The sequence below is a fragment of the Bradyrhizobium sp. URHA0013 genome (assembly GCF_000518345.1).
Taxonomy (GTDB): Bacteria; Pseudomonadota; Alphaproteobacteria; order Rhizobiales; family Xanthobacteraceae; genus Bradyrhizobium.
The window spans coordinates 1-106,715 of sequence record NZ_JADK01000013.1 but is presented as its reverse complement, the minus strand read 5'-3'; the positions used below and the strand labels follow the sequence as shown (position 1 = coordinate 106,715).

At 63.2% G+C, this 106,715-nt stretch carries 102 protein-coding genes and 3 pseudogenes; 47 read left to right on the top strand and 58 right to left on the bottom strand.

Going from position 1 to position 106,715, the window contains the following annotated elements:
- The 4 genes from N551_RS0118720 to N551_RS0118705 all read left to right on the top strand — a co-directional run.
- A partial coding sequence (locus tag N551_RS0118720; RefSeq protein WP_027568208.1) for a chemotaxis protein CheW occupies window positions 1-363 on the top strand: 363 nt, incomplete at its 5' end.
- A gap of 73 nt (window positions 364-436) precedes the next feature.
- A complete protein-coding gene (locus tag N551_RS0118715; protein WP_007600538.1) occupies window positions 437-802 on the top strand; it encodes a PleD family two-component system response regulator in 366 nt (121 codons plus the stop codon).
- Window positions 803-877: 75 nt separating this feature from the next.
- Window positions 878-2,080 carry a chemotaxis response regulator protein-glutamate methylesterase gene (locus N551_RS0118710; RefSeq protein ID WP_027568207.1) on the top strand — a complete coding sequence of 401 codons (1,203 nt, stop codon included), beginning with the start codon at window positions 878-880 and terminating at the stop codon, window positions 2,078-2,080.
- Complete coding sequence (locus N551_RS0118705) at window positions 2,077-2,949, top strand: protein-glutamate O-methyltransferase CheR (RefSeq protein ID WP_027568206.1); 873 nt, start codon at window positions 2,077-2,079, stop codon at window positions 2,947-2,949. Before N551_RS0118710 ends, N551_RS0118705 begins: the two co-directional genes overlap by 4 nt.
- 48 nt (window positions 2,950-2,997) lie before the next feature.
- On the opposite strand, the gene N551_RS0118700 is transcribed toward N551_RS0118705, so the two are convergent.
- From N551_RS0118700 to ctrA, 4 genes are all read right to left on the bottom strand, one after another.
- Window positions 2,998-4,158 (bottom strand): glutathionylspermidine synthase family protein, encoded by a 1,161-nt coding sequence (locus tag N551_RS0118700; RefSeq protein WP_027568205.1) that lies wholly within the window; start codon window positions 4,156-4,158, stop codon window positions 2,998-3,000.
- A 3-nt stretch (window positions 4,159-4,161) separates the two neighbouring features.
- Window positions 4,162-4,584, bottom strand: coding sequence for a hypothetical protein (locus N551_RS39345; protein ID WP_035961564.1), 423 nt, complete (start codon window positions 4,582-4,584; stop codon window positions 4,162-4,164).
- A 1-nt stretch (window position 4,585) separates the two neighbouring features.
- The gene (locus tag N551_RS0118690) at window positions 4,586-4,990 is read right to left on the bottom strand and encodes a DUF350 domain-containing protein (protein WP_027568203.1); all 405 of its coding nucleotides are present in this window, start codon (window positions 4,988-4,990) and stop codon (window positions 4,586-4,588) included.
- Window positions 4,991-5,159: 169 nt separating this feature from the next.
- Window positions 5,160-5,861, bottom strand: coding sequence for a response regulator transcription factor CtrA (gene ctrA, locus N551_RS0118685; RefSeq protein ID WP_007600544.1), 702 nt, complete (start codon window positions 5,859-5,861; stop codon window positions 5,160-5,162).
- Between the two features lie 415 nt (window positions 5,862-6,276).
- Between ctrA and fliI the strand changes: the two genes are divergently transcribed.
- The 6 genes and pseudogenes from fliI (at window position 6,277) to N551_RS35815 (ending at window position 12,564) form a co-directional block, all read left to right on the top strand.
- Window positions 6,277-7,602, top strand: a complete 1,326-nt coding sequence (gene fliI / locus N551_RS0118680) for a flagellar protein export ATPase FliI (protein ID WP_027568202.1) — start codon at window positions 6,277-6,279, stop codon at window positions 7,600-7,602.
- A 133-nt stretch (window positions 7,603-7,735) separates the two neighbouring features.
- Window positions 7,736-8,155, top strand: a complete 420-nt coding sequence (fliJ, locus tag N551_RS0118675) for a flagellar export protein FliJ (RefSeq protein WP_007600546.1) — start codon at window positions 7,736-7,738, stop codon at window positions 8,153-8,155.
- 179 nt (window positions 8,156-8,334) lie between these two features.
- Window positions 8,335-8,880, top strand: coding sequence for a sigma-70 family RNA polymerase sigma factor (locus tag N551_RS0118670; RefSeq protein ID WP_027568201.1), 546 nt, complete (start codon window positions 8,335-8,337; stop codon window positions 8,878-8,880).
- Between the two features lie 67 nt (window positions 8,881-8,947).
- The gene (locus N551_RS0118665) at window positions 8,948-10,006 is read left to right on the top strand and encodes an anti-sigma factor domain-containing protein (protein WP_027568200.1); all 1,059 of its coding nucleotides are present in this window, start codon (window positions 8,948-8,950) and stop codon (window positions 10,004-10,006) included.
- A 237-nt stretch (window positions 10,007-10,243) separates the two neighbouring features.
- Window positions 10,244-11,203: an AraC family transcriptional regulator gene (locus N551_RS0118660; protein WP_027568199.1), complete on the top strand. Its 960-nt coding sequence runs from the start codon at window positions 10,244-10,246 to the stop codon at window positions 11,201-11,203.
- A 141-nt stretch (window positions 11,204-11,344) separates the two neighbouring features.
- Window positions 11,345-12,564, top strand: a pseudogene (locus N551_RS35815) (NAD(P)/FAD-dependent oxidoreductase).
- A gap of 298 nt (window positions 12,565-12,862) precedes the next feature.
- Here the strand turns inward: N551_RS35815 and N551_RS0118650 are convergent.
- The 8 genes from N551_RS0118650 to N551_RS0118615 form a co-directional block, all read right to left on the bottom strand.
- Window positions 12,863-13,063, bottom strand: coding sequence for a hypothetical protein (locus N551_RS0118650; protein WP_007600553.1), 201 nt, complete (start codon window positions 13,061-13,063; stop codon window positions 12,863-12,865).
- Window positions 13,064-13,358: 295 nt separating this feature from the next.
- Complete coding sequence (gene flhA, locus N551_RS0118645) at window positions 13,359-15,500, bottom strand: flagellar biosynthesis protein FlhA (protein WP_027568198.1); 2,142 nt, start codon at window positions 15,498-15,500, stop codon at window positions 13,359-13,361.
- Between the two features lie 348 nt (window positions 15,501-15,848).
- Window positions 15,849-16,151, bottom strand: coding sequence for a copper-binding protein (locus N551_RS0118640; RefSeq protein WP_027568197.1), 303 nt, complete (start codon window positions 16,149-16,151; stop codon window positions 15,849-15,851).
- A 16-nt stretch (window positions 16,152-16,167) separates the two neighbouring features.
- On the bottom strand, window positions 16,168-16,623 hold the full coding sequence (locus tag N551_RS0118635; RefSeq protein ID WP_027568196.1) for a cupredoxin domain-containing protein: 456 nt from the start codon (window positions 16,621-16,623) through the stop codon (window positions 16,168-16,170).
- Window positions 16,624-16,658: 35 nt separating this feature from the next.
- Window positions 16,659-17,996, bottom strand: a complete 1,338-nt coding sequence (locus N551_RS0118630; RefSeq protein ID WP_027568195.1) for a copper oxidase — start codon at window positions 17,994-17,996, stop codon at window positions 16,659-16,661.
- 13 nt (window positions 17,997-18,009) lie between these two features.
- Window positions 18,010-19,431: a TolC family protein gene (locus N551_RS0118625; RefSeq protein ID WP_027568194.1), complete on the bottom strand. Its 1,422-nt coding sequence runs from the start codon at window positions 19,429-19,431 to the stop codon at window positions 18,010-18,012.
- Window positions 19,432-19,440: 9 nt separating this feature from the next.
- On the bottom strand, window positions 19,441-19,725 hold the full coding sequence (locus N551_RS0118620; RefSeq protein ID WP_027568193.1) for a hypothetical protein: 285 nt from the start codon (window positions 19,723-19,725) through the stop codon (window positions 19,441-19,443).
- A 79-nt stretch (window positions 19,726-19,804) separates the two neighbouring features.
- Window positions 19,805-20,251, bottom strand: coding sequence for a hypothetical protein (locus N551_RS0118615; RefSeq protein WP_027568192.1), 447 nt, complete (start codon window positions 20,249-20,251; stop codon window positions 19,805-19,807).
- Between the two features lie 152 nt (window positions 20,252-20,403).
- Here N551_RS0118615 and N551_RS0118610 point away from each other — a divergent pair, with 152 nt between their 5' ends.
- Complete coding sequence (locus N551_RS0118610; protein ID WP_027568191.1) at window positions 20,404-21,669, top strand: MFS transporter; 1,266 nt, start codon at window positions 20,404-20,406, stop codon at window positions 21,667-21,669.
- Here the strand turns inward: N551_RS0118610 and N551_RS0118605 are convergent.
- Both N551_RS0118605 and N551_RS36655 read right to left on the bottom strand, forming a co-directional pair.
- Window positions 21,666-22,067 carry a DUF4864 domain-containing protein gene (locus N551_RS0118605; protein ID WP_027568190.1) on the bottom strand — a complete coding sequence of 134 codons (402 nt, stop codon included), beginning with the start codon at window positions 22,065-22,067 and terminating at the stop codon, window positions 21,666-21,668. The genes N551_RS0118610 and N551_RS0118605 overlap by 4 nt on opposite strands.
- A gap of 66 nt (window positions 22,068-22,133) precedes the next feature.
- Window positions 22,134-22,550, bottom strand: coding sequence for a cupin domain-containing protein (locus N551_RS36655; RefSeq protein WP_051462822.1), 417 nt, complete (start codon window positions 22,548-22,550; stop codon window positions 22,134-22,136).
- A 93-nt stretch (window positions 22,551-22,643) separates the two neighbouring features.
- Here N551_RS36655 and N551_RS35805 point away from each other — a divergent pair, with 93 nt between their 5' ends.
- Window positions 22,644-23,549: a LysR family transcriptional regulator gene (locus N551_RS35805; protein WP_197031158.1), complete on the top strand. Its 906-nt coding sequence runs from the start codon at window positions 22,644-22,646 to the stop codon at window positions 23,547-23,549.
- 2 nt (window positions 23,550-23,551) lie between these two features.
- On the opposite strand, the gene N551_RS0118590 is transcribed toward N551_RS35805, so the two are convergent.
- A complete protein-coding gene (locus N551_RS0118590; protein ID WP_027568189.1) occupies window positions 23,552-24,190 on the bottom strand; it encodes a TetR/AcrR family transcriptional regulator in 639 nt (212 codons plus the stop codon).
- Between the two features lie 240 nt (window positions 24,191-24,430).
- Between N551_RS0118590 and N551_RS0118585 the strand changes: the two genes are divergently transcribed.
- Genes N551_RS0118585 through N551_RS0118575 form a run of 3 tightly spaced genes read left to right on the top strand, consistent with a single transcriptional unit; the run spans window position 24,431 to window position 28,228 of the window.
- On the top strand, window positions 24,431-24,928 hold the full coding sequence (locus N551_RS0118585; protein ID WP_027568188.1) for a (2Fe-2S)-binding protein: 498 nt from the start codon (window positions 24,431-24,433) through the stop codon (window positions 24,926-24,928).
- The gene (locus N551_RS0118580) at window positions 24,925-25,986 is read left to right on the top strand and encodes a xanthine dehydrogenase family protein subunit M (RefSeq protein ID WP_027568187.1); all 1,062 of its coding nucleotides are present in this window, start codon (window positions 24,925-24,927) and stop codon (window positions 25,984-25,986) included. Before N551_RS0118585 ends, N551_RS0118580 begins: the two co-directional genes overlap by 4 nt.
- Window positions 25,973-28,228 carry a xanthine dehydrogenase family protein molybdopterin-binding subunit gene (locus N551_RS0118575; protein WP_027568186.1) on the top strand — a complete coding sequence of 752 codons (2,256 nt, stop codon included), beginning with the start codon at window positions 25,973-25,975 and terminating at the stop codon, window positions 28,226-28,228. The genes N551_RS0118580 and N551_RS0118575 overlap by 14 nt, the downstream gene beginning before the upstream one ends.
- A gap of 42 nt (window positions 28,229-28,270) precedes the next feature.
- Here N551_RS0118575 and N551_RS38890 read toward each other — a convergent pair whose 3' ends face one another.
- Together N551_RS38890 and N551_RS0118565 are read right to left on the bottom strand one after the other, a co-directional pair.
- Complete coding sequence (locus N551_RS38890; protein ID WP_197031157.1) at window positions 28,271-28,423, bottom strand: hypothetical protein; 153 nt, start codon at window positions 28,421-28,423, stop codon at window positions 28,271-28,273.
- A 140-nt stretch (window positions 28,424-28,563) separates the two neighbouring features.
- A complete protein-coding gene (locus N551_RS0118565) occupies window positions 28,564-29,112 on the bottom strand; it encodes a cupin domain-containing protein (RefSeq protein ID WP_007606338.1) in 549 nt (182 codons plus the stop codon).
- 149 nt (window positions 29,113-29,261) lie between these two features.
- Between N551_RS0118565 and N551_RS0118560 the strand changes: the two genes are divergently transcribed.
- Both N551_RS0118560 and N551_RS0118555 read left to right on the top strand, forming a co-directional pair.
- Window positions 29,262-30,590, top strand: a complete 1,329-nt coding sequence (locus N551_RS0118560; RefSeq protein WP_007600575.1) for an aspartate aminotransferase family protein — start codon at window positions 29,262-29,264, stop codon at window positions 30,588-30,590.
- Between the two features lie 70 nt (window positions 30,591-30,660).
- Window positions 30,661-31,926 (top strand): D-amino acid dehydrogenase, encoded by a 1,266-nt coding sequence (locus tag N551_RS0118555; RefSeq protein ID WP_027568184.1) that lies wholly within the window; start codon window positions 30,661-30,663, stop codon window positions 31,924-31,926.
- 107 nt (window positions 31,927-32,033) lie between these two features.
- Here N551_RS0118555 and N551_RS0118550 read toward each other — a convergent pair whose 3' ends face one another.
- On the bottom strand, window positions 32,034-32,708 hold the full coding sequence (locus N551_RS0118550) for a helix-turn-helix domain-containing protein (protein ID WP_035961562.1): 675 nt from the start codon (window positions 32,706-32,708) through the stop codon (window positions 32,034-32,036).
- A gap of 181 nt (window positions 32,709-32,889) precedes the next feature.
- Here N551_RS0118550 and N551_RS0118540 point away from each other — a divergent pair, with 181 nt between their 5' ends.
- From N551_RS0118540 to N551_RS0118525, 4 genes are read left to right on the top strand one after another with little or no spacing between them, the layout of a single operon-like run.
- Complete coding sequence (locus N551_RS0118540; protein ID WP_027568182.1) at window positions 32,890-33,648, top strand: ABC transporter substrate-binding protein; 759 nt, start codon at window positions 32,890-32,892, stop codon at window positions 33,646-33,648.
- Window positions 33,649-33,679: 31 nt separating this feature from the next.
- Window positions 33,680-34,333 carry an amino acid ABC transporter permease gene (locus tag N551_RS0118535; protein ID WP_027568181.1) on the top strand — a complete coding sequence of 218 codons (654 nt, stop codon included), beginning with the start codon at window positions 33,680-33,682 and terminating at the stop codon, window positions 34,331-34,333.
- A complete protein-coding gene (locus N551_RS0118530) occupies window positions 34,330-35,061 on the top strand; it encodes an amino acid ABC transporter ATP-binding protein (protein ID WP_027568180.1) in 732 nt (243 codons plus the stop codon). The genes N551_RS0118535 and N551_RS0118530 overlap by 4 nt, the downstream gene beginning before the upstream one ends.
- 12 nt (window positions 35,062-35,073) lie before the next feature.
- On the top strand, window positions 35,074-36,360 hold the full coding sequence (locus N551_RS0118525; protein WP_027568179.1) for an FAD-binding oxidoreductase: 1,287 nt from the start codon (window positions 35,074-35,076) through the stop codon (window positions 36,358-36,360).
- Window positions 36,361-36,362: 2 nt separating this feature from the next.
- Here N551_RS0118525 and N551_RS0118520 read toward each other — a convergent pair whose 3' ends face one another.
- From N551_RS0118520 to N551_RS0118510, 3 genes are all read right to left on the bottom strand, one after another.
- A complete protein-coding gene (locus tag N551_RS0118520; RefSeq protein WP_027568178.1) occupies window positions 36,363-37,952 on the bottom strand; it encodes a gamma-glutamyltransferase family protein in 1,590 nt (529 codons plus the stop codon).
- Window positions 37,953-38,196: 244 nt separating this feature from the next.
- Window positions 38,197-38,373, bottom strand: coding sequence for a hypothetical protein (locus tag N551_RS38885; protein ID WP_197031156.1), 177 nt, complete (start codon window positions 38,371-38,373; stop codon window positions 38,197-38,199).
- 9 nt (window positions 38,374-38,382) lie between these two features.
- The gene (locus tag N551_RS0118510; protein WP_007606355.1) at window positions 38,383-38,616 is read right to left on the bottom strand and encodes a hypothetical protein; all 234 of its coding nucleotides are present in this window, start codon (window positions 38,614-38,616) and stop codon (window positions 38,383-38,385) included.
- A 206-nt stretch (window positions 38,617-38,822) separates the two neighbouring features.
- Between N551_RS0118510 and N551_RS0118505 the strand changes: the two genes are divergently transcribed.
- From N551_RS0118505 to N551_RS0118495, 3 genes are all read left to right on the top strand, one after another.
- Window positions 38,823-40,895, top strand: a complete 2,073-nt coding sequence (locus N551_RS0118505) for a sorbosone dehydrogenase family protein (protein ID WP_027568177.1) — start codon at window positions 38,823-38,825, stop codon at window positions 40,893-40,895.
- Window positions 40,852-41,793 carry an SMP-30/gluconolactonase/LRE family protein gene (locus N551_RS0118500; RefSeq protein WP_027568176.1) on the top strand — a complete coding sequence of 314 codons (942 nt, stop codon included), beginning with the start codon at window positions 40,852-40,854 and terminating at the stop codon, window positions 41,791-41,793. The genes N551_RS0118505 and N551_RS0118500 overlap by 44 nt, the downstream gene beginning before the upstream one ends.
- Before the next feature lie 186 nt (window positions 41,794-41,979).
- Window positions 41,980-43,005, top strand: a complete 1,026-nt coding sequence (locus N551_RS0118495; protein ID WP_027568175.1) for a histone deacetylase family protein — start codon at window positions 41,980-41,982, stop codon at window positions 43,003-43,005.
- 138 nt (window positions 43,006-43,143) lie between these two features.
- Here the strand turns inward: N551_RS0118495 and N551_RS0118490 are convergent, their stop codons facing one another.
- From N551_RS0118490 to N551_RS0118475, 4 genes are all read right to left on the bottom strand, one after another.
- Window positions 43,144-44,124 (bottom strand): LLM class flavin-dependent oxidoreductase, encoded by a 981-nt coding sequence (locus N551_RS0118490; RefSeq protein ID WP_027568174.1) that lies wholly within the window; start codon window positions 44,122-44,124, stop codon window positions 43,144-43,146.
- Window positions 44,121-44,852: a 4'-phosphopantetheinyl transferase superfamily protein gene (locus tag N551_RS0118485; RefSeq protein ID WP_027568173.1), complete on the bottom strand. Its 732-nt coding sequence runs from the start codon at window positions 44,850-44,852 to the stop codon at window positions 44,121-44,123. Before N551_RS0118485 ends, N551_RS0118490 begins: the two co-directional genes overlap by 4 nt.
- Window positions 44,853-45,097: 245 nt before the next feature.
- The gene (locus N551_RS38880; protein WP_162847227.1) at window positions 45,098-45,268 is read right to left on the bottom strand and encodes a hypothetical protein; all 171 of its coding nucleotides are present in this window, start codon (window positions 45,266-45,268) and stop codon (window positions 45,098-45,100) included.
- 141 nt (window positions 45,269-45,409) lie between these two features.
- The gene (locus tag N551_RS0118475) at window positions 45,410-51,865 is read right to left on the bottom strand and encodes a non-ribosomal peptide synthetase (protein WP_027568172.1); all 6,456 of its coding nucleotides are present in this window, start codon (window positions 51,863-51,865) and stop codon (window positions 45,410-45,412) included.
- Window positions 51,866-52,006: 141 nt separating this feature from the next.
- Here N551_RS0118475 and N551_RS0118470 point away from each other — a divergent pair, with 141 nt between their 5' ends.
- From N551_RS0118470 to N551_RS0118460, 3 genes are all read left to right on the top strand, one after another.
- Window positions 52,007-55,474: an AAA family ATPase gene (locus tag N551_RS0118470; protein WP_027568171.1), complete on the top strand. Its 3,468-nt coding sequence runs from the start codon at window positions 52,007-52,009 to the stop codon at window positions 55,472-55,474.
- Window positions 55,471-56,265: a protein-L-isoaspartate O-methyltransferase gene (locus N551_RS0118465; protein WP_027568170.1), complete on the top strand. Its 795-nt coding sequence runs from the start codon at window positions 55,471-55,473 to the stop codon at window positions 56,263-56,265. Before N551_RS0118470 ends, N551_RS0118465 begins: the two co-directional genes overlap by 4 nt.
- Window positions 56,266-56,360: 95 nt before the next feature.
- On the top strand, window positions 56,361-57,314 hold the full coding sequence (locus N551_RS0118460; RefSeq protein WP_027568169.1) for a DUF6492 family protein: 954 nt from the start codon (window positions 56,361-56,363) through the stop codon (window positions 57,312-57,314).
- Between the two features lie 61 nt (window positions 57,315-57,375).
- Here N551_RS0118460 and N551_RS0118455 read toward each other — a convergent pair whose 3' ends face one another.
- On the bottom strand, window positions 57,376-58,443 hold the full coding sequence (locus N551_RS0118455; protein ID WP_027568168.1) for an endo-1,4-beta-xylanase: 1,068 nt from the start codon (window positions 58,441-58,443) through the stop codon (window positions 57,376-57,378).
- 305 nt (window positions 58,444-58,748) lie between these two features.
- On the opposite strand from N551_RS0118455, the gene N551_RS0118450 reads away from it, so the two are divergent.
- From N551_RS0118450 to N551_RS0118440, 3 genes are all read left to right on the top strand, one after another.
- Complete coding sequence (locus N551_RS0118450) at window positions 58,749-60,185, top strand: lipopolysaccharide biosynthesis protein (protein ID WP_027568167.1); 1,437 nt, start codon at window positions 58,749-58,751, stop codon at window positions 60,183-60,185.
- Between the two features lie 167 nt (window positions 60,186-60,352).
- Window positions 60,353-61,378, top strand: coding sequence for a fatty acid desaturase (locus N551_RS0118445; protein WP_027568166.1), 1,026 nt, complete (start codon window positions 60,353-60,355; stop codon window positions 61,376-61,378).
- 357 nt (window positions 61,379-61,735) lie between these two features.
- Window positions 61,736-63,292, top strand: coding sequence for a L,D-transpeptidase (locus N551_RS0118440; RefSeq protein WP_027568165.1), 1,557 nt, complete (start codon window positions 61,736-61,738; stop codon window positions 63,290-63,292).
- A gap of 25 nt (window positions 63,293-63,317) precedes the next feature.
- On the opposite strand, the gene N551_RS0118435 is transcribed toward N551_RS0118440, so the two are convergent.
- The 3 genes from N551_RS0118435 to N551_RS0118425 all read right to left on the bottom strand — a co-directional run bounded on the left by N551_RS0118435 (window position 63,318) and on the right by N551_RS0118425 (window position 65,809).
- The gene (locus N551_RS0118435) at window positions 63,318-64,130 is read right to left on the bottom strand and encodes a class I SAM-dependent methyltransferase (RefSeq protein ID WP_027568164.1); all 813 of its coding nucleotides are present in this window, start codon (window positions 64,128-64,130) and stop codon (window positions 63,318-63,320) included.
- 112 nt (window positions 64,131-64,242) lie between these two features.
- Window positions 64,243-64,779 (bottom strand): VOC family protein, encoded by a 537-nt coding sequence (locus N551_RS0118430; RefSeq protein ID WP_027568163.1) that lies wholly within the window; start codon window positions 64,777-64,779, stop codon window positions 64,243-64,245.
- 40 nt (window positions 64,780-64,819) lie between these two features.
- Entirely contained in the window at window positions 64,820-65,809 is a 990-nt protein-coding gene (locus N551_RS0118425) for a tripartite tricarboxylate transporter substrate binding protein (RefSeq protein ID WP_027568162.1), read from the bottom strand.
- A gap of 104 nt (window positions 65,810-65,913) precedes the next feature.
- Between N551_RS0118425 and N551_RS0118420 the strand changes: the two genes are divergently transcribed.
- Genes N551_RS0118420 through N551_RS0118410 form a run of 3 tightly spaced genes read left to right on the top strand, consistent with a single transcriptional unit; the run spans window position 65,914 to window position 68,000 of the window.
- Complete coding sequence (locus N551_RS0118420) at window positions 65,914-66,615, top strand: TetR/AcrR family transcriptional regulator (RefSeq protein ID WP_027520510.1); 702 nt, start codon at window positions 65,914-65,916, stop codon at window positions 66,613-66,615.
- The gene (locus tag N551_RS0118415; protein ID WP_027568161.1) at window positions 66,593-67,153 is read left to right on the top strand and encodes a carboxymuconolactone decarboxylase family protein; all 561 of its coding nucleotides are present in this window, start codon (window positions 66,593-66,595) and stop codon (window positions 67,151-67,153) included. Before N551_RS0118420 ends, N551_RS0118415 begins: the two co-directional genes overlap by 23 nt.
- A gap of 1 nt (window position 67,154) precedes the next feature.
- Window positions 67,155-68,000 (top strand): SDR family NAD(P)-dependent oxidoreductase, encoded by an 846-nt coding sequence (locus N551_RS0118410; RefSeq protein ID WP_027568160.1) that lies wholly within the window; start codon window positions 67,155-67,157, stop codon window positions 67,998-68,000.
- 12 nt (window positions 68,001-68,012) lie between these two features.
- On the opposite strand, the gene N551_RS0118405 is transcribed toward N551_RS0118410, so the two are convergent.
- Genes N551_RS0118405 through N551_RS0118390 form a run of 4 tightly spaced genes read right to left on the bottom strand, consistent with a single transcriptional unit; the run spans window position 68,013 to window position 70,557 of the window.
- Window positions 68,013-68,522 (bottom strand): DoxX family protein, encoded by a 510-nt coding sequence (locus tag N551_RS0118405; RefSeq protein WP_027568159.1) that lies wholly within the window; start codon window positions 68,520-68,522, stop codon window positions 68,013-68,015.
- Complete coding sequence (locus N551_RS0118400; protein WP_027568158.1) at window positions 68,522-69,301, bottom strand: DNA-binding domain-containing protein; 780 nt, start codon at window positions 69,299-69,301, stop codon at window positions 68,522-68,524. Before N551_RS0118400 ends, N551_RS0118405 begins: the two co-directional genes overlap by 1 nt.
- On the bottom strand, window positions 69,291-70,205 hold the full coding sequence (locus N551_RS0118395; RefSeq protein WP_027568157.1) for a DUF692 domain-containing protein: 915 nt from the start codon (window positions 70,203-70,205) through the stop codon (window positions 69,291-69,293). The genes N551_RS0118400 and N551_RS0118395 overlap by 11 nt, the downstream gene beginning before the upstream one ends.
- Before the next feature lie 46 nt (window positions 70,206-70,251).
- A complete protein-coding gene (locus N551_RS0118390) occupies window positions 70,252-70,557 on the bottom strand; it encodes a DUF2282 domain-containing protein (RefSeq protein ID WP_027568156.1) in 306 nt (101 codons plus the stop codon).
- 318 nt (window positions 70,558-70,875) lie between these two features.
- Between N551_RS0118390 and N551_RS0118385 the strand changes: the two genes are divergently transcribed.
- From N551_RS0118385 to N551_RS0118375, 3 genes are all read left to right on the top strand, one after another.
- Window positions 70,876-72,966, top strand: coding sequence for an adenylate/guanylate cyclase domain-containing protein (locus tag N551_RS0118385; protein WP_027568155.1), 2,091 nt, complete (start codon window positions 70,876-70,878; stop codon window positions 72,964-72,966).
- Between the two features lie 103 nt (window positions 72,967-73,069).
- Window positions 73,070-73,654 (top strand): HutD family protein, encoded by a 585-nt coding sequence (locus N551_RS0118380; protein WP_027568154.1) that lies wholly within the window; start codon window positions 73,070-73,072, stop codon window positions 73,652-73,654.
- 140 nt (window positions 73,655-73,794) lie between these two features.
- Entirely contained in the window at window positions 73,795-74,982 is a 1,188-nt protein-coding gene (locus N551_RS0118375) for an adenylate/guanylate cyclase domain-containing protein (RefSeq protein ID WP_027568153.1), read from the top strand.
- Between the two features lie 21 nt (window positions 74,983-75,003).
- Here N551_RS0118375 and N551_RS0118370 read toward each other — a convergent pair whose 3' ends face one another.
- Window positions 75,004-75,507, bottom strand: coding sequence for a hypothetical protein (locus N551_RS0118370; RefSeq protein ID WP_027568152.1), 504 nt, complete (start codon window positions 75,505-75,507; stop codon window positions 75,004-75,006).
- A 116-nt stretch (window positions 75,508-75,623) separates the two neighbouring features.
- Between N551_RS0118370 and N551_RS0118365 the strand changes: the two genes are divergently transcribed.
- Window positions 75,624-76,421 carry an adenylate/guanylate cyclase domain-containing protein gene (locus N551_RS0118365; protein ID WP_027568151.1) on the top strand — a complete coding sequence of 266 codons (798 nt, stop codon included), beginning with the start codon at window positions 75,624-75,626 and terminating at the stop codon, window positions 76,419-76,421.
- A gap of 7 nt (window positions 76,422-76,428) precedes the next feature.
- Here the strand turns inward: N551_RS0118365 and N551_RS0118360 are convergent, their stop codons facing one another.
- Window positions 76,429-77,286 (bottom strand): oxidoreductase, encoded by an 858-nt coding sequence (locus N551_RS0118360; RefSeq protein ID WP_027568150.1) that lies wholly within the window; start codon window positions 77,284-77,286, stop codon window positions 76,429-76,431.
- A 115-nt stretch (window positions 77,287-77,401) separates the two neighbouring features.
- Here N551_RS0118360 and N551_RS0118355 point away from each other — a divergent pair, with 115 nt between their 5' ends.
- Window positions 77,402-77,953, top strand: a complete 552-nt coding sequence (locus tag N551_RS0118355; RefSeq protein WP_027568149.1) for a TetR/AcrR family transcriptional regulator — start codon at window positions 77,402-77,404, stop codon at window positions 77,951-77,953.
- A 243-nt stretch (window positions 77,954-78,196) separates the two neighbouring features.
- Here N551_RS0118355 and N551_RS0118350 read toward each other — a convergent pair whose 3' ends face one another.
- The 4 genes from N551_RS0118350 to N551_RS0118335 form a co-directional block, all read right to left on the bottom strand.
- Window positions 78,197-78,490 carry a hypothetical protein gene (locus N551_RS0118350; RefSeq protein ID WP_027568148.1) on the bottom strand — a complete coding sequence of 98 codons (294 nt, stop codon included), beginning with the start codon at window positions 78,488-78,490 and terminating at the stop codon, window positions 78,197-78,199.
- A gap of 101 nt (window positions 78,491-78,591) precedes the next feature.
- Window positions 78,592-78,804, bottom strand: coding sequence for a hypothetical protein (locus N551_RS0118345; RefSeq protein WP_245287811.1), 213 nt, complete (start codon window positions 78,802-78,804; stop codon window positions 78,592-78,594).
- 242 nt (window positions 78,805-79,046) lie between these two features.
- Window positions 79,047-79,226 carry a hypothetical protein gene (locus N551_RS0118340; RefSeq protein ID WP_027568146.1) on the bottom strand — a complete coding sequence of 60 codons (180 nt, stop codon included), beginning with the start codon at window positions 79,224-79,226 and terminating at the stop codon, window positions 79,047-79,049.
- Between the two features lie 111 nt (window positions 79,227-79,337).
- Window positions 79,338-79,547, bottom strand: coding sequence for a hypothetical protein (locus tag N551_RS0118335; protein WP_051462825.1), 210 nt, complete (start codon window positions 79,545-79,547; stop codon window positions 79,338-79,340).
- Window positions 79,548-79,792: 245 nt separating this feature from the next.
- On the opposite strand from N551_RS0118335, the gene N551_RS0118330 reads away from it, so the two are divergent.
- Window positions 79,793-81,205, top strand: a complete 1,413-nt coding sequence (locus tag N551_RS0118330) for an NAD(P)/FAD-dependent oxidoreductase (protein WP_027568144.1) — start codon at window positions 79,793-79,795, stop codon at window positions 81,203-81,205.
- 35 nt (window positions 81,206-81,240) lie between these two features.
- Here the strand turns inward: N551_RS0118330 and N551_RS39550 are convergent, their stop codons facing one another.
- From N551_RS39550 to N551_RS38135, 5 genes are all read right to left on the bottom strand, one after another.
- Window positions 81,241-81,369 (bottom strand): hypothetical protein, encoded by a 129-nt coding sequence (locus tag N551_RS39550; protein ID WP_007600646.1) that lies wholly within the window; start codon window positions 81,367-81,369, stop codon window positions 81,241-81,243.
- A gap of 106 nt (window positions 81,370-81,475) precedes the next feature.
- A complete protein-coding gene (locus N551_RS0118320; protein ID WP_027568143.1) occupies window positions 81,476-81,703 on the bottom strand; it encodes a hypothetical protein in 228 nt (75 codons plus the stop codon).
- A 168-nt stretch (window positions 81,704-81,871) separates the two neighbouring features.
- Window positions 81,872-82,168 (bottom strand): amidohydrolase family protein, encoded by a 297-nt coding sequence (locus tag N551_RS39340; RefSeq protein WP_245287810.1) that lies wholly within the window; start codon window positions 82,166-82,168, stop codon window positions 81,872-81,874.
- A 7-nt stretch (window positions 82,169-82,175) separates the two neighbouring features.
- Window positions 82,176-82,493: a hypothetical protein gene (locus N551_RS39335; protein WP_245287809.1), complete on the bottom strand. Its 318-nt coding sequence runs from the start codon at window positions 82,491-82,493 to the stop codon at window positions 82,176-82,178.
- A 971-nt stretch (window positions 82,494-83,464) separates the two neighbouring features.
- Window positions 83,465-83,827 (bottom strand): hypothetical protein, encoded by a 363-nt coding sequence (locus N551_RS38135; protein ID WP_155809787.1) that lies wholly within the window; start codon window positions 83,825-83,827, stop codon window positions 83,465-83,467.
- Window positions 83,828-84,336: 509 nt separating this feature from the next.
- Between N551_RS38135 and N551_RS0118300 the strand changes: the two genes are divergently transcribed.
- Both N551_RS0118300 and N551_RS38130 read left to right on the top strand, forming a co-directional pair.
- Complete coding sequence (locus N551_RS0118300; protein ID WP_155809786.1) at window positions 84,337-84,915, top strand: hypothetical protein; 579 nt, start codon at window positions 84,337-84,339, stop codon at window positions 84,913-84,915.
- A complete protein-coding gene (locus N551_RS38130) occupies window positions 84,900-85,178 on the top strand; it encodes a hypothetical protein (protein ID WP_155809785.1) in 279 nt (92 codons plus the stop codon). The genes N551_RS0118300 and N551_RS38130 overlap by 16 nt, the downstream gene beginning before the upstream one ends.
- Window positions 85,179-85,189: 11 nt before the next feature.
- Here the strand turns inward: N551_RS38130 and N551_RS0118295 are convergent, their stop codons facing one another.
- The 3 genes from N551_RS0118295 to N551_RS38120 form a co-directional block, all read right to left on the bottom strand.
- Window positions 85,190-85,471, bottom strand: coding sequence for a hypothetical protein (locus N551_RS0118295; RefSeq protein ID WP_027568139.1), 282 nt, complete (start codon window positions 85,469-85,471; stop codon window positions 85,190-85,192).
- A gap of 809 nt (window positions 85,472-86,280) precedes the next feature.
- On the bottom strand, window positions 86,281-86,430 hold the full coding sequence (locus N551_RS38125; RefSeq protein ID WP_155809784.1) for a hypothetical protein: 150 nt from the start codon (window positions 86,428-86,430) through the stop codon (window positions 86,281-86,283).
- 356 nt (window positions 86,431-86,786) lie between these two features.
- Window positions 86,787-86,972 (bottom strand): hypothetical protein, encoded by a 186-nt coding sequence (locus N551_RS38120; RefSeq protein WP_155809783.1) that lies wholly within the window; start codon window positions 86,970-86,972, stop codon window positions 86,787-86,789.
- Between the two features lie 220 nt (window positions 86,973-87,192).
- Between N551_RS38120 and N551_RS0118280 the strand changes: the two genes are divergently transcribed.
- Entirely contained in the window at window positions 87,193-87,372 is a 180-nt protein-coding gene (locus tag N551_RS0118280; RefSeq protein WP_027568138.1) for a hypothetical protein, read from the top strand.
- Window positions 87,373-88,289: 917 nt separating this feature from the next.
- Here the strand turns inward: N551_RS0118280 and N551_RS37160 are convergent.
- From N551_RS37160 to N551_RS38115, 5 genes are all read right to left on the bottom strand, one after another.
- Window positions 88,290-88,478 carry a hypothetical protein gene (locus N551_RS37160; RefSeq protein ID WP_081747883.1) on the bottom strand — a complete coding sequence of 63 codons (189 nt, stop codon included), beginning with the start codon at window positions 88,476-88,478 and terminating at the stop codon, window positions 88,290-88,292.
- Window positions 88,479-88,545: 67 nt separating this feature from the next.
- Complete coding sequence (locus N551_RS0118275) at window positions 88,546-88,758, bottom strand: hypothetical protein (protein ID WP_027568137.1); 213 nt, start codon at window positions 88,756-88,758, stop codon at window positions 88,546-88,548.
- Window positions 88,759-89,634: 876 nt separating this feature from the next.
- Entirely contained in the window at window positions 89,635-89,892 is a 258-nt protein-coding gene (locus N551_RS37155) for a helix-turn-helix domain-containing protein (protein ID WP_081747882.1), read from the bottom strand.
- An 817-nt stretch (window positions 89,893-90,709) separates the two neighbouring features.
- Complete coding sequence (locus N551_RS0118255; protein ID WP_027568135.1) at window positions 90,710-90,931, bottom strand: hypothetical protein; 222 nt, start codon at window positions 90,929-90,931, stop codon at window positions 90,710-90,712.
- Between the two features lie 158 nt (window positions 90,932-91,089).
- Window positions 91,090-91,386: a hypothetical protein gene (locus N551_RS38115; protein WP_155809782.1), complete on the bottom strand. Its 297-nt coding sequence runs from the start codon at window positions 91,384-91,386 to the stop codon at window positions 91,090-91,092.
- 1,596 nt (window positions 91,387-92,982) lie between these two features.
- Here N551_RS38115 and N551_RS35790 point away from each other — a divergent pair.
- From N551_RS35790 to N551_RS0118225, 3 genes and pseudogenes are all read left to right on the top strand, one after another.
- Complete coding sequence (locus N551_RS35790) at window positions 92,983-93,231, top strand: hypothetical protein (protein WP_155809781.1); 249 nt, start codon at window positions 92,983-92,985, stop codon at window positions 93,229-93,231.
- 1,752 nt (window positions 93,232-94,983) lie between these two features.
- Complete coding sequence (locus N551_RS37140) at window positions 94,984-95,172, top strand: hypothetical protein (RefSeq protein WP_081747880.1); 189 nt, start codon at window positions 94,984-94,986, stop codon at window positions 95,170-95,172.
- Window positions 95,173-95,248: 76 nt separating this feature from the next.
- A pseudogene (locus N551_RS0118225) lies at window positions 95,249-95,572 on the top strand (recombinase family protein); the annotation flags it as partial.
- 759 nt (window positions 95,573-96,331) lie between these two features.
- On the opposite strand, the gene N551_RS39545 reads toward N551_RS0118225, so the two are convergent.
- From N551_RS39545 to N551_RS37130, 6 genes are all read right to left on the bottom strand, one after another.
- Entirely contained in the window at window positions 96,332-96,511 is a 180-nt protein-coding gene (locus tag N551_RS39545) for an NAD(P)-binding protein (RefSeq protein WP_305803830.1), read from the bottom strand.
- A gap of 1,963 nt (window positions 96,512-98,474) precedes the next feature.
- Window positions 98,475-98,969, bottom strand: a complete 495-nt coding sequence (locus N551_RS0118210) for a hypothetical protein (RefSeq protein ID WP_027568129.1) — start codon at window positions 98,967-98,969, stop codon at window positions 98,475-98,477.
- A 555-nt stretch (window positions 98,970-99,524) separates the two neighbouring features.
- The gene (locus tag N551_RS37135; protein ID WP_245287808.1) at window positions 99,525-100,553 is read right to left on the bottom strand and encodes a TAXI family TRAP transporter solute-binding subunit; all 1,029 of its coding nucleotides are present in this window, start codon (window positions 100,551-100,553) and stop codon (window positions 99,525-99,527) included.
- A 59-nt stretch (window positions 100,554-100,612) separates the two neighbouring features.
- Window positions 100,613-102,271, bottom strand: coding sequence for a hypothetical protein (locus N551_RS38105; RefSeq protein ID WP_155809780.1), 1,659 nt, complete (start codon window positions 102,269-102,271; stop codon window positions 100,613-100,615).
- Between the two features lie 1,463 nt (window positions 102,272-103,734).
- Window positions 103,735-103,935 carry a hypothetical protein gene (locus tag N551_RS0118190; protein ID WP_027568127.1) on the bottom strand — a complete coding sequence of 67 codons (201 nt, stop codon included), beginning with the start codon at window positions 103,933-103,935 and terminating at the stop codon, window positions 103,735-103,737.
- Window positions 103,936-104,168: 233 nt separating this feature from the next.
- Window positions 104,169-104,411, bottom strand: a complete 243-nt coding sequence (locus tag N551_RS37130; protein WP_081747878.1) for a DUF1127 domain-containing protein — start codon at window positions 104,409-104,411, stop codon at window positions 104,169-104,171.
- Window positions 104,412-104,569: 158 nt separating this feature from the next.
- Between N551_RS37130 and N551_RS0118185 the strand changes: the two genes are divergently transcribed.
- Window positions 104,570-106,144 (top strand): winged helix-turn-helix domain-containing protein, encoded by a 1,575-nt coding sequence (locus N551_RS0118185; protein WP_027568126.1) that lies wholly within the window; start codon window positions 104,570-104,572, stop codon window positions 106,142-106,144.
- A gap of 368 nt (window positions 106,145-106,512) precedes the next feature.
- Window positions 106,513-106,715, top strand: a pseudogene (locus tag N551_RS35780) (IS21 family transposase); the annotation flags it as partial.

Genomic DNA, 106,715 nt, shown 5'->3' with positions numbered 1-106,715 from the left:
ATGCCCGAGCGCGTCACCCGCGTGCCGCTGTCCTCGCGCGAGATCGCGGGCGTGCTGAACCTGCGCGGCCGCATCGTCACCGTGGTCGACATGCGCGCCCGGCTCGGCCTGCCCAAGCCCGAGGACGGCAAGGTCCCGATGGCGGTCGGTGTCGACCTGCGCGGTGAATCCTATGGCCTCCTGATCGACCAGATCGGCGAAGTGCTGCGGCTCGCCGAGGACGGCATGGAAGAAAACCCCGTCAATCTCGACCCCCGCATGGCCAAGCTCGCCGGCGGTGTCCACCGTCTCGACGGCCAGCTCATGGTCGTCCTCGACGTCGATCGCGTCCTCGAGCTCGCGCCCGAGATGATGGCGGCCTGATACGCCGGCACATCCGCCGACGTACCTGCAATTGGAAGTGCCCCCGCAAAAAGGGGGAGAAGCAGAGGTTCACATGCGAACTTGTCTCGTCGTTGATGATTCCAGCGTCATCCGCAAGGTTGCGCGCCGGATCCTGGAAGGCCTCGACTTCCAGATCCTCGAAGCCGAGGACGGTGAGAAGGCGCTGGAGGCCTGCAAGCGCGGCTTGCCCGATGCGGTCCTGCTCGACTGGAACATGCCGGTGATGGACGGCTACGAGTTCCTCGGCCATCTCCGGCGCATGCCTGGTGGCGACCAGCCCAAGGTCGTGTTCTGCACCACCGAGAACGACGTCGCGCATATCGCGCGCGCGCTGCACGCGGGCGCCAACGAGTACATCATGAAGCCTTTCGACAAGGACATCGTGACGGCGAAATTCCAGGAAGTCGGCCTTATCTGAGCGACCGCCCCGGAGGCTGAACGGCTCCTTCGGCGTTTGTTTTCAACTGACCGTTTCAGTCTGAGTTGGTGAGTAATGAGTGTTGCGTTCGCAGGTAATTCGACCCCGGGCTCGTCGCGGGAAGCCGGACCGTTGCGGGTGATGGTCGTCGATGACTCCGTCGTCATCCGTGGTCTGATCTCGCGCTGGATCGGTGCCGAGCATGACATGGAGGTCGCGGCGTCGCTGCGTACCGGGCTCGAGGCGGTCAACCAGATCGAACGCATCAACCCCGACGTTGCCGTGCTCGATATCGAAATGCCCGAGCTCGACGGTATCTCCGCGCTGCCGCAACTGCTGGCGAAGAAGCGCGATCTCGTCATCATCATGGCTTCGACGCTGACCCGCCGCAACGCGGAGATCAGTTTCAAGGCGCTGTCGCTCGGCGCGGCCGACTATATCCCGAAGCCGGAATCGACGCGCGAGGCGTCGGCTGCGGACATCTTCCATCACGACCTGATCCAGAAAATCCGCCACCTCGGTGCACGGCTGCGCCGCAAGCCCGCGGTTGCGAGCCCGCCGCTCGCGCCCGCGGGCCCGGCTCCGGCTGCACGTGGACCGCTTGTCGCGCGGCCTGCCGCGTCCGCGGCGGCTCCGGCCCTGCATGCGCCGTCGTCGTCCTCGCCGCTGTCCACGCGTCCGTTCTCGACCCAGGCACCGAAGGTGCTGCTGATCGGCTCATCGACCGGCGGTCCTCAGGCGCTGATGGCGCTCGTCGCCGAGCTCGGTCCCGTGATCGACCGCGTCCCGGTGCTGATCACCCAGCACATGCCGCCCACCTTCACCACCATTCTCGCGGAGCATCTGGCACGCACGAGCCGCAAGCCGGCAGCCGAAGCCGTCGACGGCGAGCCGGTGAAGCAGGGCCGCATCTATCTTGCGCCGGGCGGCAAGCACATGCGCGTCGTGCGTAGCGGCGGCGACGTGGCGATCGCGCTCGACGACGGTCCCGCCGTCAATTTCTGCAAGCCGGCGGTCGATCCGCTGTTCACTTCCGCCATCGACATCTGGCATGGCGCCATCCTCTCCGTGATCCTGACGGGCATGGGCTCGGACGGCATGCGCGGCGGCAAGGACATCGTCGCCGCCGGCGGCAGCGTGATCGCGCAGGACGAAGCCTCCAGCGTGGTCTGGGGCATGCCGGGCGCAGCGGCCAATGCCGGCATCTGCGCGGCGATCCTGCCGCTCAACCAGATCGGCAGCCGGGTCAATCGGCTGTTCGCGGGAGACCGCTCGTGACGCCGGTTGACTACGACTATCTGCGCAAATTCCTGAAAGAGCGCTCCGGCCTCGATCTCTCCCCGGACAAGCAGTATCTGGTCGAGAGCCGGCTCCTGCCGCTGGCCCGCAAGGCGAGCCTTAGCGGAATTCCCGATCTCGTGCTGAAGATCAGGAATGGCGACGGGCGGCTTGCGAGCGACGTGGTCGAGGCGATGACCACCAACGAGACCTTCTTCTACCGCGACAAGATCCCGTTCGATCATTTGCGCGAAACGATCCTGCCGGGGCTGCTTCGGGCGCGCGCGGCGCGCAAGTCGCTGCGCATCTGGTCGGCGGCCTCGTCGACGGGACAAGAGCCCTATTCGATCGCGATGTGCGTGAAGGAGATGGGCGCAGCCTTCGCCGGCTGGCGCATCGAGATCGTCGCCACCGATCTGTCGCAGGAGGTGCTGGAGAAATCCAAGGCCGGCGTCTACAGCCAGTTCGAGGTGCAGCGCGGCCTGCCGATCCAGCATCTGATGAAATACTTCACGCAAGCGGGGGAGGTCTGGCAGCTCAATGCCGACATCCGCGCGATGGTGCAGTTCCGCCAGCTCAATCTGTTGCAGGACTTCTCCCATCTCGGCACGTTCGACGTGATCTTCTGCCGCAATGTGCTGATCTATTTCGACCAGGACACCAAGGCCGTGATCTTCGAGCGCATGGCGAAGGTTTTGGAAGCCGACGGTACGCTGCTGTTGGGCGCCGCCGAATCCGTCGTCGGCATCACCGACGCGTTCCGCCCGATCGCCGAGCGTCGTGGTCTCTATCAGCTCAACCCGACGCGCTCCGGCCGCCCGATGGGCGGATTGATGCCGCCGTCGTTGAAGGTTGCAGCGGCGCGGTGAGATGCGTTCTTCCCTTTTTCACAACGGGAGAAGGGAAGAAGAGGCACTTCACAAAATCGCATGGGGCAGAAACCGCGAGCCGTTGCCGGTGATCGGGCTCTCGTCCTCGCGGATCGATAGGCCGCAGGGTTCGTGATCGACCAGCCAGCTTCCCACCACCGGATAGAAGTCTGAGAAGTTCGGCAGCGGCGCGAGCGCCTGCCGCACGAATCCTTCGGCGCCGTAGGGGCCTGCCTGCTCGTCGAGCGGCATTCCACCTGATACCAGCGTGACGTTGGCGCCTTCGCGCGACAGCAGTGGCTTGCGCACATAGGAGCTGCCGAGCTCGGCTGCCCGCGGATCGTCCTCGAAGAACGCCGGCAGCAGATTGGGATGGTTCGGAAACATCTCCCAAAGCAGCGGCAGGATGCCCTTGTTGGAGAGCACCGCCTTCCACGGCGGTTCGATCCAGCGTGTCGGTGCGTCCTTGAGCTTTGCGCCGAAGCTGTCGTGAAACATCCATTCCCAGGGATAGAGCTTGAAGGCGAGCGCGATGTCGCGGTCGTCGAGGTCGACGAAGCCGCCGGCGTCATTGCGCCAGCCGATCGCCTCGATGTCGAGCAGCGTGGTTGCCAGTCCGGCCTGGCGCGCTGTGTTTTCGAGATAAGCGAGCGTGCCGGCTTCCTCCTCATTGCCCGTGGTGCCGGTGAGATGGACATGGCGGCTAGCTGCAATCTGCTTCCAGGCTTCGATCAGTCGTTCGTGGATGGAGTTGAACTGGTCGGCGCGCGACGGAATGATGCGCCGTTCGATCGCTTGTTCGAGCCAGGTCCATTGAAACACAGCGGCTTCAAAAATCGAGGTCGGCGTGTCCGCGTTGTATTCGAGCAGCTTTGCCGGTCCCTTGCCGTCGAATTTCAGATCGAGCCGGCCATAGAGGCTGCGGTCGTCTCGTGCCCAGCTCTCGGCAATCAGGCTCCAGAACGCGTCCGGTATCTTCAAGCGCTGCAGATGGCGCTCGTCGCCGATGACCCGGCCGGCGAGCTCCAGGCACATCGCGTCGATCTCGCCGGTCGGCGTCTCGATGCCGCGCTCGATCTCGTCGAGCGTGAAGGCGTAGTAGGCGCGCTCGTCCCAATAGCGCTCGCCGTCGATGGTGTGGAAGGCGAAGCCGCATTGTTCGGCGGTCTGTCGCCAGTCGTCGCGCTCGGGGCAGACGATGCGTTGCATGGGTCAGCTGCCGCCAGAGAAGCCATGGCCAAACGAGCCGAAGCCGCCGCGGCTCACGCCGCCGGAGCCTGAATCGGATGACGTTCCGGACGAGGAATGGTTCGAGGAGTCGCTGCTGAAGAAACTTGATCGCGACGACCAGCGCGAGCTGCCGCCGCCGCCCGACGAGCTGCTTCTGCTGCTGCAGGCGGTGCTCGCCTGCACCGGCGCGGCTCCGGGGACCGTGGCGCCGGGGACTATCGCACCGGTAGCGGAGGGCTCGCAATTGTGCCGCGGCATCAGCGTGTAGGCGGTGGTGCCGACCGCAATCGTGCCCATCACCAGCAGCGCGACATGGCGGGAGCGCTTCACCGGCTGTTGTGCAGGCGGCGGTCCGGCCGCCGGCCGGCGCTTGCCGAACTCCTTTTTGGAGGGCTTGTCGGCCATGTCAGTAGATCATGCAGGCGGCGTTGAGCAGGCCCGCGGCGAGCGAGGACAGGCCGAGCCAGATCGCGGGTGCAAGCTCGCCGGCCGCGATCCGCGCCGGCAGATTCGGCACCGGCACCCTCACCAGAAACAGCACGATGATCTGCACGATCAGCGCGATGACCGCCCAGATCAGGCAATCCAGCACATTGGCCGAATGCGCGATGGCGCTGACCAGCGGCGCCACGAAGCCGAGCAGGCTGAGGCCGAGTGCGATCGCCGCGGCCGGCTCGTTGTCCCGGATCAGCTGGAATTCGTTGTAGGGCGTGATGCGGGTGTAGACGAACAGATACGTCACGATCGCGATCAGCCCGGTGCAGAAATAGACCAGGAAGGCGGGCAGGCCGGCGAGTGATTGCAGGATCATCGTTCCCCCATCGTGCAGCGACCATTCGTCGGCGGGGGAAGGATAGCGGTTCAACGGCGGCAGGACGATGAGGCCGCGTTCGTGTCCCCAAAAAACAAAACCCCGCCATTCGCGGCGGGGTCCAGGCTGGGAGGAGCAAGCCCCGAAGGGCTCGCGGGTAAACCCAGGATCAGGCGGGAATGCGCTCTTCGACCTCGTGCGGCTCGCGCAGCACATAGCCGCGGCCCCAAACGGTCTCGATGAAGTTGCGGCCTTCCGAGGCATTCGCGAGCTTCTTGCGGAGCTTGCAGATGAAGACGTCGATGATCTTCAGCTCGGGCTCATCCATGCCGCCATAGAGGTGGTTAAGGAACATTTCCTTGGTGAGGGTCGTGCCCTTGCGGAGCGAGAGCAGCTCCAGCATCTGGTATTCCTTGCCGGTCAGATGCACGCGCTGGCCGCCGACTTCCACCGTCTTGGTGTCGAGGTTGACGACGAGGTCACCGGTCTGGATGACCGACTGGGCATGACCCTTGGAGCGGCGCACGATCGCGTGGATGCGGGCAACCAGCTCGTCCTTGTGGAAGGGCTTGGTCATGTAGTCGTCGGCGCCGACGCCGAGACCCTTGACCTTGTCCTCGATGCCGGCGAGGCCGGAGAGGATCAGAATGGGTGTCTTGATCTTGGAGACCCGGAGCTGCTTGAGCACGTCGTAGCCGGACATGTCGGGCAGGTTGAGGTCGAGAAGGATAATGTCGTAATCGTATAATTTACCGAGATCGACGCCTTCTTCCCCCAAATCGGTCGTGTAGACGTTGAAGCTCTCAGACTTCAACATCAGCTCGATCGACTGCGCGACGGCGCTGTCATCTTCAATCAGCAAAACGCGCATGCCAGTTCCCCATAGTCGCCGCTCCTGGGCGTCAGGTCGGCCGCATTCGCGGCACACAACAAAACGCCTTTGAACAACTGATTCGGATCCTGACAACAGATGGTTAACAAATTCTGATTCTGGAACGCAAGCCCTGTAGATGCAATTTTCGTCGAATCGCCCTAAGGTCTTGTGTGCGAAGCAGCTTTCGTTATCCGGTTGCGTTCAAGTTCCACTTTAAGAGACGGGCCTAACCGACTCCCGCGACTCAGCCTTCTTCTGAAGGGGAGCCACGCTCAGTCACAAAGACAGTGACGCAATGATTAACGATGCGGGTAAACACGAAGTTAAGCGCCGTTCAGAAATATGGCGAAACTTAAGGTTTTCGCCACGAAGCCCCGGATTATGAAGGCGATCATCTCATGAAGGCCCTCTAATGAAGGCTCTTGCCGAACAGATCGGCGATATTGACGGCATCAATATTTATGGCCGTGTGGTTGGCGTGCGCGGCCTGATGGTCGAGGTGGCCGGCCCGATCCATGCGATGTCGGTCGGCGCGCGGCTCGTGATCGAGACCGGCGGCAACCGTTCCATTCCTTGCGAGGTGATCGGCTTCTCCGGCAACAACGCCGTCGTGATGCCGTTCGCCGGCCTCGACGGCGTGCGGCGCGGCTGCAAGGCCGTCATCGCCAATGCCGCAAATCAGGTGCGGCCTTGCGCGGCCTGGCTTGGCCGCGTCGTCAATGCGCTGGGTGAGCCGATCGACGGCAAGGGGCCGCTGCCGCAGGGCCCGGCGCCGATGCCGTACCGCAATTCGCCGCCGCCGGCGCACTCGCGCAAGCGCGTCGGCGCGCCGCTCGATCTCGGCGTGCGCGCGATGAACACCTTCCTGACCTGCTGCCGCGGCCAGCGCATGGGCATCTTCGCAGGCTCCGGCGTCGGCAAGTCGGTGCTGCTGTCGATGCTTGCGCGCAACGTCGATGCCGCCGTCAGCGTCATCGGGCTGATCGGCGAACGCGGCCGCGAGGTGCAGGAATTCTTGCAGGACGACCTCGGCGAGGAGGGCCTCGCGCGTTCCGTGGTCGTGGTCGCGACCTCCGACGAGCCGGCGCTGATGCGCCGCCAGGCCGCGTATCTGACGCTCGCGGTCGCCGAATATTTTCGCGACGAAGAGCAGGACGTCCTCTGCCTGATGGATTCGGTGACGCGCTTTGCCATGGCCCAGCGCGAGATCGGCCTGTCCGCAGGCGAGCCGCCGACCGCCAAGGGTTACACGCCGACCGTGTTCACCGAGCTGCCGAAGCTTCTGGAGCGCGCCGGCCCGGGCTTGGGCGAGGGCGCCATCACCGCGATCTTCACGGTGCTGGTCGATGGCGACGACCATAACGAGCCGATCGCGGATGCCGTCCGCGGCATCCTCGACGGCCACATCGTGATGCAGCGCTCGATCGCCGAGCGCGGCCGCTACCCCGCCATCAACATCCTCAAATCCGTCTCCCGCACCATGCCGAAATCGGCCGACCCGCAGTTCTGGCCGACCATCCAGAAGGCGCGGGCGGTGATGGCGACCTATGCCGACATGGAGGAATTGATCCGTCTGGGCGCCTACCGCGCCGGCTCCAGCCTCGAGGTCGACGAGGCGATCCGCCTGCACGAGCCGCTGGAAGCCTTCCTGCGCCAGCGCAAGGACGAAAATGCATCGCTGGCGGACGGCTACCGCCAGTTGGCGCAAATCCTCGGCAATTTGGAAACGGAACGCTAACTTTGTCCCGTCATCATCCCATCCCACAGAGTAGCAGAGCCGGTCTTGGCCCCCGTCGGGCCTGTGGGGAGACCGGTGTTGTCCCAATGTGTGTGTTTCTTGCAGCCAAGGGACTTCTGGGGAGTACGAGTCGATGAAGTCACGTGATACCCTCATCCGCCTGAAGAAGTTTCAGGTCGACGAGAAGCGCCGCCGGGTCAGCCAGATCGAGACCATGATCGCCGACTTCCAGCGGATGTCGACCGATCTTGAACGCGAGATCTCGACCGAGCAGGAGCGCGCCGGGATCAACGATCCCTCGCACTTCGCCTATCCGACCTATGCCAAGGCTGCCATCCAGCGTCGCGAGAACCTGACCCGCTCGGCCGACGAGCTGAAGGGCCAGCTCGACGAAGCCAAGGCTGCATTGGCCGAAGCCTTCGAGGAGCTGAAGAAGGTCGAGCTCCTCGACGAGCGCGATCAAGCCCGCGAACGCGCCGAGGAAAACGCCCGCGAGCAGGCCGATCTCGACAGCATCGGCCTGATGCGTGCCCGCATGGGCGCCGTCGCTTGAGACGCTAGCCGCCAGACCTGCGAGAATTTGCAGAACCCGGACCCCATGGGTCCGGGTTTTTGCATGTGCTGTCCACAGTGTGCCGCCGCGCCCCCTTGGTGGTCGGCTTTGTCGCGCGCTATGGTGGCGGAGTGCCAGGGCCTGCGCGGAACGCGACGGGCTGCGCATTGGGGGGCTGAATGCTGACGCCAGCAGAGCTGGTCGGGCTGATTGGGGCGGTGGCGCAGGGCGATCAGGCCGCGTTCGAGCGCCTCTACGTCGCCACGCGCGCGAAACTCTATGGCGTCGTGCTCCGTATCTTGCGCCGACAGGATCTCGCAGAGGAGGTCATTCAGGAGACCTACGTCAAGATCTGGAACAGCGCCGGCCAGTTCAATCCCGCTCTCGCGTCGCCGATCACTTGGATGGCGTCGATCGCGCGCAACCGCGCCATCGACATCGTGCGCAAGAAGACGGAAGTCTCCATCGAGGAAGAGCCGCAGGCGATGGAAGTCGCAAGCGACAGCCCCGATCCGCTGGCGCGGCGGGAGATGACTGAGGAATTGAGACGGCTGCTCGAATGTATCGGCCGGCTCGAGCCGGACCGTCAGAGGCTCGTGCTTCTCGCCTATTACAACGGCTGGAGCCGCGAGCAACTGGCGGAGAAATTCGCGGCGCCGGTCAACACGGTGAAGACGTGGCTTCGGCGCAGCATGTTGGATATTCGCGAATGTCTCGGGCTATGAGGGCTTGGACTATGAAGGCTTGGGCTATGAGAGCTCGTACGGTGAGGGTGGGTCTGGACCGCAAGTGATGGCCTATACGGAGGACCATATCGCGCTCGCCGCGGAATATGCGCTCGGCACGCTCGACGCCGGCGAGCGCGCGCAGGTCGAGACCATGATGGCGGTGGACAAGGGGTTCGCCGATCTGGTGCAGGCGTGGGCATTCCGCCTCGGCGTCCTCAACCAGATGGTCGGCTCGATCGAGCCGCGTCCGATCGTGTGGGAGAACATCAGTTCCGAGCTCGCGCGGACCGGCTTTGCGCAGGATCCGCCAGCGCTGCCGGACGCAGCACCGCCGCCACTCGTGCCGGAGTTTTCCTCGCCCGACACCATGCCTCCGCAGGTGCCGTCGGAGACTATGCAGCAACCGCCGCCGCAGCCTCCCGAAGTGGAGCAGCCCGCCGCGGCGCGACTTGAGTCCGATGCGATACCCGACGTCGTGCCGATCTTCATGCCGCAGGTCCACGCGCCGAACCCGGATGTCGTGCGTGCGCCACCGCCGCCGGTTGCCGACAACAGCAACGTGATCCGGCTCGAGGGCCGCGTGAAGCGCTGGCGCACCATCGCATCCGCCGTCGGCGCGCTCGCGGCCGCGCTGCTCGTGACGCTGTCGCTTCAGATCTTCCTGCCCGACGCGCTGCCGGGCGGCTTGCGACCGCCAGCGCGCATCCAGACGGTCGAGGTGAAGACACCGGCGCCGCTCCCGGTATCGTCGCAATATGTCGCGCTGTTGCAGGGCCAGGGCGGAGGTCCCGCCTTCATCCTCACCATCGACGGTGCGACCAAGAACTTTACGGTGCGCAAGGTCGGCGCGACACCGGAGCCCGGCAAGAGCTTCGAGCTCTGGCTGATCTCCGACAAGCTGCCGCGTCCGCGCTCGCTCGGCGTGATCGGCGCCGGCGATTTCACCGCACGGCCGGTGCTTGGTTCGTACGATGCCGACGTCGTCAACGGTGCGACCTACGCCGTCACCGTCGAGCAGGCGGGCGGTTCGCCGAACGGCCAGCCGACCTCGGCGCCGGTGTTTTCCGGCAAGCTGATCGAGACCGTGCCGCCGTCACAGCCGCAGGCGCCCGCCAAGAAGTAATCGTCGTAGCTCGGATGGAGCGCAGCGCAATCCGGGACCACTGCCCTGTATTCCGCTTTGCTCCATGGGGCCTACAAGTGCGTAAACCTGTCGCCACGGTCCGTCCCACCGTCGTCTTCCGACAAATCCCGCCAAATCCGCCCCCGATTTGAACCTCTCCGCGTTTCGCGGCGTCAAATGCCCGGAATTTGCAGTCGGCGCCGCCAATCATGGTGCCGGAGAGGGGCGAGAAATCAGATGGATGCAACGAAAACGTCGGGCATCTTCATTCACCAATACGCGGGATTGCCACACGGCCAGGCCTTCGAACATTGGCGCGAGCGGACTTTCGGGGCCTGCGGCCTGGATATCGGGCCGAGCCGGGGCGACAGCATCGATTGCCGGCTCCAGGTCAGCGTGGTCGACAATATCGCGCTTGCCATTCCCGAAGGCGCCTCCGCGCAATATTCACGCACCCAAAGCCACCTTGCCGACGGCAGCGACGATCTCGTCCTGATCGCGGCGCATGCGGGTCTCGTCCGCGTCGGGCAGAACGGCCATGCGGTGGAGCTTGCGCCGGCGCAGATGGTGCTCGTCGACATGGGCATCACCGGCACCGTCGGTCACACCGAGGAAGATCGCTTCACCACCATCCGCATGCCGCGCCGCGCGCTGCTCGACATCAATCCGCGTGCCGAGGACAAGCTGTCGCAAGTCCTCTCGGACGGCGCGGTCGCCGAGACGATCTTGCGCTACCACTCCCTTGCCGCCCATCATGCGCCGCATCTCGACGCCGTCGGCCAGCGCCTCACCGCGCAGCACATGGTCGATCTCGTCGGCCTCCTGCTCGGCACCGACGCCGAGCATGCAAGTCTCGCGCGCGGACGAGGTCATGCGGCGGCCCGTCTCGATCTCATGCGCGCCGACGTGATGGCTGCGCTTGGCCGCAACGATCTCTGCCTGTCCGAGATTGCCACGCGCTCCGGCCTGAGCCCGCGCCAGGCCCAGCGCCTGTTCGAGCAGGCCGGAACGACCTTCACCGAGTTCGTGCTGGAACAGCGCCTGCTGCAGGCGCGCAAGCTGCTCGGCGATCCCCGCGCCAGGACCCGCAAGATCAGCGACATCGCGCATTCGTCGGGTTTCTCCGATCTGTCCTATTTCAACCGCGCTTTCCGCAAGCGCTTTGCCGCGACGCCGTCGGAATTGCGCGAGGCCTGAGCGCGCCGAGAATTTGTGCGGCGCGCCGGTGCCACCGCAGTTGGTCCGCCCGGCCGGATGAGTTATGTCTGTCTGCGCGGTCAGACGGCTCGATCGTTCGTCGCTTCCTCGTCGCTCTCTTGGGAAATGCAGTCAACGGACATGGCGCGTATCGTCGTGCTCGGCACCGGGTTTGCAGGTCTGTGGGCGGCCATCGGTGCCGCACGCAAGCGCGAAGAGATCGGCGCGTCCGGCGGTGACATCGAGATTCGTGTCATCGATCGCAATCCGTATCACAACATCCGCGTCCGCAATTACGAGGCCGATCTCAGCGAGGTCGCGCTTCCGCTGCCGCAACTGCTCGATCCGATCGGCGTCAGTCACGGGATCGGCGAGGTCGAAGCCATCGATCCGGCACGGCGCGAGATTTCGCTGGTCACGGGTGGCGGCGACGAGACGCTGGCTTATGACCGGCTGGTGCTGGCGCTCGGCAGCGAAGTGATGCGTCCGGACATTCCCGGCCTTGCCGAGCATGCTTTCGACGTCGACACTTATGCAGCAGCGCTCCATCTCGAGGATCATCTCACCTCGCTCGGACGCAGCGTGCCCGCGCCGGGGCGCTCGACGATCGTCGTGGTCGGCGCCGGCTTCACCGGCATTGAGGTCGCGGCCGAGATGCCCGCCAGGCTGGCGCGCGCCGGCATCACCGGCAGCCGCCGCATCATCCTGGTCGATCCCAATCCGGCTGTTGGCGCTACCATCGGTGCGCATGCGCGTCCCGTCATCGAGACGGCGCTGGCCTCGCTCGACGTCGAGACACGGCTTGGCGTCCGCGTCGTCTCCGTCGAGGCCGCGGCCTGCGCCTGAGCTCGGGCGAGTTCATTCCGACGCGGACGGTGATCTGGTGTGCGGGGATGCGCGCGAGCCCTTTGGCCGCGAGCTTCCCGGACGCACGCGATCGCCTTGGACGGCTTCTGGTCGATCCCATGATGCGGGTCGCGGATGTCGGCGGCGTATTCGCGGCCGGCGACGTCGCCTCGAGCGTGGTCGACGGCTTGCATCCGACCCTGATGTCCTGCCAGTTCGCGCGTCCCATGGGCCGCTTCGCCGGCCACAATGTGGTCGCCGATCTCGCGGGCCTGCCGATGCTGCCGCTACGGATCGACTGGTACGTGACCGTGCTCGATCTCGGCGGCTGGGGCGCGCTCTATACGGAAGGGTGGGACCGCGAAGTCCGCGCCAGTGGCGCCGCCGCGAAGGCAACCAAGCAGACCATCAACCGCAGGCGCATCTATCCGCCGCTCTCGGGGCGCAAGGACGACCTGTTCGCGGCAGCTGCGCCAACCGTGCAGGCGCCGCCGCCGACTTATGGGACGCGGTAGTATCGGTGCCCGTTGGGGGGTGACTGCGGTACGTTTTCCTTCGTCATTGCGAGCGTAGCGAAGCAATCCAGAATGTCTCTGCGGAGGGGTTCTGGATTGCTTCGTCGCAAGAGCTCCTCGCAATGACGGAGCTGGACGCGCGTGCGCTCACGATGACGGCATACCCCGGACATGAGAAAGCGCCCGTGGGGGGCGGGCGCTTTCTGTAGTCGACTTGGGGTTGGGGTCGTCTACATATCCACGTGGCGACTTTGGGGGGCTGATAAAGAGCCGCGTGAATTCCTGAAACTCAATCTCCTTAGCGAACGAGGGACACGTTCGAACTGGTGATGGCGATCGGCTTGCCGGCCTTCATGACGCGAGCGGTCTGGGTCAGGCCTTCATCTGAACTCGTACGCGCGGTGATCCCGAGACCCGCCACCGCGATGCCGGCAACGAGCGCGACAACCACGATCTTGAGGTGGGTCGAGCGATCTGCGCTGTAAATCGAGTGGTTCATGGAAGGCTCCTGCCGCCATCTACCCGAAGTAGTCGCCTGCGTGTTTGGGCAGGTTCATGCTTCCGGTGCCCAACAACCTAGTATTGGGAGGATTCGTTCCCAAGAGGCGATCACAAGAGCGTGACAGGACGTGAGAAGCCGCGATCAAAAGCGACTCTAAGATCGTGCAATTTTGCAATTATTTCAAAGCTGTAATGTGTCTGTCAGGCGCCTTCCCGACCGTTGATCGGCAAAGCGCCAAAAGCTTAGAAACCATTTGCATGTGGCCAAAAAACACACGGCTTCTTAAGGCAAATCAGATGCTTCCGACCGTTTTCAGTCTCGCCCTGGGGTGGATTTCAGCCTGCGACAGCACTGTCGTCTGGGCCCGGAACCGCTCGACCAGGGAACGCACGAAGGGACGAATTGCCGCAGAGGTGACCAGCACCGGGGCCTCGCCTTCGCGGGCGGCGCGCTCGAAGGCCTCGCGCACGCCGGTCATGAACTCCGACAGCTTCGAGGGCTGCATCGCGAGGCTTCGCTCCTCGCCCTGGCCGATAATGGATTCGGCGAAGGCTTGTTCCCACCGCGCCGACAGCGCGATCAGCGGCAGATACCCGCTGTAAGAGGTGTTCTGCGCACAGATCTGCCGTGCCAGGCGGGCGCGGACGTGCTCGACCATGGTGGCCGGATTGCGCGAGAAGGCGAGCGAGTCGGCGATGCCTTCGAGGATGGTCGAGAGGTCGCGGATCGAGATGCGCTCGGCGAGCAGCAGCTGCAGCACACGCTGGATGCCGGAGACGGTGACCTGTCCCGGCACGATGTCCTTGACCAGCTCGCCCTGCTCCTTCGGCAGCTCCTTGAGCAGCTTCTGCACCTCGCCATAGGAGAGCAGGTCCGACATGTTGGCCTTGAGCAGCTCGGTGAGGTGGGTCGAGAGCACGGTCGCGGCGTCGACGACGGTATAGCCCTTGAGCGAGGCCTCCTCCTTGAGGCTGGCATCGACCCAGGTCGCGGGCAGGCCGAAGGTCGGCTCGGTGGTGTGGATGCCGGGCACCTGCACCTGGCTGCCGCCGGGGTCCATGACCATGAACTGGCTCGGCCAGATCTTGCCGGTGCCGGCGTCGACCTCCTTGATCTTGATGATGTAGGTGTTGGCTTCGAGCTGGACGTTGTCGAGGATGCGCACGGCGGGCATCACGAAACCCATCTCGATCGCGAGCGAGCGGCGCAGCGCCTTGATCTGCTCAGTGAGGCGATCGGTGCCGTCGGGACCGTTGACCAGCGGCAGCAAGGCATAGCCGAGCTCGATCTTGAGGTCGTCGATCTTCAACGCCGCGGAGATCGGCTCCTCCGCCGCAGCGGAGCCGGCTGCACCCGGCGTTCCCGGCGCAGGTGCGGTCTTCGCAACTTCCTCAGCCCTGGCAGTTGCCCGGTTGCGGTTGCGGGCGTGCCAGGCGAGCGCACCGGCGCCGGAGCCGAGCGCCAGGAAGGGGAGGGTCGGGATGCCCGGCAGGGCCGCCAGCACCAGCATGACCGCCGCGGACATCGCCAGCGCCTGCGGATATCCGGAGAACTGCTTCATCAGCGCCTTGTCGGCGGCGCCGGACACGCCGGCCTTGGAGACGAGCAGGCCGGCCGCGGTCGAAACGATCAGCGCCGGCACCTGGGTGACGAGGCCGTCACCGACGGTCAGCAGCGTGTAGCTGCGGCCGGCGTCGGCAAAGGACAGGCCCTGCTGCGCCACGCCGATGATCATGCCGCCGACGACGTTGATGAAGACGATCAGGAGGCCGGCGATGGCGTCGCCGCGGACGAATTTGGAGGCACCGTCCATGGCGCCGAAGAAGCCGCTCTCGTCCTCCAAATCCTTGCGCCGCTGCTTGGCCACGGCCTCGTCGATCAGGCCGGCGGAGAGGTCGGCGTCGATCGCCATCTGCTTGCCGGGCATGGCGTCGAGGTGGAAGCGCGCCGCGACTTCGGCGATGCGGCCCGAACCCTTGGTGATGACGACGAAGTTGACGATGATCAGGATGGCGAAGACGATGATGCCGATGACGAAATTGCCGCCCATCACGAAGCTGCCGAAGGCCTCGATGACGTGACCGGCGGCATCCGTGCCCTCGTGCCCGTGCGACAGGATCAGCCGGGTCGAGGCCATGTTCAGCGACAGCCGCAGCATGGTCGAGATCAGCAGGACGGTCGGGAAAGCGGAGAATTCCAGCGGCGCCTGGATGAACAGCGACGTCATCAGGATCAGGATCGAGAGCGTGATCGAAATCGCCAGGAACAGGTCCAGCACGATCGCGGGCAGGGGAAGGATCAGCACCACCAGGATGGTGAGGACGCCGAGCGCCAGCGCGATATCGCCGCGCTTGAGGATGTTGCCGATCTCGGCGAGGGTGGGGAAACCGGCGTTTGTGCCGCCTACGCCCTGTCCCGCGGTGACGTCGACCATGGTAGCTGCCCCTCCGCGCGACTGCCGTCCGCGCGCCCCAAATGTCTGCGCGGCGGCCGAAGGGCCGCCGTTCCGAAAGTGAGGCACCGCACTGGCGTCCACAGGGCAATCCCCGTTCTACGCGGCTGACGACACTCGACTCCACTGGGCAATTCTTGCCGGGTGTATGGTTAGCAAACGGTTAATAAAGGCTGCGGCATGGGGGCTGACCGGGGTATTTCGGCCATCTGGCAGGCAAGCAGTCGTCATGCCCGGCTTGTCTCGCCGAAGGCGTGGATGGCCGGGACGAGCCCGGCCATGACTTGTGGAAGCGTCTGGGGCCGAAATCGGCGGACGGAGCAAGTAGCCCTACTTCGCCTTCTCCATCCGGGTCACCGTATAGCCCGAAGTCGCCTCCTCGGCTTCGAAGGTCACCTTGTCGCCGACCTTCACCTGCTTGAGCACGGCCGGGTCCTTGACGCGGTAGACCATGGTCATGGGTTCATCCATGCCGAGGTTCTTCGCGGCCCCGTGCTTGAGCGTGATCTTGCCGGCGCCCTCGTCGATCTTCTTGACCTCGCCGCTGATGGCGGCGCCCTGGGCTGCCAGGGTACCTGTGGCAAGGCCGACGGCCAGCGACAGTGCGGCGGCGATGCGGATGATGCGATTCATGGGGACCTCCCTTGCGTTATTTCACGGTGACATGGCCGACCATGCCGTAGTCGCGGTGGTCGGGAATCAGGCAGGAAAATTCAAACGTGCCGGCCTTGCTGAACTTCCAGAGGATCTCGGCTGTCTTGCTCGGCGCGAGCCTGACCCCGTTGGGATCGTCGTGCTCCATGTGCGGATGCTTCTTCATCTCCACCGCATGCGCGAGATTCTCTTTGGTGGTGGCGAGCAGGAATTCATGGTCCTCCTTGCCGACGTTGCGCAGCACGAAGCGGATCTGCTCGCCGCGTTTGACCTCGATCCTGGCGGGGGCATAGTCCATCTCGTTCAGCAGGATCTCGATCGTGCGCGCGGGCTTCTTGGGATCGCCGGGCTCGCCGGCCGAAAAGGTGCCGTGCCCGTGCTGGTCGTGGGCAAAGGCCGGCGCGGTGGAAAGCGCGGCCAGCGCGAGACCGAGCTTGATCGTCGTCTTCATTGGTGTCTCCAGTTGGTGGTGGTTCATCGAAACGCTCACATCTTCATGTTCTTCATCGGCCGTCCGCCTGGTTGTTGCCGCACGGGCTCCGGGGCCGGCGGCGTGACTTCGTAGGCGACGGTGCCTTGCGGAAATTGGTAGGGGCCCGGATCGCGATAATCGTCGCGCGCGAGGCCCTCGCGGATTTTCATCACGGTGAACATGCCGCCCATCTCGATCGGGCCGAACTGACCGGTGCCGGTCATCATCGGCAGCGTGTTGTCGGGCGCGGGCATCTCCATGTTGCCCATCGCCATGCCGGTCGAGCCCATCGCCATGCCGTCAGGCGCGAGCTTGCCGACGGCGTTGGCGAGATCCTTGCGCGACACCCCGATCATGTTGCGCATGTCGTGTCCCATCGCATTCATGGTGTGATGCGACTTGTGGCAGTGAAACGCCCAGTCGCCGGGGTTGTCGGCGAGCACGTCGAACACTCTGACAGCGCCGACCGGTACGTCCGTCGTCGTCTCCGGATATTGCGCGCTCTCCGGAATCCAGCCGCCGTCGGTGCAGGTCACCGCAAAGCTGTGGCCGTGCAAATGGATCGGATGGTTGGTCATGCTGAGATTGCCGATGCGCACGCGCACCTTGTCGCCGAGCCTGACCGGCAGCGGATCGATGCCGGGAAACACCCGCGCATTCCAGGTCCACATGTTGAAGTCAGTCATCTCGTTGACGCGCGGCAGATAAGTGCCGGGATCGACGCGATAGGTGCTCATGACGAAGACGAAGTCGCGGTCGACCGGGCGAAAGTTCGGGTCGCGCGGATGCACGACGACCATGCCCATCATACCCATCGCCATCTGCACCATCTCGTCGGAATGCGGGTGGTACATGAAGGTCCCGCTCTTCCTCATCTCGAACTCGTAGACGAAGGTTTTCCCGGGCTGGATGTGCGGCTGCGTCAATCCGCCGACACCGTCCATGCCGCTGGGAATGATCATGCCGTGCCAGTGCACGGTGGTGTATTCGGGCAGTCTGTTGGTCACGAAGATGCGGACCTTGTCGCCCTCGACGGCCTCGATCGTCGGGCCCGGCGACTGGCCGTTATAGCCCCACAGATTCACCTTCATGCCCTCGGCGAATTCGCGCACCACGGGCTCGGCGACGAGATGAAATTCCTTCCAGTCGCCGTTCATCCGGAACGGCAGCGACCAGCCGTTCAGCGTGACGACGGGGCGATAGTCCGGCCCACTGATCGGGTGCAGCGGCGGCTGCATCACCACCTTGTCCATGTGCGGGGCTTCCGGAATGGAGGCGGCCTGTGTGCGGCCGCTGACGACGGATGCGCCGGCGAGCGCGGCGCTGCCCAAAAATCCTCGGCGGGAAAACATGTTGGCCTCCATGTCAGTGACCGCCATCGGCAGGCGCTGCCGCGGCGAGAGTGGTTGAATTGTCGCCGTCAGCGGGCGCGCCGCCGCCGTTCACGGCGGTCTGCAAGTCGGATTGGGCAAGGAAAAATCTTTGCCTCGCATCGATTGCGCCGCGCAGCGACGCGAGCCGCTGTCGCGCCTCGGTGAGCAGCGCGAAAATGTCGACCTGCATGCTGGAGAAGCGGAGCTGCATCTCCTCGGTGATGATCTTTCGCAAGGGGATGATCTCGCGCTGATAGTGGCTGGCGATGTCGTAGCCGGAGCGATAGACCCGATAAGCATCGCGCGCCTCGGAGCGTACATTCACGGCGCGTTCGGTCAGCCGGTTGAAGGCGAAGTTGTAGGTCTCCGCCGCCTGCCGCACCCGCACCTCGCCGCCGTCGAAGATGGGGATCTGAAACTGCACGTCGAAGCCGCGCTCGCGGAACGGCGCGCCTTCCGGATCCCGGGTGCGGCGGGAGATGCCGGCGAGATCGAGCAGTGTCACGAAGCGCGTCGCCTCGGTGAGGTTCAGCGACTTCGCCAGCGCCGTCAGCTCGAGCCGCGCGATCTGCAGGTCGATGCGATGGGCGACCGCGTCGGCTTCAATCGACGGCAAAGCCTGCGGTCGGCGCGGCAGCGGCGGCAGTTGATTGGGCAGCCGGAAGTCGAGGCCGCCGTCCCACAGCCCCATCAGGCGCGCCAGCTTTTCGCGCGCGCTCGTCGCCGTCTGTCGCGCGGTGGCGAGGTCGGCGGTGGTTTCGGCGTAAAACACCTGTTCACGGGCCTGATCGAGCTTGTTGATCGAGCCGGTTTCGCCGAGCTTGACCGCGAGCTGTGCGGTCGATTCCGCCGTCGCCTTCGCATCCGTCAGCAACGCCACCACCTCGTTGCCGCCAATGGCGCGCCAATAGACGCGGCGGACATCGGCGGCAAGCCGCAACGTCGCGAGGCTAGCTCGCAATTGCGCCTGGCGGAAACGGTCGCGGGCGATCTCCGAGCGGAACGGCAGGCTGGCGAGCGCGAGGATGTCGCCGACAATTTGACGTTCGATTTCGCTGGCGCCATTGCCCGAGATCCGCGAGACCGAGAACACGGGGTTGGGCGGCAGGCTCTGCTCGACGAGATCGGTCTCCGCCAGCGCGAGCTCGTTATAGGCGGCTTGAAGCCCCTTGTTGTTGAGCAGTGCGATCTGCACGGCGGTCTCGACGCTGAGTGTTCGCGACAGCAACTGGCGAGCGCGCGCGTCGACCGCGCCGGCTCCCTCGGCCGTCCGCACGAAGGCGACATCCTTTTTGATGGTCTGGCTCGTCAGCTCCGAGACGGCATTCATGCCGCTGTCGGGCGAGAAGGCCGCACAGCCCGACAAGCCGAGCGAGGCAAGAACGAGCAGGCTTGGCGCGAGACGGTGTGTCATGGCGCGCTCCTACCGGTCTTGTTTGGGTTGCGGCGCGACGCTCTCGTTGCGCTCGCGCCAGGGTGCCGGCGTCGCGGGCCGCAGGCTGGTGTAGGGCGCAATCGTCGAACGATAGCCGGCGCGCGCGACCTTGGCCGTGGGATCGGCAGGATCAGCGCCGGCGACTCGTGTCGTTGCCGGCATGCAGCCGGATAACGCCAATGCCGTCGCGGCCAGCAGCGGCCAATTGAATCGAAAGTGTCGTCCCCGCGCCGCGAATGCAGCGGCGGACTTCGCCCCGGAAAGCGTAAGCATGAGTCATCCCTGATCTGTCTGGAGACCACAGGCTCGCGCGCGCGGATGCGCGCTCGGCCTGACGTCGTCGTGTGTCAGATCAGGCGATGGGAGGGCGGTAGTGCAGGGGCGCCGCCGCGCTGTGCAGGCTGGCCACGATCTCGGGCGAGCAGGCGGAAACCGGCTGAAGCGGCTTTGCGACGCTGGGCAGGTCGGCCGGCAACGCGCTCACGCACATCATCGCGCAGCACGGTCCCGCCGTACCCTTGCCGCCGTGATGATGAGGGGCCGGGGGCGCGTCCTGCGCGGCGGCCTGGTGATGCGCATGCGGCCCGGCGTGGTCATGCGAGGCGCCGTCATGCGTGTGGCCGGCCTGCATCTGGTGATGCACCGGCACGCGGTCGGCGACAAGCGCATCGTCGAGGCACGGTGCTGGAGCGCTACCCCAGGCGAGGCTTGCGGCCGGCGCGAGCACGCAGAACAGATAGGCGAGGGCAATGAAGCGCCCCACCTTGATCCGCATCGATCGTGTCAATCGCAGCAACATTCCGCCGACATGCTCTCCGCGCCGCCATGTTGCATGCGCTCATTTGCAAAATAATGGCAAAACGCGCGTTCGCCAAGCTCCATCTTACCGCAGTGCACCGTGCATGCCCAATATCGCGCCACAATGGTTGACCCTGTGGTGATCCGCGGGCCATGGTCCCGCCCGTGCACGCGCCAAATCAATCAGGACAAACACCCGAAGCATTCACCCCTGATTCGCGTCAGGCCTGGGTGCGCCTCGTCATTGCGCTTCTGATCGGCTCGATCGGCGGCGTCGGCATGTGGGCGATCGTCGTCATGATTCCTGCGGTGCAGGCCGAATTCTCCGCGACGCGCGGTGCGGTGTCGCTGGCTTTCACCCTGATGATGTTCGGCTTCGGGCTTGGCGGCGTCATCGCCGGCAGGATCACCGACCGGTTCGGCATCGTGGCGGCGATGGCGATCAGCATCGCCTTCCTCGGGGTCGCCAATGTGCTGGCGGGTCTGTCCACCCAGCTCTGGCAGTTCGTGGCGGCGTATTTCCTGATCGGGCTCGGCACCTCCGCGACCTTCGCGCCGCTGATGGCGGAGGCCTCGCACTGGTTCGAGCGCTATCGCGGCCTGGCCGTGACCATCGTCGCGAGCGGCAATTATGTCGCCGGCACGATGTGGCCGCCGCTCGTGAGCACGGGCATGCAGACGATCGGCTGGCGCTTCACTCATATCGGCATCGGCCTCGTCTGCGTCAGCCTGATGACCATCCTGGTGCTGGTCCTGCGCGCGCAGATGGGCCACGACAAGGTCAACGATCATGCCAATGCAGCGCCGCCGCGGGTCGACCTCAAGCTCTCGACCAACACGCTGACGGTGCTGCTCTCGATCGCCAGCATTTCCTGTTGCGTCGCCATGGCAATGCCGCAAGTGCATATCGTCGCCTATTGCGGCGATCTCGGATATGGCGTGGCGCGCGGCGCCGAGATGCTGTCGCTGATGATGGCCTGCGGCATCGTCAGCCGGATCGGCTCGGGCTATCTCGCCGACAAGATCGGCGGCATCCCGACGCTTCTGATCGGTGCGCTGGCGCAGGGCTTCGCGCTCGTATTCTACCTGTTCTTTGACAGCCTGACCTCGCTCTATCTGATCTCCGCGATGTTCGGCCTGTTCCAGGGCGGCATCGTGCCGAGCTATGCCATCATCGTGCGCGAGGCGATGCCTGCGAGCGAGGCCGCAACCCGAGTCGGCATCGTGATCTTCGCGTCCGTGTTCGGCATGTCGTTCGGCGGCTGGGTCTCGGGCGTCATCTTCGACGCCACGGGCTCCTACGCAGCGGCGTTCACCAACGGCGTGGCGTGGAACGCACTCAATATCGGCATCGTGTTGACGCTGCTGATCCGCTCGCGGATGAATGCCGTCAGGACCGGCCCGGGTTTTGCGACCTAGACTGCCTGTCCCGCCTTCAGCAGCGAACAACCCGTGATCTTGTAGCTGCCGTCCGCGTGCTGCTCGAGCGTGTAGAGCGCTTCCCAGGCTTCGCCATTGGCATCGATGATATGGACGTGCTGGGCAATGCGGCTGCCCTCGCTCTTGCTGTCGCCAAATTCAAAGCTCTTGTGCCGATAGACCGGCGGGTAGCCGTTTTGCACCATGGACATGAAGATGTCGGGCGCGGGGAAGATCTCCCGGATCGCCGGCGCGGCGTAGGAGTAGGCCGCGCGCGCGTCGTCGCGGCCGAATGCCTGCTCCTGGGCGCGGATGATATCCTGTGCCGTCGCGACATCGTCGGCGCGTGCTGAAGCGCCAGCCAGCAGCGCAAAAATCAGGACAAGGAGCACACGCATGGCAAAACCTCGCTTGGTCATCCCGGTCAGCGAGGATATCGCCACGCGGATGTTCGGGCAAACAGCCTAATGCGACAGCGGGTCGAGGAAAGGCGTGTCGACCGCGCTGACATAGAAGATCACGACCCTGGTCTCGCCCGTCGTCCGATTGTAGCCGGTCATCGCCACGTTCGGCGGTTCCACCATTGCCTCGCCGGCCTTGACCGTCAGCGGCGGCTTGCCCTCGAGTTCGAGTGTGAAGGCGCCTTCCAGCACGTAGACGGTCACCGGGAAGCGGTGGGTATGATGGACCGTCTTGTCGCCCGGCTTGAACGACGCGGTCATCACCCGCACGGACTGCTTCTCGTCCTTCGGCAAGCCCTCAACCACTTGTTGAAGCACCAGATTCGGTTTGGCGATGTCCTGTGTCCGATGGTCCTGCGCAGTGGCTGCGGTCGACCATCCCAGAACGATTACGGCGCCGAAAGTGAAATGGGGGCGCATCCAAAGTCTCCATTCTAAAGTCGCTGAAGACACCAACCTAGGTGCCGCGGTTCGGGCCCGGCAGCCGCAACGTTGCGGCCGGCGGCCGCAGAAGTGCATAATCGCTCCATGTTCGACTGGAACGACCTCAAATATTTCCTGGCGGTCGCGCGGCATGGCAGCACCATTGCCGCCGGCAAGGCGCTCGGCCTCAGCCAGTCGACCGTGCAGCGGCGGCTTGAGGAGCTGGAGCGGCGGGTCGGCCGCGCACTGGTGATGCGTCAGCCGAGCGGCTACCGCCTCACCGAATTCGGTCACATCATGCTGCCCTATGCCGAACGGGTCGAAGCCACCATTGATGACTTCCAGCGTCGGACGGCTGACGCCGAGCAGGACATGAAGGGTGTGATCCGCGTCACCTGTCCCGAGCCGATTGTCGCCCGGCTCATCCAGTCCGGCCTCGTCGGCGACTTTCACACGCTGCATCCCTCGCTGCGGGTCGAATTCGTGATGAGCGATGGCTATCTCGATCTGTCGAAGGGCGAGGTCGATATCGCTTTTCGCTCGGGCGATACCGACGACGAGCTGGTCGGACGCAAGATCGCCGAGTCGATCTGGGCGGTTTACGCCAGCCGCGACTATCTTCACCGGCACAGCAGCCCGGATCGTGTCGAGGACCTCACGTCTCATTTGCTGGTCGGGCTGGACGAATCCCTCTCCAAGCACCGCGCCGTCCCATGGCTGAAGGAGGTCGCGCCCAATGCTCAGATGGCTGCGCGCGTCAACAGCGTGCTTGGCCTCGTTTCCGCGATCAAGTCCGGCGTCGGCATCGGTCCGCTTCCCGTCGCGCTCGGCGATGCCGAAGCCGATCTCGTGTGCGTCCTTGGCCCGATTCCGGAATTGACGCGAAGCTGGCGCATCCTGACGCATCCCGATCTCCGGCGTGTACCGCGGATCGCGGCCTTCTTCGACTTCATCGTGCATCACCGCGAGGCACTGAGGCCGATCCTGACAGGGTGACGCTATCGGTTCCGCTTTGCAGCCGGCTTCGCGGGCTTGGCGGCCACGCGGACCTTGGCCTTCACCACGGGCTGCACCCGCAAACCGTCGACGAACACGTCGAGCATCCGCAGCACCGAGGATTGCCAGCCGGGCTGGTCGTGCATGTAGCACATGCCGAAGAACGCGCGCAGCAAGTCCTCGGGACTTATGTCTGCGCGCATCGCGCCGGCCGCGGCTGCGCGGTCGAGCAGCGAGCCGATCGCCTTGGTCAGGCGCTCAAAGGAAAAGGCATGCAACTCCGACCCGCTCTGCACCGCCAGTGCCAAGGCTGCGACCATGCCCTTCTTGGTGGCAACGAACTCGACGCCTGAGTGCAGCCAGCGCCTGAGCGCATCGACCGGGTCCCCGTTCTTCAACTGCTCGGCGAGCTCGCTGAGCTGTTCGACCTCGCGCCGGTACACCGCCTCGAACAAATCCTCGCGCGTCGGGAAATGCCGATACAGCGTGCCGATGCCGACGCCGGCACGTTTTGCCACCGCCTCCAGGCTCGCCTCGGGACCACCCGCGTTGAACACGGCCTTTGCCGCCTCAAGCACGCGCTCGCGATTGCGCACGGCATCGGCGCGGGGCTTCCGGGTCTGGTCGGTGTGCTCGTCCATGCCGGCAGTGTAGATCACGAATTGGTTAGATTGAACCCTTGTGGGGCTGCATCGCGTTGATGCGCACGGGCTTTTGACGAATTCCAAATATTTCCCGCCGGCCCTTGTTAAACGGAGGCTGCCTCCGTATCTTCGCTGAAGTCGTTGCCCCGGATGATGTTCGGGGGGCGCATGTCGACGGCGGCCACGGCGGTGGCGCGCTGCGCGACGACTCATGTCCATATCTGATCGGAGCCTTATATGAACCACTCCATCAGCCTCACCGTGAACGGTGCGCGGCGCGACTTCGTCCTCGACGATCCGCGCGTCACGCTGCTCGATCTCCTGCGTGAGCGCCTCCATCTGACCGGAACCAAGAAGGGATGCGACCGCGGCCAATGCGGCGCCTGCACCATTCTCGTCGACGGCAAGCGCATCAACTCCTGCCTCGCGCTCGCGATCAGTCATGACGGCGCCGACATCCTCACAATCGAGGGCGTGGCGCGCGGCGACCAGCTTCACCCCGTGCAGGCCGCCTTCATCGCCCATGACGGATTTCAGTGCGGCTTCTGCACGCCCGGCCAGATCATGAGCGCGATCGGCATGATGAGCGAGGCGCAGGCCGGCAACGATCCCGAGCGCATTCGCGAATGCATGAGCGGCAATCTGTGCCGCTGCGGCGCCTATGCCGGCATCGTCGATGCCGTGCTCGACGCGCAGGCCGGCATGGACGAATCCAACCAGAGGCGCTCCGCATGAAGCAGTTTGATTACGTCAGGCCGGCCACGGTCGCCGAGGCCGTCGCCGCCGCCGCGCAGCCGGGCGCCGCCTATCTCGCCGCCGGCACTAATCTGCTCGATCTGATGAAGGGCGGCGTCAGCCGTCCGGATCGTCTGGTTGACGTCACCCATCTCGACGGCCTCGATCGGATCGAGCGTCTCGCCGACGGTGGTATGCGCATCGGCGCACTGGTGAGCAACGCCGATCTTGCGCATGACGCCGACTTCGCAAAGTCCTATCCGGCCGTCGCCGAAGCGCTGCTCTCCGGCGCATCGGCGCAATTGCGCAATGCCGCGACCGTTGGCGGCAATCTGCTGCAACGGACCCGCTGCGCGTATTTCTATGACACCGCCAGCCGCTGCAACAAGCGCGAGGCCGGAAGCGGTTGCGACGCGCGCGAGGGCGAGAACCGCACCCACGCCGTGCTGGGCTGGAGCGAAAACTGCATTGCCACGCATCCGTCCGACTTCTGCGTACCCTTGGTCGCGCTTGACGCCATCGTCGAGGTCGAAGGCAGGAGCGGGCGGCGCGAGATCGCGCTCGACGAACTTCATCGCCTGCCCGGCAATACGCCCGAGCGTGAATCGGCCCTTGAACCGGGGGATCTCATCGTGGCGGTGCGTCTGCCGCCCGCTGCGCGGGGCTTTGCCGCGCATGCGCGCTATCTCAAGGTCCGCGATAGAACGTCCTACGCATTTGCCGTCGTCTCGGCTGCGGCTGCGCTGCGGATCGAGAACGGCAAGATCGCGGAGGCGCGGCTTGCGCTCGGCGGTGTCGCCGCAAAGCCCTGGCGCGCCCGCGCTGCGGAGGACGTGCTCAGGAACGTCGCACCCACGGTCGACGCTTTCCAGGAAGCCGCCTCGCGCGCGCTCACCGACGCAAAACCGTCCGGCGACAACGCCTTCAAGATCGAGCTCGCACGCCGCATCGTCGTGCGTGCGCTGAGCCTCGCTGCCGCCGGTACGCCTGCGCGCATCCCCGCCCTGCCGGCCTCTCCCTTTGCCTCGACGTCCGGAGCCATTCATGCCCGAGCTTAATCTCACCAGCGCGCCCGCTCATCTGCGCCATGGCTCCAGCATTGGTCAGCCGCTGACCCGCCGCGACGGCGTGCTTAAGGTCCAAGGCCAGGCGACCTACGCCGCCGACAATCATCCGCCCGGCATGCTGTTTGCGGTGATGGCCGTCGCCAGCATTTCGCGCGGCCGCGTGACCTCGCTCGATGTCACTGCTGCCAAGCGCCACCCCGGCGTCGTCGATGTCATGACGCCAGACCACAAGCCTGAACTCGCGATTGATCCCGAGATCAAGACCAATCCTTTCGTGTTCCGGATGGAGGTGTTGCAGAGCAATGAAGTCCGCTACGCCAACCAGCCGATCGCCGTCGTGATCGCCGAAACGCTCGAGGCGGCCACGGAAGGCGCCGCGCTGCTAGCGCCGCGCTACGAGACGCTGCCCGCGCTCATCGGCCTCGACGCGGGTGAAAGCTTCGTGCCGCCGGTCGTCGGCGTCGGCAACCCCACGGAAAATCATCGCGGCGATGTGGAGGCGGGACTTGCGTCGGCCGAGAAGCGGATCGACGCGGTTTACGAAACGCCGCCGCAATATCACAACGCAATGGAGCCGCATGCGATCGTGGCTGCATGGGATGGCGACAACCTGCAGATCGACATGCCGACCCAGGGTCTCATGCTGTCGCTTGCGCGCGTCGCCGAATTGTTCGGCATCGCGCACGACAAGATCCACATCCGCAGCCCGTTCCTCGGTGGCGGGTTTGGCTCGAAGGGACTCATGGCCGGCCCGCCGGTCCTCGGCATCATGGCGGCAAAGCTCGTCGGTAAACCGGTCAAGCTGGTGCTGCGCCGCGAGCAGATGTACGGCCCGGTCGGCCATCGCGCGCCGACGCGGCAGCGGCTGCGCATCGGCACCGATGGCGAGGGGCGCCTGACAGCGCTGGATCACCACGCGCGCACCGTGTCGAGCACGTTCGACGATTTCTACGAGCCCGCGGCCGATGCCTCGCACACGCTCTATGCGGCACCTGCGATCCGCACCTCGCATGACGCCGTGCGTGTCAACACCGGCACGCCGTTGTTCATGCGCGCGCCCGGCGAGGCGACCGGCTCGATCGCGCTGGAGAGCGCGATCGACGAGATGGCTTGGGACTGCGGCATCGATCCGCTCGCCTTTCGTCTGAAGAACTATGCCGAGGTCGAGCCCATCACCGGCAAACCGTTCTCGTCCAAGGCGCTGCGCGCCTGCTACGAGCAAGGCGCTGCGCGCTTCGGCTGGGCGAAGCGACCGCTCCAGCCGCGGCAGATGCGCGACGACGATGGTCTTCTGGTTGGCTGGGGCATGGGCACCGCGACGTTCCCGGCGCTCATGTTCCAGGCCGAGGCACGTGCGGTGCTTCGCCGCGACGGTTCCGGCGCTATGGAGATCGGCGCGCATGACATGGGGCAGGGCGCCTGGACTGCGCTGGCGCAGATCGCGGCCGACGAACTCGGGCTTGATATCGACCGCGTCGAGTTCAAGGCGGGGACGTCCGACCTGCCCGATGCCGGCATTGCCGGCGGCTCCGCCCACACGGCAACCGCGGGTGCCGCGATCCACAGCGCAGGCGCGGCCGTGATTGCGAAACTCGCCGATCTCGCCACCAGCGATGAGCGCTCGCCGCTGTTCGGCGCCGGCAACGCCGGCGTGATCGCGCGCGATGGCAGGTTGATCCGCCGCGACGACGAGAGCCGCGGCGAAAGCTACTCCGAGATTCTTGCGCGCGCAGGCGTGGCCGAGGTCGAGGCGCGCGGCACCGGCGCGCCGAATCCGACGGCGATGGAGGAGTATGCGATGCACGCCCATGGCGCGGTGTTCGCGGAGGTGAAGGTCGATCCCGAACTCGGCCAGGTCCGCGTCACCCGCATGGTCGGCGCTTTCGCCGCGGGACAGATCGTCAACCCGCGCATGGTGCAGAGCCAGCTGTTCGGTGGCATGATCTGGGGCCTGTCCTTCGCCTTGCACGAGGAAGCCATCACCGACCGCCGCACCGGCCGGATCATGAACGCCAATCTCGGCGAGTACCATATCCCGGTGAATGCCGACGTGCCGCCGCTCGACGTGATCACGGTCGATGAGCACGATCCGCACGTGAACGCGCTCGGCATCAAGGGTGTCGGCGAGATCGGCATCACCGGCAGTGCAGGGGCAGTCGCTAACGCCGTCTGGCATGCGACGGGCGTGCGTGTCCGCCGCTTCCCGATCCGGATCGAGGAGTTGCTGACGTAGCCTTCAAGCAGCGGCGGGCGAGCCCGTCTCGCTCCCCGCCTGCTAGTGCAGCTTCTTGCGAAGAGCCTTGAGAGCCTCTCGCTGCGACTCGATGTAATTCGCGATGGTCTTGCGCAACTCCTCCGAATGGAGCTTGTCGCTGTCGCGCTGCACTTCATCGAGTGCGGCCTCTGCATTTGCGAGCGTGATCTTCATAGCGAGCCCTGTTACGAAGCGGCTCCGGAAAGCGGAGGCTGCTTGGCTATGGCTCGAAACATATAGAGGATCAGGCTGCGGAAATTGAGATGGCTCAACCTCCGTAAGATACCGGTGGCTCCGTAGGATTGCGGACAACTTCAAAACGTCGGCGGTGTGCAGGCCGAGATCACCTCGCACGGCTTGCCGCCGACGCAGCGGAAGCGATGCGGACGCCGGCTCTCGAAGTAGTAGGCATCCCCGGGATTGAGAATGCGGCGCTCGTCCTCGACGGTGACTTCGAGCTTCCCTGAAATCACGATGCCGCCTTCCTCGCCGTCATGGACGAGGTGAACGCGCCCGGTGTCGCTGCCGGGTTCATAGCGCTCCTTCAGGATCTGCAGGCTGCGACCGAACAGATTGTCGCCGACTTGCCGATAGGAGATCGGCTTCTTGCCGACCTCGGTCAGCTCTTCGCCGCGGTAGAAGATCTTGCGCCGGCTCTCCGGCTCCAGCGCGAAGAACTCGGCGAGCCCCATCGGGATGCCGTCGAGGATGCGCTTCAGCGCCCCCACCGACGGATTCATCTGGTTGGATTCGATCAGCGAGATCGTCGAATTGGTGACGCCGGCGCGTTTGGCGAGTTCGCGCTGCGACAGCTTCTGGCGCGCCCGGATGAATCGCAGCCGTCCACCGATATCGACGCTCATGTCCCTGGCCCGTGTTGCAAGTGTTGCGGATCGCGCAAATATGGACCGGCGGGCCTAGTCAAATCAATGGCTTGCAGCTCATCAGAAAAGGACTTGTTGCGCTTTTCAAGCCGTGCCTCTGGTACCAGGTCAGCAAAGGAGCGTGGCCCGTGACCCTTCATCAGATTCCGAACACGATCAAGACCGACTCGTTCTGGATGCCGTTCACGGCCAACCGGCAGTTCAAGAAGGCGCCCCGCCTGTTCTCCTCGGCCGAAGGCATGCACTACACCACTGTCGACGGCCGCAAGGTGATCGATGCCTCCGCCGGCCTCTGGTGCGTCAATGCCGGCCACGGCCGCAAGCAGATCGCCGCCGCCGTCGAGCGCCAGCTGATGACGCTGGATTTCGCACCGTCGTTCCAGATGGGCCATCCGCTGGCATTCGACTTCGCCGAGCGTCTGGCCGAGATCGCGCCGAAGGGCCTCGATCGCATCTTCTTCACCAATTCCGGCTCCGAGTCGGTCGACACCGCGCTGAAGATCGCGCTCGCCTATCATCGCGCCAACGGCCAGGCGAGCCGCACCCGCCTGATCGGCCGCGAGCGCGGCTATCACGGCGTCGGATTCGGCGGCACCTCGGTCGGCGGCATGGTCGCCAACCGCCGCGCCTTCGCCACCCTGCTGCCGGGCGTCGACCACATCCGCCACACCCACGATCTCACCCGCAACGCCTTCGCCAAGGATCAGCCCGAGCATGGCGCCGAGCTCGCCGATGATCTCGAGCGGCTGGTGGCCCTGCACGGCGCCGAGACCATTGCTGCCGTCATCGTCGAGCCGGTGCCGGGCTCGACTGCGGTGTTGCCGCCGCCAAAGGGCTATCTCCAGCGCCTGCGCGAGATCTGCGACAAGCACGGCATCCTCCTGATCTTCGACGAGGTCATCACCGGCTTCGGCCGGCTCGGGACGCCCTTCGCCGCCAACTTCTTCGGCGTCACGCCCGATATGATGACAACGGCCAAGGGCATCACCAACGGCACCATTCCCTGCGGCGCCGTGTTCGCAAGCCGCAAGGTTCACGACGGCCTGATGGTCGGCCCGGAGAACGCGATGGAGCTGTTCCACGGCTACACCTATTCGGCGCATCCGGTCGCCTGCGCCGCGGGCATCGCCACGCTCGACATCTACAAGGACGAAGGCCTGCTGACCCGCGGTGCGTCGATCTCCGAATATTGGCGCGATGCGCTGCATTCGCTGAAGGGCCTGCCCAATGTCGTCGATATCCGTAATTGCGGCCTAATGGGCGCGGTCGAGCTGTCGCCGCGTGACGGCACGGTCGGCGTGCGTGGCTACGACGTCATGGTCGATTGCTTCAATCGCGGGCTGTACTTCCGCATGAGCGGCGATAGCTTTGCGCTGTCGCCTCCGCTCATCGTCGAGAAGAGCCACATCGACGATATCGTGTCGATCCTCGGCGATGCCATCAAGCGGGTGGCCTGATAATTGCTCTCGCCGTTGCGGAGTTCCCTCTTGCAGCGGCGAGCGTGATGCCGCGGGAGTTTGACTAAGCGTGAAAGTTCTGATCCTCGGCAGCGGTGTCATCGGTGTCACCTCTGCCTACTACCTCGCGCGTGCCGGCCATGAGGTGACGGTCGTCGACCGTCAGCCCGAACCGGCGCTCGAGACCTCCTTTGCCAATGCCGGCGAGGTGTCGCCCGGCTATTCCTCGCCCTGGGCCGGTCCCGGCGTACCGGTGAAGGCGGTCAAATGGCTGCTGATGAAGCACGGCCCGCTGGTGATCCGGCCGAAGCTCGATCCCGTGATGTGGGTCTGGCTGCTCAAGATGCTGCGCAATTGCACCAGCGAACGCTACGCGATCAACAAGAGCCGGATGATCCCGATCGCGGAATATAGTCGCGATTGCCTGCGCGACCTGCGCCGCGACATCGGCATTCAATATGACGAGCGCTCGCAGGGCACGCTGCAGCTATTCCGCTACCAATCGCAGCTCGACGGCACCGGTGAGGACATCGCCGTGCTCAAGCAATACGGTGTGCCGTTCGAGGTGCTCAGCCGTGAGGGCTGCATCGCGGCCGAGCCGGCTCTGGCGGGCGTGAAGGAGAAGTTCGCGGGCGGACTGCGTTTGCCGCAGGACGAGACCGGCGACTGCCACATGTTCACGCAGGCGCTGGCCAAGCATGCCGAAGCGCTCGGCGTGCGCTTCATGTTCAACACCAGCATCGACCGCATCGTCACCGACGGCGGGCGCGTCAGCGGCGTCGTGACCAGCGCCGGTATGTTGCAGGCCGACGCTTACGTGCTCGCGCTCGGAAGCTGGTCGTCGCGGCTGGTCGCGCCGCTCGATATTTCGCTGCCGGTCTATCCCGTGAAGGGCTATTCAATCACGGTGCCGATCAAGGACGCTTCCGGCGCGCCGGAATCGACCGTGATGGACGAGAGCTACAAGGTCGCTATCACGCGCCTCGGCAATCGCATCCGCGTCGGCGGCACCGCCGAAATCTCCGGCTTCTCGAGCCAGCTCTACGAGGCGCGGCGCGCCACGCTCGATCACTCCCTGACCGATCTGTTTCCGCGCGGCGGCGATCTCTCCAAGGCAACGTTCTGGAGCGGCCTGCGCCCGATGACGCCCGACGGCCCGCCCGTGATCGGCTCGACGCAGTACGCCAACCTTCACCTCAACACCGGCCACGGCACGCTCGGCTGGACCATGTCCTGCGGCTCCGGCCGCGTGCTCGCCGACATGCTGTCGGGCAAGAAGCCGGACATTGATGTGAGTGCGCTGACGGTGGACCGGTACAAGTACCGGTTCGGTTAAGACTCTATCCTCCCGTCATTGCGAGGAGCACTTGCGACGAAGCAATCCAGAGTGTCTCCGCAGTCAGAGTCTGGATTGCTTCGCTTCGCTCGCAATGACCGCTGCCGCTACCCCGTCCCCGTCACGCAATTTACCCACAGCACCACCGCCTTGGCATCCTCGGCCGGATTTGAAAATCGGTGCGGCCTCCGGCTTGCAAACCGAAAACTGTCGCCCGTCTTCAGCGACCATGTCTCGCTGTCCACCGTCAGCATCATCTCGCCTTCGAGCACGAGGCCGGCTTCTTCGCCGTCATGGGTGTAGAGTTCGTCGCCGGTGGAGCCGCCGGGCTCCAGATGTACCAGGAATAGATTGAGCCGGTTGTCGGCGCTGGCCGGGCTCAGCAATTGCTTCGACACGCCGGTGCGCCAGAGCTTCAGTTCGGGCCGATGCGGCCCGCGCGTGACGATTTGGTCGGATGCACCGTCGGCGTTCGGGCGCGCGCCGAACAGCGCGGCGATGCCGACGCCGAGCACGTCGGCGAGCGTGGCCAGCACGCGCAGCGACGGCGACGACAGGCCGCGCTCGATCTGGCTGAGGAAGCCGATCGAAAGCTCCGTGCGCGAGGCGACCGTCTCGAGCGAGAATTGCCTGATCCGCCTGAGATCGCGGATGCGGCGGCCGACCGCGACATCCATCGCCGGCTCGGCCGATTTGGCGACAGCCCTGGTGCTGGCCTTGGCTTTCACCTTCACCTTTATCTGCACCTTCTTCGCCGGCTTTGCGCCGGCCGGCCTGCGCATTCTCTTGCCACCGCTCACGTCAAAACCACTTCCTTCATGTGCATGAAAACCGCTTGCAACGGCCGCGAAAGTGTGACCAAATTTTCATATTGGTGAAAATAGGCCGAAATGGCTTGGCCCGCAACGTCTGCGATGACGAGATCTGCGAGCGCCGCCATCGGCCGGGCCCAAGGGGGATGCGATGAAGCGTTTTGGTCTGGCCGCGGTCGCGGCACTTGCGATTGCCGCAGCAGCGCCGGTTTCGGCGCAGCAAGTGCTGAAGGTCGGCTCGACGCCGACAGGCATTCCCTTCACCTTCCTCGACACCAAGACCAATAGCATCCAGGGCATCATGGTCGATCTCGTCACTGAAGTGGGCAAGGATGCCGGCTTCAACGTGCAGATCGAGCCGATGCAGTTCTCGGCGCTGATCCCGTCGCTGACATCGAGCAAGATCGACATCATCGCGGCCGCGATGTTCATCACGGCGCCGCGCAAGGAGGTCGTCGACTTCTCCGACCCGATCTACGCCTATGGCGAAGGCCTCGTGGTCCCGAAGAGCGATACCAAGGCCTACGCCACCCAGGACGATCTGAAGGGTGAGACGGTCGGCGCCCAGGTCGGCACCGCCTTCGTCGACGCGCTGAAGAAGTCCGGCCTGTTCGCCGACGTCAAGGCCTACGACACCATCCCCGACATCCTGCGCGACGTGAACACCGGCCGCCTCAAGGCCGGTTACGCCGACTATCCGATCCTCGCCTACAATCTGAAGCAGGGCGGCTTCCCCGAGGTGCGCCTGGTCGACGGCTACAAGCCCGTCACCGTCGGCTCGGTCGGCATCGGCGTGCGCAAGGGCGAAGCCGCGCTGCTCGGCAAGATCAATGCCTCGCTCGCCAAGCTGAAGGCCAACGGCACCATCGACAAGATCCTTGATAAATGGGGTCTGAAGGCACAGGGTTGATCGCCAGCGGCCAATCGATGAAAGCTGATCGATGAAAGGCTTCTGGCACGACGCGGCCGAATTCTTCCCGATCCTGATGAGCGGCGTCGTGCTGACGATCGTCGTTACCATCGGCTCGCTGCTGCTCTCGACGCTGCTTGGCCTGGTCTGGGCGATGATGCGGGTCTCCGGCATCCGCGTGCTGTCGCTGCTCAGCGCCAGCCTGATCAACGTGATCCGCGGCATTCCGATCATCGTGCTGTTGTTCTACCTCTACTTCGTGATGCCTGATCTCGGCGTCACGCTCAGCGCGTTGCAGGCTGCGATCCTCGGGCTCGGCATCGCCTACTCGGCCTATCAGGCGGAAAATTTCCGCGCCGGCATCGAGGCCATCGACAAGGGGCAGATCGAGGCGGCGCAATCGATCGGCATGGGCTGGTGGCTGACCATGCGCCGGGTCGTGCTGCCGCAGGCGGTGCGCATCGTGCTGCCGCCCTACGGCAACGTCATGATCATGATGCTGAAGGATTCTTCGCAGGCCTCGACCATCACGGTCGCCGAGCTCGCCCTTCAGGGCAAGCTGATCGCGTCCTCGACCTTCAAGAACACCAACGTGTTTACGATGGTTGCGCTGATGTATCTCACCATGAGCATTCCGCTGATCCTGCTGGTCCGTCACTTCGAGAAGCGGGCCGGCAAGAAATGATAGAGCTGACCGACGTCCACAAGAGCTTTGGCGAGAACGAGGTGCTCAAGGGCATCACGGCGTCCGTCCAGAAGGGCGAGGTGGTCTGCATCGTCGGCCCCTCCGGCTCCGGCAAGTCCACCATCTTGCGCTGTATCAACGGTCTCGAAAGCTACGACCGCGGCGAGATCAGCGTCGAGGGATTGAAGGTCGACCGCGACGCGCCGTCGATCGTGCAAGTCCGCACCCAGGTCTCGATGGTGTTCCAGCGCTTCAACCTGTTTCCGCACCGGACCGTGCTGGAGAACGTGGTCGAAGGTCCGCTCTATGTGAAGAAGGAGCCGCGCGCTGCCGCATTCGAGCGTGGCCGCGCGCTGCTCGCCCAGGTGGGCCTTGCCGAGAAAGCCAACGAACATCCGCCGCAGCTCTCCGGCGGCCAGCAGCAACGTGTCGCGATCGCGCGGGCGCTGGCGATGCAGCCCAAGGCCATCCTGTTCGACGAACCCACCTCGGCGCTCGATCCTGAATTGGTCGGCGACGTTCTTGGCGTGATGCGCAAGCTCGCCGACGACGGCATGACCATGGTCGTCGTCACCCACGAGATGGGCTTTGCCCGCGACGTCGCCGACCGCGTGCTGTTCATCGACGGCGGTGTCATCGTCGAGCAGGGACCGGCGAAATCGGTGCTCAACCAACCGCAGCATGCGCGGACGCAGGATTTTCTGCGCCGCGTGCTGCATCCGCTCTGATCGGTCTTCGCCATGACCACGCGCCTGCCTCTGCCGCCGTCTCTCTATGCCGATACCGCCGTTGCGCCGGTGGCCACGCCGCCGCTCGAGATCGACAGGAGGGTCTCGGTCGCCATTATCGGCGGCGGCTACACCGGGCTGTCCACCGCGTTGCATCTGGCGGAGCAGGGCGTCGAGGCGCTGGTGCTGGAGGCGCAGGAGCCGGGCTGGGGCGCATCCGGCAATAATGGTGGCCACACCAATCCGGGACTGAAGCACGACCCCGATCAGATCGAAGCCGATTTTGGCGTCGAGCTCGGCCGCCGCATGGTCGCCTTCTCATACGGCACGACAAATTTCACCCACGATCTGATCCGCCGCTACCAGATCCCGTGCGAAGCGCGGCAGAACGGTACGCTGCGCGCGGCCTATAACGAGGCCAGCGCCGCCGCGATCGAGACAACCGCGCGGCAATGCATCGCCCGTGGCATGCCGGTGTCGTACATCAATCGCGAGCAATTGCGCGAGATGACCGGCACGGATCGCTACATCGGCGCCATGTTCGATACCCGCGGCGGCGACCTGCATCCCCTGAGCTATGCCCGCGGCCTCGCGCGCGCCGCGATTTCCGCAGGCGCGAAAATCCATGGCGAAACACCGGCACTATCGTTGCGCCGGGAAGGCAGCCGCTGGCGCATCGAGACGCCGCGCGCGGTGGTGCATGCCGACAAGGTGCTGCTCGCGACCAACGGTTTTACCGACGATCTCTGGCCGGCGCTTCGCCGCACCATCGTGCCGGTGTTTTCCTCGATCGCGGCCACGGCCCCGCTGTCTGACGACGTGGCCCGTTCGATCATGCCGACGCGTCCCGTCCTTTACGAGAGCGGCCACATCACCGTCTATTACCGCATCGATCAGCAGAACCGCCTCTTGATGGGCGGCCGCGGGCCGATGCGCTGGATCAGTTCGCCGCGCGACGTCGCCTATCTCATGCGATACGCCGAACGGCTATGGCCGCAGCTCAAGGGCGTTGCCTGGACCCATGGCTGGAACAGCCGGCTCGCCATCACCGCGGATCATTACCCACATGTGCACGAGCCCGCGGACAACATCCTGATCTCACTCGGCTGCAACGGCCGCGGCGTCGCGCTCTCGACGGCGATGGGCGCGCAGCTCGCGCGACGTCTGATCGGCGGCGCCAAGGCCGAGATCGACATGCCCGTCACCGGCATCAAGCCGATCCCGATGCATGCCTTCTGGCCGGTCGGCGTGACGACGGCAGTGATCGCTGGTCGCGTGCGCGACCGGCTGGGGATCTAAGCTCAGCCCTCCGCCACCGCGTCGGCCCAGGGCTGGAAGATCTCGACCGCGCCGGAATTGGTGTCGCCGTCGCGCATCACGACGCTCGGGCAGGCGAACTTCTGCGGCAAGGACTGCACCCGCGCTTCCTCATAGTCGAATCGCGCCGCGAGCGTCTCGCGTGTGTCCGCCGGCAACCTGGTATCGCCGATCACGATCGCGCCTTCGCTGGCGTCGATGCGCGGTTGGTGGATCGCGGCATCGAGATCCATGCCGAAATCCATCGCAAACGACACGATCTGCATCACCGACGGCAGGATGCGGCGACCGCCGGAGGCGCCGACCGCGAGCCGTCTGCCGTCCTTGGCCTCGGCGATGACAGGCGTGTAGTTGGTGAGGCAGCGCTTGCCTGGGGCGAGCGAGTTGTTGGTGCCCGGCATCGGGTCGAACCACATGATGCCGTTGTTCATGGCGATGCCGGTGTGCGGCGTGACGTATTTCGAGCCGAAGGATGACAGCAGCGTCTGCGTCACCGCCGCGATGTTGCCGTGGCGGTCGACCACGGAGAAATGCGTGGTGCAGGCGGGCGCCAGATAGTCCGCGCCGAGCGAGCGCTTGCCGTCGGCATCCCCCATATCCTTGAGCCGCTCGCGATAGGCCGATTGCAACGCGGCGGCATATTCGGCGTAGGCGGCTGCATCGGGCGCGCTTCCCGGCTTCAGGTTCTGCTGCAACAGGCGCAGCGCATGCGCCATGGTCGGTCCGGCCGTCAGCTCCGGCGTCGCAAACACCTTGCCGCCGCGATAGGGGATCGCCAGCGGATCGCGCAGATGGGCTCGGAACGCGGCGAGGTCCTCCACCGATAGCGCGCCGCCGTCGGCCTTGATGTCGGAGGCGATGCTTCTGGCGAGGTCGCCCTGGTAGAAATCGCGCGGACCGGCGTCGGCGAGGTGCGCCAGTGTCGCCTTCAGCGCGTCCAGCGGCAGCTGCGTCTCGGACTTGATGCCCCATGGCGCGCTCGGCGGCAGGCCATGCTTCAGGAACGTGGCCGCGCTTCCCGGATAGCGCCGAAGATCGGCCGCCGATGCCGCGATCGTCAGCGTGGTCCACCAGTCGACCAGCAGGCCTTCACCGGCGAGGGCGACGGCCGGCGCGACGAGATCTTTCCACGGCAGCCTGGCGTGGCGGCGATGCGCCTCCTCCATGCCGGCGACGACTCCGGGCACGGCGATCGAGCCGGGGCCGTGGATATTGCGGTCGTCCTTGACCCGCTGCCAGGGAAACAGGTCGGAAGCCGCACCTTCGCCGCTGAGCGGATAGTCTGCGGTGCGCAGGCTTTGCGGCGCGCACATGCCGTAGTCGATCACCTCATAGCGATTTTCCGCGACACGGTAGAGCACCATCGCGCCGCCGCCGCCCATGCCGCTGTTCCAGGGCTCCAGCACGTTGAGCGCGAAGGTGGTGGCGACGATCGCATCCACGCAGTCGCCGCCCGCTGCCAGCACTTGCGCCCCCACTTCGGCCGCCCGCCGCGATTGCGCGGCGACGATGCCGCCTTTGGATGTGACGGCGGGCTTGCGGACGGTTTGGGCGTGGCTGAACTGGTGAGGCATGATGATGTCTGTGTGCTGTCTTCGGTTTGGCTTCGTTGCGCTGAGCTCCGCAATTGGCGGAACGCGCGAAGAATGGCACATCGCCCCCACCGAGAACATCGAAAGGGCGGCGTGGCATGGCTGGTGTGAAACAGGCGGGGGAGGCGCAGTCGGCAAGACGTAGATGCCAAGACGAGAATGCCCGGGACAGGCCCGGGCATGACGCATTGAGAGACCGATCAGTGGGAAGCAGGAGCCGCAGGGCTCAGCGCGCGCGATCCAGCCGGCTGGCCTGATACTTGGCGTGCCATTTCGGGCCAGGGCCGCGCATGTAGTGAAGCTCGGGGCGGTAGGGATTGCCCGCGACCCGCATCAGCGTCTGCCATTTGCTGGCGACGAAGTTCAGGGGCTGGCGGAGCAGGGTCAGTGATGCGAGCAACATGGCATCACCTCAGTGCGGCTTGCCGAGCATGGCAGTGAAGGGGAGATCGAAGATCTCCTCGCCATCGGAGCCGCTGACATGGATCACCCAGTCGCGCCAATCCTCAGCGCCGGGCGTCAGGATCATCGCGTTCATGATCTGGGCGGCACGGTCGCGCGCCTCGGTCAGGTTGGTCACGGCTGTGCCGCTGCGATCGATCAGCGTGCCGTCCAAGTTGGAGCAGTGAAAATAGACCTGGACCATATGCGTCTCCTATTGGGAGCGATTGGGACGGCAAACCGATACCATTCCAAGCCTTCGCGAAACATTCGGGTCGAGCCCGGTAAGGGAATCTACGGAGATTGGTCGGCTCCAAGCCCCCTGCCGGTTTGATCACAAGGGGGTGTTGATCAACTGGACGGCATTCCCACGGCATGGAACAACTCTGGACGGAAAGTCCGGGAGGCGCCGTGAACCACCTCACATTTTGGCGTGAAAGCCGAAGCCTGCGCGCATGCGCGGTCGCCTTGGTGGTCCTCCTGACCCTCACCTCGGTAGGCTCATCAGAACCGGTCCGCAAGAGCGGCTATGCCATCGGCACGGAGACCTGCGGCAGTGCCGATCTGGCTTTTCCAAAAATCCAGATCGACATGAAGGCGGGATTTTGCGCCGGCCTCGTCGCCAGCGAGGAGGATCGGCTGAAATTCCCGCGCTCGATCATCCAGGTGCCCGGTCGTGACCTGTTCGTGGTCGCCGACATGGCGGGCTGGGGCCATACCGATGGTCGGCTGCTGTTGCTCGACCCGCGCGCGCCCCAGGGACAGCGGTTCAAGGAGCTGCTGACAGCAATCGAATATCCGTTCGGCCTGGTGATCGGCCCGGACAAGAAGCTCTATACCTCGAGCGCGGAGACGATCTTCCGGTTCGATCCGCTCGCCGACAATCCGCGCGACACGGTCGAGACCATCGTCCGTCACATGCCCGGCCGCCGGATCACGCTGCCCAATGGCACAAAGCTCGACGAGAGCGCGCATCCACTCAAGCAGTTTGTCTTTGATAAGAACGGCCGGCTGTTCGTCAACATCGGCTCGCACAGCGACGACTGCATCACGCCGGCGCCGATCACGAAACCTTGCGCGGCGGCCGAGGGCGCTTCCGCGATGGCATCGATCTGGCTGTTCACGCCGCCCTCGGGCGGTATCTTTCCGGCGTTGAAGCCTGGCGAGACCGACCCGCCGCACAGCGTCCATGCGCGCGGCCTGCGCAACTCGATGGCGCTGGCACTGCATCCGAGCTTCCCCGATGCGGGTTATGCCTTCCTGCAAGGCGAGAACGGCCGCGACCTGCCCGACATTTTCAAGCCGAACGAGGAGATCAACGCGATCGAGCAGGGCAGGCATTACGGCTGGCCCTATTGCTACGATTTGTCGACGCCGAGTCCCGAATTCAGGATCGTATTGCAGTCGGGGGTCTACAAATCGCTGTGCACCGCCAACGCTCTCTACAAGGCGCCGTTCTCGCTGCTTCCACCGCACGGCGCGCCGCTCGCGATGCTCTATTATCACGGGGCGAAATTTCCGGAGCTCGAAGGCAAGCTGCTGGTTGGCCTGCATGGCTATCGCCCGACCGGCAGCCGCGTCATCGTCTATGAGGTCGACGACCACGGCTTCCCGAAGCCCGCCCCGGCGCCGGTGTCTTATCATGTCAGCTGCGCGGCCGATCCGACCCACAGCTTTCAGACCGAGGGCGGCGACGTCGCCGCCGCGCCGTTCGAGGAACTGATCGCAGGCTGGCACCGCGTCAACGGCGCCCGGCCGCAAGGCGCGCCCGCCGGCATGACGGTCGCGGAGGACGGCGCCATCTGGCTGGTCGAGGACAAGAACCAGACCGTGATCCGGATCGACCGCGCCGCGGGCGATGCGCCGCCGCCGTTGCCCTGCGACATGCGGAGCCAGGCGCTGATCGATCAACTGGCGGTCTTCGTGGCCAGGGACGCGCCGAACAGCGTCCGGCTCACCAATTTGCGCAAGGGCCTCGTCGAAAAGCATTGCGTCGGCTGTCACTCGGATTTCGGCCTGAAGCCGGGCCTATCGGACGCTCAGAAGGACGCGACGGTGCTTCGCTTCATGCTGTCGCAGGATGGCTGGGTCTATCCTGGTGATCCCGACTCCGGCAAGTTGCGCACGCGGCTTCGCGGGTTAGGCGCGGAGAAGCTGATGCCGCCGGGTGGCGAAGGCCTGCCGAATGCCGAGCCTGGTTACACGCGCCTGCTCGACACGGCGGATCTGCTGGTGTCAAAAATGGTTCCAGGCCTCCGGATGCGGATCAGGTCCGGCCCGCCGCAGCGCAAGTTCTTTGGCAAAACCAACAAGGAATGCGGCGAAATACCGGCCGCCAAGGTCGTCGTCGTGACACAAAGGAACGCTGTAGACAAACCCGGCTTCAGCCGCTTCTTCCGGCCGGCCGATCCCTATCTGAATGGCGAGTGCAGCGACGGCGATGGCTATTACATCCGGCAGGAATTTCTGGTGCCTGTGCAGTAGCGTTGTTCTCGTCCTTGCGACGGCGCCGGCCCGAGCAGAAACAAAACTGTTCGAAAGCGTGCAGGTGACGCCATCAGGCGAATACACCTTCGGCATCGAAGGGCCGGCCGCCGATCTCGACGGCAATCTCTTCGTCGTCAATTTCGGCAAGCCCGGCACCATCGGCAAGTTGCCTGTCGGCGGCGCGGTGTCCGAGCCGTTCACGGCTTTGCCCGAGGGCAGCGTCGGCAATGCCATCCGCTTCGCGCGCGACGGCACCATGTTCATCGCCGACTACAAGAAGCACAACATCTTCGCGATCCCGAAGGGATCGACCGAGCCCACCATCTGGTTTCACTCCGACGAGATGAACCAGCCCAACGACATCACCATCGCCCGCGACGGCACGATCTACGCGAGCGATCCGAACTGGAAAGGTCGCGAAGGCCACATCTGGCGTATCGCGAAGGGAACCGACGGAACGGTGCAGGGACAGCTCATGTCGGCGCCGCGCGCGATGGGCACCACCAACGGCATCGATCTCAGCCCTGATGACAAGACGCTCTATGTCGGGGAATCCAGCAGCGGCCAGATCTGGTCCTACACGGTCGGCGGCAACGAGCTCACCAGTCCAAAACTCGTCAAGGCGTTTCAGCCCGACACCGTCGACGGCCTGCGCACCGACGTGGACGGCCGCCTCTACGTCGCGCGCATCCTCAAGGGCACGATCACGTTGATGAAGGCCAATGGCGCGGTCGAGCGGGAGATCGCGCTGAGGGCGAAGGAGCCGACCAATCTTGCCTTCGGCGGCCGCGACGGCAAGACGATCTTCGTCACCCAGCGTCAGGGCGGCTTCGTCGAGGCTTTCCGCACCGACCAGGAGGGCCGCGAGCACTGCCTTCAGCGCGGGCGCTGCTAAGCTTCACGAGCGATCTGCTTGCGGCGCAGGGCGGTGTGAGAGGGGCGGCATTCTTCTTGCTTGCATCTCTCCGCCGAGGGGATTTAGACATCTGTGGCACTAGAGCGTTTTCGAGCGAAGTGGATACCGGTTCGCGTCAAGAAAACGCGTCAAAATAAGAGCCCTGAGCGACCACGGAGTGTTCGAGTGAAAGCCGTCCATACCGAACTGCACCGCAGCCACGATCCGCAATTCTTCCTGGTTCGCGGCGTGGTCAAGCGCACCACCGAGCAGCCCGAGCGTGCCGACCGCCTGCTTAAGGGGCTCAAGGACGGCAAGCACCAACTGGTCGAGCCAACCACATTCGGGCAGGAGCCGCGTGCGCGCATCCATAGTCCGGAATATCTGTCGTTCCTGAGCGAGGCCTGGGAGGCCTGGACCGCGCTCGGCGATTCCGGCCCGGAGATGATCGGCAATATCCATCCGGTGCGCCATGCCGCGACCTATCCCACCCATATCATCGGCAAGCTCGGCTGGCACACCGCCGATACCGCGGCGCCGATCGGCCCCGGCACCTGGGCCGCGGCCTGCGCTGCGACCGACGTCGCGGTCACCGCGGCACAGATGGTGATGGACGGCGAGGATGCGACCTATGCGCTTTGCCGGCCGCCCGGCCATCACGCCTATCGCGACATGGCCGGCGGCTTCTGCTTCCTCAACAACAGCGCGATCGCGGCTGCGCATCTGCGGCAGAGGCACGAGCGTGTCGTGATCCTCGACGTCGACGTCCATCACGGCAACGGCACGCAAGGAATCTTCTATGCGCGGCCGGACGTCTACACGGTCTCGATCCATGCCGATCCCGTCGCCTATTATCCTTACGTGTGGGGCTACGCGCATGAGCGCGGCGAAGGTCCCGGCCTCGGCGCCAACTTCAACATTCCCCTGGCGATCGGCACCGGCGATGACGGCTACATCCAGGCAATGAACGTCGCACGCAAGGCGATCGACTCCTTTGCGCCCGGTGCCCTCGTCATCGCACTCGGCCTCGACGCCTCCGAGCACGATCCGCTGAAGGGTCTCGCCGTCACCACGCCCGGCTTCCGCCGCATTGGACAGGCCATCGCGAAGATGGGCTTGCCGACGGTGTTCGTGCAGGAGGGCGGCTATCTCTCGGATATTCTCGGCGCGAATTTGACCTCGGTGCTGGCCGGATTCGAAGAGGCGCGGTGATGCTCGCTGAGTAGCCCATCATTCTCCGTCATTGCGAGCGTAGCGAAGCAATCCAGAATCTTTCCGCGGAGGGACTCTGGGTTGCTTCGCTATGCTCGCAATGACGATGTGGATGGTTAGGTCGACTTCATCAACAACTCAAAACATCCCGCTCGCCGCGAGCGCCTTGCAGACGTGCTGCATCTCGGTCTCGTCCGCGACCATGTCGAGCATGATCGTGGTCAGCCCCTTGGCGGAAAACTCCTTCAGCTTCGCGCCGATCTCCGCGTAGCTGCCGACGAGGTAGGGGCAGTCGGCCTGGAAGGTCAGGAACGGCAGCAGCCAATAGCCATTGTCCGCGAGTTCGCCGCTCTGGCCCTCGTAGAGGCGCCGTTTCCACACGGAATCGCTGTTCTCCACCGTGAGCACGAGCAGCTCGCGATCGTCGGCATTATCGCGGAAACGCGCCTTTGCCGCTTGCCGTGCCTCCTCGCGTCCCTCGCGGGCGAAAATTCCAAAATTCACGCCTGATACATCGAGGCCGAGATCGAGATCGGGCGGCAGCATCTGCATCTTGATGCAGCCGGTCTCCTTTGCGACGCGCTGTGCCGGCTCGGACTGGCCTGCGACCAGAAATTCCGGCATCAGCTCCGGCGGCAGGCGCGGCCGCAGTTGCAGGTTGCTCGCGCGGTAGAACCGGCCCTCGAAAGTCGCCGGCCGCGGGCTTGCCAGCAGCTGGCGCATCAGCGCAACGAATTCGCCGAGCCGGACATAACGATCGGCATGCGACTGCTCGTCGCCGAGCCCCTGCAGATCGCTGACCGCCGTCCCCGTGATCATGTTGAGATAGACCTTGCGGCCGTGGAGCTGCGCAAAGGACGAGACGAATTTTGCCGCCGTGAACGGGTGCATGTAGACGGGATTGACGGCGATCAGCGGCGAGGATCGGGTCGTCTCGCCGATGATGTGCTGGGCCATCGCCCAAGGCTCGACGAACACGTCGTTGCCTTCGAACAGCAGGATGCCTTCGAAGCCGTTGCGGTCGGCGAACTGCGCCACTCGCATCAGCTCGCCGGCATATTTCTTAGGGTCGCGGTTGCGCGAAATCGCGGGAAAGACGCGCAGCCGCGGCAGTGTCATTCAGCCGCCTCCTGCAGCGGCCATGCATTGCGGGTGATGGGAAGGCCGCCGGTGGCGCGGGAGCCGTCGGCGATCGCGAGACGATGCGAGGGCGACGGCGAGATCAGCTGGAATCGCCAGCCTTCCGGATCGTCGGCGATATCGGGCTTGAAGCTGATCTCGATGGCCTCGCGCGATACCTGCATCGCGAAGGCGTCGAGCGGTAAATTGAGGCCGAAACCCCTGGCCTTCAGATAGGCCTCCTTCAGCGTCCAGTAGTCGAAGAAGCGCTCGGTCGCAGCGGGCTCCGGCAGTCCGCGCAGCGTTTCGACCTCTTCCGGCGCGAAGAACCGAAGCGCGGTCGACAGTGGCGCCACCCGACGCGACACGGTCTCGACGTCGACGCCGACGGTCTCATGCCCCGATACGACGCAGGCGACGCAGCCGTCGGCGTGCGACAGGCTGAAATGCAGCGTGCTCGAGGTCTTGGGCGATGCGACAAACGGCCGCCCGTAACGCCCGGCCGCAAATGACCAGTCGGTGGGGGCGACATCAGGTGCGACGTGCGAGAGCGCGAGGCGCAACATCGCGTGCGCGAAAATATATTGCCGCTGGTGCCGCTCGAACATGAAGCGGTCGGCTCGTACCCGTTCGTCGACCGAGAGCAAGCGCCGGCACGCATCAACCCCATCCGGCGCGTCAAAAGTCTCGATCAGTCCGACAAACAGTTCAATTCTGTCGTCTGCCATCAATTGGGCCCATGGCGTCAGGCCGGGGCCAAATCCCCTGCCATGACGGAAGAATCAACTGAGCAAGAATCAAGTGAGCGGACCGCTTCTAGCGGTCCACTCGGGCGAATCCTTGTCGATTGCTGGCCGGTTTACGGGCGCAAGCTTGTGCGAGACCCCAACTCGACACGCGAGCGGCCAAATCTGAAAACTGAAGCCCGAAAACTGAAGCCTGAAGATTCGTGCGGCGTCCCGGCCGACGAGTCTTAAGTCTTCTTCTTCTTGGACTTCTTGGAGCCGCCCAGCATCGAAATGCTGGCGTCGACGTCCTTCAGCGCGGACTGCAGCTTCTTCTTCTCGGCGCCGAGCAACTTCTGCAGGGCCTTGCGGTCCTTGTCGCTCAGGGAGGTGCCTTTGGTAAATTTGATGAAACCCATAACGAACTCCCCGGTTGAAAATAATCGTCCAAATCAAAACGCGAGAATAATCTTGCGCGATGGCGCCAAATAATCAAGATGCAACTTGGTCATTCACAGCTTTGACGAGTGACCCCGTATTCGCCCGTGCTCTGCGGTCGGTCATGCCGCCCTGCGATTGAGCAGCCGGCCGAGTGGCGCATTGGGTTGGACGAGAGCAGCCCCGAGCAGCGCGACGAGATCCTCCATCCACTGGCCGACCGTAGCGCCGTCGAGCAGCTCGCTCTTGTAATTGCATGAACCGGTGATTCCCGTCGGCCGCTCCTTGAGCATCAGCGACAGCCAGGTCTGGTCGATCGGCAGCACCGGCTGGCCTTCGCGGGCGATGTTGCCGATCGATCCTGTCGTGAGATCAGGCAGATCGGGCGGTTGGCGCAGCGGATTTTGCAGGGTGAAATAGACCTGGAGCAGCGAGGCTGGATTGACCCCCTCCTGCTCCAGATGGTCGGCCAGGATGTTGAACGGCAGCTCCTGGCGCGCATGCGCGTCAAGCACGCTCTGGCGGACCAGGGCCACGGCCTGCGCGAACGACAGCTCCGGCGTGATTTTGGTGCGAACGATCACCGTGTTCTCGAACGGGCCGACGATCCGGTCGGTGTCCGGCTGGGCGCGATTGGCCATGGCAGTGGCGATCGAGATGTCGTGGCGGCCGGTCCGCGCCAGCAGCAGGGCTTTCAGGCCGGTTAGCAGACACATGAACAGCGTACAATTGTGCTGGCCGGCGAAGGCCGCGAGCCGGCCGATCAGCTCACGCTCGAGACTGACCGGATGGTGCCCTCTGGACGGGCCTGGGCTTGATTCGCCCTCGAAGAGGGGAGCCGCCCCGCGCAAATTCTCCGTCCATTCAGCCGCCTGACGGCGGGCGGCATCAGTGCCGCACCACCAGCGCTGCCAGCGCGCCACGTCCGAAAAGGCCGGCGGCTGTTTCGGCAGCGGCACCGACGGATAGCCAGCCAGTGTCGCATAGCGGTTGGACAATTCCTCGAACAGCACGCCGATCGACCAGCCGTCGACGACCGCGTGGTGCAGCGTCAGCAGCAACACGTGATCGTCATCGTGGAGCCGCAACAGCCGGGCGCGCAGCAGCGGCGCGCGCGTGGTGTCGATCGGGACATAGGTCTCCTGTTCGATCAGGAGATTGATCTTGCGGAGCTCCAGCGCCTTGCGCCGCTTGTTGTTGTGGGGCTGACCGTCGCCGATCGTCTCGACAGTCAGGACACGGCCGAGGGCACCGGGCGCGGCGATGCGGCTGACGGGCTCCCCGCCGCTCCAGCCGAAATGGGTCCGCAGCGATTCGTGCCGGCGCACGATCTCGTCGATCGCCTGCGCTAGGGCGGCCAGATCGAGCGGCCCCTGAAGACGGAAGGCGAAAGGCAGGTTGAACAGCGGCAAACCCGAAAGATTCTGCTCGATCCGCAGCATCTGGTCCTGTGCGATCGAGAGCGTGGGAGGGCTGCCTTCGGCCAGGCTTGCTGTAGCCAGCCTTGCGAAACTTGCCGCCGGCTTGCGCGGCTTTGCCGCCACGGCCTCGTCGACCCGCCGGGCAAGCTCGTCGATCGTCGGTGCCTCGAAGATGGTCTTGATCGGCAGCGATACGCCAAGCGCCCGGGCGACGCGCGCCATGACTTGGCCCGCCAGCAGCGAATGACCGCCGAGGTCGAAGAAATTGTCGGTCACGCCGAGGCTCTCGACCTTCAGCAGGTCGATCCAGATGTCGGACACCACCTTTTCGGTGAAGCGCCGCGCCGGCACAGTCACATCCGGTCCGGAGGTTTCCTGCTGCGCCGGCGCCAGCAGCGCGCTCCGGTCGATTTTGCCATGGGCATTGAGCGGCACCTGGTCCAGGAACAGGAACGCGGACGGGATGGCATGGCCCGGCAGCCGGCTCTTCAGGAAGTCGCGCAGCTCGCTGGCGCTGCTCCGGCTGCCGGATCTCGCGACGATATGGGCAATCAGCCTGACATCGCCGCTTGCTTCGCGGCGCGGTTCGACGATGCCGGCGCGCACATCCGGATGGTCGGCAAGCGCGTTCTCGATCTCCTTGAGCTCGATCCGGTAGCCGCGGACCTTGACCTGATGGTCGGCGCGACCGAGGCATTCGATTGTGCCGTCGGCACGGCGGCGGGCGAGGTCGCCGGTCCGGTACAGCCGGCTGCTTGCTTTGCGCGAGAACGGATCGGGCAGGAAGCGCTGCCGGTTCTGCGCGGGATCGTTGACATAGCCGCGGCCGACACCGGCGCCGCCGATGCAGAGCTCGCCGGTCACGCCGACCGGCTGCGGCTGCAGGCTTGCGTCGAGCACGTAGAGCTGCATGTTCGGCAGCGGCGCGCCGACCGGGACGTTGTCCGTCGCGGTCGTGGGTGCCTTGGTCAGGCAATGCAGCGAGACGTCGTCGGAACATTCCGACGCACCATAGGCGTTGATCAGCGGCACTTTCGGGCAGCGCGCGAACCAGGCGTTGCAGAGATCGACGGGCAGCGGCTCGCCCGTCGAGATCAGAAGGCGCAGCCTCGCAAAGGCGCGTCGAACCTGTGCCTCGTCCATGCGATCGAGGATCACGCGCAGCAGCGATGGGACGATCTCCAGCACCGTGATGCCCTCGCGCTCGATCTCGCGCGCGAGCAAAATCGGATCTCCCACGATCGCGGTACCGCAGACATGGACGCGCGCGCCGACCATAGGCCCTGCGAGGAACTGCCATACCGAGATGACAAAACTCTGCGGCGCGGTCTGCGCGATCACGTCCCGGCGCGAGAGGTTCAGCTCGGAGATGAGCGAGGCGAGATGGTTCGAAAGCCCGCGCTGCTCGATCATGACGCCCTTCGGCGCGCCGGAGGACCCGGAGGTGTAGATGAGATAGGCAAGGCTCGAAGCCGCGCGCCGCGCCGCGCGGGCCGGCTTGGTCGACGCTGGCGCGATCGCATCCTCGAGCCCGGCCATTTGGATGCGCTCGACCAGCGGTTCGAGCAGCGCCTCCGCCATGGACGACTGCGCCCGTCCGGTCAGCAGCATGCGGGCGCCGCTCGATCCGAGGATGGTTGCGAGCCGTGCCGGCGGCTGGTCGGGATCGAGATTGAGGAAGGCAGCGCCCACGCGTTGCACGGTGATCATCGCCGCGAGCAGGTCGGGCCCGCGCTCCGCAAGCAAGGCGACCACGGCCTCGGCGCCGACGCCTTCGCGGGCCAGCCAGCGCGCGGCCGCCTGGCTGCGGCGCGCCAGCTCGCGGTAGCTCACGGATGTGCGGCCGTCCGACACGGCGATCGCGTTCGGCGTCTTCTTGACCTGGCGGTCGAAACGTTCGCTCGGACTGCCGCGCGTGGCGAAATTGGCCGGCACGCCCCGGCCCTGCGCCACCAGCTGCCGGCGTTCGGTCTCGGTCAGGAGTGCCAAGTGAGAGATGCGCTGCTCGGGATCGGCGATGACGGATTTGAGCAGGGTTTTGAACTGAGCGGCCATGCCCTCGATAGTCGCAGCGTCGAACAGATCGGTGGCGTATTCGAAGAAGCCGGTGAAACGGCCGTCGGCCTCGACCAGTTCGAGCGTGATGTCGAATCGCGCCACTTTTGGATCGATCTCGATCCGCCGCGTCGACAGACCGGGGAAAGACGCCGCCTCGATCGAGGCATTCTGGAGGATGAACATGATCCGGAACAGCGGATTGCCGTCGGTCCTTCGCGCGATCTGAAGCGCGCGCAGGACCTCTTCGATCGGGAGGTCCTGGTTGCGATAGGCATCGAGCGTGACCTGCCGTACCCGGCGCAACATGTCGCCGAAGCTCGGATCGCCGCCAAAATCATTGCGCAGGATCAGGGTGTTGGCGAACAATCCGATCAGGCGCTCGCTCTCGATCTGGTTGCGGTTGGCGATCAGCGAGCCGGTCGCGACATCTTCGTGTCCGGTGTGACGGAACAGCAGGCACTGGAAGACTGCGAGCAAGGTCATGAAGGGCGTGACGCCCTGGTTCTGGCTCAGCGCACGCAGGTCGGCCGATAGGGTTTTGGAGAATTCGAGATAGTGACGGGCACCGTGGCCGCTCCAGACCTCCGGCCTTAGTCGGTCGGTTCGCAGCGGCAGTGTGGTGACGCCGTCGAGCTGCGTCCGCCAGTAATCGAGCTGCTCCTTGGCGGCCGGCGTCTGCGCCCAGCTCTGCTGCCAGAGCGCAAAGTCGCGATACTGGAAGGCTGGCGAAGGCAGTGCCGCCACGTCCTTCTTGCGCGCTGCCGAATAATGGGCGGCGAGTTCTTCCCAGAACAGCCGCTGCGACCAGCCGTCGGTGACGAGATGATGGACGTTGACCACGAGCGCGTGGCTGCTCTTGTCGAACGAGAGCAACGTGACCTTCAGCGGCGCCTCGTGCGCGAGGTCGAACGGATGTTGCGCGAGCCGGAGCGCTTCGCGCCTGACCACAGCGGCCCGCTTGTCCGCAGGGCAGGCCTTGAGCTTGATCCGCTCGAACTGCGGCGGCGATTGCAGCACAAGCTGCACCGGCTCGCCCTCACGTTCGACGATGACCGACCGCAACCCCTTATGGCGCGCCGACACCGCAGCGAGGCCGGTAGAAAGTGCGGCGACATCGAGCCCACCCTTGAGGAGCGCGACTTCGACGACGTTATAATTGTAGCGCGTGGGGTCCAGTCGCGAGAGCACGTACATCCGCTGCTGCTGGAACGACAGCGGCGCGTCTGCTTTCATGGCTTGGCGCCAGGCCGGCAGCATCGTTTCGCGATGAATGGCGGCGGTCTCGATCCGGGCCGCAAGCGCCGCGGCCGTGGCGCAATCAAAAACGTCCTCGAACGAGAAATCGACGTTGAAGCGTTCGCGCAGGCGCGAGCGCATCTGCGTCACCGCGAGCGAGTCGGCGCCGAGTGCGAAGACGTCCTGATCGCTCCCGACCTGCGGCAGCTCCAGCAAATCGGCCCAGATCCCGGCGAGCTCGGTCTCCAGTGCGTTGCGCGGCAGACGCGCCTCCTCCTCGCCGCCGCCCATCGTTGCGATCAGCTCGGCCAGCGCATTGCGCTTGACCTTGCCGCTGGCGCCTTTCGGCAGCGTCGCCACGCTGCGGATCAGGCTCGGCACCTTGTAGGCCGCGAGCCGTTTCCGGGCGAACTGGCGCAACTGGTCCGAGGTCGCCTCGGAATTCGGCCGCAGCACCACGATTGCGGCGACGTTCTCGCCGAGCTTCGGGTGCGGGACGGCAAACACGCCGGCCTCCAGCACCGCCGGATGGCTGAGCAGAACCTCTTCCACCTCCAGCGGCGAGATCTTCTGTCCGCCGCGGTTGATGACGTCCTTGATACGGCCGACGATGAAGAGATAGCCGTCGGCGTCGAGATAGCCGAGATCGCCGGTCCGGAACGAGCCGTTGCGGAAGGCAGCCTGCGTCGCCGCCTCGTCATTATAGTAGCCGCGGCTCATGTTCGGTCCGCGCAGCATGATCTCGCCGTGCTCGCCGCTGGCGAGCGCGCGGCCTGTCTCGTCCATGACGGCGATCTCCGGGCCCGCGGCGCGGCCGACCGATCCGACCTTGCGCAGCTCGAACAGATTGGCCGCGATCTGCGAAGCTGCCTCCGTCATGCCGTAGGTTTCGAGCACGGGAACGCCGAACGTCGCTTCCAGCCCGTCGAGGATCGCAGGCGCAAGCGACGCCGAGGCGGATCGGATCACGCGCAGCGAGGACGATCGGGCAAGATCCGGGTTGGCTTCGGCCGCCGTCAGCAGCGCGCGATGGATGGTCGGCACTGCCGTGTACCAGGTCGGTTGCAGCTGCCGCATCCAGCCGAAGAAGGAGGCTGCGTCGAAACTTTCCGTACAGATCACGCTGGAGCCCGCGGCCAGCGCCGTCAGCAGGCCGGAAATCAAACCATGGGCGTGAAACAGCGGCAGGACGTTGAGCAGACGATCGTGGGACGCGAGCGACAGCACGCGGCCGGCATTGTAGGCGGAGAGGCACACATTGCGATGCGTCAGCGGCACCATCTTCGGTCGCGCCGCCGTGCCCGAGGTCAGCAGGATGAACGCGTCGTCGTCGCCGCGCGAGGCGCCGCTGCTGCTCGCCGGTCCAACCGCCGGCCCGACGAACGTGCAGCCGCCGAGATCGTCTTGCGACCCTGACACGAAATCGATCACGGCAATATCGAGCACCTTGGCGACATCGCGGGCCGCCGAGTTCGTGTCGGCCCGGGTGACGAGCGCGCTCAGCTTCAATTCGCTGAAATAGCGTTGCAGCTCGTCCGCCGTCAGATCGGGATTGACGGGCACGCAAGCGCAGCTTGAGGCGACCGCGATCAACGCCAGTGCGCTGTCGGCACCGCGCGGCAGCGCAACCGCAATACGGTCGGCAGGGGTAATGCCAAGCCCGCGCAGCGTGCGGACGAGATCCTGCGTCCGCGCGCCAATCCCGCCGTAGTTGAGGACCGGCCGGCCAGGGGCGAGGAGGGCGGGGGCTGCCGGCCTCTTGCGGGCATGGAAATCGAGAAGGCCGCCGATATCCGCGAATATCTTCGTTTCGGCCGTCGCGCTGGCCAATTCCTGCGGCGTTGGGCGTGTGACGTCCGACAATTCCGTTCCCTTTTGATCCGATTGGGCTATTCTTCCAAGAAGTTAGGGAACGCGTCCAGTCTGAGGTGAAGTTTGGCCCCAAAATCTGTGGTTGCGGGGCCCTGAGCCCTTCGACGGAGTGATTGGTCGGGCGGAATCACCATGCTGGAGAATGAGCCGGGCACGGGAACGGAAGGCGGGCTGAAGCGCTGGCTCGATGGTATCGGTCTTAGCCATTATACCGATCTCTTCGCGCAGCACCGTCTCGATCTCGATGTCATGGGAGACCTGACCGAATCCGATCTGGTCGAGCTCGGATTGCCACTCGGCGATCGGAAGCGGCTCCAGCGGGCCATGACCGCGTTGTTCCGGGCCGAAACCGCGGAGAAGCCCGACGGGACGGCGCGCCCGCAAATCCGGACGGAGGTCGGCGCGGAGCGGCGTCAGCTCACCACCATGTTCTGCGACATGGTGGATTCCACCTCGCTCTCGGTGCAGTTCGATCCGGAAGACGTGCGCGACATGATCGCGAGCTTCCGCGAAACCTGTGTCCGCGTGGTGAAGCATTACGAAGGTTTTGCCGCCCGCTTCGTCGGGGACGGTATTTTGGTCTATTTCGGCTATCCGACCGCACATGAGGACGACGCCGAGCGCGCCGTGCGAGCGGGGCTGGAAATCGTCCGGGTGCTGTCGACCGCCCGCGCGATCGAGCCGCGTGGTGCGCTCAGCCACTCACCCGCCGTCCGCATCGGCATCGCGACCGGTCTCGTCGTGGTTGGCGACCTCGTCGGACAGGGCACCGAAGAGCGCGACTCCGCGGTCGGAGAAACCGTCAATCTCGCCGCGCGCCTGCAAGGCCTGGCGCCGCCCAACGGTGTGGTGATTTCCACGTCGACCCAGTCGCTGTTGAAGGGGAAGTTCGACTACCGCGATCTCGGCGTCCACGCGCTCAAGGGCATCTCGGAGAAAGCCCAGGCCTGGCATGTGATGCGCGCCTCGCGGGTGGAGACCCGCTTCGCCGCCGCGATGGGCACGCGGCTGACCCCGCTCGTCAACCGCGAGGAGGAGATTGCGCTGCTGATGGGGCGCTGGCAGCAGGCCAAGGACGGCGAGGGCCAGGTCGTGGTCAAGTTCGGCGAGCCCGGCATCGGCAAGTCGCGCATCATCCAGGAAATCTTCGAGCGGATCGCGGGCGACCGCCATGGACAGGTCTCGTTCCAGTGCTCGCCCTATTACACCTCTACGGCGTTCTATCCGTTCGCCGAGCAGCTCAAATTCTCTCTCGGTCTCGATCGCGAGGATGCGTCCGTGCAGTCGCTGGCGAGCCTGGAGACCGCGATCGCTGCCGCTCATGGCGACATCGAGCAGGTTGCTCCGCTGCTTGCCGCGCTGTTGTCCATTCCGACCGGTGACCGCTATCCGCCGCTCGAGCTGTCGCCGCAGCAGCAAAAGGATGCGACCGTCGCGGCGCTGGTCAATCATTTTCTCGGCCTTGCGCGCGAGCAGCCGCTGGTGATCGCATTCGAGGATCTGCACTGGATCGACCCGACGTCCCGTGAGGTGATCGATCTCCTGGTAGACCGGGCACAGAACCGGGCAATCCTGGTCATCATCACCGCGCGGACCGAATTCCAGCCGAGCTGGAACGCCCACTCGCATATCACGACCCTGGTCCTGAGCCGGTTGAGCCGGCAGTTGCGCGCGACGCTGGTCGAACGCGTGGCGGGACGCGAGCTTCCCAAGGAAGTCATCGAGGAAATCATCGTCAAGACCGACGGCGTGCCGTTGTTCCTGGAGGAGCTGACCAAGACGGTGCTCGAATCCAACCTCCTGACCGAACGGCACGGGCGCTACGTGCTGTCGGGCCCGTGGCGGCAGCTCGCGATCCCGGCGACACTGACGGACTCGCTGATGGCGCGGCTGGACCGGATGGGGCCGTTCAAGCGGATCGCGCAGATCGGCGCCACCATCGGCCGCGAATTCTCCTACGAGACTCTGCACGCGGTCGCCAACACGCCCGCCGAACAGATCGAGGCCGCGCTCAATCACCTGGAGGAGGCCGGGCTGATCATGCGCCGCGGCCATCCGCCCGACGCGCTTTACTCCTTCAAGCACGTGATGATCCAGAACGCTGCGCATGCGAGCTTGCTCCATAGCGAGCGGCGCAAGCTGCATTCCCGGATCGCCCAGGTGCTCGCCGAGATGTATCCCGAGAAGACCGAGCGCGAACCGGAGCTGCTTGCCCATCATTTGACCGAATCCGGCCAGAGCGAGGGCGCTGCCAGCTTCTGGCTCAAGGCCGGCAAGCAGGCGGCCAAGAGCGGCGCCAATCTGGAGGCGATTGGCCATCTGCGCCGCGGCCTCAGCGTCGTGCAGGCCAATGCGCGCATGCAGGGCGCCGACGAGATGGAGCTGGAGCTGCGCATCGCGCTCGGCAACGCGCTGATCGCCGCCAAGGGCTATGCCGTGCAGGAGGTCGAGGAGAACTACGTCCGCGCCCTCGAGCTCGGCCAGCAGCTCGAGGACGACGAAAAGGCCTTCGCCGCCACGCGCGGGCTTTGGGTCTGTCATTTCATCCGCGCCGATCTGACCCGCGCGCACGATCTCAGCGTCGAGCTGTTGAAGTTCGCCAAGCGCGAGCGGCTGAACGAGGGGACGCTGCCGGCGCAGCAGACCGGCTATCTGATCGAGGCGCATCGCTCGATCGCGATGACCATGCTCTATCGCGGGCGCTTTGCTGTGTCCCAGCACCATCTGCATCGCTGCATCAACCTCTACAGCCCCGATCTGCACTCCGATCTGATGGAGCGGCACGGCACCGATCCCGGCGTCGTCTCGCTGTCCTATCTCGGCTACCTCTTGTGGTTCCTCGGCCGGCCCGACGCGGCGCGCCAGCACAGCGAGCAGGCGATCGCGAACGCCGAGAAGATCCGCCACCCCTTCACGCTAGCCTTCGCGCTCGTGTTCGGCGCCTATCTCTGTCAGCATTTGCGCGATGTCGAGGGCACGCGCGACCACGCCAACCGCGCCATGATCATCGCCACCGAGCACAATTTCCTGCACTGGAAGCAGCAGGCCGCGATCCTGCGCGGCTGGGCGCTGGCGCAGCTCGGCGAGGCCGACGAAGGCCTCAGTCAGATGCGGTTCGGTCTCGACGAATACGAAGCGATGGATTCCTGGCTCGCCGGCTGCTGGTTCCGCTGCCTGCTCGCGGAGGCCTACGCCAAGGTCGGGATGCGCGATGCCGCCTTGCGCGCGCTGGACGGTGCGCTCGCGACCGCAAGACGGACCGGCGATCACTCCTACCTCGCCGAAGTCTACCGCCTGCAAGGCGAGATCACGCTCTTGGACGGGGATCCGGCCTCGGTGCAGGAGGCCGAGGACCTGTTCAACCTGTCGCTGGAGATCGCGCGCAAGCAGGGCGCGCTGTCGTGGGAGCTTCGCTCCGCCGTCAGCCTCGCGCGCCTGTCGCACCAAGCCGGCAAGCGCGAGCACGCTCGTCTCCTGCTCGTACCGATCGTCGGCAGGTTCAGCGAGGGCTTTTCCACGCCGGACCTGAAACAGGCGATGCAACTGATCGACGAGCTCGGCGCGGACGCGCCTGTTCGTGCAGTCGATCCCGTGAGATGAGTGATCTTGCTGCCGCGCGTGCGCGTTACGTGGAGCTGATCGCAAAGCGCGAGCAGATCTCCTCAATGCGCCTGCTAGAAGCCCTCGCCACCGTTCCGCGCGAAAAGTTTCTGGCGAAGGGACCCTGGCGCATCAAGAGCGAGGCGGCGCGCTTCTATCGGCTGACGCCGGATGCCGATCCCGTTCATCTCCAGGACAATGTGCTGGTCGCGATCGATGCGCGCCGCAAGCTCGACACCGGACTGCCGAGCCTGTGGGCGCACTTCATCGATTTGCTCGACGTCGGGGAAAAAGACCGTGTGGTCCAGATCGGCTGCGGGCGCGGCTATTTCTCGGCCGTGCTGTCGAAGATCGTGGGCCCCAAGGGCAGGGTGCAGGCAATCGAATGCGACGAGCGGCTTGCGGCGCGCGCCGCGACCTATCTTGGCGCCTATAGCAACGTCGCGGTCGTCCATGGCGACGGATGCGAGGACATCGGCGAACCCGCCGACGTGATCATCGTTCATGCCGGCTTCTCGCAGCCACATCCGCTCTGGCTTCGGTCGCTTCGTCCGCGCGGCCGGCTTCTGGTGCCGCTGACCCAGCGGGACCGCGAAGGGGCCGCGCTCAAGATCACCCGCAAGGGCAAGGGGTTCGAAGCCGAGGCGGTGCAGCAGATCCGGATCTTCCCCGGTCAGGGTCGAGGCGTGACCGCGCTCGACGACCGCGTCGCCGACTGGTGGCAGCGCGCCTCCGCGCTGGCGCCGCTGCGCTTTCGCGGCATCGAGCAGGGGCTGCCGTCGGATGGCTAATGATTCGTTTCATTTTACCTTGATTGCGAATGTAAGTATTCAACGCGCCTCGGCGCCGCTATGAGTACGGCCTGATCGCCATACGAGCGCGCGCCATGCATTCCGTTGCCCTGCTGACCGCCAGCTACGCCAAGGATATCGAGCGTTTTTCGCTGCTCAGCGAGAGCATCGACACCTGGTTGACGGGCTACACGCGGCATTATGTTCTCGTTAACGATGAGGATCTGCCGCTGTTCGCGCGGTTCGCTTCCGACAAGCGTGTCATCGTTCCGGCCTCGCGCTATTTGCCGAAATGGCTGTGGGCGCTGCCGCCGGCTCTGCAGTTCATCAGCAAACGGCGCGTCTGGCTGTCGCTGCTGTCGTCACCCGTTCATGGCTGGCACATCCAGCAGATCCTCAAGATCGCCGGCGTCCTCAACGCGCCCGAGCAGCGCGTCTGCATCCTGGATTCGGACAATCTGTTCTTCCGCGAATTCGACGTCGGCCAGTATGCCGGCGGCGAGAAGACGCCGCTGTTCGTCACGCGCAACGGGATCGACGCCGCCCACCCCTTGCATGTCCTGTGGCTCCGCACCGTCGATCAGCTCCTTGGCATCAAGGAAAGGTCCTTCCCCGCGGACGACTATGTCGGCAACGCACTGGTGTGGGACAAGGACACCGCGCGCGCGATGACCGACGCGATCAAGTCGGCGACGGGATTGAACTGGGTTCTGGCGCTGTGCCGGAAAAAGAAGTTCTCGGAATATCTCATGTACGGCCATTTCGTCGCGAACGCGCCCGCGCATCTGGCCACTCATCGGGTCACCGAGGATAGCATCGCGGTCTCGCATTGGGATGACACGCGCCTCGACCGCCCGGCCATCGAAGCGATGATGCGCGCCGCTTCGCCCGACCAGGTGGCGCTGTGCATCCAGTCCTATTCGTCGACCTCGATCGACGACATCCGCGACGTGTTCCGACTCAGCTCGCGCGACCGTCGTAGTCCGAGCCTTTCGCCCGATCACATGGGCGATGCGGTTGAGTTCGAAGCACCGACGAAGACGCGCTAGGGCATGATCCGGAAAAGTGTGCAGCGGTTTTCCGAAAAGATCATGCTCAAAATAAAGCCGTTTAAGCGTCCCTCGTGAACTTGTTGATCACGTTCATGAACGGCTTCGGCTTGAACTCGCCGTCGAGCGGCAGAGGACGGTTCGGCTGCTTGTCGGCGCGGGCAAAGGTGCCGTTGATCCAGCTATAGCGGTCCGAGAGACCCCAGGTCAGGATCGAGCGCACCGGTCCGCTGGTCGAGATCGCGGTCAGGAGATCGTCGACGCGCTTGGCGACGATGGCATCGCGCTCCGCCGGCGTCCCCGTCAGCTTTTGGTCGTCGACATCGAGCTCGGTGACATACACCTCGAGGCCCCAGGCGCGCAGCTCGGTGACGAATTCGGCGAGCCCATGGGTGTCGATCTCGAGCTCGGCATGCAGATGCGATTGCAGTCCCACGGCGTGCAGCGGCACGCCCTGGTCGAGCAGCTCCATGATGAGTTGGCGGTAGGCCGCGCGCTTCGCAATGAACGTGTCCTTGGCCGACTCGATGTCATATTCGTTGATCGCGAGCTTGACGAAGGGGTCGGCCGCGGCCGCCGTGCGAAACGCCAGCGGAATCCAGCGATTGCCCAGATGCTGCGTCCAGAACGACTCGCGCCGGTCTTTTGGACTGCGCGGATTGTCGGGGATCGGCTCGTTGACGACGTCCCACGACGTCAGCTTGTCCTTGTAATAGGAGACGACCGTGCCGATGTGGTCGACATAGGCGCGCTCGACGCCCTTGGCATCCTTGATCTGCTTGGTCCAGTCCGGAATATCGTGATACCAGGCGAGCGCGTGCCCGCGCATCGTCAGGTCGTTCTGCCGGGCGAAATCCAGTATCGCGTCGGCGCGTTCAAAGGCAAAGGTGTGCGCGTCCGGACGCAGCATCGGCCATTTCAGCTCGAGCACCGGAACCACCTGCGTGCAATACGTGCTGATGGCTTCGCCGAGCCTGGGATCGGCTTGCAGATCCCAGAGCGTGGCCGCGGCACCAAATCCCTGATGGCGCTGGGCGAGTTTCGACGCCGGCGCTGCGGACGCCGATGCGCCCGCCGCAAGTGCGGCGGCGCTGCCGAGGAGAAATTCGCGTCTGTCGAGCCTGGTCACGGCATTCCTTATCGAGCCAACGCACCATCGTACCAAGCGACGCCTTGCAACGCCGGGGTTTCCCCTCGTTGGGTTAACTTTGCCATCTGCGAAATCACGGTTCCTTTCGGTGGCCGTGCCGCCGTCAGGGAAGGGCAAATTTAACGCTAACCCGCGAAAGCGGCCTCAAAGCCGCATTCGCCGCCCGATCTCCAGACTTATGTGACACTCTTGAGGGATGCTGCGGCGCAATTCGTTCGCCCCGCCATGGTCCAATTGATGAACGGCCGTCACACTCGCAACAATGTTGCCGGTCCCGTGCTCGCATGCTGAACCGCCATTTCTCGATTTATCTCGTCGCCTACATCCTGCCTGCGGCGGTGGGCTTCTTCGCCGTCACGGCCTACACGCGGCTGCTCACGCCGGCGGAGTACGGCGTCTATGTCGTCGGCATCAGCCTGGCCGGCATTCTGGGTGCGATCTTCTTCGCCTGGATCAAGCTGTCGGTGTCGCGCTATCAGGCGATGTCGGCCGAGGTGGATTTCCGCGGCACCGCAATGGTCGCCTTCGCGCTTACCGTCGCCGTCCTCTGCGCCACCACGCCGCTGGTCTTCCTGTTCCGCAGTGATCTCAGCGTCGGGCTGCTGCTTGTCAGCATGTTCGTCGCGATCATGGCGAATGCCGTCGATGTCGGCCAGGAGTTCGAGCGCGCAAAATTGCGCCCTTACAGATTCGCGGCGATCTCGATCGTGCGCAGCGTGTCGAGCGTCGGTTTCGGCCTGCTCGGCATCTGGCTCGGCTGGGGTGGACTGGGACTGCTCGCCGCATTCGGCCTGGGTTCGCTTGCCGGGATTATCCTGAACCTCGTCGGTGACCGCACCAGGATCGCGCGTTTTCAGCGCAGCCAGTTCGTGCAGCTCGCGCGCTACGGCCTGCCGCTGACGCTGGCCGGATTGTCCGTCGCGGTCTACTCGGCCTGCGACCGCCTCATCGTGGCATATTTGCTCGGCAAGGACGCCGCCGGCATCTTTGGCGTCGCTGCCGATCTGCCGCGACAGTTCATGGTCATGATCGCCTCCAGCGTCGCTGCGGCAACAGTGCCGCTGGTGTTCCGGTCATTGTCGGAGAAAAACAACGAGACGACGCGGAAGCGGCTGACCGAGAGCCTCGAACTTCTGCTCGTCGTGGTCGCGCCCGTCGCCGTCTGGCTCGCGCTCGCAGCCGACCAGGTCGCCGGCACACTCGTCGGCGTCGACTTCCGCGCCGGCGTATCGGCGCTGCTGCCGACCCTGGTGCTCGCCCGGTTGTTCGGCATCGCCAATCAATTCTACGTGCAGATCAGCTTCCAGCTTGCCGAGCGGCCGTTCATGCTGGCGGCGCAGTCGTTCCTGACGCTGGTCGTCAGCGTGGCGTTGATGTTCGTGCTGGTGGCCGGCCATGGCCTCTACGGCGCGGCGCTGGCAACGCTTGCGACCGAGGCGATCGGCTTCCTCGTTGCCGTCGCCCTGATGCATCGCGCGCATCCGGTTCCGTTCGACCTCCACCGCCTCGCCGGCGTTGCCGTCTCCGCCGCGGCGATGGCGGCTGCGATTCTCGTTGCACGATCCCAGGTCAATGGCATCGGCCTCGTCCCGCTCATGGTTGTGAGCCTTGCGGGCGGCCTCGCTTATGCCGCCGCAGCGTGGTTGCTGAACGTCGCAAATGTCCGGACGCTGTCGTTGCGTTTCCTGCGAACCTTCAATCGGAAGGCGTTAGGCGTTTAGCCGCGGCGTCTGACGAGGCTCGTCCTCACCGTCTGAAGCCCTGAAAGGGCCGCTTGACTTGGCGATGGCTCGGTTTCGGCCGGAAGCTGTCCATGTGGTGGGCGATTTTGTTGCATCCTTGGCCATAACCGTGCTTCTTGGGCCGCATGTCGGGAGCAGAGCAGACTATGACCCAAGGAATACCGGAAATCCGCGCATCGGCGCAGTTGCTCGCCCGCTATCGCGAGCCCGACAATGCGCGGGGTGTCCTCGAACTGGCGATTACGGCGATACCGTTCGTTGTCATCTGGGCTCTGATCTGGGCCGCTCTGGACCAGGGCTATTGGTTTGCCCTGCTGCTTGAGGTGCCCGCGGCGGGTTTGCTGGTCCGCCTCTTCATGATCCAACATGATTGCGGACACGGCTCGTTCTTCCGCGGCCGCGTTGCCAACGATTGGGTCGGCCGTGCCCTCGGCGTGATGACACTGACGCCATACGGCTACTGGCGGCGTAACCATGCAGGCCACCATGCGAACTCCGGCAATCTCGATCAAAGGGGCTTGGGCGACATCGATACGCTGACCACGCGTGAATTTCTCGGGCGGTCTCGATGGCGTCGGGCGCTGTATCGCTTGTATCGACATCCCCTGGTGATGTTTGGCGTCGGCCCCTCGTATTTGTTCATCTTGAAGCACCGATTGCCGGTGGGGATGATGCGTCGCGGCTGGAAACCCTGGCTGAGCACGATGGGCACGAACATCGCCCTCGCGGTTCTCGTCGTCACGATGATCCAGCTGGTCGGCTATGGGCCGTTCCTGCTCGTGCATCTGCCGATCATTGTTCTGGCGGCGTCGATCGGCGTCTGGCTGTTCTACGTCCAGCATCAGTTCGAGCACACGCACTGGGCCCACGACGAGACCTGGAATTTTCACGACGCCGCGCTGCACGGCAGCTCTCACTACCAACTGCCGGCTGTCTTGCGATGGTTCACGGCCAATATCGGCGTCCACCACATCCATCATTTGTCCAGTCGAATTCCCTACTATCGCTTGCAGGACGTGTTGCGCGACAATCCGCAGTTCGCTGGTGTCGGGCGGATTACGCTGCTCCAGAGTTTGCGGACGGTGCGGCTGACCTTGTGGGACGAGGAGCGGCAGCGGCTCGTCTCCTTTGGAGAGGCGGCCTTGTTTGGAAAGGGAGCCAAGCTTGTTTGAAAAGGCAGCCTTGGTCCCCGCGATTTCGCTTACGCCACCCCCGCGCGGCCGCCGAATGGCGTGAATCCGCGCGATCGGAAAGGCGATGGGCGTTCAGCGCCCGTTCAAGGTGGCCTCGCCGTCCGACGTCAGGCGCTGGCAGCCGTGTCACCGACCCCCGGTCATTCTGTCGCAGCGATAGAGCGCGAGCTTCGGCCGCGCGCCGCCCTTCCGCCTGCGTCAACCGTCGTATATGAGATTTATCGCCGGACGTGCCGAATGTCGCCACAGACGGAACGTAAGGCGGCTGCGATTTCTTAATTCAAAGATCGCAATCTGATCGATGACCGGCGGACTGGCATTTCGACCGAGGATGGCATGAGAAACCTGATGACAACGGCGCAATCTACCGTGGCGATGCGGCGTTGGGGGCCTCCCGGAATTGTGACCTTGGCGGCGATGCTCGCCTTTGCGGCCGTGGGCCCGGCCAATGCTGCCAAGCAGGCGCGCCAGCCGGCCGAGGCGGTGGCGCCCCGCGAGGCCGGCGAACCGATCATGGCGATCGTGTCGATCAAAAGCCAGCAGGTCACCTTCTACGACGCCGAGGGCTGGATTTTTCGCGCGCCGGTGTCCACCGGAACGACGGGACGCGAGACGCCGGCCGGCGTTTTCGCCATCGTCGAGAAGGACAAGGACCACCACTCGACCATGTATGACGACGCCTGGATGCCGAACATGCAGCGCATCACCTGGAACGGCATCGCGCTGCATGGCGGGCCGCTGCCCGGCTACGCCGCTTCGCATGGCTGCGTGCGGATGCCGTTCGGCTTCGCGGAGGGCCTGTTTGACAAGACCAACATCGGGATGCGCGTGATCATCTCGCCGAACGACGCGGCTCCGATCGACATCGTTCATCCCGCATTGTTCATGCCGAAGCGGGACGCCATTGCGGCGGCACCGGGCCAGATCGGCAAGCTCTCCGGCGAGGCCGAGGAGGCCACAAGGGCTGCCGACGAGGCCAAGAAGGCCGCGACTTTGGCCGCGAAAGAGGCGGCCTCGCTGCCGGCCTCGCTGCGCAAGCTGGAACAGCAGAAGACCCGCGCTGACGCCGAGCTCGCCTTCGCCGACAAGCAGTTCGCGGCCGCCAAGACCGATCAGGCTCGGGCCAAGGCCGAGGAGCTGAAGCAGAAGGCCGCCACCAAGGCCGCCGACGCGGCGACGCAGCTCGATGCCGCCAAGACCGCCGCACAGCCGAAGCGCGATGCGGTCGCTGCCACGAAAGACGCGGCCAAGGCGGCAGCGGCCAGGAAGGCCGACGCCGTGAAGGCTGCGACCGACGCAAAGCTCGCGCTCGAACCGGTCTCGGTCTACATCAGCCGCGCGACGCAGAAGCTCTATGTGCGGCGGAACACGCACAAGCCGGCACCGGACGGCGGCGGCGAGGTGTTCGACACCAGCATCGAGGTTCCCGTCACGATCCGCAATCCCGACCAGCCGCTCGGCACGCATATCTTCACGGCGATGGCGAAGAACGATACTGGCCTGCGCTGGAGCGTGGTCACGATCGAAGACGGCGACAACGCCAGGAACGCGCTCGATCGCATCACCATCCCGCAGGAGGTGCTCGATCGCATCGCGCCGACCGCGTTGCCGCGGTCCTCGATCATCATCTCGGACGAGCCGCTGAGCAGCGAAACCAACTACCGCACCGAGTTCGTCGCGGTGCTGAGCAACCAGCCCCAGGGCGGTTTCATCACGCGCAAGCCGACCGCGCCTCCGATGGCCATGGCGAGCGACGACGGCTGGGACAATGGCGGCAACGGTTTCGGCTTCTTCTTCCAGCGCGATCCGAACCCGCAGCCCGTCAATCCGCGCCGGCGTGGCCAGTATCAATACTATCAGCCGGCACAGCCGATGCAGCGGGGCTTCTGGTAGGAGGCGGACAGATCGAAGCCCGCCACTATCGCCGCGCCTCGATCACGATAGCCTGGATCTTGCCCTCGATCGGTCCGGACCCATGGCGCGTCCGGATCGCCTCGGCAACAATGTCGGTCGCAGCCTGAAGCTTGCTGGCATCGCGTGCCTCGATCTCGCTGCGCAGCGGCGTGCCCTGGCAGAGCGCGATCGCGACGTGCTCGGGCGACGGCGCGCGGCTTATTTCAGCTCGCGTTTCGATCGATATGTCACGGAAGCCTGCGCGTTCGAGGTCGGTTCTGATGACCGCCTTGTCGTGATAGCCGTGCGGGGTCCGGGCCATGAAACGAGGCGGGTCGTCGGGAAACAGCTTTTCGAGCGCCACCGTGGCTTCATGCGTCAGCATATTGTCCTCGATGCGATCCCAGACGTTGAACACGAACGTGCCGCCATCCTTCAGGACGCGCTTCACTTCGCCGAAAGCCTTGACGCGATCCGGAAAGAACATGGCGCCGAATTGGCAGCAGACCACGTCGAAGGCGGCATCGTCGAAGGGCAGGGCCGATCCATCGGCCTGGCGCCACGAGATGCGATCGTCGTCTGCCTGACGCTGCGCCGCGACGGCGAGCATCGGCTCGTTGAGGTCGGTGGCGACATAACGGACGCCACGCGGCAGCGCCGCCGCCACCGCGCGCGTCACGGCGCCGGTGCCTGCCGCGATCTCGAGCAGCACGGAGGGGGACCGGGCCGCGACACGTCTTGCGATGTCGTCGGCGTAAACGGCGAAGATCATCGGGACCAGATATTCGTCGTAAAGTTTCGGGATCGAGCCGGCGAAAACCTTGTCAGTGTTGGACATGCTTGCCTCGCTGAAGGTTCGGACACGAAGCTCACGTTATCATGGATTGCCGTCTACCGCGCCAGCAGCGCGGTGAACCCGGCCGGTTCCTGCATCGCCTTGCGGGCTGGCGTCATCGGCTCCCACCGACCTCGCGGATCGGCCGCGTGCCGTCCCAGCTCAAAGCAGCCTGCCGGACCTTGTCGAAGAACGGCCCCTTGGTGCCGCTGATGTCGGAGATCTCGATCACGGTGCCCGGATGGGCCTGGGTGTCGAAATAGGCAAAGCGCCCCTTGTCGCCGCCGATCTGGCCCTCGTGGCCGATCCTGTAGCCGAGCCCGAGCGCCCTGTCGTAGAGCGCCTGGTAGTCGTGGCTCCAGTAGGACATGTGCTGAAGGCCTTCGTGGCCGGACTCGAGGAACTCCCTGTACAGCGAGGGCGCGTCGTTGCGCTGCTGGATCAGCTCGATCTGGAGATCGCCGGAATTGGCCAGCGCGATGCTCATCTCGACGGCAGAGTTTTCGCCGCGATGGCGAAACCAGTCGGTCTTGACGCGGTCCAAATAGTACCACGGACCGACGCCCATCACCTCGATCCAGTGCTTCATCGCGGCGTGGATGTCCCGCACCACATATCCGTTCTGGCGCACCGCGCCGAAGATGCGGCTCATATCGGCGCCCCCGTTGTCACCTCGTTCACCTGATCTCGATTCACTTCACTTCAATGTGCGCGTCCTTCGCAACCTGCTTCCAGGCCGCGATGTCGCGCGCGTTGATGTCACGCTGCTCGTCGCCCGGCACGAATTGCGGCGTGATGCCGAGCCCCAGCAGCTTCTGCTTCACCTCGGCATCGGCGAGCGCGTCCTTCAGTGCCGCCGACAGTTTTCTTGCGATCGGCTCGGCAAGTCCCGCAGGCGCATACATCGCCCAGGACAGGCTGCGGTCGAACGGCACGCCTTGTTCCTTGTAGCTGGCGACATCCGGCAGGCTCGGCGAACGCTCGCCGCAGGCGGCCAGCGCCTTGATCGAACCGTCCTTCACCAGCGGCGTCGCGGTCGCCATGTCGAGTGTCGCCAGCGAGATGTGGCCGCCGAGCAGATCGCCGGCCAGTTTGGCGATGCCGTTGAACGGCACGTGGTCCATCTTGATTCCGGTCTGCTGCATCAGGATTTCCGCGCAGAATTGTCCGGTCGAGCCCACGCCCCAGCTTCCGTACTGGATCGGCTCGCCCTTCTTGGCCAGCGCGATCAGGCCCTTGATGTCGTTGGCCGCAAAATCCTTGGTCGCCACCAGCATGATCGAGGACGTGCCGATGCGCCCGATCGTGGTGAAGTCCTTGATCGAATCGTAGGGCAGTTTTGGATAGATCGCCGGCGCCAGCACATGCGTGGTCATGCCGCCGACGGTGATGGTGTAGCCGTCGTTCGCCGACGCCGCGACCATCTGGGTGCCGAGCGTGCCGGCAGCCCCGGTGTGGTTCTCGATATAGACGCTCTGTCCGAGCGTCTTGGCCATCCTGTCGCCGAGCAGCCGCCCGATCACGTCACCGCCGCCACCGGCCGCATACGGCAACAGCATCCTGATCTTGTGCGTGGGATAGGCGGCTGGGTCCTCGGCGCGCGCAGGCAGCATTGCCGAGGACGTTACGACCAATGACAATGTCGCGGCGCGCAGCAGACGAAAATGGACGAAGCGCGCCATGACCCAGTCTCCCCAGATTGCTCTCCGCTTCTTTGAGAGCGGAGTTGAAACGAACGATCGTTCGTACGATTGACTAGCGAACGATCGTTCGTTAGTCAAGTTGCATGGCTGTCCACACCACCAGCGCGGCGGAAGCAGCTGCGCCCACGACCCGCGCGCGCATCCTCGCCGAGGCGCTCGATCTGTTCGCGCAGAGCGGCTATGGCGGCGCCTCGATGCGCGAGCTCGCGCGTCGCGTCGGCATTCGCGAGAGCAGCCTCTACAATCACTTCGCCGGCAAGGCCGCGATCCTCGAGGCCATCGTCAGCGAGCACGGTCCGGCCAGCTCGGCGAGCCGGCTGGAAGAGCCGCGCTACAAGCAGCTCGCGCGCCAGCCCGCCGCGTTCTGCCGCCAATTTGCATTGGACCTCGTCGAGCAATGGTCCGATCCGCGCGAGCACCAGTTCCAGAAAGTCATCACCGCCGAACGCAACCGCGTGCCCGGCATCCGCGCCAAATTCGCCGATCATTTTTATGCGCGCGAGCAGAGCATGATGACGGATTATTTCCGCGGCTTTGCGCTCGCCGGCCTGGTCTCGACGCCGGACCCGCGCGAGACCGCGCGGCTGTTCGCCGCCGGGCTGATCTACATCCGTCTCGAGCATTACGTGATGGGCGCGGCACCGTCGCCGCGGCCGAAGGTGATCGAGGCGATCGACCGCTATCTCGCCTTCTTCCTGTCGCTGATCGCGGCGGATGGCGGGACGCGGGACAACAAGAAACGAAAAGCCAAGGGAGAGAATCGTGGCAAGGCTGCCCCTGATTGATCCGGAGACCACCAGCGGCGATATCCGCGCCTCGTTCGACCGCATGCCGGTCAAGCTGAATATTTTCCGCATGATGGCGCACGCCGAGGCCAACATGATCCCGGCGATGCGGCTCGGCAATTCGATCCTGCACAAGCAGAAGCTCAGTGCGGTCAATCGCGAGCTCCTGATCCTCCAGGCCGCCCAGCTCGAAGGCGGCGCCTATGAATGGCGCCAGCACGTGCCGATCGCGCTCGGGGTCGGCTGCACGCAAGCGCAGATCGATGCGGTCCAGCGCGCCGACTACGATGCCGCCGGCTTGAGCGAGGCCGAGCGCGCGCTGCTGAAATTCGGCCGCGAAGTGGTCGAGAACATCCGCGTTCCCGAGGCGATCTTCGCCGCCATGCGCGAGCATTTCAGCGACCAGGAGATCGTCGAATCCATCGTCGCGCTCGGCTTCTACATGATGATGGCGCGTGTCACCGAGGCGACCGAGACCGATCTCGACCCCGCTGCCGGCATGAAGGTGTATGACGGCGGCAAGAAGCCGGGCGCCTGAGATGACGGATACCGATAGCAAGCGGGACCGTTACGTCCGCCCGCCGAGTGCGGAGTCGCTGGGCGAAGCGCCGGGGAGGGGACGCCTTAGGGGCCGCCGCATCCTGATCGTCGGCGGTGGCCAGCGTGTGTTCGACGCCGCCACCGATCCGATCGGCAACGGCCGCGCCATGAGCATTCTGTCCGCGCGTGAGGGCGCCAAGGTCGCGGTCGCCGACCTCAACCGAACCTCGGCCGAGCACACCGTCAAGCGCATCACCGACGAAGGCGGTGAAGCCTTTGCGATTGCCGCCGACGTCACGTCGGAGGCCGACGTCCTGCGCATGATCGACGAGGCGCATCGCGCCATGGGCGGGCTCGACGGCATGGTGCTCAACATCGGCACCTTCGGCAAAGTCGGGCTCGATGCCGTCAGCCCCGGGGAGTGGAATGCGATCTACGACGTCAACGTTCGCGGCCCGATGCTGTGCTGCCGCGCAGGCCTGCCGAAATTCGACAGCGGCGGATCGATCGTCTTCATCTCCTCCATCGCCGCGCTGAAAGCCGGCTCGCAGATGGCGGTGTATGATTCATCGAAAGCCGCGCTCGGCGGCCTCATGCGCAACATCGCCCATCTCGGGTCGCGCCGCGGCATCCGCGCCAACCTGGTCTATCCCGGCCTCGTCGACACCCCGAACGGCCGCGAGGCCGGCGCCGGCCGACCCAACCGTGGCAAGGGCCATGTCCCGTTCGGCCGTCAGGCCACCGCCTGGGAGATCGCCTATGCTGTGCTGTTCTTCCTCTCGGACGAGAGCGTCTACGTCACCGCGCAGACGCTCGCGGTCGATAGCGGCCTGAGCGGGATGTGAGAGGCCTCGCGCCTATGGCCCGGGGGCGCGCGCTCCGCTGATCAGGTGGTCCAGCGAGACGCGTCCCGGCCCGTAGGCCATGATGCCGAGCGCCATCGCCGCCCAGGTGATGTGGATCGACCAGCCGTCAGGCACGGTCAGCTCGACGATGACAGTCATGAACAGCAGTCCGAGCGCCGCAAACCGCGTGCCGAGGCCGAGCAGGAGGAGGATCGGGAACATGATTTCCCCGCATCCGGAGAGAAAGGCCATGACGGTCGGCGCCGGATAGTGATAGGGCCCGCCCGGCAGATGTAGCATGAACTCGTCGCTGAACAACGTCACCGCGGTGTCGTTGAGCCTGAGGAAGCCTGCCCATTTGAGCATGCCGGAACGCCAGAACGGCACCGCCAGCGCGATGCGGAGCGCGAGCTGAACGACTGACGGCGAGGCGATGGTCTGCACGAGATGATTGGCCTTGTCGACGAGGAGTCCGAGGGAGGGCAGGCCGCCGCCCGCCTGCATGCGTTGGTCCGTGATCATCAGACGTCTCCGAAAGCGAATGAGGTGAAGGCGCCCGCCTCGATCAGGCCGGTGATGTTCGAAGCGATGTCGAAGTCGGCCGCCGCGTCCAGCGCGCGTGCGGCGGCCTCGCCGAGCGGCCGACCCGACATCAGGCTGCTCGCGAATGCCGCTCCGCCCGGCGGCAGGTGCCGGACCACGACATCGAATTCGGCGCGCGTGACCAACGCGTCTTCCGGCGTCGCAGCGTCGATGCGCCCGACCGGCGACGTGTCGCGGTTGGCGGCGAATATCGTCACCGCCGCGAATTGCGACCGCACGATTCCCACCGCCGGGTGCGGTAGGAGAACGAGATCGCCCAGCCGATCCGGCGCAACCGCGGCAAGCTGCGCCGGCGACAGCGGTGCGGCGTCGGCGGCGTGATAGGCATCGAGCCAGGCTCGCTCGATGCGTGCGACATCTGCGAGCCATGGCATCATCTGCGCATGTTCATATTGCGCGATGAAGGCGGGAAAGTCGCGGCCGTAGTCGAACAGCAGGGGTGAGATCGGTGGCGTCTGGCGAACATGGAAGCGCGCCATGGCACGGAAGAAGTCGGCGCCGGCGATGCGCTGCACCGCCGGATAGATCGCGGCGAGCGCGTCGATCAGGCTGACCGTGACGTTGTTGCGGTAGACATCGTAGCGCTTGCCAGGTGCCTTGCCGTTCGGACCGGTCACGATCTCGGGCGCAGGGCGCACCGGGTCCAGCAGCGCCGGTGCAAAGGCTGCGGCAAAGCAAAGGTCAGGCTCAGGCGGCATGACGATCTCCCGTCAGCCCGACCGGGCGGCAACGGTCGAGGATCGCCTGCGCGGCGGCCGCCTCCGCTCGCAGGACCGCCCAATCCGGGATCTTGCTGTCCCACTCGATCAGCGTCGGCACGCCGCCGCGGCGCCGGACGACGATCTCGTACAGCTTCCACACGGCGTCCGCGACCGGGCCGTCATGGCTGTCGATCAGCAGCAGATCGCCTTCGTCGTCGACCTGCTTGGCATGGCCGGCGAGATGGATCTCTTCGACGCGCGGCAGCGGAAAGTCCGCGAGGTAGTCGAGTGCCGAGAAGCCGTGATTGGTCGCTGATACGAATACATTGTTGATGTCGAGCAGCAGCCCGCAGCCGGTCCGCTCGGCAACAGTGCGGATGGAATCGGTCTCGCTCATCGACGATAAGCGAAAGGCGACATAGGTCGAGGGGTTTTCCAGCAGCAGCGGGCGGCGGATCGCGTCCTGTACCTGATCGATGTGATCGCAGACGTTCCGGAGCGTTGCCGCGGTGTAGGGCAGCGGCAACAGATCGTTGAAGAAGCTGGTCTCATGCGTCGACCAGGCGAGATGCTCGGATACCAGCGCGGGCTGGTAACGTGCCACCAGTCCGCGAAAGCGGGCCAGATGCGCCTTGTCGAGCGGCTGTGGTCCGCCGATCGACATGCACACGCCATGCAGTGAGAGGGGATGGTCGCGGCGGATCGCTTCCAGCGCGCGGTGCGGCGGTCCGCCTGCGCCCATGTAGTTCTCGGCGTGGACCTCGAAGAAGCCGCGTTGTGGTTTCGCGCCCAGGATCGCCTGAAGATGTTCAGGCTTGAAGCTGGTCCCGGCGACGCCGCCGATGGGCGCGGAATAGCGGAGGGGCACCGCAGACATGTCAGGCGCGATTGCCGTCGTCATGGTTTCACTCCGCTCTTCCGTGTTGTGGTGGTCGCGACGCAGCGCGTCAAACCGGCTTCAGCGAGCCCTTCTTGCCACCCGGCAGGTCGATGCTGGTGCAGGTGCCGCCCTGGACGAATTTCCATGCATTGCCCTGGAAGTCGGCGGTCGAGGTGCCTTGGCAGGTCGTGCCCGGTCCGGCCGCGCAATCGTTCTGGCCCTTCAGCGCGACGCCGAAGCATTTTTCCTTCTTGGCGGCGACGGCCGCGTCGCCCTCGGCCTTGGTCAGCGGAGCAGCAGTGGCCAGCGTGGCAAGTGCGGTCGACATGGCGCCGGCGAGAACGAGCGTGGTCACGGCAAGTTTGGCAGACATCGAAGTTTCTCCTGTTCGAGATGGCATCGCCTGGCAGGCGAAGAGCGCCTTGTTCGGTTCGCCCTGCAGCCGCTCGCGTTACCGATCGAGCAGGTCACGAGTTCGTGAGGCCGTCAGATGGGCGCACGGGCTGTGCGCTTGGATCGGATTAGCGGGTGACGGGCCGGTCAATCCAATGCCTAGTCTCTATCGAGACCTTAGCCGGAGAGCATTGGCGGCGACGCGCGGCGCCTGCCACAGGTAACGAATGCACGCGTGCCACGTAGAGCGGTAACAGGAGATGGTCGGTCGCCGCTTTGCCGGAGAACGGAAACAGCTATGAATGTTGATCCCGGACGGCACCTGCGCGCGATCGCGAAGCTGACGGTCAGCATCCGCCTCGCCATCTCGGCGTTGGTCCTGACCGCGATCCTTTTGACCGCCGCCCTCTCCAGCCTGTTGTGGTGGCGCACGGCGGAGGCGGCGAGCCGGCAGCTCGCATCGACCATCAACGAGCAGATCGTGGCCGCTGTCCGCAAGGAGGTCGCCGCGATTGTGGACGAGGCCCGTGCGGCCCACACCGCCATTCGAACGCTGTTCTTGCAGAACGTGCTCGACACCCGCGAGGCCGACAAGCGCGAATTCGTGTTCCTGTCGCAACTGCAGTCGCAGGCGACGATCTCCTGGGCCGCCTTTGGCTGGCCCGACGGGACCTTCTTCGCCGCGCACAAGCTCGGCGACCGCCGCCTGGAGATGATGGAGATCTCGCTGACCGATCATGCCGGCCAGCGCCGCATCGACGAATACGAGGTGGTGCCCGGCGATATCGAATTCGCCAATCGCCGTTTCGAGCCGACCGATTTTCGCGTCGCCGATCGCGCCTGGTTCAAGACCGGGCTGGCGGCCGGGGAGCCGCAGTGGTTCAAGGTCATGGACCATCCGACCGGCGAGCGGCCATCGATTGCCTTTGCCGGTCCGATCGATGTCTACCAGGAGCGGCAAGGCGTCCTCGCCATCGTCATCGAATACACCAGGCTCGCGCGCTTCCTGTCGCAGCTCGAGGTTGGGCGCACCGGAACGGCTTTCATCATCGACGGCAGCGGCGAGCTGATCGCGGCGCCTGACAAGGACGCCGACGAGCTGCACGCTGCGAAGGGCGATACGACGCTGCTACCGCTGGCGCGGATGGCACTCGTGAAGGCGGGCGAGGATGGCCGCAAGGCAGCTTGGCGAAGTCGGCTGACATCGGCTGGCGGCGCTTACGAAGTGGCGCTCACGCCGCTGCCGTTTCCCGGCTGGTCGCTCGCAACCGTGATCCCCGAGGCCGAGTTCCTCGGTCCGGTCGAGACGACTTTGCGCCGCCTGATCATCGGCCTTGGCATCGGCGCCGTGCTCGCAGCGTTGGCCTCGGCGATGCTGGCGCGTTCCGTCATCGCCGCACCGCTGTCGCGCGTCGTCGGCGAGCTCCGCCATGTCGAAGCCTTCGCACTGGAGCAGGTCCGCCGCCATCCGTCGCGGCTCAAGGAGATCGCGAGCCTGTCCGGCGCGATCGCCGAGATGGCGGCCGGCCTGTCCGCGTTTCGCAAGTTCATCCCGGCCGATCTGGTCCGCTCGCTGTTGCGCCAGGGCGTCGAGGCAAGGCCAGGTGGCAGCATGCAGGAGCTCAGCGTGATGTTCGTCGACATCGCCGGCTTCACCGGGCTGTCCGAGCGGTTGGGCGATCGCGTGGTGCCGCTGCTGTCGCGCTATCTCGACCTCGCCTCCGAGGCCGTCGTCGCCAATGGCGGCACCATCGACAAGTTCATCGGCGACGCCGTCATGGCGTTCTGGGGCGCGCCGCAGCCGCAGGCCGACCACGCGCTGCGCTGCTGCCGTGCGGCGCTCGGCTGTTGCAGGGCGATCGCGGCGTCGGGCCTTGCCGACGATCTTGGCCAGCCGCTCCAGATCCGGATCGGCATCAATTCCGGCCGCATGCTGGTCGGCAATATCGGTTCCGAGTTGCGCCTGAACTATACCGTGATCGGCGATGCCGTGAACGTCGCGAGCCGCCTCGAGGGCGCCAACAAATCCTACGGGACGCAAATCCTCATTGGCGAAGCGACCGAACGTCTCGCGCGCGGCGCCATCGTCACGCGCGAGATCGACAGCATCGCCGTGTATGGACGTGAGGAGGGCTTTGCGGTCTACGAATTGATCGGACTTGCCGGGGAGAGCGGCGGGGAGAGGCTTGATTGGATCGTACGCTATGAACAGGGCCTCGCTAACTACCGCGGGCGCCATTTTGCGGCTGCACTCGCTGATTTCGAAGCCGTGCTGAATATGCGCGGCCCGGATCGCCCTGCTGAACTGATGCGCGACCGCTGCCGGCAGTTGGTTGAGAGCGCGCCTGATGTTGCGTGGCGCCCGGTCGCGGCACTGACGACGAAGTAGTCGCGAAAGATTGGCGTGCTGACGGACGAGAGCTGGCGACGATTCTGCCTGCATGATACGTAACTGACACCCGCCCTCTCGCGCTCCCGGACCACCTCAATTCATGAAAACCACACTGCTGAAATCCGAAGACTATACCCGCTCGCCCTGGAAGAACGGCGGCGGCATCTTTACCGATATCGCGGATGCCCATCGCGCTGAGTCCAATGTGAAGGATTGGGACAGCCTGCTGTGGCGCTTCGCGGCCACGCCGATCGTGGCACCCGGGCCGTTCTCCCATATGCCCGGCATCGACCGTTTGCAAATGGTGGTCGGCGGCCGCGGGCTGGTGCTGAAATCGCCCACCCAGGAATTCGACGAGCGCGAGCCGTTCACGACGGTGCGATTCACCGGCGAACTCGAGATCGTGACCAGGCTCGAGGAAGGGCCAGTCGAGGTGGTGAATTTGATGGGCCGGCGCGGTGCGGTGGCGCTTGAGCTCGAAGCGCTTAAGGCGCCCGGTGAGCGGCGATTGTCCGCCGGCACGCATCTGATCTATGCGGCGCGCGGCGACTGCGGCATCCGTCTCGACGGCACGGATTTTTCGATTTCGCACGAGAACACGTTGAAGGTCGAACTGACGGGGGCGTCGACGCTTGCGCTTGTGTCGGGGCTGGCCGTGCTGAGCTCTATTCAGATCGTCGGCTGAACCGCGCGCCCGCGCCGGAGCGGTGCGCACAATCCGTGCAACTGGCTAGGTTGACGCCGTCGCGCCGGAGCACGATATCTGCCCTGATGCAGCCGCTGCCCAGAGCACAATATGGGCAGCCACGATATGAACGGGCAGATATGACCGCGCGAGACAAGAACGCCACGCTATCCGACGGTGTCGTCGATTGGCTGATCAACGGCACGCGCGACGAGCGCTTCATCGACAAGATCTTTGCCGAGATGTGCATCCGGCTTCAGCAGGCCGGCATTCCGCTGGCGCGGTCGACGGTTCACGTGCTGATCCAGTATCCGCAATGGCTGGGCGCCCGCTTCATGTGGGCCGACGGCATGCGCGAGGCGGAGATTGCGCGGGTTGACTACGACGTCCGCGAGCGGTCCGAATACATCGGCAGTCCCGCCAACGAAATGTTCGACGGCGCAACCGAGGTGCGCGAGAATCTCGAGCAGGACCCAGCGCTCGGCCGCAAGCACGCGCTCTATCGCGAGATGCGCGCGCAGGGGCTGACCGACTATGTGGCCTGGCCGCTCTATCATACGCTCGGCAAGCGCCATCTCGTCACCTTCGCGACCGACAGGCCCGGCGGTTTCGACGACGCCCATGTCGCCGCCCTGAAGAATATATTGCCTGTACTGGCGCTGGTCAGCGAGATTCGCATCAAGAACCGGCTGGCGCGAACGCTGCTCGAGACCTATGTCGGCTCCCACGCCGGCGAGCTCATCCTGGCCGGCGCCACGCGGCGCGGCACCGGCACGACGGTGCGCGCCGCGATCATGATCTGCGATCTGCGCGAGTTCACCAAGATTTCCGACAATTGGCCGCGCGACGACGTCATCGATCTGCTCAACGACTATTTCGACGCGATGTCGGAGCCGATCGCGCGGCATGGCGGCGAGATCCTGAAATTCATCGGTGACGGCCTGCTCGCCATCTTTCCGCTGAGCGAGCCCGAGGCCGGCGCAAACCTGCTGCATGCCGTGACCGAAGCCCGTCAGGCCATGATCGCGTTGAACGCACGCAACGACGGCACCGGCCGCGCGCCGCTGAACTACGGCATCGGCGTCCATGTCGGCGACGTCATGTACGGCAATATCGGATCGTCCACCCGGCTCGACTTCACCGTGATCGGTCCCGCCGTCAACATGGCCTCGCGCCTCGAAGCCTTGACCAAGCAATTGGGAAAGACGGTGCTGCTGTCACGCGACTTCGCCGATCTCGTCGGCGGCCAGTTCGATCTGGAGCGCGTTGGCGAGCACGGTGTGCGCGGCTTCAGCGAGCCGATCGAGCTGTTTGCGTATCAGGGGTGAGGCAAAGCCGATATGCGACGATCACTGTTTCGATCCGGTCCAGCTTCCGACGCATCCATCGGATCGCCGGAACGACCCGGAGCCGCTGCGGCCTGAGAACCGCCCGGACATGGTCCAGGTCAGGCTTCCGGCGGCACCGACCCCGGAGGTGGAGCCGTTCGGACTGACTTGAGCGGTGCCGTACTGTCCGACCAACTTGCCGCCGGTGATGACCACCGAGTCGGAGGAGGTGCCGCAGGGCGTGCCGACACTGGTCAGAACCCATGCTCCGTCGAGATTGCTGCCTCCGCCGCTCTTTTGCGGCGCGCGGCGCGGCTCGTCGTCCGCGGGCTTGCTGCGCCGTGCCGGCTTCGAAGGCTCGGCCGTCCGCGGCGTCTCGCGCGAACCGGACAGCGATTTTTCGTCATTGCCGATGCTGCCGCCGGCGCTTCCCGACTGCGCACGCGCCATGTCGGGCAAGGCGACGATTGCGAGCGCGGCCGACAACAGGGCGGCTTCATAAGAAGCGCGGAAATAGTTTTGCATATTGCACTGGTTTGAAATGAACAGGTCTAGACCGCGGATCGTATTGCCAATGCCGGAGTGTGTCACTACCCTTGACCCTGGGTCGCCCAAACGTTGCTTCGATCGGCCGCACGTTCATGCCAAAATTCCTCCGCATCGGAGTCCATCAGTCGAACGTATCGGGTTACACGTCGAAGGCGTGGTGTGTCCGGCGCGTTGGCGCGGCGATCCTCCTGAAATGGGGCGCCGTGGAGGTCCAGGGCGCCGGTGACGGACGCAAGGTTTACTGGACCCGTCTGCCGCAGGAGAAGACCATTCGCTGCGGCAGCGCGCAGCGTGCCCAGGATTACGCCAAGGCCGCGATCGCGCGGCGACGCAACCATCGCTATGAACCTCTCGCCGGCGCGATCGTGCTCCGTCGCCGACCGGCCGCGGGCAACAGCGAGCTCAAGCGGGCGCTCGCCACGATCCTGATCGTCGATATCGTCGGCTCCACCGCGAAGGCTGCAAAGCTCGGCGATGTCCGCTGGACCAAGATCATGGGCCATTATTACGCGGCGGTCCGCAAGGAGCTGAAGAATTCGCGCGGCAAGGAAGTCACGACAACGGGCGACGGCGTGCTGGCGACGTTCAAGACGCCGGCTGCCGGCATCGGTTGCGCGGCCGCGATCCAGAAGGCGGTGCGTACGCTCGGCCTCGAGATCAGGGTCGGCCTGCATGCGGGCGAATACACCGTGAGCGGCACCGAGGCGGTCGGCCTCGCCTTTCACATCGGCACCCGCGTCGCCGCCAAGGCACGCGCCGGCGAGGTCTTGGTCTCCAGCGCGGTGAAGGAGCTGCTGGCGCCGAAGTCCGAGATCCGCTTCGCCGATCACGGCGTACACCAGCTCAGGGGCGTGCCGGAGCGCTGGCGGCTGTGGCGGGTGGAGGGCTGAGTCGCCCTCAGAAAGCCCGCGCGGTGCGGGCGGGCTGCGGCGCCGCCGTCGCATCGAGCCGCAAATCCTTTCGGATCCCGGCATCCACCAGGGCTGCGGGCGCAAACCTGCGTAGCAATCGCAGGCGCTTCGCAAGGCTGCCGGCCGCGTATTTGAGTTGCGGGCGCGCCGCGCTCGCGGCCTTCAGCACCGTCTCGGCCACCACGCCGGGCTGTTCGGCCGTCGCCATCACCTCGTTCACCCGCTTGGTCACGCCGGCGCGCGCCTCGCGATATTCGTCGAGCGTGGCGTCGGGCTCCATGAAGTTCGCGTCGAACGGCGTCTTGGTGTAGGCGGGCTCGACCACCGAGACCCGGATGCCCCGCGTGCGCAGTTCATGGTCGAGCGATTCCGAATAGCCCGCCACCGCGTGCTTGGTCGCGGCATAGAGCGCGCCATAGGGCATCGGCAGAAAGCCGAGCACCGAGCCGATATTGATGATGCGACCATTTCCCTGGCGGCGCATGTGCGGCACCACGGCGCGCGTCATCCGGATCAGGCCGAAAAAGTTCGTCTCGAAAATCGCGCGCGCCTGCTCCATCGAGCTCTCTTCCGCGCCGGCGGGGGCAACGCCGAAGCCGGCGTTGTTGACGAGCAGGTCGATGCGGCCCTCGCGCCGGATCACTTCGCCGACGGCAGCTTCCACCGATGCATCGCTGGTGACGTCGAGAGCCAGCATCTCGAACGCCTGCTTGCCCGGCTGCGCGCCCCGCCTGCTGGTGCCGAACACCTTGTAGCCGGCGTTCGCGAGCCGCTCCGCCGTGGCCTGACCGATGCCTGAGGAGGCGCCGGTCACCAGCGCGATCTTCGGTGTAATCCTGTTCATAATGCCTCTCCGACGCCACGACCGGGCCTGAAATAGTTTGATTACGATCGTAACTATTGATATACATGACGATCGTAATTATAAAAGTCAAGCCCCGCCTCTAAGGATCGGTCCCATGCGCGTCTCAAAGGAACAGGCGGCCAAAAATCGCGAGCATATTCTCGAGACCGCCTCGCGCCTGCTGCGGGAGCGCGGCATCGCCGGTGTCGGTGTCGACGCGCTCGCCGAGGCGGCCGGGATGACCCACGGCAGCCTGTACAGTCAGTTCGGCTCCAAGGAGCGGCTGGTCGAGGAAGCCGTGGCCCATGCGATCGAGGCCAAAGGCCAGGAATTGCCCGAGGCCTTCGAACTCGAGGACTATGTTTCGCAATATCTCTCGCCGGGGCATCGCGACGATCCCGCCGCCGGCTGTCCCTTCGCTGCGCTCGCCTGTGAAGTGTCACGTCAAGGCAGCGGCCTGAGGGCGCGCTTCACCGCCGGCGTGCGCGGCACGATCGCCCTGCTGAGCAGCCGGATGGCCGCCACGCTGAAGCCGCGGCAGCGTGAGGACAAGGCGCTCGCGGCGGCCGCTTCAATGGTGGGAGCCCTCGTGCTCGCCCGCGCCGTGGACGATCCCAAGCTGTCGGATGATATTCTTCGCGCGACGAGGAAGTCGCTGGCGGGGTGATGGCGCGCCACGGCGGGGGCGCCGAAAGGTCGGAATAAAATTCCGGCCGATGCCTATTATGGCCCGCGCTACTATGGCCCGCCCTACGGCTATTATGGACCGCGCGTCGTGCGGCGGGCCTATTATGTGCCTTACGCCTACGCTCCGCCGCCCTATTGGGATCCCTGGTGGTGACGAGACAAGGCCCGGATCATCATCCGGGCCTTTAGCGTGAGGGCAATCGGTCAATCGTTCGCGGCGCGCCTATTTGCGGTTCGCTCCCGTGGAGCCGGAGCCTGGGATGGCCTGCTGGCCTCCTTGCGTTTGCCTTGTGTCGTTGTCGCCTGGCCGCGTCGTCGATGACTTGGCCGGTGCGTTCGCGCCGCCGCCGTTGTTGTCCGATGACGTGTTGAGGCTGGAGGCTCCCGCTCCCGTCGTGCCGCCGGTGCCCGGCGAGTCGATGCTCGACCCGGTCCTGGAGGCACCCGCGCCTTGCGCGAATGCGGAAGGAGGCAATGCGAGAGCCGCAACGAGCCCTGCGAGAACCAGCTTTTTCATGTGCGCTCCTTTGCTTGACGTCGCATGTCGTGTCGAGGCAAAGATCTCGGCACGCACCCGTTCCTGCGCGGGCGCGGAAATGCCGCACCAGCGCCGACGACTCACCCCGAACTCATCGCGCGCGAGGCGATCATTTCCTGCGCTTGCGGCGTCAGCTCATAGTGGTCGCCGGCTTTCACCAGCCAGCCAGCCTCGATCATGCGTCGCGTCATGCCTGCGCTGCACAGCGGGTGGCCGCCGCCGGGATGAAACAGCGCGCCCTCGCGTTCGATCAGGTAGCCGTAGAGCCGCGCCTGTCGAAGCGGGTTTTGCATCCCTGGTGTGGGCGCCTCCATGGTCTTTCGCGCAGCGCTCCATGATGGGTTGAGATGACGGGCTGATCCCCATCAGGCGGCCCCGGCCTGTGGCCCGGGGGCGGGGCTTCGAGCCGAGGCCGCCAGTGCCGGAATCGCAAGGACCCGGCGCGGCCCAATACGCAACGGCCCCAGGTCGTTCCTACAAAGCCGTTCCTGTCGGCATTGCTCTTCCCGGATGGATGCCGGGCAAGGCGAAGCGCCTAGGCCGACCAACGATCCTGCTCTTCCCGGTGGGCATGCTCGTTCAGCCGTTCGGCGATCTGATCCGCGATCTTCTCCGACTCGGCCGAGGCCACCGGCTCGCCCTTGTGGGTCCTGAGCTTGTCCTTGTCGGCTTCGATGGGAAAATCGTCGGGCTTCAGTCCGGGATCCCTGGTCATGGCGCGCCTCATTGTGTCTCGCATCCCGAAAACACGGATGCAGGCTGTTCGTTGCTGGAACAATGAAGCTGCGATCGAGAGTCACAGCCGGGCGCAAGCGCCCCGAGCTGCTCAGGCCCCGCCGACGGCCCGGATCACGGTGCCGCTGCCGCCGCACGTCGCGCAGGGAGCGCCGTCGATCCGCCCCTTGCCATGGCAATCGGGGCACACGTCTTCGCCGGTGCCCGTCGTCCCCCGTGCGGCTTCATCGCCGGGGTTGAGCACCGGCGAATCCGTCGGCGATGTCCCGGTCTTGGCGCCTTGCGCGTCGGTCTTGGTCATCTGCATCTCCCTCGAAAAGACCGCAACGCGCCTTGCCGCCGGAAGTGCCAATCGAGGTTGCACACGCCGGGACGGCTCCCATTGCGGGATGGCGGAATCGATCACAATCACAGCTTGCGCGGCCGCGGGAAAACCAGCAGTATGCATGCCGGCTCATGACCGATCTCAAGTTGAACGATACCACCGCGTCACGGCGTCATCGTCGGGATCGGCCCGACACATCCGCGCTTCACCCTGGAAAAACCATGACCCGCATCGACGCCGTCGACTGCCACGCGACCATTGCCGTCATCGGCGCGGGCCCGGCGGGCCTGTCGACCGCATGGTTCCTGTCGAAGAACGGGTTTCACAATGTCACGGTGCTGGAGAAGCTCGGCCAGATCGGCGGGCTCTGCAAGAGTCTCACCGTCGACGGCATGAGCTATGAAATCGGCGCCAATTACGTCACCTGGGCCTACCAGGAGACGCTGGAGATCGCGGAGGAGGTCGGCGCGACCACCTATGCCGAAGAGCCCTATACCTCGATCGACATCGCGCCTGATGGCAACAGCTTTACGTACCGATCGCTCATGGAGGCTGTGCTAAACGACCCCTACACCAAGTCCACGATCTCGGTGTGGACCTTCCTCTGGGCGGCGGTTCGATATCTCTATATCCGCTGGCAGCTGAGCGGCGTCATCGATGCACCTGACTATCTCGACAAGATCCACGAGCGCCCCGAGCTCTGCGTCGACTTCAAGTCCTGGCTCGCAAAACAGGATCTGATGCCGCTCGCCACCCTGTTCCAGTTTCCGATCACGATCATGGGCTACGGCCAGCTCGACGACATCGCGACGCCCTATGCGCTGCGCTACATGTCGGTTCGGACGTTCTTTCCGATGGTGTTCGGGCTCGGCCCGGTCAACTGGATCATCGGGAGCTGGCCGCGGCGCTTCACCGACGGGTTTCAGCGGCTGTGGGAACGGGTGTCCTGGCGCCTCAACGTCCGGCTCAATGTCAACATCACCAAAATCGAGCGCACGGCCGCCGGTGTCCGGATCGACATGGAGTATCCCGAACAGGATCTGAACGACCTCAAGATCGTCAAGGACAGCAAGCTCTATGATTATCTGGTGCTCGCCTGTCCGTTGACGAAGGATGTGTTCACGCAGCTCGGCCTTGCTCCCAATGACGCGGAGCAGAAAGTGAATCACGAGATCAAGTTCAATCCGTATTGCATGACGACGTTCTGGATCGACATGACGATGAAGGCGCCGGTCGCGCCGGTGCTGCCGCTCACCGAACAGGGCACGCCGTGGGCGGTCGCGCGGCAGTTTCAGGACAGCGGCAACATGTTCACGCAGTTCTACACGCGCCCCAGGGACAAGCAGACCGGCGATGAGGCCATCGCGGAGGTCAAGCGCCTGACCAAGCTGCTCGGCGGCACGATCGACACCAGCCAGCCGCGCTGGCACACGTTCGACGAGTTCACCTACTTCCAGCACTTCACCCCGGACCAGATCAAGACCGGCATCTACGCCGACCTCGCTCGTATGCAGGGCGCCGACCGCACATTCTATGTCGGCGGCGCGACCGACTTCGAGCTGGTCGAGCCGATCGTCGTTTACTCGAAATATATCGTCGAGAAGCATTTTGCCGGCGGCGTCCGCGCGGCATAGCGGGGCGAGGAGGTCATCACCCCATCACCCCATCATCACCGCACGCCCGTGCCCTTGCAGCGCTGGCACTTCACCACCTTGTCGCCCTTCTTGAGCAGGCCTTTGCCCTCGCAGTTCTTGCATTTCTGCTTTTTCTTGATGTTCGGGCCTTTTTCACTGGTCATGGATGGCTCCTGCCGCGGTAGGGGGACGGGCGCCTTGTATAGGATATTGAACCCGCGAAAGCGGCAGAAATCATCAAGAGTGCTGTGCCGTAATACCGGCGTTCGATCAGGGACGTCCGCGAATACTCGCGCTGGAGGGGCCGCCGACCGTCTGGATCGGCTCACCGGCCGCGCGGTCCAGTGGTGGGTGCGGCCTGGCTAGGCCGACTGTTCCGGGAGCTGCGTCGTTGCTGAGCGCAGGCATGTTGACGCGCTCCATCGTGATCGTGGCCACGATGGCAACGGCGAGGGCGACAGCACTCAAAACCAGGGTCATCCGATTCTGGTCTTCCATCGTGAGACCTCCGCGAAACGGCTCGCGAGGATAATGCCGGATCGGGGATTTAGTTGCTCTCACCTGGTTCAGGCTGCGCCGCACACCACGCGTCGCCCCTCGTTCTCCGCGCGGCTGCGCCACGCGAAGCTCGCAGGGCTCAGATGCTCGCCTTCAGGCCTCCAGCTCTCATTTCGCGCTCGCGAAAGCATCCGCCGCGTAGACGACCTTGCCGCCCACGACCGTCAGCAGGGACGCCGTGGCGCCAATCTGCTCGACGCGGACGGACATGAAATCCCGATCGAGAATCGCGAAGTCGGCGAGCTTGCCGGTGTCCAGCGTGCCGGGCCGCGTCTCGTTGAAGCAGAACCACGCGCTTCCAACGGTATACAGCCGCAAGGCGTCTTCTCGGCCAGGTGTTTCGTCCGGGCCGCGCGTCGACAGTCCGCCGACGGTCTTGCCGTCGAGCATCCATTGCAGCGCCACGAACGGATTATAGGATGCGACCCGATGCGGCATCCGTGCCGGCCCCGACATGGACCCCAATGCGTAACGCCGTGACGATGGGCGGCATGCTGCGCGCGGCTTCGCCGGCCTGCGCCACGATACGGTCGCCTCCGAGATACATCGCGTCCTGCATGGTCCAGCCGACACCAAGGGCTTTCATGCGCGCCAGCGTTTGGGGCGAGGTGTTGTCGAGATGGGCGATGGACCAGCGCAACGGCGCGAGCGGCGTCTCCTTGTTGACCTCGTCCCGGGGGATTGCCAGCCTGATCGCCGAGGGGCGCTCATGGAGCTTTATACAGGACATGACGGGCTGTAGCCGCGCATCGGTCGCGGAGGTAGCCAAGCGGCTGCCGCTGGATGACAGGATCTAAAACACTGCTAGCCGCGCCTCCCAATTCCGAACGCAATGCGCGATAAGCAGCTTTCGGTTCCGCCAAATTTGCGGGCGGGGCCGGCTAGCTCTTGTACATCTTGAACCCGGCCTTTTTTGATCGCGGGCCGCAGCGAAGGGACCCGCGGTATCCAGTTCGCCGCGGAGGTCAGGTCAATCGTTTGGGGGTGGACAGCCGCGACATCGAATTCTGAGAAATCATACCGTCGAACAGAGTCTGCCAGCTCCAATGTCGCGCGACTTCGCAAGAGCGAAATGAAAGATGCTGGTGGTTGCATCACACTGGTGCTCAAATGTGGAACTTAGCGAATCGTTGACATTCTCTTGCCATCGTCAAAGCACACGTATTCACCAACGCGTCAGGTGGTTCATGGCCCGAACGATACAGATCAACATTGCGCTATGGGGAATGATCATCTGCGCGGCCGTCAAGCTGGCGCAGATTTGGTTCTAAAGCCGGCTGCCGTTTTTATCTAAAAAGCCACTGCACCGTGTTCCAGAATGCCCAGCCGATCGCGCTGATCCATCCTAACATTGCTACGACAACTGCGACGGCCCAAGTGATCTGGACATGCGAGCGGCGTCGGCTTGTGCGCTGCCGCTCAATGTTCACCGCATCCGCCACGCAACCCGTCCTCGCCTGTTCGCGTGCGTTTAAATTCATTCGCCGTGGTGATCGTTGGGAAATCAAACTTCACGTTACTGGTCCGGTTGCGACGCCACTCACCTACCGATGCGATCGGCCGTAGGTTGACAACGGGCAAGCGCGGGACCCGTTGACTCCTCTCGGGAGTAACACTCGCACCTTAACATGCCAAATTGCAGACTGGAGTTCCGTCACCGCGACCTCAAGCCGTAAGTTCCGATGCTCATCCATAGCCTTGCTAATCTCTTCTTCCGACAGCCGCGCCGGCTTTGAGAAAAAGATAGTCACATCGAAGTCGCCTCACTCTCCAAAAGACGCCGGGTGGCTTGTTTGGTTGCTCCAGGTCAAAAAAAAGCGGAGCCGGGAACTTGATGTGGATTAAGCCTTGGCAAATGGTCTCTGCAAGGCTGAATTGACTACTCCGACCGAGATGGCCAGTTGATGGCAGCGCAAAGAGATCCCGGCGATCATTCTCCCTGCGGATTTCCTCGGCTCGCTCTTTGGCCGCTTCACCCAAAAAATGGTATGGACCGTTGCGTATGTCGGCTGCGGCCTGCTGTCGGATGTTCTCGTAGAGATACAGAAGGCTGGCGTCGCTCAACTTCTCAAAACTCTTTTTGGCAATCCGCGCTCGCGGGTGTGTTATGGCGAATTTAGATGACTGGTCGGGCTCTGCTCGATAGCTGTCAGATGGGTTTCTTCGGCGGCTCGGGCGGATCGTCCTCTTTCGGTGCTCGACACGCAAGACAAGCGCGCGGCGCTATTGAGCGATCACGTGTTGCCTCGATTCGTCCTTCCTGCGCACTGCTCTGCTTTTAAGAGCCAAAGCCGGTCAGCCGAATATGATGGCTCACCGGCTTCGTTGGGGCAGGCCCGGACGGGTAAGGGGGCAATGTCCGGTGAATTCAACCCTAGTCTGTGCTGCTATCAGCGCAACCGAACTCCGAAATTAAGCTTGAGGGGTAGGGTAAATGCAGAGCGTTGACTTCAATGCGCGGAAAATCGGGAGGATGTCGGAGCGCGAGGTGACAGCCTGTCGGTGTCCTGGACGAGACACTGTTCTAAGACGGGCTGTTAGCGTTGCTTCTCCGTAACCCCTGGAGCTGCCATGTGCTGGAACTGGCCTTTGAATGTCTGGCCGGCTCGCCGGCACAAAGGGATCGCCTAGCTGTGGGGCTCGGCGCTGAACGGTCACGCCCTGACCTAATGGCGCTCGCAGGGATATCGCCGACCCCGGATGAGGCCTTCCTGGCCTCCAGCTTCGACAGCTTCATTCCGCACGAGCTGGTGCTGCGGGCTCGGAAGCGCGAGCACAAGGGAACCGGACCGCTGATCGTTGGCGTCAATTCAGCCCCGTTCGGTGCTGACAGCACGGCCATTGCGTGGCATCGCGGCAGCGTATCGAGCGGGATCGAGAAGCGAAAGCACCTCGACGCGATGCAGGTTGCCGGCTGGGTTGCTCAGATCATGCGGGACGGCAAGCCCGCCAAGGTGAATATCGACGTGGGCGGCCTTGGCGCCGGCATCTATGACCGGATGGTGGAGCAAGGCTATGGCGGCTCGTTCGGCAGCGGCTTGCTCAATGCCGTCAACTTCGGTTCAAAGCCCCCCAGTCTCCGCCCTTGGATGAAAGCGGCAAGCCGTCTGGCGGCCCTGCCAACCGCAGGGCCGAGATGTGGTCGCATCTGAAGAGCGCTCTGGAGGGCTCCAGCTTCTCCCTGCCGGATAGCGACAGCCTGCAAACCGACATCTGCGGCCCTGGCTACCGCTACATGAGTGATGGCCGGCTTGTGCTGGAGAGCAAGGACGACATGAAGAAACGGGGCATGCCGAGCCCGGACGAAGGGGATGCGGTGGCACTGTGCTCAGCGAACCCGGCGGCGCGCCCGTGGTCGCAAACAGCAACTTCAACCGGCCGCTGGTCTACCCGACGATGGGGTTGGCTTAAATGACGCCGAGTGACCTAAACCTCGCGGCGAGGCTTGCCTTCGCCTACCAGCATCAACCTCATTTGCTCGATGATGCGGAGCGTTTCCGGCAGGTGACCGGCTTTCTTCCCAGCGCCAATACTGAATTGCTCAGAGTGGTTCGCGGCATCATCGAACGCTTGCAAAATGGTGAAGCCCACGTTGAGTGCGCCAAGCCTCTGAAGCAGGCAAGTTAAGACGAACTGCATCGCAAGGGTTTCGGCCGAAATCTTTATTACCTGCTCGTCGAGTTCGGCAAGTACATCGCGTTCTGTCACGGCGCCCCCATTTCCACAGCGTTTAAGCCGTAAGATCCTGCGGAGGGGGACTCAATCGGAAGCACTCAAAGGCAAGCTCCTGCCACCCGCCCGCCGCGACTCAGGCGCGCCCTACTGCCTCAATACGGCTGCGAATGATTTCCGAGAGGAGCAGCTTCGCAACAGATTCCGGGGGCGACCCGCCTACGTGGGTTGCCTTGCTTCCGAGAACCGATTGCACGTACACGGCGCAGTTCTGGACGAAATATGTCCCGTGATGCGCAACACCATCGATTGTGATTGTAATGGTCCGAACTACGGCAGGCCTTCCCATGTGAAGCCTCGCTCGAAAGTAGTCCTTAAAAATCAGACGCAGTAAGTGCATGATTCGGGTGGGCCTAGAAACCCAAACCAGTGCTGCCCGTGTCACATGCTGAATCTTAACCGCTATCCCGGCGGCAAATGCCCGTGTGCCATGTGCTGTCCGGCCTTTGGCCGGGGGGCCGCCGTTATGTCCAAGGCCGCAAGGCCCAAAAGCGCCGGGTCTGTCTCACTGGCAGGTTTCTAGCCCCCGGCTGCCGGTCTGACCCCGACAATGGCCCTTGAAAGCCAATCCAGTGAGCATCCACCATGATTATAACCCTACAACGGCCAGAGGACTCCTCCGGCGAGATTATGGCACGCCTCGGCTATCCAACAGCGCACCAGAGAAACAGCCCTCAGGCGCCTCCGCAGACTCAGGAAGAAGGCAGAGGCGGAGATCGACCGGCCTGATATCCTTCCTTGATCAATCAGACCCTTACGTCATGACCGAGCTGGAGGACGACGTTTCAGCCGACCGGGAGGACGACAACCCAGGCGGGGACGACGACCCCGCAGAGAATGACCTCGACGACGAGCCGTCCCTCGGAAGCCTCGACCACCACCACAGCCAAGCAGGATGGGCAGCAGGAGGTCGGCGCGATCTGGAGCAGGACCATGCCGAGACGTCCTGCGTCAGCAGGCGCCCCAGCATCTTCGCAGGGATGGCCTTGACCATCTTAGCCTGGAGCTCGGGGCCGACTCTCTCAGGGAACGCCTTCGCTGGTCTCTTTGTTTTGTCGCGATCGTCAACTCGGCCGAGAAATCACTGGCTCCCACCGATGCGAAATGTGCCGGTAAGTTGTGATCGATGCCACGATAAGAACGAAGAAAAAGACACCAACGAATGCCGAGAGCAAAAAGCGGTTGTCCATAACCAGCACTCCAAAACCATAATTACGGGGCGCCAGCTTCGGAGAGTCAAGCCTTGTGGAGAAACGGCGACGCGCAGCGCGGTACGGACGAGTGTCACGGATCAGACCTCAATGCCGAACGTCATCTGCCATGGATTGGCGGAGGAGTAGACCGGCTGGCCGAACAGCATAAAGCCGCCGAGGCGGCAAAGAGAATGCCGCATGGAGGAACGCTTACGGCCAGCACGGCGTAGGGGAAACTTGGCAAAGGGACGGCTTTTGATCGATCTCAATTCGAATGTCGCCATCGCGCTCCGCGCATTCTTGCCAGCGGGCTGTGCGGCTACGGCTGCGCGCGGCGATCTCGGCACGACGGCTGCACGGTTTATGCGGAGGCGGTAGTCCGTTCAGTCCCGCTCCTATGAGAGGGGCGGCCAGCGGCCCTTAACGTTGAGTAATGACGTATATTTCAGGCGGCGTCTGTTGACCTGCGCCGCGCACTGGAAGTCGTCGAAATAGGACTTTTACATGCTGGAAAAAACACAAGGGCGAGTCGACGCTCCGAATGACCATCGGAAGGCGGTCGACTTTTGGATCGCCCTCGCATTCACCGCGGGAGCGGGCGTTGTCACGCTGGTTTGGCTTGCCACCATCGGATGGTTGATCTGGCAGCCCTTGGGATACCTCTACGTCCAGCTTTTTGAATGAAGCATGGAGACCGTTTGCTAACTCCAAACTCGAATCAAGTTTCCAGGTTCCACTTCTTTTTTTGGACCTAAGAGCAACTAAATGAGCCGCCCGGCGTCTTTCGACAAAGAGAGGCGATTTCATGTGGCTACCCTTTTTTTCAAAGCCCACGCGACTGTCGGAAGAAGAAATTCGCAAGACTATGGACGAGCTTCGAAGTTTGCGCCTTGAGGTCGCGGTGACTGAACTCGAGACTGAACTTCGACGCTCTAACGTGCGAGTGTTACGCCCGAAAGGGATCGGTTGGTCTCGACTTTCTCCGTCTCGAAGCTCCGGCCGGATCGATCTTGGAAAGTTACCTCGCTTCAAAGGGTAATGTCTTGTGGAGCGCTAATTTTAGTATCTCAAGATCCTTTGCCTTTTGGGTCGCTGCTTCTTTTTGCTGTTGAGTACTAAGGATCACTCCGAGTGTGCGAAACTGGGCAATCTTATCATGGATCTTTGCGCATTTTTTGCACATGGCTCACACTCCAATGAGGAGAGAACAAAGCATCCTCGGTTTGCGAACAGTGGCGAGGACAGCGCAACAGCGCCCCGGCGGCACATGGCGCCGACGACAAAGCCTACGTATGCCGTGAACATCGCACTCTCGCAACGCTGGTGTTTCGCTGAGATATCCAAGTGCCCGGTGCAAGTTTGTCAGTTCAAGATCCATTCTTCGACACCGCCGGTTAACTGACTATTTTGAGGCGGTCGTCCGCCTAAACCACTTGAGCGGGAATCCCAAATGGTAAGCTCGCGCACGGAGCTGCGCGGCCGTCCTCATCAATGAATTAGCTATGTCGTCAATTGACGCGCCTGATTCAACGAGTGACTGAAATTGCTCATCCTCAGATCGTGACCAGCGCATGAATGAATCCTTTCCGTAATTTCGCGCATTACGGCCAATCGATCGGCGGCGCATACAGTTGCCGGCGATCGATCTCCGCGCGTAGATCCTCGGCTCGCCGTTTAGCCGCTTCACCCATGAATCGGTAACGACCATTTCTGATGTCGGAATCTAGTTGCTGCCTGATGTTTTCATAAAGATGAAGAACGCTGGCATCGCTCAGTTTCTCAAAACTCATGCCGACAAAGCGTCTCGAAGACTCGATGAAATTAACGGACGCGTGACGTAGCGGACCCTCGACGCTTTCACCGTTCCAGTTCCTTGATGGCATCCTTTAACAGCTCGAGAAGCCGGATTTCACATGCTACCATGACGAACTGATCGGCGTCGTCAGGCACGACGATCTGCCCCTGCACGTATCCATCATGGGATTGGATGATAAAGTCTCGGGCCTTGCTCGCTTCGTTGCGGACGTTCGTCATGGCCTCAAGCAGCCCCCATTCGAGTTTGACAGCCATCACTAACCCTCGCTTCGCGCAAGCAATTGCGGATCATGGGAGTCGAGGAGCGGCAAAGCCGACAGATCCCCTGCGATCATCAGCCACTGGGAAAATTCAAAGGACAATCGTCTGCCCTAAATACCGCGCATGGCGGCAGGACGGAGCCATTCAACCATTTCGTGAATGCGCAAGTCAAATATTTAATCTATTTGATGTGGCTATTTAAAAGCGATAGAGTTCCCGCACTTCAGCACAGGGCCTTCCGACAAGCGCTTTTTTGGGGGGCTGGGTGCGTCTCCTGCGCGGCGTCGTTCACTAACTCGGCCAATCGACGCCGAGCCCAAGGCTGCGAATGACAACACGGACGTCTGGCCTCTGTTACCATTTCCTGATGGCTGGTGCGCCACCTGCTGAGTTGGCCGCGGCGTCTGTGTGGAACGGCTTTTCCCTGTTTGGGCGATCTGGGCCCTGGCCTCTTTGAATCGGAAGCCTAGCTTCTTCTCTTCAAAGTCAACAGTTGACGGGATGTTGTGTAGCTGGACGCGGCCTCGTACCGCCTTCTCTGTTCTGCCGAGCGCCTGCGCGATCTCGTGCGAGAAGGCTAGTATCGCTCAACTGCTCCAATTCCATGCCGAGCAACCGTGTTCAGAGAAACGAGGCCGACGCGCCGGATATGATGGCGCGCCGACTTCGCATGGTAGACCCGGACAGGGGCTATCGGGGGCAATTGTCCGGTAGCAGCACCGCAATAGGGCGATCGAACCGCGCAACCGAACTCTGGAATTAAGCTAGAGCAGTAGGGTTAAGCCGACCCCGGTCGCGCCGAGATTGCCGTTCGTAGCGTTGCGTCCTCCAGGTCAGCCCGCGTCGCCATGCCCGACTGCACGGCGCTTCCTAGATGGGCTGACCGATCCATTGGGCGAACGCACGTCCGCTGGTGCGGCTTACTCGACCTCGCTGCTTGTGGAAACGTTGCAGTCGACCATAGACGGCCTGACGCGACCGACCAAGCCGCTCGCCGATCTCGGTTGCAGTCTTCCCTTGATCGAGCAGCGCAAGCAGTTGTGCCTCTTCTTCATGTGACCACGGACGGACTTCTTGTCGATTGTTGGACATTGATTTCAAGCCAGCAAAAGCGCTGCGGACCATCATGCTACATCAAGATGGTAAATGACGCGTTCAAGGTGTTCAGGAGTGAACGTGTCCGGACTTGCTTTGCGGACCGAGCTTGTTTCGTTGCCGCGCCGGCCGTCCCAAGGTAGGGCGGTCCACGGGACGCGCGTAACTCTCTGTAAGTACTATGGATGCAAGATAAAGGCCCTTCAGCGCCGCACCATTGTACAATGAGATTGCCGTGACCGCAGATGATGAGCTCACTCTTTTGACGCGAGAGTTCGCTGACAAGGCGACTTATGTGCACGATCAGACACTTCTGATCGAGGTTCTTGAGCAGGATGGACATGACGTGTCCGAGTATCGAAGTGAGCTAGCCAGGGAGCGATCCCATTTGGCAACGCGGATCGCAAGGCAGTTCAGGTACTTGGAATAACATCGGCTAGATTAGTCCAATAGGACGAGCGTTGGGCCGCCTCAGTTGGCGGCCTTTTTCATTTGTCCCTCTTCAGCTTGCGGCGGCTCCAATGCCGCTCGTTGCTTTTCGGATTCAATTCGGCGAAGTAGTGCCGGTTCAAGGCCCGCATGACCCTGATACGGGCGAACATCGTCGGGCCGCCGCGTTCTGCAACCAGGATAGCGCTCCCATCGCAGCTTGCCATTCCGGCGCGGAGTGCTCTTTCCTCGGTAGCGCTGTGATGTACTTGGCTGCGTCGAGCAGCGTCACCAGCTTTGTGCCGGCCACTTCGATCGGATCTCCGAACGGCCGCCCCCAGCCTTTGTTCATTTCGTCTTTCGATAGCGGGCAACTCCGCTCGTGCGAGTGCGCGGGCCTTCTGTAGCGCTTCTGCTCCGGTCAGCCGATCAGCCCCGAGGCGCCGTCCGGCGAGATCGTCCAATAGATGCAAACGCACGGCCGACCATCGGCGAAGCAGACTTCGTAGCTGCCGGTTTGGGGTGCAGCCTCGTGCTTACGGATGCGGACGGGATCGGGTGCCATCGTCTGGATAGTCGCCTTCTGGGCCTCGGGTTTGTCGTGAGGAGCTTGGGCCCGCTCGCGGAAGATGTAAGTCCCCATGCAAATCCCTGATGATTCGGGGGAGGCCGTGAGTACTTTGCTACTGTTACTCGCAGCGTGCGTTGTTGGTGTCCTTCTTTTGCTGGCCTTCCGCCGATAGGGCTGACTGCGGGCGCAAGATTGTCAGGAATCCTCAGCGCAGCGCCGAATTGAGCTTTTCAGCGAGTTGTTTTTGACTGTGCGCGGTTGAGCGCGTTCACTCCATAACTGGAGACGAACGTGATCACTTGGCTGATAGTAATCGTAATCGGGCTCAGCGTTGCAATCCTGATTGCCCACGCGATTGACGCCATGCGTTCCTGAAGCTCAGCGGTGCGCGTCGTGGGTGATGAAATCGGCCACGTACGAACTAGCTCACAGGTGATGAGCGTGCTTGCTGCTATCAAAGACCATTGCTTGACCAGTTCCTTTTTCGAACACCCCAGTGCGCGCTCCAAGGCACTGGGGTTTTTCATTGAGCTCAGGCCAGAGCCGAGGCAGCGCGCTTGGAACCAAGGGCTGCCCGCTCGCTACTGCCTACGTTTCCGAGCGACGCCTGTAATTGTCGGCGATCTTAAGCAGCGCTGCACGCTCTACCAGATCTTTAGTCTCGGCCGGCAACGTGCGACAGACTGACTCGATGTCAGGCTGGCGATGCCGCGAGTTGATTGTACGTTTGATTGTGCGCTGAAGGTTCGACATCAGTATCCATCGCCGACCTCTGAGCCTCCTCACGGCCGGTTGCGCCTAAGCGGGCCAAGCAGTCCTTGTCGGTGGCTAGAGATGCATCATAAGAATTGTTGGCCTGCACGTTCCGGACCACGCCGCAGACCGCCAGCGGTAACCCAACAAGGCCCTCAGCCTGACTCGGCCAGACATGGAAAGCAAGCAGCACTGGAACTTCATCACCCAGACGCTGAAAGCAAAGAGCACGAGCGTCTGGTTAAGCTCACCGAGCCCTACCATGACGAAATTGAAGAGCTGGTGAACGCGCACAGCAGACGGCAGACGAGCGAAATTTGAAGTGCTCGTTGCGTGTTGCATAGATACCGACAAGGATGCCGACTGGGATACAATGATGGCCCGTCATCTGCTCCTCGAATTTATGGGCGGCAAAGAAGCAGACGACCTGCGGCAAGCGCTTCGCCGCCTGGTAGACCCGACCGACACGGGCCGCTGGCTTACGCTGGCGGGCCTTTTCGCTACGAGAAGCAAGAGACGATGGCGAGAACCACGTCAGCACCCAACTCACCCGAATAAACTGCGAGGATACACCCGGCACCGACAAGAAGCGCAATTGCTTTGAGCGTGATCATTTTGAAAGCCCCTCGTCAATGAATGGAGGTTAGACCCGGACCATTTCGGGAGTGCTTCGCGCGAGGCGGCAAACGGTTTCGTTCACCATGCCGTTATCCAGAGGGCCGCAGCCGGCACGGCGAAGGCCGCAGCAGGGGGATACTGCTGCGGCCCAGCGCGGTCAAAAAAATCCGGGTGGAAAAGGTCTAAGTAAAATATGGAGCCAGCCCCGGTAAAATAATCGTACCGCACATTCCTCCGTTGCAATATGATCTAGTTCACAATCGGCGGCAGGCTTAACGTGCATCAAGGTGTGGGAGGGCCCGCCGGGGCTGGCTGAGCTGGCAGGCCCTCAACCACAAGCACAAGGCCGCGTATGTCCCCCACGGCCCCGTCCCAGCGACCGAGATTATTCTTAAGTCGTTAAGGTTGAGTTGAGTGCGCCGGCGTGTGGATGGGCTGCTGTGCTACACATGGCGAAGCGATAGGTGTCCGCCTCTCGCTATCTCCAACTCCCCGTCGGCTCACAAGGTCGGCGGGTTTTTCTTCCGGCCTGGCACTCTCGGCGCTCCAATCCGCAATTGGATCGGCAGCCGGCAGCCGGCAGCATTGGGGGTTGGAGAGCGAGCGATGTCATCTCCGCCCTTTAACGACAATCGGTAGAACAGCGGACTCCGGTAGTTCTACCGACTCCATTTCGGAACGGGGTGTTCTACTGTGAGAACACCGGCGCGATTTAAATACCATCCGATTTCAAGTTGTCCGGGAATGCCGCAGTGGCGCTGGAACCACGCTGCGGCTTTTCCCTGTTTGCTGGCGTTCCGGGTGCTGGCCTGTTCCTATCCATGGTAGCCCAAGTTGATTTTCGCAGCGGCCTGTCTTGTTCTAAGGCTCTATGCGTGAGTAACAATGAACCGCCGCAGCCCAAGCCCCAGCCCACCCGGGAGGATGAAGCCCGGCAGGCCGTGCAAGAGCACATCGAGGACCAGAAGGAACTCATCAAAAAGCTCCGTAAGGAGCATTAACGCGCCCTCAGTGGGAGGCCTCTTCGGCCTCTCCTAATCGATCGAGGCCAGGCCATATGCGAAGAGTGCTGCGCCAGAAACAACGAGCACGCTCAGTGGCCCCCAAAGAAGCCACGCGCCCAGGAGAGCGAGCGCTAAACCCACTAATAGGATCGACACCGAAATCAGGTTTTGCATGCGGATGGCTGTTGCGGAGGGGAACCAGCAGGCATCAACGGTTCGGTGGATGCGATGTTCCCGCTGCATCGCGCGCGGCCTAGGCCGGTACTCGCAATTGGATCGGCAGCCGCTTGAAGGAGCTGGGCCGGGAATTAGCCGCACGATCCACCGAGCAAAGCTAGACGCGGCCTCCATCGAAGGAGAGACGGCCCGTCTGGAGGGTCTTGGGTAGGTTAGGCCGGGGACGCTCCGCCAGCCAGCCAGTAGCATTCGTCGTCCAAACATGACATAATGACTCATATTTGCGTTTCGGAGGGATAAGCCCGATGTGCCTTGCATTGCCTTATCTTGGAATTTGTGTCTGCGCGTCACTCGCGGCGTGGTTCTCCTTAACGCTGATCTATTGACCGAACGGACCATCGCCAGTTGTCAGCAGGCGCACATAGGTCCCGCTTTCGTGGAGCTCGAGCCAGCTCTTTTCGACAGCGCACCTGATGCCGGCGCCGAACTCCGTGCCGCTCCCCTTCAGCGTCGAGAGGAAGGGGTTGTTGATCTTCTCAATTTGGATGATGCGGCCATCCTACTCCGGATCGATGCTGGCGGCGAGCTCGATCAGCTTACGGGCTGCTGCTTGTGGAGCGGCAAAAGGGCGATCGGTGACGTGCTTCATCGCTGGAATCAAAACTCAAGCGCCCATGCTTGGCCTGACTTGCCCGCGACTGTCATGCCAGTTCGGGACGATATGCACAGATCCTGCGGTGCCGCGTGCTGAGCAGACCAGGCGCAAGCCTACGCACGACCACCGCTGATCCTGTGCGGGAGCGTATCAAGCCGTACGTCGACCATGGGATCGTAGCGGCCCGTTCAGACACTATGCCGCATGTCACATGCCCGTCAGCCAACCACTCAGCGGGGCTGCGGGGCGGATAATATCCGGCCCATTTCGTGTATAGACGTTGACTGCGCATGCCGTCATCAAAGCGGCATCGTAAGTACGTCGCAAATTATCCATTGCTAGTAGCTCTAAATACGCGCGAGATACTGCCCATCGCGGGGTGACATACGGGGCCCAAACGAAAGCGCCGAACTCAGACTGACTGGCCGTGCTCAGCCCGTGAGGTGGGAGCAGGATGAGCCAAGCTCTCGACTGCCGACCTTTCCTCGCTCAGGCGCTGTTCCAAAAACCGGCGCTCAGGGTCTGAGAGATTAGTTTTAAGCAGTCGTCGATATCGACTGATGTTACTGTCATGAGCGCGCAGACGGGCGATTTTCTCGTCGGTCACGGTGCCTCCATATGGATACAAGAAATCTAGAGTAGAAAAGCAAGATTGGCGACGTCTAATGGGAGCAAGCTTCGTGCCTAGGTGTCTGGCTGTCAACAACTCAGAGCCGGTCGGTTCACGCTGTCGGGCCTTTTCTCCGTCGCTAGAACGTCTGCATAGAGCTGGAGGTATTGGAGAATGTGCGCCCCGGCTTGGTCAAGAGAGACTTCTGCCTCAAAACATTAAATTCGATATTGCCGAATTTTGACTTGAGCCGTCGGGCAAAGCAGGTGTTATAGGGTGCTGGCTCTAACCATTGGGAGGCCAGCGATTGGCCGACGAGGTCGAGACTTCTTGCGATCTGTCGAAGATTGCCAAGCTCAACGGCGACTTCAGAAGAAACTACGGAACCTTGCTTGGAGCGCTCCTGTATCTTCGCTCCATCAGCGCGGCGCGCTGGCGCTCGTGGCTGTGGGGCGGACTGTTTCCCTCTCCTGCTCAGCCGTGCTTGGGTGGCTGAGCAAGCACGGCTTTTCATTTCCCTGGTGATCGCGCCAACGGAAGGGGAGCGGCTTTGTAGCGGAGGTGCGCATGATCTGCTGTCGCCGACAAATGCGGGGCGGGCGGCCCAATACGTCCGGATGTCAACGGACCACCAGCATTTCTCCACTCAGAACCAGGCTGCCGCCATTGCTGTCTATGCCGCGCAGCATGACCTCACAATCGTTCGCACTTATACGGACGAAGGCCGAAGTGGTCTTCGGATCGAGCTTCGCGAGTTGATCGAGCTAATTGACGACGTGCGTAGCGGCCGGGCCGAGTTCGATCACATTCTCGTCTATGACGTGAGCCGATGGGGGCGATTGCAGGACGTCGATGAAAGCGCCTATTGTGAGTTCACCTGCCGTCAGGCAGGGATAGCTGCACGTTCAAGGAATAGAGATTGGATACACTCCGCGATGAACGGAGAAGGCGTGAAGTTGACAGGTACCGTATCAATCACGGCAAGACCGGCTTGGCGAGCCCGGCGGCAGACGAACTGAAGCCGCCGCAGATTGCGGCGGGGCTTTGGGCGAAGATCGTGCTGATCGGATCGAGCACCGGCTGCCCTTGCGCAGCAATCCGACGACTGGGAGAACCTGCTGTGGGTGGCCGCGACCTTGCGGCAGATAGTGCTGCCGCGTCCCCCTTAACCTTTGATGTGGTGAGAGGACGCGGATGTGGCATGCTATGGCCGGTTGTTTGCGCTGAATCGTTAGTAGTAGCCTAGCGCTTTCGAGTCCTCCGCAGGCTATGCCGGACGAGGTCCGGCCACGACGATTTCTCCAATCGATCCATTCTCTCGAAGGACGAACTCAACTACCGTCGCATTGAGACGGACATCGATGTGCGAAGATGATAGCGACCTTCAGTGGGCTCTTTGAAATCTCGGTTTGTCGGAAAATCGCTCTAGCCGATGAGAATCGACCAGCGTGCGGTCGTGAAGCACGTCATTCGTTACGGCAGCGGTGAAGGCCGGCTCACCACACGAAGCGTACGTACAGCTGGCTTCGTAAAATGGAAGGAGTTCATTGAACGCGATAGGCCATTTCGGGTCGATCCCTGGCCGTGCTGTAAAGTCGATAGGATCGAGTCGCTGGCACCTCGCGCCCCAAAGGTTTGAGGTCCCGCTAAAGCGTCTAGCAATGCAAGCCGCCATGTCGTGGTGACTGCTTGTTTCGATTATCCTCGCGGAGGAGAGTTGGTTGTTGCGTTTCGTACGATCGGCTCTTCGCGCCGCTTTCAAGCAACAGGACCGACCTCCCAAGCCGAGCACACTCGAGTGCGAGCGTGATGCCGGCGGGACCTGCCCCGATCACCGTCACGTCAGCGTTGTTTGAGGTGAGGCCATCAAGGCCATATGCAATCACTAGCAGAATCCCGGCCAAAGATGAGATCGTTTCACGAAATCAATCGGCACAAAACTACACATGTTAAAGTGCGTTCCTTGTGCCCTCGGTGATTTTCGGCTCTTCCCCAAAGAGTAAGCGAAGGTGACAATTTGGAGCTGAGGCTGATGCAGGCAAACGTAACTTTGTGAGATCGGCGGCCGGACTCCGGTCGGTAATCGCGCGGTCGCACAAAGCCTCGCTTTAGCCGACAATCTCGTTGCGCTCACGCTCCGGCTAGAGAGTTGCGCGCGCCGGTCGGAGTTCGACGCGATCGACGCCCGTTCTCAGTGCTTACGGACGAAGCTCCGCCCGAGCGCCTCATCGGTCGGGTTGAACACTACCGGCGCTTTCTGCACGGGCCGAGCGGCATGAAGCGCCGACAGGTCGTGGAGCGGCCATCACCGGCCTCATCATCATGACGACGTGGTGACAACCTGATGCGCCTGATCCAGGCTCTATGGGCACTCCAGCGGCTCAGGTGGGCTCGCTTGCGCGCCTAGGGGCATTTACAACGCCGCTAACCAGTCATGTTAGCATCTCCAGTGGCGATCGGCAGCCCCGGTCGCCGGTCTTCAAGTCTCAAACTCCCGCCAAGGTCGGCGGGGCTTTTGATTCACTCGTCGAAGGGAAACACCTGATCATCCTCGGGCAGAGCAGTGAAGGCAGAATATATCAGCGCGACTGCTCCCGAAACGAGCAGCAGAACGAATGCAGCTAACCACCACCACATCGCTGCTAATGGCCTTTGCGATCGGCATTTGAGGTTACGCCATCCTTCTGGACCAGCTCCTCCAGGAGCAGGAGAACTGCGCGACGTGTGCCTCGGCTCTTGATCTGTTTGAAAGCACTGACCAGACGAAGCGTGTCGCGATCGTTGTTTGAGAAATCCATGGGCGCCCCCGGCGAGCGTAGGTCGCAGCAGGGGGGACTGCTGCGACCCAGCGCGGTCAAAAAAACCGGGTGGAAAAGGTCTAAGTAAAATATGGAGCCAGCCCCGGTGAAGGCATCATAGCGGGCCATTGAGCAACGGCAATATGATCCAAATTACAAAGCAATTAGTCATTAATCTGAACCATATGTGCTGAGGGAGAGTGCCGCCTGGGCTGGCTCGCACTCCAATGGCTCACTCTACGGACCGTTGCGCTTTCCATCCTGATGTGGTCTGGCTCGTGCCTGATTTTTCCAAGTGACCAGATGCCCAATTATTCGACTACCGCAGCACTTATTATCCTGTTTTCCTTCGGGCCATGCTTTGCTCAGGAACAATCCTTAGGGTCTGTTCACGCCGCCTCACTTCTACTACCGGCCACTATTGTAGCGCAGGTCCACTCGATGACAGATCGCGCAGGAATACTGCAGTCCTTGGCATCGAAGTCGGGTGCTGCGCTGAGATTGGCGTTTTCTTATCGCGTGAGGGGCCTGAGACCTTGGAGGCGACATTCTCGTCAGCAGGTCTGCCCACGTTCGCAATCACACTTGATAACAAGGTGCATGTCTCTCTCGTCGCTCGATCGCGCCGCTTCGATCCAAGTTGCTTTCCAACTCCCGAACAGGCTGCCCGAGCCGGATACTTGAGGCTCACCACAGGGGCGACAACTCCAATGCAAGCTGTGGAACGACCCCGGGGACGGGGGTATACTTCGAATGATCAATGTAGGAGGCGTTCGGCTGCAAAAAGCCACGCGATAGCGCTGAAATCTCCATTTCGAGATCTTAGCGAGGTATTGACCCATTCGGTAAGGGGCCGCAATCTCGAAAGTGTGCGCGGCGCTGGGGGACTGGGTTGCGGAGATTTTCAACGACATTGCCGAGGCGTCAGCGGCCTCAGCACAGCGGGTCAACCACGAGGTTCGCGAAAGAGAATGTGCGATCCAAGCTTAAGAAATGCCGCCTACGGCTTTACGTACGACCACCCCTGCTCTTGTAATTCAATAACTCTTACGACGCCGGAACTCACCGTCTGTGCTTGCGGTATTAGGGGGATGTCCTTTAGCTCCGCCTTCTTCATATTCTCCTGAGTGTTACCGCACGCCTTAAAGGAAATTTCGGGCGAGCTCAATGCTAGGACCTCAATTCGTCCTTTTACCGGTGATGTGTCGTCCCGGAGCATATGCAGGCCTGGCCCAAACGTAACGATCTCGATGGCCACGGTCTGCCCTGCGTCTTTGTAGTACTGGACGACATTCGTGGCGTTATTGAGGACCAAGTTCATCATCGCTGGATCGTTACTATTAACTTGCAAGATAAGTCGATGCTGCTTCTTTGCCAAAGCACTGCTCTTGGGGGTCAGGACAGACGTTGATCTCTGTTCCTTGGCGACCGCGGATGTCACGGTCATTAGTGCCACCAACAAAATTGAGGACGCAAACTTCACAAGCTTTGTCATCTTTAACTCCAGGTCACAAATCGTCTGATCAATTGCGGGGATGCGTTGATACCGGAAGCCAACGGCAGGCTGCCGCCAGCTTTGTTTTCACGATTGCCCACCCATGAAGGGCGAACGTACTTTCAACCGCCAAGCCTGAGCGCGTTACGAGCCTAAAGTTTAGGTCGCCCTCATCGGGAAGCGACCGAAGAATTCGCTCGGCATCGCCTTGGAGCAAAACTTCATTGCCGGCGGCCCGTGTGCCTTTTCCTGCGACTAAGAGCCCGGAGTTGTTAACGCTATAGAAAATTGTGTAGTCTCGGTCGTTTTCCGAAAGCTTGAACAGGTTCCAAGCGAGCGATGTTCGCCCAGTCCGACAACGGAGCAAGAGCTGAGCCGAATCTGTCGCTCCATCTCTGGGGCGGTTTATTGCGGCAATGAGTGGCGTGTAGTCCAGCGGCGAGTTGGTTTCGCTGACGACCCAATTGCCAATGGATTGCAATCCTATTTCCTCTGCACGCAGGCTTCCGCCCGTGAGGACGAGAACCATTAGAACTGAAGATGCGTTCCGCGTGTTCATTGCGGTGTACGCTGGGAGCGCGATTGTCGATCAAGCCACATTTGCGCCGAGGGCGATCGAGTCATTCCTGGAACACTTGCTGCGAGATTGATCGATTTCCATTTTGGATCGAATCCAGGTGCCTGCAATCGATCGATCCGGGAGAAGAGGTAATCCACGAACCGAGAGACACGTTGATAGCGGTTTGAGTTGGCGGGCCAATTGAAGGAAAGCAAGACGGCCGGGACTGCGATAGTAGAGACGCTTTCGTCTTGCTTGATTAGGTTGGGATAATCCGCGGCGGTTAGTGCGGATGGTAGGTAGTAGTCTTCGAACTTGCTATCGTAGGGAACCGGCAGAAATTTAAAGCCGGGATCCCAGCGTCCTCGAACGAATGCGTCGATCGGTTTGGACGTGATAAAGACCACTGCAGCCAGCTCTCCTTTGCGCATCTGTTCGAGCGCGACGGGATGGGGAATGAAAGTCTTTTCAACATCAATGCCGAGCCGACTGAGCACGAGGGGCCCGGTATAAGCTGCAGCTGTTCCGAACGTATTGAAATTGACTTTCTTGCCCGCGAGATCCTGGAGACTCTTTACTTCCGGTCGGACAAAGATATGAAGCTCCGAAGGAAATAAGTTTAAAACGTAAACGACGCGCTTAGCGATATCGGGAACTTGGGCCTTGTATTCTTCAAGTGCATCGGAATTTACAATCGCGAGATCGACGCCTCGAAGTTTTAGGAGTGCATTTAGGTTTTCTACGGGTCCTCGCGTGACAATCGGCAACACAAGCATATTCGGTCCGTCATCCACGACTCGGGCAATTTCCGCTGCAAACCTTATTGGCGCGCCTTCGAGCTGGCCGCCGGCGAGACCAACTGACCACGTGTTCATTCTGTCACTCAATGACTGTGGCGAATTGAGTTTCGAAGGGGCTGTTGCAGTTTGTGTCTCACTGCGATTGGGAAAAAGCGCCGCAATTGCCAGCAAAACGCCTCCCATGAAGCAGGTGCCGCGCGATGCTGAAAAACCAAACTTACGCACTAGTATCTCCCGAAATTTATCTGCAAAACATGCAAACGGCCAAACTTGCATGTGCGTCGCTATCGCAGCGATTCCAACCGGTTCTTCGCCTCCACGACGCCGCCAGCGGCCGCCTTCAAGTAAAACTCGCGTGCTGCTGCAACATTTGGCCGAGTGCCAACCGTTTTCCAGTTTGATAAAATATGCGGGTCGTAGGTTTCCGCGATCACGAAGCTAGCCTGAGCGCTCCCCATTTCGGCGGCTCGGTCAAGAACAATCCGGGCTTCAGTAATGCTGCCTTGTAAGAGCAGGCCATTAGCGCGTGCTAGCAATCGCGAGGCCTCGGGGTTGACGTTTGGTTGGGCCGGGGCGCGCGGTTGCGTTGGGATAGCTTTCGAGCCCGCCGAAGTCGCCTCGCCTGCTTCTGCGCTGGAAGGGAATGAGGATGTCGTTGGAGGGACATTCTCGGAGTCGATAACTTGCGTTGCTTTTCGATCTGAGTAATTGTTTGCGGAAGGGGCTTCCCCTGTTTTCCTAGATTGCGCTGCCGCGTCCTTTCGAGCGGTATTTATTTGAGTTTCTAACGCAGCAGATTTTTGTCGCTCTGTCTTAAGCTCGGCGGCAAGCTTCGTTATTGTATTTTGCGCTTCGGTTGCCTCCGAGTTGGCTCTCTCGTACTTTCCCAGATTTTCGACAACATCATTTGTCAGCGCCACAGTTCTTTGGCGCTCCTGTTGCAGATCGGTCGTTATCGACTCCTTTGCGCTTTTAAGGAAATCTGTCTCTTCATTCGCCCTGCGTGCTTGCGCTGATATACCTTCTAACTCACTGCGTGCATTTGAGAGCTCGGCTGAAAGCGCTTTTGCCTTTCCCTGCTCTCGTCGAAGCTCTGACGCTGTTGTTTCGGCGTTTTTCTTGGAGTCGGCTAATTGCTCGACGTTAGTCTGTAGATTGCGGTGAGCAACATTCAATTCGGTTGTCAACGCATCTGCAGCCTGACGTTGCTGTTGCAGTTGAGCAAGAGCCGCTTCGATTGCCTTGTTGAGTTGATCGACGCGTTGCTTGGGCTCGCTCGCCTGGGCTGCCATTACTTTAACGTCGCGGCGGGCGGCATCGAGCTGCTCTTTCAGGGCGGCGATTTCGTGCTGTTGTCGTTGGAAGTCGGAAGCCATCGTGAGGTGCGTACTTGATTTCGCGATCCCGTCGTCCTCTAGTGCAGACCGCCTGATTGAGTCTTGCGACGTTGTGCTCTGCTGAGGCGTTTCAAGGGGCAGTGGCTTGCGGCCGTCTCGCTGGAATAGGCTTGCTAAAGCCTTCTGGAAAGTGAGGCGCCAATCGGATAGTCGCGCTGCTGAATGTTGAACGTACGGAGAAGATCGGATGTCCGGATGGGCGCCAAGGGCGATGCCCCCTACACCTATCGCTATCGCCAGAAAGATCCATCGTCGCGGTCGTCGCGAACATCGCTCGGCAGGATGGAGGCGTGTCGAAACTTGACCAACCAAGAAATCAAGTCTGGTTCGATCCGCATCCAAGTTGGTGTCGAGATCAGGGTTCTGGACACGTAGATATAAGGGTAAGGCCCGCCAATGTGTCGGCGTGATTTCGGTTGGCTCTCCACTTTCGTTGGCCCAGTAACCGGCAGAGGACCAAGAGACTTTTTCGAAAGCCTCCGTCACTTCGTCTTCAATAATAATTGGTTCTTGGTTCTTAGGTGCAGTCCCAATTGCGTTGCGCATGAAAGACTCATCCAAAATTTATAGTTGCGTTTCTTCTCCAATTTTCCAGCAGAGGTTGGGGGTAGTTTGCAAGAATGGATTGATCTATGACTTATTTTGGCGAGGAGCCTCAGGCTCATAATTTAATAAATTAAATCATATCCCTCTTTAAGCTGAGATTGCAAACCAATTGACCGGTGGGTCGGCGATCTCGATCGACAATCAAGGGATCTTGCTCGGGAGACGGAGTTCTCAACGACAGTTCCCACGTCGGAACTGCTGAGGAGTACTGGTCGGAGTTCTTACCCCGCCTTCGCTATCGAACTTCACGTCAGTTCCCAATCTTCCAACCTTTGACCGTCAATTCCCCTGGTTTCATCCAAGTAGGGACGTACGCCTTCGCTGGCCACTTCCGAAATTCAACGTCGCGTTCGGTAAACACAATTCCAGCGGCGGCTGGTTCGCTCATCAAAACGGCAAGCGTTGCTTCAGACGCCAGTTCCGTTGCCGGCCAGGCTGCTTCACCTTAGAAGGTGGGCCCGGCTCGGCATTGCAAAGAGCTACTTCATGGAATGGAATGGCCGGCCTGTGGCGTCGGTCAAGACCGGCTTTGCTTCGGGGGTCCGAATTATGACAAGCTGACCTCGTCAACTCTTTTGATGTGGGGCTATCCGTGGATTCTGGTTTCATCTGCAATTCGATCAAGCTGGGGCCGTCTAGCGCGCGGCCCCGAACCGGCGTGTGTCTTGGAACCGGCGCCTCCTTGCGATTGTGCTGGACGGCTGAAACCGGGGAGCACTGCGGAAGGCAGGCAGCCAAACTCTTTTTATGGCCGTTGCTCCTCGGCATTGAGGGCAAAGCGATGTGACGGCAGCGGGCGGCATCGCCTGTAACCTCGATAGCAGCGTCGTTCCACCGAAAGGACATCCACGGGCAACGGGCCCTCATTCAAATGCGGGGTGCTGGGCGTGGTCAAGGCCGGCGGAGCGGTCGCGGCTGGCGATAGGGCTCTCATCCTCCTCTTTTCGCGCCTCGCCGGCTCTGTAGGAGACTTCAGGAGGCGTTCGCCCTCGAGCGTTCGCGCTTTGCGCAGCCGTTCGCGGCGTTCGCGCCGCCGCTTTGCACGGTCAGGGGGCTGCCGCAGCGGAGGAACCTGCGTCGCAGCGACTATCGCAGCCGGAGCCTCCTCGACCAAAGGCGCCTGGATCGGTTCGGGCGCAGGGGGCGAGCTTCAATGAACTCGAGCGCCGCCCGTCCCTTGGCCGTGATCTGCCATTCGCCGCTGCTGCGTACGACCAGGCCGTGGGAAAAGATGTCGACATCAGGCAGCCGCGCGGCAAGGCGCTTGGTCCGGTCCGCCCATTCGAGGCCACTCGTCGCCAGCATGGCCAAGTCGCGCTTGAGGTCCTCATAAGGGCAAAGCCACCCGGATGGCTTACCAGGATCTTGGGGACAGTTACCTGGACACTCTCCCTCCGGATCAATCAGCGCCACATCGTGGGTGCGTGGGATAGGGCGTCGCGGCCGACCTGCCTGAGGCCATCGACCGAAACCTCGCCTCTGGTGGCGGCCTCCAGGATTTTCGACGCGACGTGAGTCCGCGCTCCGATCTCGCGGTGCGAAACGCTTTCGCAGACTTCATCGAGGACCGCGCGCAAAAGCGCGGTGGTTTCCGTGTCGAACATGAAGTTTGGGGATTCAGGCATGTTAAGCTTTGCGGAAAATGCGCGGAATCTAGTGAACCAGAAGCGCTGGAGATACCAAGCCGGCCAGCTTCCGCTTCGATACTCATGGCGGACATCGAGCCGGCCGCGTGTCGCAGTCCCCCGTGACCCATTCCGGAGGTCGGTGCCTGGGCCGCGACGCGGCTCGCGTTGACCAGTTCCCGAGGACCGTCCATCGCTGCCGGCCGTCGACATCATTCAGCCGATCGTATGCCTCGCGGGTCAGTATTTCGGTTTGAGGTCACGTAGTCGATCTCGCCATGCGTAATCCCGATATCCATCAACTCCCGATCACTCAGGTTGCAAAGATTGCGCCGCAGCCGATCCCATTTTCGCCATTCCTGAAAGGCCGTCCAACAATTCTTGGACGGGCCCACATTGCTCGGCTGCGCTAATGTCGTCTGGACCAAGCCCGTTGTCTGATAAATCGTGTTCATTGCAGCATCCTGGGTGCCTTGTTTCCACCCAGATAAGCTGCCAAGATTTTGTCCAACACGCTTGACGTGCTGCTTACATTTTCCTTACAGCCAGCTTATTCTTTACTTCCGATTTGTTGCCGGCTCCAACCGGCGACCGGCTACAGGGATTTCGCATCTTGCGCTATCTCTTCGAAGATTATGAACTAGATTGCGGCCGCCGCGAGCTATACCGCGACACAAACGTCGTTGCCGTGGCGCCACAGACCTTTGACCTGCTCGACCATCTCATCCGCAACCGCGAGCGCGTGGTTAGCAAGGACGAGCTCATCACCGCCATTTGGAAGGGGCGGTGCGTGTCCGATGCCGCGCTGACGACCCGGCTCAATGCGGCTCGATCCGCAATTGGCGATTCCGGGGAGGGCCAGCGTCTGATCAAGACGCTGCCGAGGAAGGGCTATCGCTTTATCGGTACGGTGCAGGAAACCGACAGAGCCCTAACGGTGGCAGTAAACGCATTCCAAAGGGAGACCGCTAAACCTGCCCTCACCCTTCCCGACAAGCCCTCGCTCGCCGTTATCCCATTCATCAACCTGAGCTCGGATCCAGAGCAGGAGTATTTCGCCGATGGCATGGTCGAGGACATCATCACTGGCCTTTCTCGGTCCAAATCCCTGTTCGTCATCGCGCGACAATCTACTTTTAGCTATAAGAGCAAGCCTATCGACATTAGGCAGGTCGGGCGCGAGCTAGGCGTTCGGTACGTTCTCGAAGGCAGTGTGCGCAAATTCGGCGATCGAGTTCGCATTTCCGGACAGTTGATCGAGGCCACGACCGGGGCCCATCTTTGGGCGGACCGCTTCGACAGCCAACTCAGCGATATCTTCGATCTGCAGGACCAAGTGACCAACAGCGTGATTGGCGCACTCTTTCCTCAATTGGAGCGGGCCGAGATAGAGCGCGCAAAACGCAAGCCAACCGAAAATCTTCAGGCCTACGATTACTATCTTCGTGCACTCTCAAGCTTCTATCAATTCACTCGCGAACAAAACATTGAAGCCCTCAGACTGACCCGCCTTGCCGTCGAGATCGATCCCGAATTGGCCGCAGCATACGCACTGGGGGCTTATTGCTGCCTGCAACGAAAGGTCTTCGGCTGGACGGTCGATGCGGATCAGGAACGCGATGAGACGCGAGGGCTGGCGAGGCGCGCAATTGAACTCGATAAGGAAGACCCAACTGTCCTTGTGAGGGTCGGGCAGGCTATCGCCGCCGTACTGTATGAGTTCGACGAGGGCATAACCCTTGTTTTCCAGGCTCACGAGCTCAATCCGAATTTGGCTGTTGCACGGTATACTATCGGCTGGGATCACATTCGCCGCGGCAATGTCGAGGAGGCGCTCAAGCAATTTCATGCCGGGGTGCGTTTAAGTCCCATGGATCCGTTCCTCTTTCTGATGCAAACCGGAATAGCGTGTGGGCATTTTCTGACAGATCGATACGAGGAGGGGGCATCCTGGGCCAAATCGGCTGTGCTGCACCGGCCCAATTATCTCATCGCTCAATTCATTCTGGCGGCATGTCACGCTTTGTCTGGCAGGGTCGAGGACGCCCGGATGATCGGAGCACGCCTGACGGAAGCGAGGCCGGCTGTCCGTGTTTCCGCGCTCGTTCCCAAGCTTGCTAGAATTTACAGGCCGGAGCACCTCGAAAAGATTGCGCGAGCCTGTCGTATCATGGGCCTGCCCCCCTAATTCCGTACGGTTGTTCGGGAAGTGCTGATCTCATTCAATTCCCATGACCGCGCACTTTGAGCGTTCGGTTCTGGCCCGCTGCATATGATCATGGCATTCGCTCACCTCCGACTTGCCTGCATTGAATTCCGGCGTCAGATCATGCTGCCGGGCAGAAAGGAGCGAACGCGCGGATGGCCATCGATATAGTGCTTCCATACCATAGTCCGGCCGGCGCGGTTCGGCTCCTTTATCACGGCGACCTCAGGAACCACTGTCATTCGGCCTGCAATATTGACCCCCTAAGCCGGGGGATCGGCGTCCAAAATTGACCCCCTACAGGTTGGTCTGTTGCGCTGCCTGCTTCGTCATGAAGCAGGTGGTCGGGGATGCTGATCGTGGAGACAATCGCCCGGATACGGCGCGAGCACTTCATCAAGGGCAAGACGATCAAGGAGATCGCCCGTGACCTGAAGGTGTCGCGGAACACAGTCCGGAAGGTTCTGAAATCGGGAGAGACCTCATTCGAGTACGAGCGTGTTGTCCAGCCGCGGCCGAAGCTGGGACGATGGGCAGCAGAACTCGACGGGTT

What these genes read in the sequence shown, in the direction of transcription:
- N551_RS0118715 (WP_007600538.1), top strand. Translation starts at nt 437, where the DNA reads ATGCGAACTTGTCTCGTCGTTGATGATTCCAGCGTCATCCGCAAGGTT.
- N551_RS0118710 (WP_027568207.1), top strand. Translation starts at nt 878, where the DNA reads ATGAGTGTTGCGTTCGCAGGTAATTCGACCCCGGGCTCGTCGCGGGAA.
- N551_RS0118700 (WP_027568205.1), bottom strand. Translation starts at nt 4,158, where the DNA reads ATGCAACGCATCGTCTGCCCCGAGCGCGACGACTGGCGACAGACCGCC.
- N551_RS39345 (WP_035961564.1), bottom strand. Translation starts at nt 4,584, where the DNA reads ATGGCCGACAAGCCCTCCAAAAAGGAGTTCGGCAAGCGCCGGCCGGCG.
- N551_RS0118690 (WP_027568203.1), bottom strand. Translation starts at nt 4,990, where the DNA reads ATGATCCTGCAATCACTCGCCGGCCTGCCCGCCTTCCTGGTCTATTTC.
- ctrA (WP_007600544.1), bottom strand. Translation starts at nt 5,861, where the DNA reads ATGCGCGTTTTGCTGATTGAAGATGACAGCGCCGTCGCGCAGTCGATC.
- fliI (WP_027568202.1), top strand. Translation starts at nt 6,277, where the DNA reads ATGAAGGCTCTTGCCGAACAGATCGGCGATATTGACGGCATCAATATT.
- fliJ (WP_007600546.1), top strand. Translation starts at nt 7,736, where the DNA reads ATGAAGTCACGTGATACCCTCATCCGCCTGAAGAAGTTTCAGGTCGAC.
- N551_RS0118670 (WP_027568201.1), top strand. Translation starts at nt 8,335, where the DNA reads ATGCTGACGCCAGCAGAGCTGGTCGGGCTGATTGGGGCGGTGGCGCAG.
- N551_RS0118665 (WP_027568200.1), top strand. Translation starts at nt 8,948, where the DNA reads ATGGCCTATACGGAGGACCATATCGCGCTCGCCGCGGAATATGCGCTC.
- N551_RS0118660 (WP_027568199.1), top strand. Translation starts at nt 10,244, where the DNA reads ATGGATGCAACGAAAACGTCGGGCATCTTCATTCACCAATACGCGGGA.
- N551_RS0118650 (WP_007600553.1), bottom strand. Translation starts at nt 13,063, where the DNA reads ATGAACCACTCGATTTACAGCGCAGATCGCTCGACCCACCTCAAGATC.
- flhA (WP_027568198.1), bottom strand. Translation starts at nt 15,500, where the DNA reads ATGGTCGACGTCACCGCGGGACAGGGCGTAGGCGGCACAAACGCCGGT.
- N551_RS0118640 (WP_027568197.1), bottom strand. Translation starts at nt 16,151, where the DNA reads ATGAATCGCATCATCCGCATCGCCGCCGCACTGTCGCTGGCCGTCGGC.
- N551_RS0118635 (WP_027568196.1), bottom strand. Translation starts at nt 16,623, where the DNA reads ATGAAGACGACGATCAAGCTCGGTCTCGCGCTGGCCGCGCTTTCCACC.
- N551_RS0118630 (WP_027568195.1), bottom strand. Translation starts at nt 17,996, where the DNA reads ATGTTTTCCCGCCGAGGATTTTTGGGCAGCGCCGCGCTCGCCGGCGCA.
- N551_RS0118625 (WP_027568194.1), bottom strand. Translation starts at nt 19,431, where the DNA reads ATGACACACCGTCTCGCGCCAAGCCTGCTCGTTCTTGCCTCGCTCGGC.
- N551_RS0118620 (WP_027568193.1), bottom strand. Translation starts at nt 19,725, where the DNA reads ATGCTTACGCTTTCCGGGGCGAAGTCCGCCGCTGCATTCGCGGCGCGG.
- N551_RS0118615 (WP_027568192.1), bottom strand. Translation starts at nt 20,251, where the DNA reads ATGTTGCTGCGATTGACACGATCGATGCGGATCAAGGTGGGGCGCTTC.
- N551_RS0118610 (WP_027568191.1), top strand. Translation starts at nt 20,404, where the DNA reads ATGGTCCCGCCCGTGCACGCGCCAAATCAATCAGGACAAACACCCGAA.
- N551_RS0118605 (WP_027568190.1), bottom strand. Translation starts at nt 22,067, where the DNA reads ATGCGTGTGCTCCTTGTCCTGATTTTTGCGCTGCTGGCTGGCGCTTCA.
- N551_RS36655 (WP_051462822.1), bottom strand. Translation starts at nt 22,550, where the DNA reads ATGCGCCCCCATTTCACTTTCGGCGCCGTAATCGTTCTGGGATGGTCG.
- N551_RS0118590 (WP_027568189.1), bottom strand. Translation starts at nt 24,190, where the DNA reads ATGGACGAGCACACCGACCAGACCCGGAAGCCCCGCGCCGATGCCGTG.
- N551_RS0118585 (WP_027568188.1), top strand. Translation starts at nt 24,431, where the DNA reads ATGAACCACTCCATCAGCCTCACCGTGAACGGTGCGCGGCGCGACTTC.
- N551_RS0118580 (WP_027568187.1), top strand. Translation starts at nt 24,925, where the DNA reads ATGAAGCAGTTTGATTACGTCAGGCCGGCCACGGTCGCCGAGGCCGTC.
- N551_RS0118575 (WP_027568186.1), top strand. Translation starts at nt 25,973, where the DNA reads ATGCCCGAGCTTAATCTCACCAGCGCGCCCGCTCATCTGCGCCATGGC.
- N551_RS38890 (WP_197031157.1), bottom strand. Translation starts at nt 28,423, where the DNA reads ATGAAGATCACGCTCGCAAATGCAGAGGCCGCACTCGATGAAGTGCAG.
- N551_RS0118565 (WP_007606338.1), bottom strand. Translation starts at nt 29,112, where the DNA reads ATGAGCGTCGATATCGGTGGACGGCTGCGATTCATCCGGGCGCGCCAG.
- N551_RS0118550 (WP_035961562.1), bottom strand. Translation starts at nt 32,708, where the DNA reads ATGCGCAGGCCGGCCGGCGCAAAGCCGGCGAAGAAGGTGCAGATAAAG.
- N551_RS0118540 (WP_027568182.1), top strand. Translation starts at nt 32,890, where the DNA reads ATGAAGCGTTTTGGTCTGGCCGCGGTCGCGGCACTTGCGATTGCCGCA.
- N551_RS0118535 (WP_027568181.1), top strand. Translation starts at nt 33,680, where the DNA reads ATGAAAGGCTTCTGGCACGACGCGGCCGAATTCTTCCCGATCCTGATG.
- N551_RS0118530 (WP_027568180.1), top strand. Translation starts at nt 34,330, where the DNA reads ATGATAGAGCTGACCGACGTCCACAAGAGCTTTGGCGAGAACGAGGTG.
- N551_RS0118525 (WP_027568179.1), top strand. Translation starts at nt 35,074, where the DNA reads ATGACCACGCGCCTGCCTCTGCCGCCGTCTCTCTATGCCGATACCGCC.
- N551_RS0118520 (WP_027568178.1), bottom strand. Translation starts at nt 37,952, where the DNA reads ATGCCTCACCAGTTCAGCCACGCCCAAACCGTCCGCAAGCCCGCCGTC.
- N551_RS38885 (WP_197031156.1), bottom strand. Translation starts at nt 38,373, where the DNA reads ATGTTGCTCGCATCACTGACCCTGCTCCGCCAGCCCCTGAACTTCGTC.
- N551_RS0118510 (WP_007606355.1), bottom strand. Translation starts at nt 38,616, where the DNA reads ATGGTCCAGGTCTATTTTCACTGCTCCAACTTGGACGGCACGCTGATC.
- N551_RS0118500 (WP_027568176.1), top strand. Translation starts at nt 40,852, where the DNA reads ATGGCTATTACATCCGGCAGGAATTTCTGGTGCCTGTGCAGTAGCGTT.
- N551_RS0118490 (WP_027568174.1), bottom strand. Translation starts at nt 44,124, where the DNA reads ATGACACTGCCGCGGCTGCGCGTCTTTCCCGCGATTTCGCGCAACCGC.
- N551_RS0118485 (WP_027568173.1), bottom strand. Translation starts at nt 44,852, where the DNA reads ATGGCAGACGACAGAATTGAACTGTTTGTCGGACTGATCGAGACTTTT.
- N551_RS38880 (WP_162847227.1), bottom strand. Translation starts at nt 45,268, where the DNA reads ATGGGTTTCATCAAATTTACCAAAGGCACCTCCCTGAGCGACAAGGAC.
- N551_RS0118470 (WP_027568171.1), top strand. Translation starts at nt 52,007, where the DNA reads ATGCTGGAGAATGAGCCGGGCACGGGAACGGAAGGCGGGCTGAAGCGC.
- N551_RS0118465 (WP_027568170.1), top strand. Translation starts at nt 55,471, where the DNA reads ATGAGTGATCTTGCTGCCGCGCGTGCGCGTTACGTGGAGCTGATCGCA.
- N551_RS0118460 (WP_027568169.1), top strand. Translation starts at nt 56,361, where the DNA reads ATGCATTCCGTTGCCCTGCTGACCGCCAGCTACGCCAAGGATATCGAG.
- N551_RS0118450 (WP_027568167.1), top strand. Translation starts at nt 58,749, where the DNA reads ATGCTGAACCGCCATTTCTCGATTTATCTCGTCGCCTACATCCTGCCT.
- N551_RS0118445 (WP_027568166.1), top strand. Translation starts at nt 60,353, where the DNA reads ATGACCCAAGGAATACCGGAAATCCGCGCATCGGCGCAGTTGCTCGCC.
- N551_RS0118440 (WP_027568165.1), top strand. Translation starts at nt 61,736, where the DNA reads ATGAGAAACCTGATGACAACGGCGCAATCTACCGTGGCGATGCGGCGT.
- N551_RS0118435 (WP_027568164.1), bottom strand. Translation starts at nt 64,130, where the DNA reads ATGTCCAACACTGACAAGGTTTTCGCCGGCTCGATCCCGAAACTTTAC.
- N551_RS0118430 (WP_027568163.1), bottom strand. Translation starts at nt 64,779, where the DNA reads ATGAGCCGCATCTTCGGCGCGGTGCGCCAGAACGGATATGTGGTGCGG.
- N551_RS0118425 (WP_027568162.1), bottom strand. Translation starts at nt 65,809, where the DNA reads ATGGCGCGCTTCGTCCATTTTCGTCTGCTGCGCGCCGCGACATTGTCA.
- N551_RS0118420 (WP_027520510.1), top strand. Translation starts at nt 65,914, where the DNA reads ATGGCTGTCCACACCACCAGCGCGGCGGAAGCAGCTGCGCCCACGACC.
- N551_RS0118410 (WP_027568160.1), top strand. Translation starts at nt 67,155, where the DNA reads ATGACGGATACCGATAGCAAGCGGGACCGTTACGTCCGCCCGCCGAGT.
- N551_RS0118405 (WP_027568159.1), bottom strand. Translation starts at nt 68,522, where the DNA reads ATGATCACGGACCAACGCATGCAGGCGGGCGGCGGCCTGCCCTCCCTC.
- N551_RS0118400 (WP_027568158.1), bottom strand. Translation starts at nt 69,301, where the DNA reads ATGCCGCCTGAGCCTGACCTTTGCTTTGCCGCAGCCTTTGCACCGGCG.
- N551_RS0118395 (WP_027568157.1), bottom strand. Translation starts at nt 70,205, where the DNA reads ATGACGACGGCAATCGCGCCTGACATGTCTGCGGTGCCCCTCCGCTAT.
- N551_RS0118390 (WP_027568156.1), bottom strand. Translation starts at nt 70,557, where the DNA reads ATGTCTGCCAAACTTGCCGTGACCACGCTCGTTCTCGCCGGCGCCATG.
- N551_RS0118385 (WP_027568155.1), top strand. Translation starts at nt 70,876, where the DNA reads ATGAATGTTGATCCCGGACGGCACCTGCGCGCGATCGCGAAGCTGACG.
- N551_RS0118380 (WP_027568154.1), top strand. Translation starts at nt 73,070, where the DNA reads ATGAAAACCACACTGCTGAAATCCGAAGACTATACCCGCTCGCCCTGG.
- N551_RS0118375 (WP_027568153.1), top strand. Translation starts at nt 73,795, where the DNA reads ATGACCGCGCGAGACAAGAACGCCACGCTATCCGACGGTGTCGTCGAT.
- N551_RS0118370 (WP_027568152.1), bottom strand. Translation starts at nt 75,507, where the DNA reads ATGCAAAACTATTTCCGCGCTTCTTATGAAGCCGCCCTGTTGTCGGCC.
- N551_RS0118365 (WP_027568151.1), top strand. Translation starts at nt 75,624, where the DNA reads ATGCCAAAATTCCTCCGCATCGGAGTCCATCAGTCGAACGTATCGGGT.
- N551_RS0118360 (WP_027568150.1), bottom strand. Translation starts at nt 77,286, where the DNA reads ATGAACAGGATTACACCGAAGATCGCGCTGGTGACCGGCGCCTCCTCA.
- N551_RS0118355 (WP_027568149.1), top strand. Translation starts at nt 77,402, where the DNA reads ATGCGCGTCTCAAAGGAACAGGCGGCCAAAAATCGCGAGCATATTCTC.
- N551_RS0118350 (WP_027568148.1), bottom strand. Translation starts at nt 78,490, where the DNA reads ATGAAAAAGCTGGTTCTCGCAGGGCTCGTTGCGGCTCTCGCATTGCCT.
- N551_RS0118345 (WP_245287811.1), bottom strand. Translation starts at nt 78,804, where the DNA reads ATGCAAAACCCGCTTCGACAGGCGCGGCTCTACGGCTACCTGATCGAA.
- N551_RS0118340 (WP_027568146.1), bottom strand. Translation starts at nt 79,226, where the DNA reads ATGACCAGGGATCCCGGACTGAAGCCCGACGATTTTCCCATCGAAGCC.
- N551_RS0118335 (WP_051462825.1), bottom strand. Translation starts at nt 79,547, where the DNA reads ATGACCAAGACCGACGCGCAAGGCGCCAAGACCGGGACATCGCCGACG.
- N551_RS0118330 (WP_027568144.1), top strand. Translation starts at nt 79,793, where the DNA reads ATGACCCGCATCGACGCCGTCGACTGCCACGCGACCATTGCCGTCATC.
- N551_RS39550 (WP_007600646.1), bottom strand. Translation starts at nt 81,369, where the DNA reads ATGACCAGTGAAAAAGGCCCGAACATCAAGAAAAAGCAGAAATGCAAG.
- N551_RS0118320 (WP_027568143.1), bottom strand. Translation starts at nt 81,703, where the DNA reads ATGGAAGACCAGAATCGGATGACCCTGGTTTTGAGTGCTGTCGCCCTC.
- N551_RS39335 (WP_245287809.1), bottom strand. Translation starts at nt 82,493, where the DNA reads ATGTCCTGTATAAAGCTCCATGAGCGCCCCTCGGCGATCAGGCTGGCA.
- N551_RS38130 (WP_155809785.1), top strand. Translation starts at nt 84,900, where the DNA reads ATGTGGTCGCATCTGAAGAGCGCTCTGGAGGGCTCCAGCTTCTCCCTG.
- N551_RS38125 (WP_155809784.1), bottom strand. Translation starts at nt 86,430, where the DNA reads ATGGTCCTGCTCCAGATCGCGCCGACCTCCTGCTGCCCATCCTGCTTG.
- N551_RS38120 (WP_155809783.1), bottom strand. Translation starts at nt 86,972, where the DNA reads ATGGCGACATTCGAATTGAGATCGATCAAAAGCCGTCCCTTTGCCAAG.
- N551_RS0118280 (WP_027568138.1), top strand. Translation starts at nt 87,193, where the DNA reads ATGCTGGAAAAAACACAAGGGCGAGTCGACGCTCCGAATGACCATCGG.
- N551_RS37160 (WP_081747883.1), bottom strand. Translation starts at nt 88,478, where the DNA reads ATGAGTTTTGAGAAACTGAGCGATGCCAGCGTTCTTCATCTTTATGAA.
- N551_RS0118275 (WP_027568137.1), bottom strand. Translation starts at nt 88,758, where the DNA reads ATGGCTGTCAAACTCGAATGGGGGCTGCTTGAGGCCATGACGAACGTC.
- N551_RS37155 (WP_081747882.1), bottom strand. Translation starts at nt 89,892, where the DNA reads ATGATGGTCCGCAGCGCTTTTGCTGGCTTGAAATCAATGTCCAACAAT.
- N551_RS0118255 (WP_027568135.1), bottom strand. Translation starts at nt 90,931, where the DNA reads ATGGGGACTTACATCTTCCGCGAGCGGGCCCAAGCTCCTCACGACAAA.
- N551_RS38115 (WP_155809782.1), bottom strand. Translation starts at nt 91,386, where the DNA reads ATGAAAAACCCCAGTGCCTTGGAGCGCGCACTGGGGTGTTCGAAAAAG.
- N551_RS0118210 (WP_027568129.1), bottom strand. Translation starts at nt 98,969, where the DNA reads ATGACAAAGCTTGTGAAGTTTGCGTCCTCAATTTTGTTGGTGGCACTA.
- N551_RS38105 (WP_155809780.1), bottom strand. Translation starts at nt 102,271, where the DNA reads ATGCGCAACGCAATTGGGACTGCACCTAAGAACCAAGAACCAATTATT.
- N551_RS0118190 (WP_027568127.1), bottom strand. Translation starts at nt 103,935, where the DNA reads ATGTTCGACACGGAAACCACCGCGCTTTTGCGCGCGGTCCTCGATGAA.
- N551_RS37130 (WP_081747878.1), bottom strand. Translation starts at nt 104,411, where the DNA reads ATGAACACGATTTATCAGACAACGGGCTTGGTCCAGACGACATTAGCG.